This window comes from Burkholderia sp. BCC1972 (assembly GCF_905339605.1).
Lineage (GTDB): Bacteria > Pseudomonadota > Gammaproteobacteria > Burkholderiales > Burkholderiaceae > Burkholderia.
The window spans coordinates 1-101,194 of record NZ_CAJPGH010000029.1 but is presented as its reverse complement, the minus strand read 5'-3'; the positions used below and the strand labels follow the sequence as shown (position 1 = coordinate 101,194).

Genomic DNA, 101,194 nt, shown 5'->3' with positions numbered 1-101,194 from the left:
TTCTTGCCCCACTTGAGCGCGTGCTTCTGCGTGTCGTTGCAGAAGTTCCAGACGTAGTTCACCGCGCGGCTCTGCTTGTTGAGCAGTCCGTTGAGCGATTTCACCCGGTAGCGATAGACAAGAATCATGCCGGTGATCCTAACCCGTGGAAGAAGCTGCCTGTCAACAGCATGCCTTTCCTCCCCGTCCGGAAGGACGGGGTTTCTCGGAGCAACTGATGATCGACCCGCTGACCGAAGTCGTGACGCTGCTGCAACCGGGCGCGCGGTACTCGAAGTACGTGCGCGGCGCGAGCCCGTGGGCGATCAGCCGCACGGTCGCCGGCGAGCCGTTCTACTGCGCGATCCTCGACGGCGGGTGCCGGATCGCGATCGACGGGCATGCGCCGATCGAGCTGCTGTCCGGCGATTTCATGCTGATTCCGGCAGCCTACGGCGTCGCGATGTCGAGCCTCGAACCGCCGGCGCCGGGCGTCGAAACCGCGCCGCCGGTCGCGCTCGACCACGGCGAATTCCGGATCGGCGATCCCGCCAACCCGGTCGACACGCGCATGATGGCCGGCAACTGCAGCTTCGGTTCGCCCGACGCATCGCTGCTGGTGTCGCTGCTGCCCCGCTTCGTGCATGTGCGCGGCGAACCGCGGCTGACCACGCTCGTGCAACTGGTGCGCGACGAATCGCGCGCGCAGCGCCCTGCCCGCGAGATCGTGCTCGCGCGCCTGCTGGAAGTACTGCTGATCGAAGCGCTGCGCTTCACGTCCGGCACGCATGCGTCGCCCGGCCTCGTGCGGGGGCTCGCCGACAGCCGCCTCGCGGCCGCGATCCGCCGGATGCACGAACGCCCCGCCCATCCGTGGACCATCGTCGAACTCGCGAAGGAGGCCGCGCTGTCGCGTTCGACGTTCTTCGAGCGCTTCAGCCGCGCGGTCGGCGTCGCGCCGATGGAATACCTGCTCACATGGCGCATGGCGCTCGCGAAAGACCTGCTCCGCCGCAACGAAAGCCGCATCGCGGAGATCGCGGCGCGCGTCGGCTACAGTTCCGCGAGCACGTTCAGCGTCGCGTTCACGCGGCACGTCGGCCGGCCGCCCGCGCAATATGCGCGCGACGAACAGGCGGCGACGAACGACGCATGAGCCGCGCCCGCCACCGCCATTGCGCGACCTGCGTACACTACCCGTCACCCAACGACGACGCGCGAGGCATCCGATGACGACAGCGGCCAAGGCCTCCGCCACGACCGACCACTGGCTCGTCGCACGGCGCGATGCGGAAACCGGCATCGAAAGCCTGCACGCGCATTTCAACGGCCATGCCTACGACGCGCACGATCACGACGACATGCTCGTCGGTTTCACCGAACAGGGCGTGCAGCGCTTCCAGTGCCACCGGTCGCTGCATACCAGCGTGCCGGGCCGGGCGATCCTGATCGAGCCGGGCGCGATGCACGACGGCCATGCGCCAGAAGCCGGCGGCTTCACCTACGGCATGCTGTACCTGCCGCAAGCGTGGGTCGAGCGCGCGGCGCGCCGGCTGGACCTGCCGGGCCTCGGCGGCGTCGAAGCCACGTTCGGCCATACGCTCGTCGACGACCGCAGCCTCGTCGACGCGATCTGGAACGCATTCTTCGCGATCCACGACAACGAAGGCCGGCTCGCCCGCGACCAGACGCTCGACCGCCTGCTGACGCGGCTCGGCGGCGAACTGCGCGGCCCGCTCGCACTGGAAAGCAGCGTCGTGCCGCCCGCGATCGCGCGCGTGCGCGACCTGCTGCACGAACAGATGGACGGCAACCTCGGGCTCGACGAACTGGCCAGCGTCGCCGGCATCGACCGGTTCCGGCTGACGCGGATGTTCCAGCGCGCATTCGGCACGTCGCCGCATGCGTACCTGGTGCGCTTGCGGCTGCGCGCCGCGCGGCGGTTGCTGGCGGCCGGCCGCACGCCCGCGCAAGCGGCCGCGGACGTCGGCTTCGCCGACCAGAGCCATCTGGGCCGCTGGTTCCGCCGCGCGTACCGGATCACGCCGGCCGCATACCGGCAACTTTGCACAAACGTTCCAGACTGATCGCGCGCGGCATCCGATCATGGGCGCTCCAACCAGGAGCAAGCATGTTCGATACGAAAGTAGCGCTGATCGTGCGTGACGATCTCGCAGCGTGGCAGAAACTCAATGTCGTCGCGTTTCTCGCGACGGGTGTCGCGGCCGGTGCGCCCGAGGCGCTCGGCGAGCCTTACGAGGATGCGGCCGGCCGCCGCTACAGCCGGATGCTCGGCCAGCCGATGCTGGTGTTCGCGGCCGATTTGAACGGGTTGCAGGCCGCGCACCGGCAGGCGCTGTCGCGCGAATTGACGATCGTGCCCTACGTGCGCGCGATGTTCTCGACCGGGCACGACGCGGCCAACCGCGAAGCGTTTCGCGCCGAGGATGCGGCGAATCCCGATCTGGTCGGGCTGGCGTTGCACGGGCCGAAGAAGGCCGTCGACAAGGCGGTGAAGGGGCTGGCGTTGCATGCCTGACGCACCAACGTTTCGAGTCGGCACTTCGACACGGTAACGGCTACGGTGTGCCCAGCAACTCAGGATTGTTCCCCGCCAGCCATGCCTTTACATCGATCATGAGCGCGGCCGCGCTATCGAAACACTCGCGAACGGCTGACGACTGAACCACATCCCCGGAGTAATCGGACAGATTGCGCTGCTTGCGCAGCGCGTCGAGTACGATCATGCGCGCGACCGGCAAACCAATCGTCTGCGGAAGCGTCTGGATCGCCGTCTGGTGGTGCCCCGGCCGACTCGTCAATGTACGAAAGCCGTTCGCGTGCAATGCAAGCATGGCGAGTTGCATGATCGCCTTGTAGGCGGCATCGAAGCGGTTTTCATTGCTCAACCCTGCGAGTTGCGCATCGGCCAGATTCCGTTCCGCCGCGGCCAGCAGGCGCGCCGCTTGTCCGCCGTCCGGTTCGACCGCATCGAGACTAACGCCGAGCAAGTTCTGCAAGGTCATCATCGCTACCAATCAGGAATATCTTGGGTTTTCCAAGCACGTCTCGCAAAAATGCGTCCTGCCCGGCGACGCCATCTCGAAACTCGTCTGGCGCCAGTACCTTGGGATTGATGTCGCGCCCCAATGTTGTCTGTGCGTCGTAAAGCAGCCGGACCACCGTTGCAAAGCCAACTGAGCCGATCACCATCACATCGATGTCGCTGTCCGCCGTCTCCTGGCCACGCGCAACGGAACCGAATACGAACGCCACGCTGATTTGCTCCGTGCAGGGCAACAACGCTTCGGACAACACATCACCCAACCCCGACGTCTTTCGCATGATCGAAGCCAGTTCTTCGTAGATCGGACAACTTCGATTGGCGCGATAGCGCACCTGGTTACCTTGCCGATCCCTGCTCAGGATGCCGGCTTCGGCCAGCTTGCTCAGTTCCTTGTGAAGCGTACCGGGCGTCGTGCCGGTCAAACGAGCGATTTCACGGACGTGCAACGCCTGTTCGGGCCGCAGCAGGAGCAAGCCCAGCACGCGGCGCCGGTAGTCGCTAAACAGGGTCGAGGCAATGGATCGTAGCATAATTGGCTTCAATTGTAGCTGAATTAGCTACAATGCATAGTCCAAGTCGCCGATTTTGTACCGACGCCGACGAAAGATCCACATGTAGCATATTCGACTACAATCGAAGCTGATTCGACTACATTCTGGCTGCGACCAGCGCGCAACCCGGCGTCGAATCCAGGCACGACGCGGCCAACCGCGAAGCGTTTCGCGCCGAGGATGCGGCGAATCCCGATCTGGTCGGGCTGGCGTTGCACGGGCCGAAGAAGGCTGTCGACAAGGCGGTGAAGGGGCTGGCGTTGCATGCTTGAACATCGAAGCGTCGAAGCCGGCTCGGCGCTTCGGGTCAGCGATGCGTGAGGGTTCCTTCGCGAGTCGGGCTGTCTCGCGACGCTACGCCGGAAGCGCCCGTACGGCCAGACCGTCAGCGGCCGGCCGCCTCCATCTCCGCGCGCCGCGGCCGCGCGGGCCGCTCGACGTGCTTGCCGGCCAACCACACGCCGATCGCGACGACGACGATGCCGACGTAGGTCGTCACCTCGATCCGGTCGCCGAACATCCACGCGGCCCACATCAGCGTCACCGGCGGTTCGAGATAGACGAGGGTCGCCACGCGCGTCGCGGGCATGCGCTTGAGCAGCGCCCACAGCGACAGGTATGCGACGAAGGTCGAGAACAGCGTCAACCACACGACGGACACCCACACGTTCGGTTGCGTCGGCACATGCAGGTTGCCCGTGGCGATTCCGCACACGGCGAACAGCACGAGGCTCACGCAACCCTGCACGAACAGCGGCAGGAACAGCCCGTCCTCGTTGCTGCGCGCGGCCGTCAGCGCGCGCCGGCGCTGATAGATCGTCGCGATCGACAGCCCCAGTGCGGACACCAGCGGCAGCAGGTACATGACGATCCCGACCGACCCGGCCGGCAGCGCATACTGCCCGCCGATCACGATGCCCACGCCGACGAACCCGACGACCAGCCCGGCCCACTGGCGTGCCCCGCTGCGCTCGCTGCCTTCGAGCGACGTCATCGCGGCCGTGATGAGCGGCTGCAACGCCGCGACGATCGCCGCGATGCCCGGCGGCAGGCCGTGCTGGATCGCGATATACACGCAGGTCAGATAGAGAAACTGCGACAGGAAGCCGATCACCGCGTGATAGCGGATTTTCTCGAGCGTCAGCCGCCCGAGCTGGCGGTTGAGGACGATCGCCAGGCACAGCGTGACGAGCAGGAACCGCCAGAACAGCAGGTTGAATGCGCCGGCCGTTTCCGCGCCGAGCTTCGCGCCGATGAAACCGGAACTCCACGACAACACGAATACGAGCTGAAGCAGGAATAGCTGCATGGGGCGACGGCTCTCAGAAAGTGGCCGGGGACAGGCGCTGGTCGCCCAGGTCCTCGGGCCGGATCGGCTCGAGCCCGAGGCGGCGATACTGCAGCTCGGCGTCGTCCCGGAGCGCGCGCTGCAGCGCCAGCCAGTTGACGATCGTGCGTGGAATGCCGTCGTCCGACGCGAGATGCCAGAACCCGTTGTCGTCCTCGCGCGTGTACGGGCAATGAAACGACAGCACCAGCGACATGCGGCGCCCGGCCACGACCGGCTCGACACCATGAAACAGCTTGCTGCCGTAGATGAGCAGCGCGTCGCCCGCGTTGTCGAGATTCGCGGCCTTCACATGCCGGCGTTCCCTGTCGTGACGATCGAACGTCTCCGCGGTCGATTCGTAGAACAGAAAGTTGCCGCCCTCGTAGTCGGAACGATCCGACAGCACGACATTCAGCACGAAACTGGTGCCGTCGGTGTGCCACATGCCCAGCTGTTCCTTGCCGTCGGCGCGCGAGCCCGTCGGATAGTAGTAGTTGAACTGCGATCGCGCATTGACCATCGGATACGGAATCAGCGGCGCGCCGGCAAGACGCGACACCCGCATCAGGAATGCGCGGTCGTGCATCATGTCGTCGATGAAGCGCGAGCGGTTCGTCACCGCACGCACGCGCTTCGAGATGATCCAGTTGCTGCTCGACGCGCTGCGCTCGAGCGCGCGACCGATCTCGCGCAACGCACTCACCGCTTCGTCGGAGAACAGCCCGCGCAAATGGCACACCGCATTCAGCGAATCCGAGCGCGTGCCGCGCATCGGCACATCGCGGTAGCCGAGATCGTCGAGGTTGCGGCGATATCGCACCTGATAACCGTCGCGCAGGCATGCGCCGGTCCAGCGCATCGGTTCCTTCGACGCATCCATCGTGCCTTCGACGTTCACGCCGGCGGACAGCGACGTCTGCAACGCGAGCCTCACCCGATCGAACCCTCGCGCAAACACCGGCAATGCATTTCCTTTGTTCATCGCGCGCCTCGCTGTCGACGTTTCGGCATTCAGCTCTTGAACTGCGCAATCTGGTACACGACGCTGCCGTCGCCGCTGCGCAACTCGTCGATCACGCGGCAATTGCCGTGGCTCAGGCGCACGTGGCGGAATTGCTCCGGCGTGTATTTCAGGCAGACGTTGGTGATCAGATGCCCGTCGGCTCCCGCTTTCGACACCGGTTGCAGCGTGACCGCGACATGGAACTGGTCGCCGAGCAGATTGAGCCGCACGATCGACACATGGTGCTCGCCGAGCGGCTCGAAGCCCTGCTGCCGGCTGACGATCTCGGAGAACCGCACCATGTTCTCGTTCCGGTAGAAGTTGTAGATGGGCTCTTCGCGCCCCTCCACGAGCAGCTGCATCTCCGACACGATGTAGGTCGACCTGCCGCCGAGATTGCGGATGAGCCGGCCGATCGTCACGGGCAACTCGTTGCCTTCCTGGAACCCGAGCATCGTGATGAACGTCACGTCCTGGCCCAGGTCGATATGGTTCCATTGCACGTTCCGGTAATCGTCGGCGATGTAGTTGAAACAGCCGGGCGTTTTCAGGAACGGCATGATCGCGTGCCGCATCGCGTCTTCGGACGATTCGTTGATGTCGACGGCCGTGTAGCGCAGATGGTCCGGCCCGCTGCCGCTGACGCCCTTCATCAGCTCGGTCGTCTTGACCGGCTCGGGCCCGAGCTCGATGTAATGGACATCGCGACCGCGCGACAACGTGGCCAGCCGCTCGCTCAACGCGCCGATCGCTTCGCGCAACGAACCGTTGCCATCGCGATCCGCGCACAACGCCGGGCTCCGCACGCCCAGCTCGTTCAGGTTGCGCATCAGCGAGAAGACTTCGCGCCCCGCTTCCCTCCGCCGCGCATCATCGTCAGTGCGATTCAGCGTCGAATACTTCTCGTGATTCTCGACCGTCCATACCAACTCCGCCTTCAGCTTCCTGTCCCGCACCAATGCATCTACGACAAAATCATTGATCGACATGAATCGTTCCCCGGATGCGTGCAACGCCCGACCGGCTGCCTGCCGTTGTCTGCCTGTTGACCCGAGAATATGGGATGCTCAATAATTCCGTCAATCGACATTACCTGAATCACTGATTCGGAAAAACCAAATCATGCCGCGCACCCTTGACGTCGACCTGCTGCGAACCTTCCACGCCGTCGCGAAGCTCGGCCGCTTCAAGGATGCGGCCGTTCATGTGAACCGCAGCCCGTCGTCGGTCACCGCGCAGATCCAGAAGCTCGAGGAGATGGTCGCGCAGCGCCTGTTTACGCGAAACAACCAGGCCGTCGAACTCACGCAGTACGGCCACAAGCTGCTGAGCGACACCACCGAGTTCCTGCTGAGCCACGACCGGCTCGTCGAATCGCTGTCGCCGCAGATGCTGACCGGCAAGCTGCGCCTCGGCATTCCCGATTCCTACGCGGCGCACTTCATGGCGGAATTCCTGCCGCGCTTCGCCGCCGATCGCCCGTTGCTCGAACTGACCGTCGAAGCGCGTTCCAGCGAGGAATTGCAGCTGCTGTTCTCGCGCGGCCAGCTCGACATCACGATCGCCGTCGTGCCGAAGGCGCCGCCGCACGCCGAATTGCTCAGCAAGACCCATCCGGTGTGGGTCGCCGCGCGCACGTTCAAGTTCAATCCCGACGCGCCGTTGCCGATCGCGGTGCAACTGCAGGGCTGCCCGTACCGCGACACCGCGCTGAACGCGCTGAAGAAGGCGAAGATCGCGCACCGGATGCTGCTCGAAAGCGCCAGTTCGCCGGCGGTCGAGGCCTGCATCGCGAACGGTCTCGCGGTCGGCCTGATCGAGCACGACCGCGTGTCGGGCAACCTGACGAGTCACGTCGCCGGCATCGTGCTGCCCGATCTCCCGCCGCACCTGATCACGATCCTGACGGACGACAGCAACCGCGCCGCGCTGCATCTGCGCGACGTTCTGAAAAGCACGTTCAGGATCGGCTAGGGAAGACAAGGCCGCGAACCGGCCTTGCATGCGGAAACATCGAAAGCAGAACGCCGCCGGCCCGTTGCAGGCCGGCGGCTGTCGGCATCAACCGCCGAGGTAGGCCTGCTTGATGCGATCGTTCGCGAGCAGGTTCGCGCCCGTGTCGGCGAGCACCACGCGCCCCGTTTCGAGCACGTAGCCGCGATCGGCCACGCCGAGCGCCTTGTTCGCGTTCTGCTCGACGAGGAACACCGTGACGCCTTCGTCGCGGATCGTGCGGATGATGTCGAAGATCTGCGCGATCACGAGCGGCGCGAGGCCGAGCGTCGGCTCGTCGAGCAGCAGCAGGCGCGGCTTGCTCATCAGCGCGCGGCCGATTGCCAGCATCTGCTGCTCGCCGCCCGACATCGTGCCGGCCCGCTGCGCCGCGCGTTCCTTCAGGCGCGGAAACAGCTTGAACACGTGCTCGATGCCGTCGTCGATCTCGTGACGGCTCGCAAAGAAGCCGCCCATCTTCAGGTTTTCGAGCACCGTCAGGCTCGGGAACACGCGCCGCCCTTCCGGCGAAATCGCCATCCCCTGCCGCATGATCTGGTGCGTCGACATCGCGGTGATGTCGTTGCCCTCGAACAGCACGCGGCCCGACGAGGCGCGCGGCGTGCCGCACACGGTCATCATCAGCGTCGTCTTGCCGGCACCGTTGCTGCCGATCAGCGTGACGATCTCGCCCTTGTTCACCTCGATCGACACGCCCGCGAGCGCCTCGACCGCGCCGTAGTGCGTATGGACCTGTTCCAGCTTCAGCATCACTCTTCCCCCAGATACGCCTTGATCACGCGCGGGTCGTTGCGGACCGCTTCCGGCGTGCCGATCACGATCGGCCGGCCGTGCTCCATCACGAGGATGCGGTCGGACACGCCCATCACGAGGCTCATGTCGTGTTCGATCAGCAGCACCGACACGCCGAATTCACGGCGCAGCTTGTCGATCAGGTGCTGCAGCTCGATCTTTTCCTGCGGGTTGAGGCCGGCCGCCGGCTCGTCGAGCATCAGCAGGCGCGGCTCGGTGATCATGCAGCGCGCGATCTCCAGACGCCGCTGGTGCCCGTACGACAGCGTACCGGCCTGGCGGTTGGCGACCGACGTCAGCCCCATCCGGTCGAGCCACACGGCCGCGCGTTCGAGCGCTTCCTTCTCCGCGTGACGATACGCGGGCGTCGCGAACAGCCCGTGCAGCAGCCCCGCCTTCACCTTGCGGTGCTGCGCGACGAGCAGGTTCTCGACGACGGTCAGCGACTTGAACAGGCGGATGTTCTGGAACGTCCGCACGAGCCCCTTCAACGCGATCTTGTGGCTCGGCAGCCCGCCGATCGCGTGGCCGTCGAGCACGACGTCGCCGCCGGTCGGCTTGTAGAAGCCGCCGACGCAGTTGAACACCGTGGTCTTGCCCGCACCGTTCGGCCCGATGATCGCGAACACCTCGTCGCGGCGCACGTCGAAATCGATGCCGTCCACCGCGAGCAACCCGCCGAAGCGCATCTGCAGCCCGGCGACCTTCAACAGTTCTGCATTCGCGCTCATTGCGGCAGCTCCACGTGGGGACGGCTCGCGGGCAACAGGCCCTGCGGACGCCACATCATCATCAACACCATCACCAGACCGAAGATCAGCATCCGGTACTCGGCGAACCCGCGCGCGACTTCCGGCAGCACGGTCAGCAGGATCGCCGCGAGGATCACGCCGAGCTGCGAGCCCATCCCGCCGAGCACGACGATCGCGAGGATCAGCGCCGATTCGATGAAGGTGAACGATTCGGGATTCACGAGGCCCTGGCGCGCCGCGAAGAACGCGCCGCCGATACCCGCGAACGCCGCGCCGAGCGTGAACGCCGACAGCTTGATGCGCGTCGGGTTCAGGCCGAGCGACCGGCACGCGATTTCGTCGTCGCGCAGCGCTTCCCATGCGCGGCCCATCGGCATGCGGATCAGGCGGCTCGTCACGAACAGCGTGAAGCCGACCAGCACCAGCGCGATCAGGTACAGGAAGATCACCATGTGCTCGCCGCTGTATTCCAGCCCGATCAGTTCATGGAAGGTCTTTGCGCCTTCGACGCTCGCCGAGCGCGCCATCTCGAAGCCGAACACCGTCGGCTTCGGAATGCTCGAGATGCCGTCCGGCCCGCCGGTCAGGCTCGTCAGGTTGTTCGCGAGCAGGCGGATGATTTCGCCGAAGCCGAGCGTGACGATCGCGAGATAGTCGCCGCGCAGGCGCAGCACCGGGAAGCCGAGCAGGAAGCCGAACGTCGCCGCGGCGATCGCCGCGATCGGCAGGCACTCCCAGAACGACAGCCCGAAATACTGGTTCAGCATCGCGTACGTATAGCCGCCGACCGCATAGAACCCGACATAGCCGAGATCCAGCAGGCCCGCGAAACCGACCACGATGTTCAGCCCGAGGCCGAGGATCACGTAGATCAGCGCGAGCGTCGCGACGTCCACCGCCCCGCGCGAACCGAAGAACGGCCACACGAGCCCGACCGCGAGCAGCACCCAGATGATCACGCGCTGCTGCTGCGCGCCCATCGCGGGCACCGCCGGCAGCTTCACGGCCGCTTTCGCGCGCACGAGCCACGGCTTGAACAGCTGGAACAGGAACACGGCCGCGACCGCGATCCACACCGGCCGCCAGTGCGGCGTCAGCACGACCTGATAGCCGTCGAGCTTCAACTGCAGGCCGAGCACCGGAATCGTGAGGATCGCCGTCAGGAACGCGGCGGCCACGGCATTCTTCAGCGCCTGGCCGATCGAAGCGTCGGCGGCCGGGCGGCGAATGGAAATGACTTGACTCATCTGCGTCTCCCTTAGACCTTTTCGATGTCCGACTTGCCGAGCAGGCCGGTCGGGCGGAAGAGCAGGATCAGCACGAGCAGGCCGAACGCGACGACGTCCTTGTACTCGGCCGGCATGTAGCCTGCGGCGAAGGTTTCGGCGAGGCCCAGCAGCACGCCGCCGAGCATCGCGCCCGGGATGCTGCCGATCCCGCCGAGCACCGCGGCGGTAAACGCCTTGATGCCCGCGACGAAGCCGATGTACGGATTCAGCTTGCCGATCGTCAGCCCGATCAGCACGCCGCCGACGGCCGCCAGCATCGCGCCGAGCACGAACGTGAACGAGATCACGCGGTTCGTGTCGATGCCGAGCAGGTTCGCCATCTTCATGTCCTCGGCGCATGCGCGGCACGCACGGCCCATCCGCGAATGCGAGATGAACAGCGTGAGCGCGATCATCAGCACGAGCGTCACGCAGACGATCATCAGGCGCGAATACGGGACGGTCACGTCGAAATCGCCGCCGAGATGGATGTCGAACGCGCCGGAGATCAGCACCGGCACGGACACGTCGCGCGCGCCCTGGCCGATCTGCACGTAGTTCTGCAGGAAGATCGACATGCCGATCGCGGAGATCAGCGGCACGAGGCGCGGGCCGCCGCGCAGCGGGCGATACGCGACGCGCTCGACCGCGAAGCCGTACAGGCCGGTGACGATCACCGACACGATCAGCGCGGCGCCGAGCACGAGCGGCAGCGGATAGCCGGCGGAGATGCCGATTGCCGTGAGGGTCACGAGGCCCACGTAGGCGCCGATCATGTAGATCTCGCCGTGGGCGAAGTTGATCATGCCGATGATGCCGTAGACCATCGAATAGCCGATGGCGATCAACGCATAGATCGCACCCAGCGTCAGGCCGTTGACCAGCTGCTGGGCGAATTGAGGAAAGAAGTCAGTCATGTGCGGGAAGCTCCCGTTGGCGCTGGGTCGCATGCCGTCGCCGGATCACGGCGTTCGGCCGCGCGCAACGCACGGTGTCGTCTCGGGCCGCCCGTTGGCCGCGCACCGGGCCGATGTGCAGCCAATACGCACCCGCCCCGTCCGGGTCTCGGACAGGGCGGGTGCACGGGCGGGTACTCCGTATTACTTGGCGGCGGTCTTCGTCGCGTCCTTGTGCCACGTGTAGACGACGAACTTGAACGCCTTCAGATCGCCCTGTGCGTCATACGCGACCTTGCCGATCGGCGTGTCGAACGTCGTCTTGTGGATGTACGCGGCGACCTTCGTCGGGTCGGTCGTCTTCGCGCCCGCGATCGCGTCGGCGATGATCTTCACCGCTGCGTACGACGGCATCTGGAACGGGCCGTTCGCGTCGCGCTTCTTGTCCGCGAACGCCTTCACGAGCGCTGCGTTGGCCGGATCGGCCGAGAAGTCGGCCGGCAGCGTGACGAGCATGCCTTCCGAAGCCGGGCCGGCGATCGCCGTCACGTCCTTGTTGCCCACACCTTCAGGGCCCATGAACGTCGCCTTCACGCCCTGCTCGCGCGCCTGGCGCATCAGCAGGCCCATTTCCGGGTGGTAGCCGCCGAAGTAGACGAAATCGACGCCTTGCGACTTCAGCTTCGTGATGATCGCCGAGTAGTCCGAATCGCCGGCGTTGATGCCTTCGAACAGGACGACCGGGATCTTCGCGGCTTCGAGGTCCTTCTTCACCGACGACGCGATGCCCTGGCCGTACGACTGCTTGTCGTGCAGGACGGCGACCTTCTTCGGCTTCACGTTGTTGATGATGTAGTGCGCGGCGGCCGGGCCTTGCTGGTCGTCACGGCCGATCGTGCGGAAGATGAAGTGACGCTTCTTGCCTTCCGTCAGCTGCGGCGCGGTGGCCGACGGCGTGACCATCACGATGCCTTCGTTCTCGTAGATGTCCGACGCGGGAATCGTCGAACCCGAGCACACGTGGCCGATCACGTACTTGATCTTCTGGCTGACGATCTTGTTGGCGACGGCGACGGCCTGCTTCGGCTCGCACGCGTCGTCCATCAGCACGACTTCGAACTTGTTGCCGCCCGCACCGCCTGCCGCGTTGATCTGTTCGATCGCGGTCAGCGCGCCGGCCTTCACCATGTCGCCGTATTGGGCGACCGAGCCGCTCATCGGACCAGCGATGGCGATCTTCACGGTTTCCGCTTGCGCGGCGGCGGCGCCGGCGGCGAACAGCACGGCGGCGACGGAAATGGACGTAAGACGGGACAGCGTCATCTGGGAGCTCCTCGATGTTGTTTAGTCATACGGGCAAAGGCGGCATGACTTGCGCAATCGAACAGCACCCGGGGCGAGGACATGGGACACGCCCGAGACACATAGAAGACGGAACTCCAGCGGAATGTTGCGTAGCGGGGCCCGGCTCTTGCAGTCCCCGAAGGGGACGTCTGGTTCGGAAAGACATCGTGATGCGTCTTGCATTGCGCAAGCGTTTCGCCTGCCCCGCTTGCCAAAACGCTCGTTCGGAGGGATGGTCCGACAGCCATTGGCAAGGCAGTCGAAATTATATGAGCGTTTTTCAATCGTCTGTCAAAAATGCCGGTCAACCAAGGGAAAACACGTACGTTTTTGAGATGGGTGGGTGGCGATGGGGGTGCAACCTTTGGGAGGCGGGAGCGTTTGCATCGAGTGCAATCGGGTTGCTATTTGGCGGGGTGATCGGGTTGGGTGCCTTGCTGTGTATGGGATTCGGTGATCGGTCATTCTGCAGGGCGTACTTCTGGGCGACAGAGGGTCGGGTCGTTGAAAATCAATCGACTGATGATTGTGCGGGCAGGCACCAACACGGGGCACTCGTATCACGCGGTAAATCTTTCTTCTTTCCGACTGATCCGGACATGATGAAAGCTGATTGATATTTCCATGAAATAATATGAACTCGCTTCTGCAATCCAGCCAGCCTCCCTGCGAGTCGCGCCCGCCGCGCCTCGCAGTCGCGTCAGGGCCGCTTCGACGCCCCTCCGTCGCCCAGCCGCCAGCCAGTGATCTGCCGTTTTGTTCAATGCACATCACCTGCTTCGGATCGCCAATGAATCACCCCGTCCGCCTCTCTTCCGCCGCCGCGATTGCGTGCGCGCTTTCTGTTTCTACGGTCCATGCTTCAGGTCGCGATACGCTGACCGATCGGTCGGCCAGCGCCAATGTGTTTCGTTCGGAGCGGCATGCTGCTGCCCGCGATGACGGCCATGCGGCACGCATGAGCCGCCGACGCGTGCAGTACGCCGCGCCCGTCGAGCGCAGTCCGTTCGATACGCCGGACAAGCGGCCGTTGCGTGCGACCAGCGATGCGTTGGTGGCATCGCCGCCTTCGTCTGTGCATGAACCCGAGTTTGCATTGCCTCCGAACCGCGTCGCGCTCGGCGCGGGTGGGAGCGATAGTTTGGGTCGTACTGTGCCCGGGTATGAGCAGCGCGAACAGAACTGGAATGAATACCTGCGTGCCAACGGCTCGCGGCCTGCGGGTAGTGGTGGATCGTATGCGCCGCAGCGGCCGTACGATGCGCCGCGTGGTCCGCATGGGGCCCCGAACCCGTTCGATCCTTCGGTGCCACAGCCAGAGACGCGGACGTTCTACGACAACGGATCGGGGACGAAATGCACGGCTACAGGTGGTGCGGGGACGTCGCGGTCGTCTTGCGATATTGACTGGTGATGCAGGGTTTTGGGTGGCTGCCGCTTACAGCTGCTATTCCCTTGTCCGGCGCGCTGCGCGACGTCGCGCAGCGCGGCCGCATCCCGCAGCGTTGCCTATTACATCTGCGTAATGATCAGCCTGCCTGGCTCAATATCAATCCAAACGTGGCAATTTGAAACGGTTTGGCCCTGATTGTGCGTCACGCATAGCCGCCGTTTGCGTAGCGATAAGCCTGCCTCCCCCTCCATCGCGAGACCAACGGAACCGTTGCCGTCATCGTTAAGACGGCATGCGCATTAGACATTCGCGCAGACGTTTAACCAACTCCGGGTTGCTGGCACAATCGATGGGACGAATATTGTCGAGTGCCGGAACATTCGAATTTATCCACTTTCTGGCAGAATTTGGGCCAGCGACCCAGTAAATCGTATAGGCAAGATCGAACTGATCATTTAGATCCTTGGCAAGACCATGAACCTCCGGAAAATCCCTATATTTCGCAAAGAGATCAGAGAAATTTTCCCAAATATCGTCACCAGAATAATACTTCTCGAGCCGAATCAACTTAGACTCCATCAAAAAATTAGTCCAACATCGTCTGGGATACATGCCAGCGGAACAATAAAACCATCATTTCCATTCTATTTCCCTGTTTGTAAGTGGAAAAAGACAATCATATAGCTCACCGAGTTCGATCCGTTTTATCCACTATGCTGACGTCGAGAGTCTCGCCAGCGGTAAGCTTACTTCGACCCCTCCGTTTTGAACTACACCACCAAGCCTACTTCTGAAAATCAAACGTCCCGACGAAGCGCATGCGGGAGGCAGGACGGGCGCTCTCTGCGTCCTCGTACTCGAAGTTATAAAGTAGGATCAAACCATTATCATCAACCCTGCGCATAGCTTCGAGCTCGGGAATCGGCACGTCAGCAAAACTATCGATCCAAGAAAATCCTACAAGATTCTTTCGGAGGCTTAGATCCGGTTGCAGCATGCCCGCTTCACGGAAGTCATCGTCAATCCAATCAATTCCAGTATCGTCTCGCAACTGATTGGAAGAGTCACCGTTCTCGTCGTAGACGTTCTCGATGTAGTCCGTAAGATCATCGTCGTCAGCGAACTTCCCGACCCAGACTGATACTTTGTTAGCTTTTTCCATTCTTCCTTACTCCGTCGGCGGCCGAAGACCCACGGGCAGGTCGTCGACGCCATTAGCAATCCGACAATTTCCTCAGCGCCGCAAATGCCGTAGGTTAGTTTTTAATTTTAAAAACCAACAAAATCTTCGCCCTAGATACCGCCACATTCGAATCAGCCAACAAAACGCACAAGTCTTCGAATATATCTGTCGCGATAACATAAGCATCTGGTTCCGCCGCGGCCATTCGATCCGAATCAGGCCAGAATATTACAATTCGCTCGTTATCAACCGCATCGAAACCAGACCAAAGTGAGTCAGCCAATGCGTCCCAGCTTCGATTACTCTGCAACGGTGGATCTAGTGGACAGTTGTCACGAATCGCATCGAAAAACTGATTTTTAGATGCTATTTTTTCGGGTAAAACAATTACCAACCAACCACTGCGACGGCATTCTTCCACAATGCCCCTCGCTTCGATCGCGTCTATCACGCAAATTCCAAGTTTATCGAGCATCACGAATCACTCAAAAGTTCTCAACAAAATTACACCAACACTAGTCCCCAGGGTTTCCCCAAACCTTAACCTTCTCCACCGCCCTCTCAATGTCGTCCGTATCATCATCACCCAGCGAGGAGCCGAACTTCTCCGATATCATTTTCCTCAATTTCGCAAGCCTTTGGGTTACTTTATTTTCATCAATAAATCTCGTTGTTTCCGCACAATATTCCAAATTCCTATCATCGAATTCCCTACCAGGTTCGTGATAATATGTTCCAATATTTCTTAAAGAAATTAGCAAATACTCAAACTCACAAAGAATCGAGAGGGATTCACTTCCTGACAATTCAATTTTTTCGTTGCTTTCCAATATAGCCACCTCCGCTGAACGATCTCTGGATTTTTGAGGGAGATAACTGCCACTGAACTTCCGGATCCGCCGGCCGAATGCGTCGCACTCGAAATGCGTTGGTACGACCTCGATCGAACTACGATTTGACTATAGAAAATCAACACGTCAGTCGTTCTTATGATTGCTCCTTGAATTCATGATTCAGGGAGAACCAAGATTGAATAACCACTCGTGATATTTCATCTTGTCACGATCTGTCAAGGTACCTACAACGAGTTCACGAGCAAAATCCTTCTGCACTTTCATTTCATGATCGACTGGATTCGCAACATGTCCTCCAATCAACTCAAAACTCTCCAAGTAGTCGATTCGGTTTATCAGAATCTCGGCACATGCAACCAACTGCTCCACGTTGTGCTCAGCACACCATTTCGCCAAAAAAGACAGCCCAGCTAGCAAATCAGTGGCGCCTTGGGCGGCAGCATCGTCATCCATTTCGACTGCATCAGGGTCCCAGTCCACTTGCACTAGATCACCAAGCGGATTGGAGCTTTCGTTTCCGTTCCACACTTGATCCAAGTAGTCATCCACGCGTCGCCGGATCTGCACATTTGTAGCCTCCGCATGCTTTGCGAGGAACTCAAAAACCGACTCATCATGTGCAAGACCGACACAGCACCAAACGCCAAAGCGAGCAAGGCGATCCTGGCGCCCCACAGCAACGAGAGATGCCCTGAGATATTCTTTATGCACCTCAACATTCGGCGTTTCGGACGGAACTCTACTCATTATCAAATATCTCTTTGCAGCACGAAAAATATCTATAACGCATCCTCTGACTGTGGCGGCAGCAACACCTCGCGCGCAGCCGATTAAGTTACGTTCCAGGCCGCAACTCAATCAAAGTCTGGATATATTCCACGCAAATCATCACAAAGACCATTATCCAACTGACTTCGAGTTAAAGCATAGCCGTATCATTTTCTGGCCGCACCCGCCCCAAGCAAATACTCCCTCCATTCTTCCAAGTAAGCTCGAAAGGTTTTTATACCACTTATCCTCAACGACTCTTCGGTATATTCGTTGAATATCTCTACACCATCCTTTTCAATGATCACTGTATGAGCATTCCCCGTACCCTCCCATTTCTCAACCCTTCCATTCTCAACAGACAAACAAGCATTTATGTATTCATCGGCGGCATAAACGCTTCCCTGAATATCGCTAGACAAAAAATCACCCACAATTTTCTGCCCCTCAGCCATCTCTGCATGTACAAATCCACGCTCATCAACATAAATTTTCATTCGCATCTCTATCAATATATCGGATATGCTGTATTAATATCTCCACCACCATTCAACCACCCTTCAATCTTCACACCACTTCTTGAAACACCTTCCCATTTTCCGTTGGGGGAGACCACTCCGTTATCAAACGCACTTCTAATCTCTGACATGACTTGTTGACGATTCCACGATTTCGGGAAGAACGACGACTCTGGCCCCTTCGCTACCCATGTACCCGTGCTCGGATCGAATATCTCAACCTTACCTCTATAAACCCCTTGGGCATTTTCTGGCGAGGTGACCCCAACCACTCGAGCTTTTCCAACATGACCGATGCTGCCTTCGTGGTGGAAGCCAACAGCACGTCCACGGCTGTTTATTTCCCCGTGGAAAACATGTTCAGAATTTATTTTCGGACTGGTCCTGCACAATCCCCACGGATCGATCCATGTGTTCGGATTGGGTGCGTACTGATATAGGTTCGCTCCACCGGCGAGGCCGATAGGATCCTGTGTAATAAATCTCCCCGTATCAGGGTCATAGTACCGAAACAGGTTGTAATGAAGCCCCGTCTCACGATCCAGATACTCCCCTTGGAAACGCAAGTTCTGTGGTCTTGGCACTTGCGCAAGAGCCGGCCCCGCCGTCTGTACCGCGCCCCATTCGGGCATCGACCTCTGCGGCGCCCGCGCGATCCACTCCTCCTGCACCGCATTGCCCCAAACCTTGTAGCGCGCCTGCCAAACCAGCTCGCCACCGGCGTCAGTCAGTTCCCCCGGCAACCCAGAAACATCGTTGTGGAAGTAGTAAACCGCATCGCGTACATCCGCATCATTAGCGGCCACCTTCCCTTGATCGATGCGGGCAAGCGGCACATAACTATTCGACTCGTACAAATACGTCAGCGCTTCCTCGCCCTGACGATCGTGATACGTCTCCTGCACCAACCGCATGCCGTCCCACAGGAAATCCGTACTCGCGTAACTGCCATTGAGCTTCCGGATCCGTCGGCCGAACGCGTCGTACTCGAAATGCGTCGTCGCGATCCCGAGCCGGTCCTTCGTCACGACAGTCTTGAGCTGGTTCCAGTCGTCGTATTCAAGCGTGAGCTCTTTAGCCGGCCCATGTCCACTCAGCTTGCGAACCAGCCGCCCATACGCGTCGTACTCGAAGCGCTTGTCCTCGAACATCTTGAGCCGGTTGTGCTCGACGTAGCCACCTGCGTGATCGCTCGACACCAGGTTGGCCGCCGCATCCCAGCGAAACACTTCCGACGGCAGTCCCGGCCCCGCCGCCTGTTCGATGCGCCCCGTCGGGTCATACCGATAGCTCGTCGTGCCGTAACGCTGATCGCGCTTCTGGATCACATCGCCTGCCGCATCGTATTGCCACTGCTTCGCAAGCAACTCGCCGCCCGCCGTACCTCGCTGCGCAGTTTGCCGCGCACGGCGCCCCACCGCGTCATACCCGAAGTGGCTCTTCAGCTTGCCCTGCGTCCGTAGCACCTCGCGATGCAGATCGTCGCGTTCGATGTCCGCAACCGCAGCATCGTCGAAACGAATCTGGTGCACGTGCCCTGAGCCGTAACGCAGCCAATCGATCGTGCGCTCACCGGAAATCGTCGTGCTGACACGATTGCCAAGCTCGTCGTAGGTGTGTGCGAGCCAGCCGGTCGGCGTGTATTCCTCGACGACTTCTCCACGCGCGTCGTATTTCAGGCTGACGCGATTCTTCAGAGACGGTCCACGCGCAGCGAGCGCGTACAACTCGGCCGACGTGATCCGGCCTGCCTTGTCATACAGGTACTCACAACGCTCATGTGGAGCCTGCTTCGCCGTCAGTCGCCCGATCGCATCGCGCTCGTATCGCGTCTCGATCTGCCCATCGCGTACGATCGTGCCTTGACCGCACACGTCGTACGCGTACGTCCGCTTGTGGCCATCGAGACCGATCTGTACGGAAACGAGATCGCGCCGGTCATACTGAAAGCGATAAGTCTCACGGTTCTCGTTGGTCAAGCTCGCGAGCCTGAACGCATCGTCATAGCCGAACCGCACGACACGATCAGCCGCATCCGTGCGCGCCAGCAGCAATCCACGCGCATTGAGTTCGTAACGCGTACTGCGCTGATTCGCATCGACGACCTCAACGAGACGCCCCGCCGCGTCATACCGAAACGTCTGACGCGCACCATCGGCCGTCCCGATCCCCGTGACCCGCCCCATCGCATCCGTTTCGTACACGGTAGTCTGCCCGGTCGCATCGGTCACCCGCGCGAGCGTACCGCGCGCGTCATACGCAAACCGCGTGACCTTGCCGGAGCAATCGGTATACGAGGTCAACTGCGCCCGGCCATTCCATTCGAGGAACTTGTAGCCGCCACGCGCATCGCGAATCGTATGCACGAGCCCGCGCTCGTCGCGGTAATACTCGGTCGCGAACCCCGCCGGATCGCGCGTCATCGTCAGGTTGCCGCGATCGTCGTAGCGATAGATCCAGCGAGCATTGGCGGGATCGGTTTCGGCAACAGGCAGATCGTAGTGCCCGTTCCATTCGGTGCGCTCGACCTGACCGAGCGCATCGATGCGCTGCGTCTGCCGCCCGCGCTCGTCATATTCGAAGCGCGTCGCGTTCCCGGCCGGATCGGTCGTACTGACCAGCTGCCGCATCGCGTTCCATTCGAGCTGCCACACGTTGCCTTCGGCATCCGTGTGACTCGTCGGCTGCTGATCCTCGTTCCACGTCCATTGCGTCACGCGCCCGATCTGGTCGGTGATCGTCACCGAACGCTGCGCGAGGTTCGCATCGAACGTGTACGCTTCGCCGTCGTCGGTCCAGTGGCGCACGACTCGCGCGTCGCGGCCAACACCGTGCCACGCATAGAAACACTTCAAGCCGCCGCGCAACGTGTGCTGAACCATCAGCCCACGCTCGTAAGCGAACCGTCGCCCGATGTGGCCACTGCGATCGGTCACGGCCACGAGCTCGCCGGCGTCGTTGTACGCATAACGCACCAGCGTGTCCGGTTGTTCACCGTCCACACCACGCGTCAGTTCGATCGTGGCAATGCGCCGAGGATGATGTTTCTCATAACCCAGCGTCAGCACGCGCCCCGCGCTGTCACGCAACCGCACCGGCCGCACAACCTGATCTGCCGCTTCCTGCTCGACCTCGATCCAGTTGCCGTTGCGATCCTCAAGCCGCCACAGCTTGAGCGTCTCGCTGTCCGCATCGCTACGCGCGCGGCCGAAATCGCGATACAACCCATCGACCGTTTCGACCACATAGTGCCCGCCGGCGGTACAAATCAGGTAAATGCCTTCAGGCACGCTGAAATGACTCTCGCCCGGTGGCACAGGTGGAAACTCGATATCGCGCCCCTGCTCGTCCCAGTACGTGATCGACGTGACTTCACCATGCTCGCGCGCAATCCGCAGCTCGACGCTGATCGGCACGCTCCATCCCGTCCCGAACAGGCTGTCGGCCCGATCGTCGTGGCTGCTGTAAAAACGCCGCCATACGATCGGCAGCGGTCCGGGCAATGCGAAGTCGGTGTCGTCCGTGCCGTCGAGAACCTTGCCGCCAGTAATGACGTTGACCGGGTGACCTGCTGACGGCCTGGCGAGGCTACCGAGCCACGTCCCGAATGCACCGGCCGCAAAATTCATCGCGATACACGGCGCCTTGCTCTTCAGGAACTGCCCCCAGCTCATCTTGCCGCGGCCGCAGACCGCCAGCGCAATCCCGAGCGCCGCACCCAGCCATCCGAGCCGCGTAGCCGACTTCACGTCCCGCACCCGCTGCGTGCCGCCGCCGATGAAGACGTTGTCGGAACCTTCGGCAATCGTCCCGTCACACGTCGTCTTGTCGCCAACGCGCGCAGCCGGTTGATCGTTGATATAAACGCTCCCCGACCCGTCGGCAATCATCTGCGGCCCGGGATGGTCCGTACACGCGACGGTATCGAGATCGCCCGGCTTGGCCGCCCGCGCCGCCGGCTTGTCGTTGACGTAGACGTTCCCCGAACCGCTCGCGATCTTGCCCTTGATCTCGGGCGGCGCGATCGCATCGGCCAGCGCCTTTGCGCCGTCGTCGATCGCTTCGTTCATGCCGCTCGCTTCCATCAGCGCACCCGAGCCGACCGCCACGCCGACACCGATCGCGATCACGAGCGGCGTCGCCAACCCTGCCGTGCCGATTTCAAGCGCGGCCAGGCCGGCGAACACCAGCCCCTCCATCGCCTCGGCCACGAGTGCGCCGACGACGGCGCCGCCGACCACCGACCCGACCGTGCCGACAAGCTCGCCCCAGAACGACGTGTGCTGGATCGGGTCTTCGAAGCGAGCGGCCGCGAAGTGTTCCGCACTCACGACGCGTCACCCGGCCCGAGCAGGGTCGGTCGCGCCGCACGCGGCTGGAAACTGGCGAGCATCCGGTCGGCGATCGCCTGCTGCTCGTCGGTCAGCGGCGCCGCGCTGGTCAACGTCATCACGAGCACACGGCCGGCGTCGTCCGACGGGAACATGGTCTGCATTTGATGCCACAGGCGGCCGTCGCGTTCGTGCGTGGAATCGATCTGAATACCCGCCCGCCCGCCGACCGTAACGGGTCGGCGCGCCGTCTCGGTAAGCATCCGGGCGTCGCGCGATGCCACTTCCCATTCGCGCGTAACGAACGCGTCGAGATTCTCGCCGTCGTGAAACCGCCCGCGGGCGATCACGAGGTTAAGGCCGCCGGGGCCGACGTTCATCATCAGGATGTTGACGGTGCGGTCGAGCGCCGCGTCGGGCAGCTCGAAGGTGCCTTCGTGGATTGCGTAGTGCATGGCTGGTGTTCTGCGAGTTATTTGTTGAGATCGATGCGCTTGCCGTTGACCATCACGCCGTCATCGGTCATCAGGATCACGGAGCCGTTGTGCTCCAGGCGAATGCCTTCCGGCGCGAGCGAGATCGAGCTGTCCTGCACCTTCAGCAGGATGCCGCGCTCGGCCATGTAGACCTGCGTGCCGCCGCCACCGTCCTTCGCCGGTGTCGTCACCTCGACGGTGGTGGCCGTAGTGCTGCGTTTCTCGGCGATCGTCTCGGTCAGGTTGCCCTGCGGAATCTGCTTTTCTTCGCTGCCCGTCGCCACGAGCACGGTACGCATCGGCCCCAGCACCTTGTGCGTCTCGTTGTTCTCGACAACGGTGTTCATGTCCTTCTGCGCATGCATGAAGAATTCCTGCATGCCGTTCGTGTCGGTCATGCGGATCTCGTTCGACCCCTGCCCCTTGTGCGTCTGGCTCTTGATCCCCATCGTCTGGCCGGCCGCACCGTGATACGGGTTACCCTGCTCGCCGTTGAACACGCGGCCGACGATCACCGGGTTATCCGGATCGCCCTGATTGAACGCCACCAGCACTTCCTGCTTGATCCGCGGAATCGCAGCCGCGCCCCAGCCGTCGCCTGCCCACGGCTGCGACACGCGCACCCACATCGAATCGGAGCCGTCCTTCTTGCCGCGCCGATCCCACGGGAAATGCACCTTCACCGCACTGCCGTTCGTATAGATTTCCTCGCCCTTCGGACCGACGACGATCGCGGACTGCGTGCCGTGAATCACCGGCTTCGGCGTCGCACGCGTTGCGCGATACGGAATCTTCTTCGGCAGCAGCGCGAAGCTGTTGCGGTACGGGAGCTTCGCGCTGTGCTGCGTATAGTCGTTCACCGCCTCGTGACGCACGTGCAGGATCACGTATTCCTGGTTGTTTTCGAGAACCGGATGATTCGCAACGGTCACGGCGCCGGCCGTGGTCATGCGCCACGCGTAGCCGCCACCGGTATAGCGATGGGCTTGCGCCTCCTCGGCCTCCATCGCGAAACGCGCGTAGCGGTGGCCGTCGTCGCCGTGGTCGTACAGCGACTGATGCTCGAACCGCTCGGTCGCATCGAGCCGTGCGTGCTTGAGGTTCTGCGGCCCGGCCTCCACCAGCATCAGCGGCGACGACGGATTCTGGTGATTGAAGTCGCGAAACGTGACCTTGCCGACGCCGAAGCGCCGGCCTTCGTGCAACTGGTCGATGCCGCTGTCCTCGCTGGCCTGGGTCGCGGCGAACGGCACGGTGGCGAGCCCGTCGATCGGGCGGAACAGCAGGTTCGTGTCGCCGATCACGAGAAAGTGCTTGTCCTTCTCATAGCGGTGCGTCCAGACGAGCCCCTCCTGCTCCATCAGCCGCGCGCAGAAATTGTAGTAGCTCTCCTGGTACATCACGACGTACTCGAGCGGCTTCTGGCTCGTCCGGATGTCGAACACGAAATCGGAAAAACCGTGTTCCTGGAAGATCTCGGTGAGGATGTCCTGCACGGTCTTGTTCTGGAAGATCCGGCAGTCGGTCGAGCGAGTCAGGAACCAGAACCACGGCACGGCCGTCAGGTGGTATTGCGTGACGTTCCCGGGGTTGCCGGCCCGGTCGAACGACGCGACGTAGCCATCGAAGTAGCGGTCGCCCTCGACGGTATCCGCTGCCACGACGCGCTCGAGCGTCGACAGGCGCGCCTGCTGATCGAAGCGGATCTTGACCTGCTGGCCGATCAGGTCGTCAGGGCGCAAATCGTGGCGATGCGACAGCAGGTCGAGGTGGATTTCCGGCAACCGGTTCACGTGCTCGTCGACGACGGCGGCACTGACCAGGAGCACATCCGGGCCGAGCGGCGTATCGAGTGTGACGTACCGGTTGAGCTGGGTCAGGCGCGCGGGGTTGGCGGCGCCGTTGATCGCTTCGGCGATGGCGCCGGGCGTCTTCTCCATCAGCGAAAAACCGGTCTGCGCGAGTTGCATCGCGCGCTGGACGGTGTCGACGTGCCCGGCCAGCCCCGCGAGCGGCCCGAGGCTGCCGGCTACGCTCGACGCAACCGGACCGGCGAGGCCGCCGAGCGCGCTCAACGAGCCGAGCGCACTGCCGCCCAAGCCACTGGGAATACCCCCGTTCGGAGCGAAACTCATTCTTGTTCCTTTCTTTTGATCTCAGGTTCCATGGACCGGCTCGCCGGCCCGAAGCCTCGATAATGTAGGGTAAAACCTGACCGGTTGAAAGATGCCGCAAACGTTTTCGTTCGAGCCCTGAAAATCGGAAAACTAGACCAGCGGCTGGACGCCGGGATGCGGCGCCCCGCGTCGAAGCAGCGCGCCGGTAGCAGCCGAAAACAGCACGACCTGCACGAAACTGGTGACAGGTACGTATGGCGCGAAAAACCGGTCCATTACGTGCGCAAATCCGTTCAGGCTGAACGCGGCGAAACGCTGTTCATCCACGACCAGCCGCACCTCCAGTCCCTGCACGAAAGCCGATGCCGGCTTGCCGGGCAGCCAGCGCCGCACGCGTGCGGTAGACAACGACACGAGCGCATCGAAGCGCCGGCCGGCGTCGACGGCGTCCTCCGCCCAGTATGCGCAAAGCCGCCTGAGCTGGATCAGGCCGCCCTTGTCCAGCCGGATCGCCTGCGGCACGAGGAGCGACAGCAGATCCCACAGCTCCCCGTAGCGGAAAGCGGGCGGCCGGCTCGACGTCGGCCGGTTCAGCAGCACGACCGTTCCCGCCGGATCGCCCGCGGGCAATGCCAGTTCGCGCTCCCGCATTCCAGACAGATCGCCCTGGGTGCAGGACAGCCGGATCTCCAGCTTGCGACGGCCGGGATCGGCAGGCCGTCCGTCCCGGTCAACCAGTTCCAGTTCGACGCCGCGGAGCGACTCCGCGGCGTCGGACGGATCCGGCGGCGCGGTCGTCTCCGTCTCCTTGGACCGGGGATCGACAGGTTCCCTGGGTGCCCGCCTTGCCTCGTCGCGCAACACCGTCCAGAACAACCCGGTATGCGTATCCGTGCCATGCCGTAGCGACCGAAACGGTGCCAGCGTCGACGTTCCCGCGTCGGACACCTGACGAACGGTGTCGATCGACCAGATAGCCGTGCGCGGCGCTCCCGCCTGCGCGAGCGCCCTCACCGCATAGTGGGCGCAACCGGCGCGCGTCTCGATCGGCTGGGCGTCGTCCGGAAACAGGTTGACGACCGGCGTACAAAACAGCCGGACGTGGTCGGCCGTGGCGGCGGCCAGGCGCTGGGCGCGGTGCGAATCCAGATGCACGCCCGCGATCGCGAGGTGGAGCGCGACGCGACGGCCGCCGCCGGCGATTCGCTTGATCGCCCGCATGTCCAGGTCGACAAAGTCGAAACGCTCCGGCACCGCGCAATACGCCCTCAGCAGGTGGAACGGCCAGAGGGCATCGTCCGGCCGCACGTCGAGCAGCGCATCGGCAGGCTCGAAGCCGACAGCCGTGAATGTCGCGTCCGGCAAGCGCTTCCAGCGCGTTGAGTCGCCTGCTTCGGCGAAGCTCCGGTTACCAAGAAGCAACACGGCATCGGCGAGCGCCGCGACGATTTCCCGCGCACCGGTGAAATGCAGGCGCACGGTGTCCGGCACGATGGCGAACGTCGCATTCGGCGTAGCGAGCTCGAACGTGAAGGTCAGCAAACCGGTCGTTTCCGGAGGCAACGTGACATCGCGCGGCGCGATCGACGATGTCGTGTAACGCACCGACGACACCGTCAATGGAACGATCGTGATGTCGTCCGCGATGCGGAATACTTCCTTGCCGACGGGCGCGATCAGCCGATCGCCGCGTGGCACGACGCGCGGTGCAGTCAGTTCGCTGCTGCGGTCGCCACGAAATTGCGCCACCGCGCACGACGGAAACGGACGCAGAAAAGCGCCGTGCAGCGTATCGAGAAAACCGTGCGTAAACGCAGGCACGTCATCGTCGAGACGGATGTCGTGACACGCCGCCATCAACGCGAACGACTGCAACAGGCGTTCGACGTGCGGATCGTCCGAATGCTCGCCGGTGATCGCCAGCCGAGCGGCTATTTTGGGAAAGCGTTGAGCAAACGCCTGCATCGAACGGCGCAGCAGCGTCATCTCGCGTTCGAAGTGCGGCAACAGATCCTTGGGTTCGATGGCCATACGCGTTCCGTCCGTCGCTGCATGTGCGGATGACGATGCAGCGTTAAAAAAGGCGGAACGATTCTATTGGGATGACCGATCGTTTCATTTTCACTGAATCGAATATCGTGATTTTGGGATATCGAATTCAGTGGATGACCGTCCGAAATGCCGCGAACATCAAGGCTCGCCGCTTGCAAACGATCGCTCGGACACTTTTACCTCAATGATGGCAAACCGTTACAACAGACGGCACAGTGTGCTTGTCGGCACGGCTACCCGCGCGCGCCGCGCCGCGTCGCCTCACCGCGGCGAAACCACGATCGCCGCCCTTCGATTCTGCGCGCGCCCCGCCGGCGTCTTGTTATCCCCTACCGGATCCACCTTCCCTTTCCCGACGATCGCGATCTGCTTCGCGTCGAGCCCGACGTCAACCAGTTCGATCGCCACGACTTCCGCCCGTCGCCTCGACAACTCGAGATCGTATTTCTCCGTCCCGTCATCATCCGAGTAGCCATAGACCCGCACGCCATTGATCCCTGCCGACCGCAACGTGCGCCCGATCCGTTCGACGATCCGCCGCACATCCGGCTTCAGGTTGTACCGGTCGAAATTGAACAGGATCGGCCCGGTCGACCCGAACTCGAACCCCTGTCCAGTCTCCTGGAACCCGGCCGACTTCAGCGCCGTGACCTGCGTCTGCGTCAGCCCGCGATGAAGCGGCGGCGGCGTCTTGCAGCCCCCCAGCAGCATGCACAGCAGCAACGCGGTTCCAACGCACAGCCGCTCCATGCTCACAGGAAACGAGTGGTTCATTTCGCATCCCCTTCGAGTGCGCAATTGTTTGGCGCACTTCTTGTAAATCGCTGCCGCGGCCTCGCCCGCAGCGCGAGACGTTAACCCTCAAGCCGACCGGACAACGCCCTCCGCCAACTGCCACGAACCCGGCCGCGCGCGCTTGGCGCGGTACATCGCGGCATCCGCGGCCCGCAGCAAGCCGCTCGCGTCCGATGCGTGATCGGGATACAGCGCAACGCCGGCACTCATCATGGTGGCCACCACGCGGCCGTCGGACAACTCGATCGACGGCGCCATGCCGGACAAGATCTCGTCGGCGATCCGGCACACGCTGTCCGCTTCGGGCACCGTCGCCAGCATCACCGCAAATTCGTCGCCGCCCAGGCGCGCGACGAGATCGGTCTCACGCACCTGCTTGCGCAGCCGTGACGCAATGCCGATCAGCACCGCGTCGCCTGCGTCGTGGCCGAGGCAATCGTTGATCTCCTTGAAACGATCGCAATCGAGATACAGGATCGCGACCCGCTGCCCGGTCAACGTGGCATCGCAAAGCGCGAGCGCGAGGCGCGACTCGAACTGCACGCGGTTGGGCAGCCCCGTGAGCGCATCGTGCGTCGCCTTGTGTTCGAGCGACGCGTTCTCGTCGCGCAACGTGTTCTGCCAGTCTTCGAGTTCGTCGAGCAGCGCGTTGAAGTCGTCGCCGAGCTGATTCAATTCGGCAATCGCCGCCGGCTCGACACGCCGCGCGAACGCCCGCTCGCGCCGCACCGCGTGCGCCACGCCAGCCAGCGCGCGCAGCGGCGACACGATGCTGCGCAAGAGCCGCTTCGAGCTGACATACGCGCCGAGCACGCTGACGACCAGGCAGCCAAGAATGCCGCCGACACCACCCAGCAGGAAGCCGAAGAACTGATGTCCGCGCCCCCGCACGACGACGTGTCCGACGACGATGCCGTCGTGCATCACCGGGACGGTCACCGGCCCGGGCAGCGCGACGTCGGCGACCGCGCGTTCGAGCCGCGCGATCTCGCTTCCGGCAGGCAACTGCCAAGTTGCAAACAGTTGCCCCTTGCTGTCCGTGACGACCACCTGCGCGACGTCCTCGTCGCTCGCGATCAACCCGATCGCCTCGTTCGCCGCGACACGGTCGCCGAACACGAGCGCCGCCTCGACCGTATAGCCGAGCGAGCGCGCGAGCAGGTTCAGGTTGTTGCCCGCATACGCACGCAACGCGATCACCGCGACGACGATCAACGACACGGCCGCCATCGTCACCGCGACGAACGCGAGGCGCAAATGCGCGCGCCGCAACACGCTTTGCAGCGTCGGGCGCGACATGCGCGAAGCGGAAACGGGGAGCGCGGACCGTGTCATGGCGTCACCGGCCGTCGCGCGAGGTTGAGCACGTTCGGGTGCACACGCACGCCGCTGCGCGCGACGGCGTCGAGATTGATGTCGAACGACACGCGATCGCCGTCGACATTCAGGCAGAACATGCCGCCCGCGGTGCAGGACGGATCGTGTTCCGCAATCGTCAGCACCGGATGGCCGGCCACCGCGGTCCTCACCCGCGTGCGTTCGTCGTTGTTCAGCGTGCCGAAGTAGACGATGTCGCACGCCATGCCGAGCGCAGGATCGTCGGGACTCACGCGCTGCACGTCGACCAGCGTCGAGCCGGCTTCCAGCGTGTCCGTCAGGCCGCGCGCGTAGTCGGGCCGGCCCGTGACGCACAGATGCAGGTGAACGGGCGTGGCCGGCCAGCGCGTGAAGCTGATGATGCCGAGCACGACCTGGCGCACGGTCGCGTCGTGTGAAGAAACAGGAGGATTCGCGGGGCTTGCGGCGGCGGCGATCTGCACGATGTCGACCGGATCGTCCGGATTGGCGGGCGCACCGGCAAGCACGGCGGAAGCCGCACCCAGAGCGCAAACGATTGCGAACAACGCGTGACGCAGCGAAGCGGTTCGACCGAGACGGCCGCACACCGTGCGTGCGGCGATGGCCGCCGCGGCCGCTGGCGTCGCTGCAGTCGCGAGACTGACAGCCGGCGCGCACACTTTCGCATCCATGATGGCAACTTCCGCTGGCGTCGCTCCGCCGTTGCCGCCTGCCTCCCTCCATGCGCGTGCAGGCACTGAATTACGCGCACGATTTCTTCATCTTAGGTAAAAATTCGGATGACAAAGCAGTGGGAAACACCCGATAAAACATCGGGATGTATGCGGCTCGATTCAGCGGTACGACGATGCGGGCGAATGCGTTGGCCGACGTCGATCCGGTGTCGACGCCGGTAAATTGATCAGCGGATTGGATGTCCGTACGCGACAAACTTCATACGTTCGCGGCGCGCTACGCGATCGCCGGCAGATCGAACGGCGTACGCCCTGCGTCTCGCGATCGTGTTCAGCGATGCGACCGCGATACGCACGTGCATTTATCGCTCGTCGGCCCCTTCGACGAAGATATCGAACCACGCGTTCATCACGGCCCACAATTCCGCGCGCTCAAGTTCGGTCGGACGCGCGTGCCACCATATCCACCCGCTCGCGTCGCCGTTGCGCAAGTCGACACACTGGTAATCGCCGCCACCGTTATGAAACATGGTTCGAACGAAATCGGGACACACGTCGAGCTTGCGCATCTGGTCGGGTGTCAGGTCGAGCTTGTCGGTCAACGAGGTCTGCTCGCCAAGCGGTTCCGGAATCGTCGCGCAAGGGCCACCTGCGAAGGAATGGCCGCGCGCCGCCTCTTGGTCCCCCGCACCACCGCGAGTATGCTTGCAGTTCGAACGATCTCCAACCAGGGCGCGCGCACCGTACCGCGGGCGAGCGCACCGCCAACCGTCATTCAACACTCATGGATTTCGACGTCATCGTTCTCGGCGCCGGCATCGTCGGCGTCTCCGCCGCGCTGCACCTGCAGGATCGCGGACGCAAGGTCGCCCTCGTCGATCGCGGGGCGCCCGGCGAAGGCACGAGCTTCGGCAACGCGGGGCTGATCGAGCGCTCGTCGGTCGAGCCGTATCCGTTCCCGCGCAGCCCGTTCACGCTGATGCGCTATGCGCTGAACCGCTCGACCGATCTCTACTGGCACAGCGCGTCGCTGCCCGCGTTCGCGCCGTGGCTCGCGCGGTTCTGGTGGGAATCGGCACCGCTGCGTCATGCGGCCGCTTCGCGCGACATGCTGCCGCTGATCGAGCGCTGCATCGTCGAGCACGACGCGCTGATCGCACGGGCCGGCGCCGGCGAGCTGATCCGCGCGAACGGCTGGCTGGAAGCGTTCCGCACACCGGCCGCGTTCGAACGCGGCGTGGCCGAGGCCGGCCTCACCGCGCGCCGCCACGGGCTCGGCATCACGCCGCTCGACGCGGCCGCGCTGCTCGCGCACGAGCCGAGCCTCGCGCCCGGCTTCTGCGGCGCGCTGCACTGGCTCGATCCGAAGAGCGTCGTCGATCCTTCCGCGCTCGTCAAAGCGTATGCGCAGCTGTTCGTGCAAGGCGGCGGGACGCTGCTCACCGGCGACGCCGCGAGCCTCGACGCACTGTCGCCCGGCTGGCAGGTTCACACCCAGGATGGCCCGGCCGCCGCACCGGCCGTCGTCGTCGCGCTCGGCCCGTGGTCGGACACGGTGTTCGGCAAGTTCGGCTACAAGATCCCGCTGCGCGAGAAACGCGGCTATCACATGCACTACGCGCCGTCCGCGCGCGGCGTGCCGTCGGCGCCGATCGTCGATCGGGAATACGGTTACGTGATCGCGCCGATGCGGCGCGGGCTGCGGCTGACAACGGGTGTCGAGATCGCACGGCGCCGCGTGCCGCCGACCGGCGTGCAGCTCGAGCGCGCGGAACGCATCGCACGGCCGGTGTTCGGCTTCGGCGAGCGGCTCGACCCGCATCCGTGGCTCGGCTTCCGGCCATGCACGCCGGACATGCGCCCGGTGATCGGCCCCGCACCCGCCCATCGCGGGCTGTGGTTCGCGTTCGGGCACAACCACCACGGGCTGACGCTCGGCCCCGTCACCGGCCGGCTGCTGGCCGAGATGATGACGGGCGAGGCACCGTTCACCGATCCGGCGCCGTATCGCGCGGACCGATTCTGACCGGTGGTGCGTCGACGCGCGCTCAGTCGAGCGCGCGACCGAAAATCCGGATGACCTCGTCGAGATGCTCGGCCATCGCGCGGCGCGCGGCTTCGGAATCGCGCGCACGGATCGCGTCGAGGATCGCGCGGTGTTCCCGTTCCGACCGGTGCGGCATGTCGTTCGGCATGTACAGCGACTGCAGCCGCTGGAACATCAGGTCGTACTTGTGCGCGAGCAACTGCTTGATCATCAGCGCGTAAGCGGCGTTGTCGCTCGCTTCCGCGATACGGATATGGAACAGCCGGTCGCCCGGGTGCGTGAGCGAGCCGCTGCGGTTGTCATCCTGGTTGCGCAGGAACGCTTCGTGAATCCCTTCGATCTGCGCGTCCGAGCCGTGCTGCGCGGCCAGCGACGCGGCTTCCGGCTCGATCAGACGGCGCGCCTGCAACAACGCGAACGGCGGGATTTCGGTGTCGAGGTCGAGCGCGATGCCGAGTTCGGGATCGATCTCGACGATCGAGAACGGCGCGACTTTCGCATCGGGTTCGGGGGCAGGCTCGGGCACTGCAGCTGCCTCGGGATGGCGCACCTTCACGCCGTCGCCGACGCGCACGCTGACGAGCCCGCTCACTTCGAGCGCGATCAGCGCCTCGCGCACCGACGTGCGCGACACGCCGAACTGCTCGGCCAGTTCGCGCTCGGGCGGCAGATAGTTGCCCGGCGGAAAATCGCCGGACTCGATCATCGCACTGAGCTTGTCGGCGATCTGCTGGTAGAGGCGGCGGTTCTGAATCGGCTGGATGGACATACGTTGATGCTGGTAATCGGTTTCGTTCCGGACGGCCTGACGAATCGGGCAGGCCGTTCGCGCCTATTCTATATGCCGCGCTTCACATCGCCCGGCACCGCGTAGCAACGCGCGGCCGTGCCGCCCCACAGCGCGCCGCGCTCGGCCGCCGACAACCGCGATTCGGCCCAGCGTTCGACGAGCGACGTCACTTCGTCATACGACGCCGCGAGCAGGCACACGGGCCAGTCCGACCCGAACATCAGCCGCTGCGGGCCGAACGCGTCGAGCGCCGCGTCGAGGCACTGCTCGATGTGCCGGATGTCCTGCGCGCGCAGTCCACGCTGCCAGTCCGCTTCGGTCACGAACCCCGACAGCTTGCACACGACATGCGGTAGCGCACCCAGCTCGCGCAGCGACGCGCGCCAGCGCGCGAACGCCGTCTCGTCGCGCTCGAACGCCGAAAGCGCAGGCTTCCCGGCATGGTCGAGCACGAGCCAGTGCGCATCGTGCGTCGCGCAGAACGCGCGCACGTCCGGCAACTGGCGCTCGAACACGAGCACGTCGTACACGTATCCGTTCGCCTGCAGCCACGCAACGCCACGATTGAACCCGGGATTCGCGACGAACGCGCTGACGTCGGCTTCGTCCTGCACCTGATGACGGAAACCGCGCAGCTTCGGGCTGCCCCACTCGGCAACCCGGTCGGCAAGCGCCGGCGCACCGAGATCTTCCCAGCCGACCACCGCCGCGATGCGGGCATCGTCGCGCGCGAGGTCGAGCAGGAACGCCGTCTCGTCGCGCCCGGCACGCGCCTGCACCGCGATCGACGCGCCGAGCGCCTGCGCATGCATCTGCGGCCACAGCGTGTCGGGCAGGTAGTCACGCGCGAGCACACTCATCCCGGGGCCGATCCACGGATAGTCGGCCGCACGATAACGCCAGAAGTGCTGATGGGAATCGATGCGTACTGCGCCCATGGTGCCCTCGTGTTCGGTTGCCGCGGCGGCGGCGCGCGTCGCCGTCGCCGCCGCTCGTGCACAACGCTCAGTCGTACAACACCGCCGCGATCTTCGGATCGTCGATATTGGTCTTGTCGTACCAGTAGAAACCGGTATCGATGACCTTCGGCAGCTTCTCGCCCTTGGTCGCCTTCACGGCCGCCTCGACGGTCTTGTAGCCGATCCCGATCGGGTTCTGCGTGATCGCGCCGGCCATCAGCCCGCTGCGGATCGCATCCTTCTGCTGCTTGCCGGAATCGTAGCCGACGATCACGACCTTGCGCTTCATCTCGCGCACGCCGTTGACCACACCGATCGCCGAGCCCTCGTTGGTGCCGAACAACCCCTTGAGCTTCGGATACGCCTGCAGGATCGATTTCGTCACCTCGGTCGATTTCAGCTGGTCGCCTTCACCGTACTGCACGGTCACGACCTGCACCTTCGGATGCGCCGATTTCATCCGCTCGAGGAAGCCGTCGCGGCGGTCGATGCCGGTGCGGCTCGTCTGGTCGTGCGCGACCACGGCCACCTCGCCTTCGTCGCCGATCAGCGCCGCGAGCTTGTCGGCGGCGAGCGCGGCAGCCGCCTTGTTGTTGGTCGCGGCCGTCGTCACCGGGATGTCGCTGTCGACGCCCGAGTCGAACGCGATCACCGGGATCTTCGCGGCCTGCGCCTTCTTCAGGAGCGGCAGCGCGGCCTTGCTGTCGAGCGCCGCGAAGCCGAGCGCGGCCGGCTTCTTCGCGATCGCGGCCGACAGCATGTCGATCTGCTTGTCGACCATCGCCTCGGTTTCGGGCCCTTCGAACGTCACCTTCACCTTGTAGTCCTTCGCGGCCTGCATCGCGCCCGATTTCACGGCCTGCCAGAACTGATGCTGGAAGCCTTTCGAGATCAGCGGGATATAGGCTTCCTGCGCCCGCGCGCCGGCCGTGAAGCCGACGGCGAACGTCAGCCCGACGATCGCGTTCAACACCTTGCTCCTGATCACTTCGCGTCTCCTTGGTTGGTCTCTTCTGGATACCGGCCGGGCCGGCGGTGAAGCGGATGCCTGCGGGCAGGCGTGCGTCAGCGGCGGCGCCGGCGCAGGATGTCGACGTACACGGCGAGGATGATGATCACGCCCGTCACGACCGTCTGCCATTCCTGCGCGACCGACATGATGCGCAGGCCGTTGGTCAGCACGCTCATGATGAACGCGCCGATGATGGTGCCGACGATGCTGCCCGCGCCGCCCGACAACGACGTGCCGCCGATCACGACGGCCGCGATCGCATCGAGCTCGTAGCCCTGCCCGAGCGCCGGCTGCGCGGAATTCAGCCGCGACGCGATCAGCAGCCCGGCGATCCCGCACACCGCGCCGCTGAACGTGTAGACGGCGATCTTCCATGCGTCGACGTTCACGCCGGACAGCCGCAGCGCTTCCTCGTTGCTGCCGAGCGCGAACGTGTAGCGGCCGAAGATCGTGCGATTCAGCACGATCGACGCGCCGATCGCGACGAGGAACAGGATCAGCACCGCGTTCGGGATCGGCAGCGCGGGGATCAGGCTGCCGATCAGCGAATCCTGCGCGATCGACGTGAAGCCCGGCGTGTCGTTGAAGTAGATCGGCCGCGTGCCCGAGATCACGAGCGACAACCCCTTGAGCAGCATCATCATGCCGAGCGTCGCGATGAACGGCGGCACCTTCATCTTCGCGATCACGAAGCCCGACACGCAGCCCGACAGCGCGCCGAACAGCAGCGCGGCCAGGATCCCGAGCGGCAGCGGCATCCCCCACTTCGTCAGCACGACGCCGGCCATCACCGCGCAGAACGTCATCAGCGTGCCGACCGACAGGTCGATGCCCGACGTGATGATCACGTACGTGCAGGCGACGGCCAGCACGCCGTTCACGGCGGTGGCCTGCAGGATCGACACGAGGTTGTCGACTTCGAGGAAGTTCGGCGAAGCGAAGCTGAAGAACACGATCAGCAGCACGAGGCTCGCGAACGCGAGCAGCTTCTGCCGTGCGGCCGGATTGAAGAAGCGCGACTTCAGGCTCGATGCGGCGGCCGGCGTGTCGCCGGAAGCCAGGGGCGGAACGGGATGCGTATCGTTGGACATGGTCAGCGTCTGAATCAGGACAATACGGTCGACTCGCGCTGCGTCGCGAGCTGCATGATCTTTTCCTGCGTGGCGTCGGCCGCGCGCAATTCGCCGGTCACGCGGCCTTCGCACATCACGAGAATCCGGTGGCTCATGCGCAGCACCTCGGGCAGCTCCGACGAGATCATCACGATTGCCTTGCCGTCGGCGGCGAGCGCGTCGAGCAGCTTGTAGATCTCGCTTTTCGCGCCGACGTCGATGCCGCGCGTCGGCTCGTCGAAGAACAGGATGTCGCAGTCGCGCAGCAGCCACTTCGCGATCACGATCTTCTGCTGGTTGCCGCCCGACAGCAGCCGCGCGGGCTGCGCGACCGACGGCGTGCGGATCGCGAGCTGCCGCACGTACGACTGCGCGGTATCGCGCATCTCGCGCGCATCGAGGAACACGCCGCGGCGCACGAAACGGCGCATGCTCGACAGCGCGATGTTGTTCTGCACGTCCATCCCGACCGCCAGCCCGAAATGCTTGCGATCCTCCGACAGGTAGCCGATCCCGTGCTTCACCGCATCGGCCGGCGTGCGGATCGTCACCGGCTTGCCGTGCACGCGGATTTCACCGGCGTCGACCGGATCCGCACCGAACACCGCGCGTGCAACTTCGGTGCGGCCCGCGCCCATCAACCCCGCGAAGCCGAGGATCTCGCCACGCCGCAGCGTGAAGCCGACATCGCGAATCGCACGGCCGCGCGACAGCCCGCGCACTTCGAGCGCAATCTCGTTCGCGGACGTATCGGGCGGCGTGCGGCTTTCCGTATCGAGCTGGCGGCCGACCATCATCGAAATGATCGACTCCATCGACGTGCCGGCCATCGGCACGGTCGCGACATACTTGCCGTCGCGCATCACGGTCACGCGATCGGCGATCTGGCGCAGCTCGTCCATCTTGTGCGAGATGTAGACGATGCCGACGCCGTGCGCGCGCAGGTCGCGGATGATGCGAAACAGCTCGGCGATCTCCGCGTTGTTGAGCGCGGCGGTCGGCTCGTCCATGATCAGCGCGCGCGAGTCGAACGACAGCGCCTTCGCGATCTCGACCATCTGCTGCTTCGCGACCGTCAGCCGGCCGACCGGCGTGCGCGGGTCGAGGTCGAGCCGCATCCGCTGGAAGATCGCGGCGGCATCGCGATTCAGCTTGTCTTCGTCGACGAACACGCCGAGGCGGCCGCGCGGCTCGCGGCCGATGAAGATGTTCTGCGCGACGCTCAGGTGGTTCATCAGGTTCAGTTCCTGATGGATGATGCCGATGCCGAGCGCCTGTGCGGCGCGTGGATCGGCAATCTCCACCGCGCGGCCGTCCATCCGGATCTCGCCGCCGTCGCGCTGGTACACGCCGGCCAGGATCTTCATCAGCGTCGACTTGCCGGCGCCGTTTTCGCCCATCAGCGCATGCACTTCGCCGGCGCGCAGGTCGAAGCGGCAGTCGTCGAGCGCCTGCACGCCCGGGAAGCGCTTGCCGATGCCGGTCAATGCAATCAGCGGCGGCGTGGGGTTCGGGTCGAGGTCGGGTTGCATGGAGCGCGGCCCTCAGCTGATCGCACGGTCGAGATGCGTGTAGCCGCCATCGACGAACAGCCACTGGCCCGTCGTGTGCGATGCGCGCTCCGACAGCAGGAACACGGCCGTATCGGCAATCTCGTCGGCCGTCGTGAAGCGTTGGCCGAGCGGCACCTTGCCGGCAATTTCCGCGATCTTCGCTTGCGGATCGTCGAAACCGGCGATCCAGTTCTGATAGAGCGGCGTCATCACCTCGGCAGGGATCACCGCGTTCACGCGCACGCCGTCGTCGCGCAATGCGACGGCCCATTCGCGCGTCAGCGCGAGCTGTGCGCCTTTCGACGCGCAATAGCCGCTCGTGTTGCCCTGCCCCGTCACGGCCGTCTTCGACGAGATGTTGACGATGGCGCCGCGCGCCGCCTTCAGGTGCGGCACGCAGTAGTGCGCCATCACGTAGTAATGGATCAGGTTGCGTTCGAGCGACGCGACGAACGCGTCGCGCCCGGCATCGAGCCCGACGCTGTCGTTGATGCCCGCATTGTTGACGAGGCCGTCGAGGCGACCGAAACGCGCGACGGTCTGCGCGACTGCGTCGCGGCACTGCGCATCGTCCTGCAATTCGACGGAAACACAGGTGGCATTCGGCTGCTTCCGCACGAGTTCGCGCCAGAACGCGTCGTCGGGCGCGTGCCGCGCGAACACCACCGGAATCGCGCCTTCGCCGGCGAGCCGCATCGAGATCGCGGCGCCGATGCCCGACGCGCCGCCGGTCACGATCACGACCTTGTCTTGCAGATTCAAATCCACTTCGCGTCTCCGTCGTTCATGTTGTCGGCACGCACGCCCTGCTTCAGCCGCGGAACCGGTACTGCTCCAGCGATTCGGGCTTCATCTCGATCGAGAAGCCGGGCGCCGTCGGCGGCATGTACGCCGCGCCGCGCACGACGCACGGTTCGACGAAATGCTCGTGCAGGTGATCGACGTATTCGGTCACGCGCCCTTCCTTCGTGCCGGAAATGCACACGTAGTCGATCATCGACAGGTGCTGCACGTACTCGCACAGCCCGACGCCGCCCGCATGCGGACACACGGGCAGCCCGTACTTCGCGGCCATCAGCATCACCGCGAGAATCTCGTTCACGCCGCCGAGCCGGCACGCGTCGATCTGCACGACGTCGATCGCGCCGCGCGCGATGAACTGCTTGAACAGCACGCGGTTCTGGCACATCTCGCCGGTCGCGACCTGCACGGGCGCAATCGCCTTGCGGATCTTGCGATGCCCTTCGACGTCGTCGGGGCTCGTCGGCTCCTCGATGAACCACGGCCGCGCGAACGCGAGCTCGCGCACCCAGTCGATCGCCTCGTCGACTTCCCACACCTGGTTCGCGTCGATCATCAGCTTGCGGTCGGGGCCGATCACCTCGCGCGCGATCGTCACGCGGCGGATGTCGTCCTCGAGGTTCGCACCGACCTTCAGCTTCACGTATTCGAAGCCCTCTTCCACCGCCTCGCGGCACAGCCGGCGCAACTTGTCGTCGCTGTAGCCGAGCCAGCCGGCCGACGTCGTGTAGCACGGGTAGCCGTCGCGCTCGAGTGCGGCGATCCGCGTGGCCTTGCCGGGCGCCTGCCGGCGCAGCAGTTCGAGCGCTTCGTCCGGCGTCAGGCAATCGGTCAGGTAGCGGAAGTCGATCGCGCGCACCAGTTCCTCGGGGCTCATGTCGGCGACGAGCCGCCACAGCGGCTTGCCGACGGCCTTCGCCCACAGATCCCACACCGCGTTGACGACAGCGCCGGTCGCCAGGTGGATCGCGCCCTTGTCGGGGCCGATCCAGCGCAACTGGCTGTCCGACGTCACGTGCCGCCAGAAACGGCCCATGTCCTCGCGGATCCAGTCGAGGTCGAGGCCGACGACGAGGTGACGCATCGCGTCGATCGCCGCGCAGCAGATTTCGTTGCCGCGCCCGATGGTGAACGTGAGCCCGTGCCCTTCGAGCCCGTCGCGGTCGGTTTCGAGCACGACGTAGGCCGCCGAATAATCGGGGTCCGGATTCATCGCATCGGAGCCGTCGAGCTGGCGCGAGGTCGGGAAGCGCACGTCAAGGACGCGCATCGATCGAATGATAGGCATGACGAACCGTCCGTAAAAGGAAATCAGGCCTGCACGGTGCGCTGGCGCTGCTCGCCGAGCCCGTCGATGCCGAGCGTGATCACCTGTCCGGCGCGCAGATAGACGGGCGGCTTCTGCCCGAGGCCGACGCCCGGCGGCGTGCCGGTCGAGATCACGTCGCCCGGCTGCAGGCTCATGAAGCGGCTCAGGTAGCTGATCAGGTGCGGCACGCGAAACACCATCGTCGCGGTCGTGCCGTTCTGGTAGCGGTGGCCGTCGACGTCGAGCCACAGCCGCAGCGCGTGCGGATCGGGCACTTCGTCGGCCGTCACGAGCCAGGGCCCAAGCGGGCCGAACGTGTCGTTGCCCTTGCCCTTGTCCCACGTGCCGCCGCGCTCGAGCTGGAATTCGCGTTCCGATACGTCGTTCACGACGCAGTAGCCGGCGACATGCGACAGCGCATCGGCTTCCGCGATATAACGGCCGCCCTGGCCGATCACCACGCCGAGCTCGACCTCCCAGTCGGTCTTCTCCGAGCCGCGCGGGATCTCCACGTCGTCGTTCGGGCCCGAGATCGCGCTCGTCCACTTGCCGAACACGACCGGTTCCTTCGGCACCTCCATCCCCGATTCGGCCGCGTGGTCGGAATAGTTGAGGCCGATGCAGATGAACTTGCCGACGCGGCCCACGCACGCGCCGAGCCGCGGCGTGCCTTCGACGAGCGGCAGCGACGACGGAGGAATGTCGCGCAGCCGCGCGAGCGACGCCGGGGTCAGCACATCGCCGGCGATGTCGTCGATTACGCCGGACAGGTCGCGGAGCTGGCCGTGCGCATCGAGCAGGCCCGGTTTTTCATGGTATTTGTCGCCAAATCTGAGCAGTTTCATTGCGTTGTCCGAATGGAAGCGGGAAGTGAATGGGGGAGGTCAGTCGGTTCGGCACGGTCAGTTTGACCAGCCGCCGTCGATCAGGTGGATCGTGCCGGTCGTGAACGACGCTTCGTCGGATGCCAGGTACAGCGCGAGCGCGGCCACTTCATCCGCGCTGCCGATGCGGCCGATCGGCTGGCGCGCAACGAACGCCTGGCGCACCTCGTCGGCCGACACGTGGCGCGTGCGCGCCTGGTCCGCGATCCGCTGCTCCAGCGACGGCGACTCGATCGTGCCCGGGCAGATCGCGTTGCAGCGGATGCCGCGCTCGACGAAATCGGCGGCCACCGCCTTGGTCAACCCGATCACGGCCGCCTTGGTGGTGCCATAGACGAAGCGGTTCGGCACGCCCTTCACGCTCGACGCGGCCGACGCCATGTTGACGATCGATGCGCCGCCGGCTTCGAGCATCGCGGGCAGCAGCGCGCGGATCAGCCGGTACATCGACGTGACGTTCAGGTTCATCGAAAACGCCCATGCGGCGTCGTCGCAGTCGAGGATCGAGCCGTGATGCACGTAGCCCGCGCAGTTGAACAGCACGTCGAACGCGCGTTCGCCCGCGGCGAGCGCCGCGATGTCGCTCGCATCGGTGACGTCGAGCCGCCGCGTGGCCAGCCGGCCGCCCGCGCGTTCGGCGTCGGCCTCGAGCCGCACGAGCGCGGCTTCGTTGATGTCGGTCGCCAGCACGTCGGCGCCCTCGCTCGCGAACCGCAGCGCGGTCGCACGGCCGATGCCCTGCCCGGCCGCCGTCACCAGCGCGCGTTTGCCCTGCAATCTCATGAGCGACTCTCCCGAAAAAGCGGCCACCCGTCGGCCGATTGGCACAAAGGACTAAAGGTCCAACCAATCATAGGAAGGGATCGCGCGTTTGTCACGAAATCGGGATTCAGTATTTACCCGAGCGGGAAAATCGGGCGGATGAAGAAAAATCCGTGCAGGACAGGGCCGGAAAGTCGCGTCCGGGTTTCGTACAAACCCAATATCGGCGCGTCCCTCAGCCGGTTCGTCGTACTTGTCCGCCGCTGCGGCCCCACCAAACTGACAAAAAAGTCATGTTCGCGTCAGGGTCTCAACGGGATCGGCGCGCCATCATGGTGTTGCCGGACCGCGCTTTTCAACCATCGCCTCCCCGCCCGCTTTCGTTCCTGCGGGCACTCCGTCCCCCGGCGATGGACGCCGTGACTGGGCGAGCAGACACGGTGCGCGGGCCGATTTTCCGCCCCGGACTTCCCCGTCCGGGGCGTTTTTGTCCGTGGTTTCCAAGAAAATAAGCGTGGATTGTTTCTAAATCGGCAAAAGGTAATTTGAGCCAGACAGGATGTTTTTTCCGGTCACAGACGCTTACATTTAGCGCACCACTCATGGAAACCGCTACGGATTCGCCATCGGGTAGTGACATCCACTGCCACGGCCGAAACCGCACGAGCTTTAGGAAACGGCAAAATGAAGGCCTCCAAATCCCTGCCTGCGCTCGATCCCGCCGACGTCCACGTCGAAATTCTCGAACGTTCCGATACGCTGCTCGTCGTCCGCTGGGTCGAGCCCGGTCGCTGTCACTACGGTGAACAGCGCTGGCGCCGCCGCTTCGCGCAGCGTACCGGCACCTGCGCGCTGTCGCGCCAGGTCATCCATCGCGGCGACGAAGTATTCCGACCGGCCGAACGCCCGGCACCTGCGAATGCGGCCGCGATGATCTCCGCCGCCGAGGTACTCGCACTGGCCGGAAGCAGGTAAAACCTGCCGACCGCGCGCGGAAGCTTGCTGCGTCACGCCGCGAGCACGTCCTAGAAGCGCCGGTCTAATTCCCCCGCTTGTCTGTCACGTCCGCCCGCACTATCGTTACACCACTCAATGTAACGATTACGTGCCGCGGCCGATCGGCCGTGCCGATGGAGACAGACATGCATGCATGGAGTGCGCGCCACGTCCCGGCGCAGGGCGGCAAGGTCGCGGTCGTAACCGGCGCCAACAGCGGTCTCGGCTGGCAGCTCGCGGAAACGCTGGCCGCGAAAGGCGCGACGGTCGTGATGGGCTGCCGCGACGCGGCGCGCGCCGCGCAGGCGGCCGACGCGATTCGCCAGCTTCATCCCGATGCACGCGTCGAAGTCGATCCGCTCGACCTCGCCGATCTCGCGTCGATCGCCCGTTTCGCGGGCGATATCTCCGAACGCCACGGCCGCGTCGACATCCTCTGCAACAACGCCGGCGTGATGTTCCTGCCGCTGCGGCACGCGCGCGACGGCTTCGAGATGCAGTTCGGCACCAACCACCTCGGCCATTTCGCGCTGACCGGCCATCTGCTGCCCGCGTTGCGTGCGGCACGGCGCGCACGCGTCGTGACGATGTCGAGCGGCTTCAATCGCGGCGGCCGGATTCGCGTCGACGACCTGCGTGCCGAACACCGCTACAACCGTTATCTCGCCTATTGCGACAGCAAGCTCGCGAACCTCGTGTTCGCGATCGAGCTGCAGCGCCGTTTCGAGCGCGCGGCGTTCGCGGGAATCAGCGTGGCCGCGCACCCCGGCTATGCGGCGACCAACCTGCAGTTCGCGGGCCCGGCGATGGACAGTTCGCCCGCGCGCGCCGCGCTGATGCGTGCGGCGAACCGTTATCTCGCGCAGCCGGCCGACCAGGGTGCGCTGCCCGCGATTCATGCGGCAACGTCACCCGATCTCGCGGGTGGCGCGTACATCGGGCCGTCCGGCTGGTTCGAGTCGCGCGGGCTGCCGGCGCCCGCGAGCGTGCCGCGCCCGGCACGCGACGTAGCCGCGGCGGCGCTGCTGTGGGAGGCGTCGGAAGCCGCGACGGGTGTGCGCTTCCTCAGTTCGGGTGCGCCGGCCGGACGCGCGGCGGGCCGGCCGTTCGACACGACAGCCGAAGCGCGCTGAACCCCATGCCGCCATTCGCAATATTCTTCATACTTATTGCGCGGACTGAAAAGAAAGCCCGTTGAAAGACTGATCCAGCGCGCCACTGTTACCACACAGGAAACAATTTATCGTCAAAATCGGCGTTTACCCTGAATCCTCTGGTGACTAAGATTTGATCAATCGCTCAAGACATGGTGTCGAGAGCGAACTCAATAAAACACCCGGAGGTCACCATGAAATCGCTCGTTTCCGCAGTCGTTGCCGCTGTCGCCCTGTCCGCTTCGTTCGGCGCATTCGCGCAAAGCACCGTGACCCGCGCACAAGTGCGCGGCGAACTGGTTCAGCTCGAACAAGCCGGCTACAAGCCGGGCGTGTCGAGCCCGTACTACCCGAACGACATCCAGAGCGCCGAAGCGCGTATTCATGGTGCCGACACCAGCGGCTACGGCGCACAGCCGGCTCCGCTCGTCCACTCGGGCGCCCCGGCAGCCGCATCGACGAACGCACGCGACTCGATCTTCTTCGGCCAGTAAGCCGATGCGCCCCCGGCGGGCGCCGCGCGTCGCGCGATGAAGTACGGCAGTCCGGACGAGCCCCTTCGCGGGGCTCGTCTTGTTTCATGAAACGCATACCTCCGCCGCCCGGCAGCGGGTGGCTTCGCCCGGACGCCTGGCGTCCGGGTGCTTTTTCGCGGCGGGGCAGGCGTGACGAAGCCGTATGCGCTGCCGATCAGCGCGCCGCGGCTGCGGCAGGCACCGATCGCGACAGCACGCGCCAGCGCGACAGCAACTCGTCGCGATCGACGTAACAGCCCTGCAGGTGGCGTCGGCCCGTCGACGGATCGAACTCGGTACGCGCATGCAGTACGCGCCGGTTGTCGAACGCCCACATGTCGCCCGCCCGCAACCGGCGCTGCACACGGAAACGCGGCTCGCGTGCGAGCGCGAGAAACCGCCGGTACGCGCGATAGACGGCCGCGACCGAGCCGGCCGGCGCATCGAGCGGCCCGCGCAGGAAGTTCGCGACGCGCACCTCCGTCACGTTGCCGCGCGCATCGAGCCCGATCACCGGCGCCGAACAGCGGTAGTCGCTGTGCGCACTCTTGTTCCAGAACTCGAACGGCGTCGACGCCAATTGCTCGAAATCGGCCGGATGCTCGCGCCGCAGCGCGTCGGCCAGCGCAAAGCCGTCGAGAAAGATGCTGTCGCCGCCCGTCGCTTCGTTGGCCAGGCAATGCAGGAACTGCACGCCCGGCTGCAACTCGCGTGTCGGCAGGTCGGTATGCGGCGGCAGGTTCAGCGACGTATACGCATTGCTGTCCGGACGCGGTTTCGATTCGACATCGAACAGCACACCGAAATTGCTTTCGCGGATCAGGCCGATGCGGCGCGCGATCTCGTCGACGCGTCCGCGCTCGGCCGGCACGCCTTCGACGAGCGTCAGCCCCGTGCGCTGCAGCGCGGCGAGCCACGCGAGCAGCGCGCCGTCGTCCTCCATCACGTCGCGCCACGCGAATACGCCGATCGCCGTCGCATCGTCGCCGGTCCATACATGCCGCCCGTGCGCGGCCAGACGCTCGGCGCGCGACGCGTCGTCGTATGCATGCGCACGCAACCAGCCCGGCGACCACGCGCTGCGATGGCCGTCGTTCCACTCGACATGCAGCGCACCGTCGGTTTCGACATGCACGGTGAGCGCCGACAGATCGGCGCGCGCATCGGCAATCTCGAACACCTGCTCGCGCGTGACCGCATGCACGCATGCCGAACACGCGCAGTTGTCGCGCAGCCAGTCGAAATGGAACGGTGATCGTCGCGTGTCGCTCCACTCGACGTCCACCGCCCCATCGCCGATCGTCGCCGCCGCGATGGCCGCGTCGGCCGAAAACGTCCGCCAGTCCTCGATACGGTGTTGCGCTGCTGCCTGCATCGTTGCCTCCCGGAAACGCCCGCTACGCGTGTGGTGCGAGCAAAAACCCGCCGACCATCCGGTGCATGCGTGCGGCCTGCGGGCTCGTCCCGAGCGCGCGCCAGCAGCCGTGCACCAGTCCTTCTCCCATCCAGCCGTGCGCGAGCCCGCCGGCCGCGCGAATCCGTTCGACGTACACGCGCGCGTCGTCGCGCAGCGGATCGTGTTCCGCGCCGATCGCGAGCACCGGCGGCAGGCCGTCGAAACGCGCCGCCTCGAGCGGCACCGACGCGCGCAACAGCGGGTTATCTGCCCGCAGCACGGCGGACAAATCACCATCCCAGTACAGTTCACGATAGCGACGCACGTCGTCGAGCGTCAGCATCGGCGCGTGCGCTTCCGTCTCGCGCGCGGGCGATTGCGGTTCGAAGCCGAGCATCGGATAGACGAGCGCGACGCCGTCGACGTTGCGTTCGTCCGCATCGCGCAGCGCGGTGGCCACGGCCGCCGCGATCATCCCGCCCGCGCTGTCGCCCGCGAGCGTCAATGGATGCACGCACGGCCCGAACGGCCAGCGTGCGTCGCGTGCGGCGCGTGTGACTTCCAGGCAATCTTCGAGTGCGGCCGGCGCGCGGTGTTCGGGCGCAAGGCGATAGTCGACGGCGATCACGTCGAGCCCCGTGTCGGCCGCGAGTTGCGCGGTGATCAGCGCATGGCTGTCGAGCGAGCCGACGACGAAACCGCCGCCATGAAAAAACAGCACCGTGCCGCGCGATGAGCCATGTGCGGACGCATAGCGCCGCAGTGCGATCGCGCGCCCGTCCGGCGCATGCCACACGGCGTCCTGCTGCACGATGCCGGGCGGCAGCGCGGCCGGCGTCCATTCGGCCGCGAAGCGGTCGTAGAGGCGGCGCTGCTCGCCGGGCGAGCGCGCCGCCGCATCGGCCGGGTACCACGCGTCGACGGCGGCGACGAACGCCTCGATTTCCGGCTCGAGCATCGTGCGCGCTCCGCAGTCGAGAGTTGAAAGATGACGAGCGCCGCTAGCGGCGCGGCGGCAGCCCGATCACGCGGCCCGCATAGGCAGGCGCCGCGCAATCGCGCTGCAACGCGTGCAGCTCGGCCACGCGTGCAGCCACGTCCTCGTCGAACGGCGCCGATTTCGCGCCGTCGCGCGTATCGACGTGCAGCAGCATCTGCTCGCTCGCCGATACCGCGTCGTCATGCCCTTGCGCGAACAGTTCGAGATACAGGTGCAGCCGCTTTGCGTCGTGCGCGAGCACACGCGCATCGACGCGCACCTGCGTGCCCTCCTTGATCTCGTGCAGGTAGTTCACGTGCGCTTCGAGCGTGTAGACCGAGCGCCCCCGCTCGCGACGTGCGGTGTCGTCGAGCCCGATGCGATCGAGCAACGCATCGGTCGCGAAGCTGAAGATCAGCAGGTAGAACGCATCGCGCAGGTGGCCGTTGTAATCGACCCATTCGGGCCGCACCACGTCGCGGTAAATCGTCAGCGGGGTATCGCCCGTCATCGTCTAGTCCTCGAATCGCATCCCGTGCCGCGCCTTCACCGCGGCGATCGACTTCAGCACCTCGGTGATGCACTCGTCGCGATAGCGTTCGAGTTCCTTGATGCTGCGCGTGCCCTGCTGTTCGGTCGTGCCTTCGACGACGCTGTCGATCAGCGCGTCGGTCAACGTCGGCGCGACCAGCTTCGTCCACGGCAGTTCGAGCGCCGGGCCGAACTGCTGCATGAAGTGTCGCATGCCCGCGTCGCCGCCGGCCAGCGTGTAGGTCAGGAACGTGCCCATGAACGACCAGCGGATGCCCGCGCCGAAGCGGATCGCATCGTCGATCTCGCCGGTCGTCGCGACGCCTTCGTTGACCAGGTGCAGCGCCTCGCGCCACAGCGCTTCGAGCAGGCGATCGGCGATGAAGCCCGGCACCTCCTTGCGCACGTGCAGCGGCCGCATGCCGAGCTTGCGATAGATCTCCATCGCGCCTTCGACCGCTTCCGGCGACGTGCGCGCCCCGCCGAGCACCTCGACGAGCGGCAGCAGGTAGACGGGGTTGAACGGGTGGCCGACCACGCAGCGCTCGGGATGCGTCGCCCGCGCGTAGAAATCGGTCGGCAGCAGCCCCGACGTCGACGACGCGATGATCGCGTCGGGCTTCGCCGCGCGGCTGATCTGTTCGTGCAGTTCGAGCTTCAGCGCCTCGCGCTCGGGCGCACTTTCCTGGATGAAATCGGCATCGGCGACGCACGCCTCGATCGTCGAGACGAAGCGCAGCCGCGCGGGATCGGCGCCCGGCGCGAGGCCGACGCGCTCGAGCGCGGGCCATGCGTTCGCGACGTTCGCGCGCAGCCGCTCTTCCGCGCCCGGCGCCGGGTCCCACACGACCACGTCGAGACCGTGCGCGAGCGCACGGGAAATCCACCCGCTGCCGATCACGCCGGTGCCGATGGCGGCGAACGTCTTGATGTCGGTCTTCACAGCCATGTCAACGCATCCTTCAAATCAGGGGAAATCGGTGGGCGGCCACGCCTGGATGCGTGCTGCCGCGTCATGTCAGTCGGCGCGGGAACTCACGCGAATTCGGCGATCGCGCGACGTTCGAGCAGACGCTCGCCGCGCGCCGGCAGGCCGAGCTTGCGGCGGCCTTCGGCCGGCGTCAGCACGCGGCCGCCGAGCCGTTCGACGATCTCGCGGGCGCGCTCGACGAGCGTGCCGTTGGTCGCATGCACGCCGCGATCGAGCCAGATGTTGTCTTCGAGACCGACGCGCACGTGGCCGCCGAGCAGCATCGCCTGCGCGACCATCGGCATCTGCATGCGGCCGATCCCGAAGCCGGCCCAGTGCGCACCCGGCGGCAGGTTGTCGACCATCGCCTTCATCGTGCCCGTATCGGCCGGTGCGCCCCACGGAATGCCGAGGCACAGCTGGAACAGCGGCGGATTGTCGAGCAGTCCTTCCTTCAGCAGTTGCTTCGCGAACCACAGATGGCCCGTATCGAAGATCTCCAGTTCCGGCTTCACGCCGAGTTCCTGGATGCGTTTCGCGCCGGCGCGCAGCTGCGCGGGCGTCGACACGTAGATGTAGTCGCCGTCGCCGAAATTCAGCGTGCCGCAGTCGAGCGTGCAGATCTCGGGCAGCAGGTCCTCGACGTGCGCGAGACGTGTGAGGCCGCCGACCAGGTCGGTGCCCTTGCCGAAGCGCATCGGATCCTCGCCCGGGCCGATCTCGAGATCGCCGCCCATGCCGGCCGTCAGGTTGATGATCACGTCGACGTCGGCCGAGCGGATGCGGTCGACCACTTCGCGGTACAGGTTCGGGTCGCGGCTGCCGCGGCCCGTCTGCGGATCGCGCACGTGGCAATGCGCCACCGTCGCACCGGCCTTCGCGGCCTCGATCGCGGCTGCCGCGATTTCCTTCGGCGTGACGGGAATCGCCGGATGCTTGCCGACCGTGTCGCCCGCGCCGGTGACGGCGCAGGTGATGATGACTTCATGGTTCATGCTGGGTGCCTCGCTTGATTCGGGTTGTGTCGCATTGCTGGGGTGGCGCGGGCGCCGGCCGTCACAGGCCGAGATACGCCTTCACGGCAGGCAGGCCGTCCTTGCCGTCGAACGTCTTGACGCCCGCGAGCCACGGATCGAGCACCTGCGGATTCTTCTTCAGGTAGGCCTTCGCGGCCTCGGCCGGCTTCGTCTTGTTCATCACCGACTGCATCAGCTGATTCTCGAGCTGCGTCGAGAAGCGCAGGTTCGTGACGAGCTTGCCCGCGTTCGGGCACCGCGAAATGAAGTCGGGCGCGGTGAGCGTGTACACGCGCGCCTCGCCGTAGTTCGGCCCGAACGACGCGTCGCCGCCGGACAGGTAGTTCATGCTGAGCTGGATGTTCATCGGATGCGGTTCCCACCCGAGGAAAACAACCCACTTCTTCTCGCGGACCGCGCGCTCGACCGTCACCAGCATCCCGGCCTCGCTCGATTCGACGAGCTTGAAGCCGCCGAGCCCGTACTGGTTCGTGTCGATCATCTTCTGGATCGTCGCGTTCGCGCTGCTGCCCGGCTCGATCCCGTAGATCTTGCCGTCGAGTTCAGCGCGGTGCTTCGCGATGTCCTCGAAGGTCTTCAGGCCTGCCTGGTATTCATAGCTCGGCACCGCGAGCGTCGCCTTCGCACCGGACAGGTTCGGCGGCTCGACGACGTTGATCGACTTGCTGTCGAGGAACGGCTGGAGTTGCTTCTGCTGCACCGGCCACCAGTAGCCGAGCGACACGTCGAGCTGCTTGCTCTTGAGACCGGCGAACGAGATCGGCACCGACGCGATCGTCGTGGTCGGCTTGTAGCCGAGCGCCTCGAACACGGTCGACGCGAGCGCCGTGGTCGACGTGATGTCGGTCCAGCCGATATCCGCGAAACGCACGGTACGGCAGGTCGCGGCATCGGTCTCGGCCAGCGCCGCGTTCGTGAACGCGCCGGTCGCCAGCACGGCCGCGGCAAGCGCGGCGATCTTCGTCGACTTCATGGTTCGGTTCCTCCCGGTTGGTCTCGCGGCAGCCGGTGCGCGGAGTGTGCGCCGGCCTGCATCGTGGGAGTAAAAGTAACGAGCCATATTCGCCGCGAGAAGACCGCCGGCGACCTGTTCTTGACTATTTGCGACTATGAGTGGAAACCACTACGTACGGGCTGTGTCAGGCGTGACAGGGGTTTTCCGTGGGCTTTGACGGGGATTGGCTTGTCCGGATGCGGCGTTGCGGGAGGCCGACCAGGCGTGCTTCGAAGACGGTGTTCGAGCGGGCCTGATGATGGCAAGATTCGGATTCAGGCAGCGCGACATATCCGTGGTCGTGATCAGGTCGATTCCGCCCACGATTCCACCCGGGTTCCTCGACACCCTCCGATGAACAGGAAAAGCCGTCCCCGCCAGCACACGGCACCACCGGCCCGCAAGCCCGCCGGTGGTCCGCTGCAGTGGATCAACGGACTCACCGTGGCGCGTGGCTATCAATTGCCGTGGCTGCCTCACGATCTGCTTGCCGGCGTCACGCTCAGTGCCGTTCTCGTGCCTGCCGGCATGGCATACGCGCAGGCGGCGGGCCTGCCCGCCGTCAACGGGCTCTATGCATCGTTTGCCGCGATGCTTGCGTATGCGCTCTTTGGCCCAAGCCGCATCCTCGTCCTCGGACCCGACTCCGCGCTGGTCGCGCTGATCGCCGCAAGCATCATGCCGCTTGCTCGCGGCGACGCCACTCACGCGCTGGCGCTTGCCGGGGCGCTCGCGATACTCACGGGCGCGATCTGTATCGCGGTCGGGGCGCTCAGGCTCGGATTCGTCACCGAGCTTCTGTCGCTGCCCATCCGGTACGGTTTTCTGAACGGCATCATGCTGACGATCGGCATCGGACAGTTGCCAAGGCTGCTTGGTTACGAAGGCAAGGGCGAATCGTTCGTCGAGCAGGTGCGCGACGTGGTGGAAGGCATCTCGGCATCGAAGGTGAACGCAACATCGTTCGCGCTCGGCGTCGCTGCGCTCGTGCTGATACTCGCCTGCAAACGGCTCTGGCCCAAGGCGCCAGGCGTGCTGCTCGCCGTGGCGGGCGCGACGGTCGCGGTGATGTGCTTCGATCTGTCCCGGCGCGCGGGCGTCGCAACCGTCGGCGCGATCGCGCAAGGCCTGCCCGTGCCGCGCATCCCCCGTGTCGCCCTCGGCGACTGGCTGCATCTCGCTGGTAGCGCAGCAGCGATCGCGCTCGTTTCGTTCACGGATATCAGCGTGCTGTCACGGACCTACGAACTGCGCAACGACACCCGCGTGGACCGGAATCACGAATGCGTCGCGCTCGGGCTGTCGAACATTGCCGCCGGTCTGGTGCAGGGGTTCGCAGTGAGCGCGAGCGGATCCCGCACGCCCGTCGCGGAGGCGGCGGGCGCAAAGACCCAGGCGACCGGTGTGGTGGCCGCCGCCGTCGTCGCCGCGCTGCTCCTGTTCGCGCCACGCGCGCTTGCGCATACGCCGCAATCCGCGCTGGCTGCCGTCGTGATTGCAGCATGCCTGAACATGGTCGAGGTGCGGGGCGTCACGCGGCTTTATCGTCTGCGCAAAAGCGAATTCGTCCAGGCGGTGGTGTGCTTCGTCGGCGTTGCAGTCCTTGGTGTCGTGAACGGCATTGCACTGGCGCTGCTGCTCACCGTACTGTCGTTTCTATGGCGTGCGTGGCGACCTTACGACGCCGTGCTCGGGCGAGTCGACGGCATGAAGGGCTATCACGACGTGTCGCGCCACCCGGAAGCACGGCGCGTACCCGGGCTCGTGCTGCTGCGCTGGGATGCGCCGCTCTTTTTCGCCAATGGGGAAATCTTTCGTGAGCGCGTGCTGCGCGCCGTCGACGAGTCGCCCGAGCCGGCGCGCTGGATCGTCATCGCGGCGGAGCCCGTGACCAATATCGATCTGACCGCCGCCGATGTGCTCGAACGGCTGCACGGCGAACTGGCGGCGCGACAGGTCAAGCTGGTCTTCGCGGAGCTGAAGGGCCCCGTCAAGGACAGCCTCAAGCACTACGGCATGTACGGCATGTTCGGCGACAGCTACCTCTTCCCGACGATCGGCGAAGCGGTAAACCGTTATGTGGAAACGCATCAGATCGAGTGGCACGACTGGGAAGACGCCCGCAGATAGGGTGTAGTCTGATAGTCAGCGACACATCGGAGGCGGTATGGAACGAGAGCTGAAGCTGCGGGTTTCCGTCAAGGATCTCGACAAGGTGCGCCACGCACCGCTACTTGCGAAGTCCGGCGGTACCCACGCGCGTCAACAGCTGACGAGCACGTACTTCGACACTTCCGCGCTTGAATTTCACAAATGTGCGGCTTCGCTGCGCGTACGTGCGGTCGGCAACGACAGGATCCAGACATTGAAACTGGAAGGGTCGCCGCAGGCCGGCCTCTTCGATCGGGACGAATTCGAGATGCCGGTCGACGGCGACGTCCCCGATCTGAGACTGCTGCGGGACAAACTCCCCGACGACAGCGACTGCGGCCGCCTGGTTCGCGACGATGCCACGGCACCCGATCTCCACCCCGTGTTCGTCACGCGGATCAAGCGGACGGTTTTACCGCTGCGCCTGCCGTCCGGCGATGAGGTCGAGGTTGCGCTCGACAAGGGGACGGTCGACGCGGATTCGAATTCGGTCCCGATCGCCGGAGTCGAACTGGAGCTGAAGCGAGGCCGCCCTGAAAACCTGTACGGCATCGCACTGGAGTTGCTCGACACCGTGCCATTGCGCATCGATCACGAGAGCAAGGCCGATCTCGGCTACGAACTGCTCGTCGCCGAGCACCAGCCGGCCGTCAAGGCAAAACCGGTGCAACTGAAGAAGCACGATTCAGTCGAAGACGCCTTCTGTCGGATCGTGCGCAACTGCCTGGACCAGGTCCACGCGAATGAGCGCGGCGTCGAATCGGGCCATGATCCGTCGAGCGTTCATCAGATGCGCGTGGGGCTTCGTCGGCTGCGTTCGGCGCTCGACCTGTTCGAGAAGGTGATTCCCGCGTATCCCGGCCTTGACGACGAGTTGCGCTGGATCGCCGGCGAGCTCGGCGCCGCGCGTGACTGGGAAGTGCTTGCCGGAACGACGCTCGAGCGTGCCGGCACGAACGGCAATGCGGACGAGATCCGCGCGGTCCGCGACGCCTGCCAGCGCATTGCCGTCACCCATCGCCAGCTTGCGGCCACCGCCATCCAGGCGGTACGCTACACGCGTCTCGCGTTGCAGCTGGCGTCATGGTTGAACCGAAAGGGCTGGCGCGACGGGATGTCCGACGAACAGCGCGATGCGATCATGCAGCCCGCGAGTCCTTTCGCTCACGACGTTCTGCGTCACCGGCACCGGAAACTGATCAAGCGCGGCAAAAAGCTCGCCGATCTCGACGATCATCGTCGTCACCGTGCCCGCATCGCGGCGAAGAAGGTCCGGTACGCGACGGAATTCTTCGCGTCGCTGTGCCGCAAGCAAGCCGTCCGATCATATGTCGGCGCGCTGACCGCGCTTCAGGATGATCTGGGCTGGCGTAACGATGTCGTGGTCGCGGATCACCTCCTGAAGTCGCTGCCTCGCACAGCGCCCGACGCCGCGCCGGGCGCGGGCTTTGCTCGCGGCTTTCTGGCCGCGCGTGCCGCGGCCGATCATCAGGCGATGAAGAAGCTGTGGGGCCGCTTCAAGCGGCTGTCGCCACCGCACTGAACCGGCGCGGTGCCAGTTGGAACGCTCACGATCCATTACGCCGGCCCATCGACGTGCTGGATCAGTAGCGGTCGGCGACACCATCGATCCCGCGCTCGTGCAGTTCGCGCACCAGCCCCGCACGCATCGTCGCGACATCCGAAAACGCGGGCCGCCGATGCGCGGCGATTTCGGCAGCCGTATACGGCGTGAAATCGCGCGGCAGCGCATCACGGTTCATCGTCGTGAGCACCCAGTTCAGCACGTCGGCCAGTTCGCGATCCGACAACGCCGAATTCGACGCGCCGGGCACGCGCATCACGTACTCGCGCCCGGCCGGCAGATGCGTGAAATAGCCGAGCGAATTCGCGAGCGGCGGCACCTTGCCCGGAATGCCGCCGCCCGTCGCCGTATGGCAGCCCATGCAGTTGAGCACCCAGTGCTGCCGCGCGAGCGCGGCATCGGCCGCGCCGTCGGCATGCGCGGGCGATGCGACCGCGACGGCGGCAGCGCCTGCCAACAGCAGCCACGACGACAGGCGCCGCGAGAGAGCGCCGTGCCGCGACGACAACGCACCCCGCGTGCCCTGCGCGGAGGCGCTCGCACGAGACGCGCAAGCGCCGTTCACAGGCCGAGCCCCTTGACCACCACCGCGCGCTGCGCATGCACGTCCGTGCCGTCCATCTGCTTCGCGCGTGCCGCACGGATATCGGCCGCGGTGAACGGCTTCGCGTCGCCGTGCTGCGCGTTGAGGTCGAACACGACGTAGTTCAGCACATGTGCAATGTCATCGTCGCTCGCACTCGCGAACGAAGGCATCTTGAAGTTGTAGTGCTTGTCGTGCACCTCGATCTCGCCGAACATCCCGTGCAGCAGCGTCGCGATCAGTTGCGCCCGCCCGGCCTCGGCCGCCGCGTACTTGCCCGGATACTCAGTCAGCGGCGGCGCGAGGCCGTCCTGCCCTTTCCCGCCCGCCTGGTGGCACACCGCGCACTGCGCGTCGAACAGGCCTTTCCCGGCCGGGTAATGCACGGTGTCCTGCGCGCCGGCCGCGTGCGGCAACGTGAAGGCCGCGACAGCCGTCATGCATGCAAAGACCCGCTTTCCTGCTTGCTTCACTTTCATTGCTTTGCCGCTCCCAGCAGAACCGAAACCGAACAGTGGTAATTCGAATTACCGTTCGCCATGCACCAGTTGATGTCGTTGTTCAACGACAGCTTGTACAGCGGCTTCTCGCGCTCGTTGCGGTTGCAGAAGCACTTGCCGCACGACGTCTTGCCGCAGCAGTCGTTGTACGACACGATGTAGTCCGAACCGTCGTGCGGATTGCGGCAGGTGCCGATCCACGTGATCGGCGACGGCGTCGTGCCGGGCGGGCAGCTGCTCGACGTGCCGCCGCAGCAGCTGCAGAGCCAGCCGTCGATCGCGCAGTATTTCCAGTAGTCGCAGCTCGTCGGGTCGTCGCTCGCACCGGCGGTGGCGCCGGACGCACCCGACGCCGCATCGGCCGCATATGCGGTGCGGTCGACCGGCAGCAGCGGCAGCAGCGCCGATCCCACCAGCACCTTGCCGAGCTTCGCCATCGCGCTGCGCCGCGAACTGTGCTGCGCGACGCCGCGCGCCGACCGCTCGAACCATGAATCAAACAGGCCCATGTCGTTGTTCTCCCATGACGTTGTAAATGGATCGGCCGGTCATGCGTGCCGCGCGTGTGCGTCGTGGCTGTGATCGCCGTGCACGAACTGCTGCAGCGAAGCGACGCCGCGCTCCTTCGCCTCGAACAGGCTCTCGAGATGCTCGCGCGTGTTGACGAGCCCCTTTGCGCGCACGGTGCCGGTTTCGTCGAGCAGTACCGCGTACGGCAGCTTGCCGATCTGGTACGCGAGGCCGAGTTCCTGCGACAGCACGTACGGGAAGCGCGCGAGGTCGTGTTTTTGCGCGAAGCGCGCGTGTTCGTCGAAATCGCCGTCGCTCGCGAGCACGATGTTCACCGCCATCGATTCGCTTGCCTGCAGCGACGGCAGCAGCGGCAGCAATTTCTTGCAGACCGGGCACGTCGGCGACAGGAAGAACAGCAGCGTCGCGTTGCCCGACGCGTCGATGCCGCCGACCTTCACCTGCGAGCCGCGGATGTCGGTCAGTTCGAACGTCGGCGCGATCGCACCGACCGCCGGCCCCTTGTCGATCATCAGCGCGCCGGCCGGCATGATGCGTTCGTACAGGATGCCGATCTGGCGCACCAGCGCGAGGCCGATCGCGCCGAGCGCGAGGACGGCCACCCACAGCAGGGCGGTGGAAACGGTAAGAGCGGTTTGCATCATGAATTCCTCAGGTGGGAAAGGCGCGGTACGTTGGCGAGCAGCACGTCGACGGTGAGCAGCGCGCAGACGATCAGCAGCACGGAGAAGAACAGCGTCAGGTAGTCGAACCACACGACGGCGCGCGTGCCCGGTTCGACGAACGCGGTGGCGGCCAGTGCGACGAGCAGCAGTACGCGGCCGACATGCAGCCAGCCGATGCCGCGCGGCGCATCCGTGCGTGCAGTGGTAAAGCCGGAGCAGCCGCAGTCGATGTCGGTATGGCCGCGCAGCAGGTTGATCGCGAGCCCGGCCGCGAAGGCCAGCAGCAGCGCGATCAGGCCGATCGCGCCGGCCGTGCGCGTATCGGGAAACAGCAGCGCCGCGGCGCCGAGCGCTTCCGCGAGCGGAAGCGCGAACGCGACGGGCGCGGTCAGCGCATCGGGCAGCAGCCGGTAGCCGGCGAGCGCCTGCCGGAACGCGGCGGGCCGGCGCATCTTCGCGAAGGCGCCGAGCAGCACGACGGCAGCCGCGCCGGCCTGCGCGCTGGTGGCGAGTACGGGATCGAGCGTCATCGCGGCCTCACGGGTTGACGAGCAGCGTCGACGTATTGCCGATCTGCTTCTCGACGTGCTGCAGCTTGCCGGTGCGCGCATCCATCACGACGAGGTCGGACGCCGCCGTCAGCCCGTAGAACAGCGGCTTGTCGTCCTCGCTGACCTGGATCGACACGAGCGGCTCGATCTTCTGCTGCGCGAGATCCCAGCGCGCGACGCGCTGCTTCGTCTTCAGGTCGACCACCCACACCTGCGTGCCGGGATCCTTGTGCGAGCCGTCGGTGCCCTTGTGCATCAGCACGTAGTAGCGGTTCTGCTTCGCCTGCACGGCCGTCTGCTGCATGCCGCCCGGGCGCCAGCCTTCGGCGCGTTCGGCGTCCGTCAGCAGCGACCACGGCTTGCCGAACAACGGCTTGTCGCCGCTGAAGTCGGCGCTACGCACGTTGCCGCCGTAGGTCGTGAACAGGTAGCCGCCCTGGTACCGCGACGCGTTCACGAACGCCGGATCCTTGTCGACGTCGATGAACGCGTCCGACATCGCGCGCTTCGTCTCCTTGCCGTTCGCGTCGAGCGTGACGGTCAGCGCCTTGCCGCTTTCGCACAGCGCGGTGAAGCGGTCGTTGCCCGACGGATACGCGAGCACGCAGGCGGCCGTGTCGATCTCCGACAGCACCTTCTTCGACACCGCGTCGATCACCGTCATCGACGCGGCCGGCGTGATGTTCGCGACATACAGCCGCTTGCCGTCGGCGCTGAACGCGGTGTTGTACGGCGACGGCACATGCTGTGCGTGCTTCGCCGGAATCGCGATCTCGCCCGTGTGATCGAGCGTCGTGTTGTCGGTCATCTCGACGACGTCGGTACGCGTGCCGTGCGAGCCGCGCGAGAAGTAGGTCGTCGCGACGAAGCTCGTCTTGTGATCCGGCGAAATCGCGAGGCCGGGGCCGAAGCCGCCGTCGATCTGGCCGAGCAGCTTCTTCGCGTCGCCGTCGTACACATAGATGCGCCCGTCGGTCATCGACGGCATCGAGATATCGACGACATAGACCTCGTGCGGATGCCACGGCGGCATCTTCTGCACGACCAGTTCCTCGGGCTTTTCCGTCGCGTTCGCGCTGCCGGCCCACGCCGCCGCGAACGCCAGCGTCGCCGCGAGCGCCGCGGTTCGTCGCCTTGTCCTCATGTCGCCTCCAGTTGGGGATTCACGTAATGTGGGGCGACTGTAGTTCGACAATAAATCCGGTCAGCACCAGGACCGGCAACGCGTGCGTGCCGATTCGGGATATTGGAAATGCGCGCGAAAGCCTCGTCGCCGCGTGCCCTCCGACCCTCTGGAGAATGCACGCGGAATAGCGCTCCTCCTTATTGCGCCGACCGCTCGGTCGGTTTAATCTTTCGCGGTCCTGCTCGATCCCCCGGAGGCCCAGTGTTCGTGCTTCACGAGATGTTCGACGACGCGGACCGGCATGCCGAGGCGCTGCGCGGCTGGAACCAGCGCTACGACCAGATCGGTCCGGGCTCGTACCGCAGCGCGGTCAAGCACGCGGTGCTCGACGGCCTGCAGCTGTTCCAGGAAGCCGCGAACGTGCGCATCATCCAGCGCGGCCGGCTGCCGCCCGGCCATACGGTGTTCGGCATGCCGCTCACCGGCGCCGGTGCGTTCGCGTTCGGCGGCGCGCGCATCGAACGCGGCACGATGGTGGTGGCGCGTGGCGGCGCACCGTTCGAACTGCACTCGCCCGACGACATGTCGCTGATCGGCGTCGTCGTCGATGCCGGGCTGCTGCAGCAGGTCGAGGATGCAGCCGATGTGCGGCTCGATGAAACGACGCTGCGGCGCGGCGTCGTCGACATGCCGGCCGCCGTGCTGATGCGCGCGAGCGTGCAGATCGCGACGCAGCTCGAACGCGTGCTGTCTTCGCCCGAAACGTACGGCGACGCCCGCGTGCAGCGCGAGCTGCGCGGCGAAGTCGGCAACGTGCTCGTCGATCTCCTCGCGTGCCGGATGCCCGAGCCGTCGAACCGGCTCACGCACGCATGCCGCGCCGATATCGTGCGCCGCGTGCACGACTACGTGATCGAGCACCCGGAAGCGCCGGTCGACGTGCTGAGCCTGTGCGCGCAGTTGCGCGTGAGCCGGCGCACGATGCAGAACAGCTTCCAGTCGGTCGTGCAGACGAGCCCGTTGCACTACGTGCGCTCGCTGCGCCTGTCGCAGGTGCGCCGCATGCTGCTCGACACGCGGCAGGCCGATCTGCCGATCAGCGATGCGGCCGCGCACTGGGGCTTCATCCATCTCGGCCATTTCGCGAACGCGTACAAGGCGCAATTCGGCGAACTGCCGTCGACCACCGCGCGCCGTTCCGTGCGCAGCGCGAAAACGCGCTGACACGCGCAAAACCCGCGATAATCTCCCGCTGACCGTTCGGCGCGTGCGAACCGGCGCGGCCTGTGCCCGCCCCATCGCCGCCCCGTGCGCCGCGTGACGACCACCGGATTCGATCCCCTGCCCCGATGCCCGAGGATTTCCATTTCCTGCTGCTGCCCGGCTTCTCCGCGCTCGGCTTCATGTCGGCGGTCGAACCGCTGCGCGTCGCGAACCGCTTTCGCACCGAGCTGTACCGCTGGCACGTGATCAGCGCCGACGGCGCGCCCGTCGCCGCGAGCAACGGCATTCCGGTCGCGGCCGAAGCCGCGTGCGCGGACGTCGACCAGGTCGACACCGTGTTCGTCGTCGCGGGCTTCGACCCGCTCGTGTGCTACACGCGCACGCTCGCCGACTGGCTGCGCCGCCAGCACCGGCATGGCGCAACGCTCGGCGGCATCGACACGGGCAGCTTCGTGCTCGCGGAAGCCGGGCTGTTCGACGCATCGCAGCCGCTCACGCTGCACTGGGAAGCGCTGGCCGCGTTCCGCGAACGCTATCCGGGCCTGAACGCGACGCAGGAGCTGTTCGAGATCGACGACCGGCGCATCACGTGCGCAGGCGGCACCGCGTCGATCGACATGATGCTCGACCTGATCGGCCGCCGGCACGGCGCCGACCTCGCGGCGGCCATCTCCGAGCAGTTCGTCGTCAGCCGCATCAGGCAGCGTTCGGACAGCCAGCGGCTCGAGATCGCCGCACGCTACGGCGTGCACAACCGCAAGCTGATCCAGGTGATCGGCACGATGCAGCAGCATATGGAGAACCCGCTCGGCTCCGACGCGCTCGCGCAGGATGTGTCGATCACGCGGCGCCAGCTCGAACGGCTGTTCAGCGCGACGCTGAACGACACGCCGACGCACTTCTACCTGAACCTGCGCCTCGATCGCGCCCGCGAACTGCTGCAGCAGACCGACATGAGCATCACGTCGGTGTGCGTCGCGTGCGGATTCGAATCGCCGTCGCATTTCTCGCGAACGTATCGCGCGCGGTTCGGCGTCAGCCCGCGCAGCGACCGGCGCGCGACGCGCTGATCGTCGCGCGTTTTAATCACAATCCAGCGCGGTATTGCGCGTTCCGGCAGCGTTTCCCGCCGCTCGCTGCACAATGCCGGCGATTGATCGGCGAACCGAAGCGGTCGTCGAAAATAATTTGGAATGTCGTTGAAAATGTTCTGTAACATATCAAACAAAGTTAGATAGGCAGCCTAACGACACGCATGCCGCATCCCGGCACGCGTCGCGCCACGCCGGCTGCCAACCAATATCGATCCGATCCGAGGGGTATGACATGACGATGCTCGCTTCGCCGTCGCCGCACCTGCCTGCCGTTCGCTTCTCCGCCGCCTCTTCCGCCTGTTTCTTTTCGACCTGACATTTAGGGTTCCTTAGTCAGTCGACACCCCCAACACCGCTTCGCCGCACCGGTTCCATCGAACCGGCGCGCGGGCCGTGTCGTGCCTGCGCGCCACGAACGCGCGGGCGTGTCCAACCGTTGAGATGAGGATCACGTATGCAGACATCACGCAAAGCATTGCCGCTCGCCCTGGGTCTCGCGCTCGGTTTCGGCATCGTCGGCGGCAGCCTGGCCGATACCAAAGTCTCGAATCCGCAGGCAGCGAGCCTGCGCGAAAGCCTGACGCGCGGCGTCGCGCCGCCAGCCGCGAAATCAGATACGGCCGGCGGGCAGTTCCGCGCGGACGGCGTCGCCGTCACGCTGTACAACCCCGCCTATCGCGTCAAGAAGGCCGCATCGACGCCCGCCGCGACCGCGCGCGACTTCGTCGCGTCGCAGGCGACGCAGCTCGGGCTCGACGCAGCCGCGCTTGCGAGCCTCGTCGTCACGTCGGAGCGCAACGACGCCGACTTCACCGTCGTGCGCCTGCAGCAGCAGGCCGCCGGGCTGCCCGTGTACGGCAGCGATATCGCGGTGACGGTCGCGAAGGACGGCCGCATCCTGTACGTCGCGAGCAATACGATCAACGGCGTGGTCGCGACGACGCGCAAGTCGCAGGCCGTCGACCAGCAGCAGGCGCTCGACCGCGCCCGCGCCTATCTCGGCGCGAGCGGCTTCACGAACCTCGATGCGCAGCTCGTCGCGTTCGTCGACAAGACCGGCACGCATACCGCGTGGAAAGTGCGCGGCCGCCCGCAGGACGGCCCGAAGGGCGACTGGGAATTGCTGATCGATTCCGGCAGCGGCGAAGTGCTGCGCGCCGAGGACAAGGCGTTCTATGCGACCGACGGCACCGGCTTCGTGTTCCGCCCCGACCCGCTTTCGCCGACGAAAAGCAGCTACGGCAGCACGGGCTACAAGGACAACAACGATGCCGACTCGACGCAGCTCACGGCCGCGCGCGTGCGCGTGACGCTGAAGGAGCTCGCGCAGTCGGGCTCGCGCTACACGCTGACGGGCCCGTACGCGGCGTGCATCGATTTCGATGCGCCGCTCGACAACGCGTGCCCCGCGCAGTCGACGCCCGCGTTCGAGTTCACGCGCGGCAACCTGTATTTCGAGGCCGTGAACGTGTACTACCACATCGACACGTTCCTGCGTTACGTGAACCAGACACTCGGCATCAAGGCGCTGCCTTACCAGTACACGGGCGGCGTGCAATACGACCCGCACGGCGAATCGGGCGACGACAACTCGTCGTACTCGTCGAGCAGCGGCCGGCTGACCTTCGGCCAGGGCGGTGTCGACGACGCGGAGGATGCGGACGTCGTGATCCACGAGCTCGGCCACGGCATCCACGACTGGGTGACGAACGGCGGCCTGTCGCAGCAGGAAGGGCTGTCCGAAGGCACCGGCGACTATCTCGCCGCCGCGTACAGCCGCGACTTCAACCAGTGGAGCCCGTCGGATGCGCAGTACCACTGGGTCTACAACTGGGACGGCCACAACGAGTTCTGGGGCGGCCGCGTGACCAACTGGAACGTCGGGCGCACCTATGCACAGGCGCGCGGCGCGGAGATCCATACGGCCGGCCAGTACTGGGCGTCGTGCAACCTCGTCGCGCGCGACGCGATCGGCGCGCAGGCGATGGACAAGGCGTTCCTGAAAGGGCTGTCGATGACCAACAGCTCGACCAACCAGAAGGCTGCCGCGCAGGCCGTGCTGACGGCCGCGTCCGCGCTCGGCTACAGCAACGCGCAACTCACGGCGATCGGCAACGCATACAACAAGAGCTGCACGTACGGCGTGACCGTTCCGCAGAAGTCGTAATGCCGCAGCAGGCGGGAGCGCAGCGCACGACCTGCGGCGCGCTCCCTTCATCGACATCGCCATCCTCACGAGATCGAACATGCCTACTCTGAAACTGACCCGCCTGAGCGCCGCGCTGGGCGGCATGCTGCTGACCGCCGCCGCGCACGCGACACCCGTCTGGATCACGCTCGGCGACACCGCGTTCCGCCAGCTTCAGCGCATCGATGCAAGCGCCACCGCGCAGTACAGCACGACCGTCGACGCCGGAAAGACGGCCGACGGCGCCGCGCGCCGCGAAACCGTTCACGTCGTCGAGATCGACGATTCACGGCTCGGCGACCTCGCCCATGCCGTCCACCATACGCGCGGCCACGGGCCCGGCTATGTCGTGCACGACTCGTTCGACGAAGCGCGGCAGGCGCTGCAGCCGTTGCCGGCCACGCTGGCCAAGCAGGCCGCTCCCGCGTACAAGCTGTCGAACGCGCCGCAGATCGGCACCTGGATCCAGCAGCTGCAGGCCAGCAACATCGTCGGCACGATCACGTCGCTGTCGGGCTTCACGAATCGTTACTACACGACCTCGCACGGCGTCGCCGCGTCGGACTGGCTCGCGCTGCAGTGGAAACAGCTGGCGGGCTCGCGCGCCGACATCACCGTCGAGCAGTTCGCGCATACCGGCTTCCCGCAGAAATCCGTGATCCTGACGATTCGCGGCAGCAATCCGGCCGCGGGCACCATCGTGCTCGGCGGCCACCTCGATTCGACGGTCGGCCGCACGACGGAGAACACGCGCTCGCCCGGCGCGGACGACGACGCATCGGGTATCGCGAGCCTCACCGAGGCGCTGCGCGTGCTGCTCGCGAACAACTACCGGCCGAAGCGGACGATCAAGTTCGTCGGGTATGCGGCCGAGGAAGCCGGACTGCTCGGCTCGAAGGCGATCGCGAAGCAGTTCCGCACGCAGAACGCGAACGTGGTCGGCGTGCTGCAGCTCGACATGACGAACTACAAGGGCGATCCGAAGGATATCTACCTGATCACCGACTACACGAACGCGGCGCAGAACACCTACCTGACGAACCTGGCGAAGACCTACCTGCCGGAACTCGCGATCGGTACGTCGCAGTGCGGGTACGCGTGCTCGGATCATGCATCGTGGAATGCGCAGGGCTATCCGGCATCGTTCCCGTTCGAAGCCGACCAGAACGACAGCCCGTATATCCATACGGTGAACGACACGCTGGAAAACTCGGACCGGCAGGCGAACCACGCACTGAAATTCGGCAAGCTCGCGCTGGCGTATGCGGTCGATCTTGGCGGAGATGGCGGGACGACTGCGAAACCCTGACTCGCCTGAATGAAGGAGGCGTGTACTCGCGGCCTGCGCACGCTTCCTTTCCGACGACGTCGATCAGACGATCTCGCCCGGCGCCCCGTAGCGACGCATGCCCGACACTCGCGCAACCGGCACGATCGACCACGTGCGCCGGGCACGGACGTTCATCCGGCTAGAATCGTCATTCGACCACTCCGCTACAGGCTTTCCGCCATGACCGAATCCACGCGCTCCATCGACGACCTGTCGCCCGCTCGCGTCACGACCGCATTCGACCTGCCCGGCCATACGACCGTCCGCTCGCTCGGCGTCGCACAGGGCATCATCGTGCGCTCGCGCTCGATCGTCGGTTCGTTCGGCGCGTCGCTGCAGACGATCTTCGGCGGCAACATCACGCTCTACACGTCGCTATGCGAAAAGGCGCGCCAGCAGGCGTTCGACAAGATGCTCGCCGATGCACGCAAGCTCGGCGCGAACGCGATCGTCGCGATGCGCTACGACTCGACCGAGATCGGCTCGGGCGTGACCGAAGTCATCTGCTACGGCACGGCCGTGCGCGTGGCGCAGGACGCGTGACGCACGTCACGCGTCGCGCTCGAGCGACTTCATGTTCGTGAGCTGAGGAAACAATCGCATCCACGCGAGCGCAACCGCGATCGTCGCCGCGCCGCCGACGACGATCGCCGTCGGTGCGCCCCACCACGCGGCCGTCACGCCCGATTCGAATTCGCCGAGCTGGTTCGACGTGCCGATGAACAGCGCATTGACCGCGCTCACCCGCCCGAGCATGTCGTCGGGCGTGCGCAGCTGCACGAGCGACAGGCGCACGACGACGCTGATCACGTCCGACGCGCCGAGCGCGGCCAGTGCGACAAGCGACAGCGCGAAGTGCCGCGACAACCCGAACACGATCGTCGCGACGCCGAACGCGATCACGCCGCCGAACATCGCGCGGCCCGGCCGCCCCTTCAACGGGAAACGCGTGAGCCACAGCGTGCCCGCGAGCGCGCCGACCGCCGGCGCCGCGCGCAGCGCACCGAGCCCCCACGGGCCGACCTGCAGGATGTCGCGCGCGTAGATCGGCAGCAGCGCGGTCGCGCCGCCGAACAGCACCGCGAACAGGTCGAGCGACAGCGCGCCGAGAATCGCCGGCTCGCGCCGGATGAACGCGATCCCCGAAAACACCGAGCGCAGCGTGACCGGCTCGCGGGCCGGCGGCGCACTGCGCAGCGGAATCGTGCTGCTCAGCACGGCCGCGATCGCGAACGCGACGACACTCGTGCCGAACGCGACAGGTGCGCCGACACCGTAGAGCAACCCGCCAAACGCCGGCCCGAGGATCTGCGCGGCCTGGTTCGCGGACGTCGACAGCGCGGTTGCGCGCGGCAGGTCGGTGCGCGGCACGACGGCCGGCAGCAGCGACGATACCGACGGCGACTCGAACGCGCGGGCCGTGCCGACGATCGCCGCGAGCGCGTACACGGCCGGCGCGGCCAGCCATCCTTGCACGGCGCCGAGCAGGAACACGCCGGCGGCCAGCGCTTCGACGCCCTGGCAGATCGTCGCGATGCGCCGGCGGTCGTAGCGGTCGGCCACCTGCCCGACGACGAGCGTCAGCGCGAACATCGGCACGAACTGCGCGAGGCCGACGAGGCCGAGCGCGAATGCGCTGTGCGTGAGCGCGTAGACATACCAGCCGATTGCGACCGACAGGATCTGGAAAGCCAGGGAAGACATCACGCGCGTGCCCCAGAAACGCCGGAACGGCGCGTGGCGGAACAGGTTGGCGGGCAACGGGGATAAAGGACTGGAATCGGGCACGGGGTCGGTCATCGGGATCTGGGCGGGCGGCGCTGCGCACTGCAGCCGTCGGAACATGACGACGCCCGCCGATGCGGGCGTGCGACGACGGTGGAGGCGCGGCCAAGTCGCGATGATATGCCAACCTCGGAAAACGGGCCGGACGCGATGCCGGCGACATCTTGCGGGCGCGGGTGCCGGCGATTCGGGCGACTGCGTCGATCGCGGCCGCCGGGTGGTCGCAGGTGCACCGGCTCGACCGATGCACGCGGCCTGCGCACGTCACTGCGGCGGGCCGCCCGCATCGGTCGAGCCCGTCGCAATGCCGAACAGGCGCTGGCCTTCCTGGGTGTCCTCGACTCGCCAGCCCTCGGCGCCCAACGCTTCCCGTATCCGGTCGGCCTGCGCCCAGTCCTTGTCCGCCCTCGCGCGCTCACGATCACGGAGCAACACGCGGACGTGTTCCGGAACGTCGAACGCAACCGGCTTCCATTCGCGCAAACCGAGGCCAAGCACGGTGTCGAAGCTGTCCACGGTCGCCTTCAGCGTACCGGGCGGCAGGTTGCTCCTGACCAGATCCCACAGCACCGCGAGTGCCCTGGGCAGATTCAGGTCCTCGTTCACTTCGGCGTCGAATCGTGCGGCGAAATCCGCATCGACGCGGCCTCCGTCCGGCCAGCCGGCGTACAAGTGCCGCAGTCGATTCAGCGCGGTGTGCGCGGCGTCGAGCGACGCCCACGTGAAATGCAGCTTGCTACGGTAGTGGGCCGTCAGGCACAGGTAACGGTACGCGAGCGGATCGACGTTCCGGCTCTGCAAGGTCTGCAGACGGACGAAGTCGCCGCTCGACTTTGACATCTTCGCATCGGCGTCGAGCGTCAGAAAGTGCCCGTGCATCCAGTAATTCGCGAGCTGCGTGCCGTGGGCCGCCCGCGTCTGCGCGATCTCGTTGCTGTGATGCACGGCGATATGATCCTCGCCGCCGCAGTGAATATCGAACAACGTCCCGAGATACTTCGCCGACATCGCCGAGCATTCGATATGCCAGCCAGGAAAGCCGCGACCCCACGGGCTGTCCCATTCCATTTGCCGATTGACGCCGGCCTGGCTGAACTTCCACAACGCGAAATCCGTGATGCTCCGCTTCTCGCCCAGTGCAACCCGCTTGCCCGCCTGCAACCCTGCACGGTCCAGCCGCGCGAGATAGCCGTAGTCGTCCTGCCGACTGGTGTCGAAGTAGAGACCATCGTCCGTCCGATAGACGTAGCCGGCCCGGTCGAGCGTATCGATGAACGCGATCTGTTCGGCGATGTGATCGGTGGCGCGGCACCAGACCGTCGGCTCGAGCAGGTGGAGCGCGCGCCAGTCCCGGACGAACGCGTCGGTGTAGCGCTGGGCGATGGCCCACGCCGACGCGCCGGTGCGACGGCTGCCCTTCTCCATCTTGTCTTCGCCTTCGTCCGCATCCGACGTAAGGTGGCCGACGTCGGTGATATTGACCACGTGCCGGACCGCGTATCCGTTGCGCTCCAGTACGCGGCGCAGCAGATCCTCGAACACATAGGTTCTCAGGTTGCCGATATGGGCATCGTCGTACACCGTGGGGCCGCAGCAGTACATGCCCACCCGTCCGGCACGGATGGGCGTGAACGGGCGCACGGTACGCGACCAGGTGTCATACAGCGCAAGCGGCATCGAGTTTCTCCGTCCCGAAGAGGTGGGCCCAAAAACAAAAAGGCCGCCTGTTCTGCAACACAGGCGGCCGGAAGGCGATTGCTTGAAAGTTTAGCGAGTTCGCTAGACGCAAATTCCCCCTGGCATGTTCTGACAACATGCACGGGCAAGCGAGGAGAGGAAATGGGCGCGATCAGGCATGCGGTCGATGCTAGCGTCTATGGACGGCACAGGTCAAGGCCATCCGACCGCCGTTCCCGGCGACGATCGCGGGGCGGTGGCCAACCGGACGGATCTCGTGCCCGCTCACAACCCTCGAAAAAAAAAGCGCGAACCTCGGTTCGCGCCAAAGAGAGACCCTCGCTGAGGACGTCGCCGCCCCACACCACTTCGCTCAGAACGAATGCCGCATCCCGATCCGCACGTCGGCCTGCGTCTGCGTCGTCGACGGCGTGAAGCTGTAGCCGACCACCGCATCGACACCCTGCGATGCACGCACGTAGTCGCCGGAGATGTACACGTCGGTGCGCTTCGACAGCAGGTAATGCAGGCCCGCCGTGCCCTGGTTCCAGTGATGGCCTTCGAAGCGCGTGTGCTGGTAGCCCGCGATCAGGCTCAGCGCCGGCGTGAACTGGTACAGGCCGCCGCCTTCGTACACCTGCATGTGCGACGACTGGCCGAAGCCCTTGATCGTCGTGTACGAGTAGTTGGCGTCGAGCGTCAGCTTGCCGATCGTGTAGCTCGTGCCGACGCCGAACGTGCCCTGGCTGTCGACGTCCATCGGCGTATTCGCGAACAGGTCGGTGCGCGCGCCGGTCGCCGGATCGACGGTCACGGTCTGCTGGCCGAGGAACGTGTGCGTGCCGATCATCGCGTACGGATCGAACGCGTAGATGCCGTTCGGGTTGTTCAGGCGCGTGTACGCGGCGCCGATCGAGAAATCGCCCTTCGTGAAGCTCGCGCCTGCGCTCCATGCGCTGTTGCGATGGAAGTTGCCGGCGACGTTGCCGAACGAGTACATCGCGCCGAACTTGAAGCCGCTGAGATCGTTCGACAGGAACTTCACCGAATTCGGCAGGCGGTCGCCGTTGAAGCGGTCGAAGTCGCCCTGGTGGATCGCATAGCCGCTGCCCCACGCCGAGATGTTGTAGATCGAGACGAGTTCGTTCGTGATGTCGAGCTGGTTGCCGAACGACAGCGTGCCCCAGTCGTTCTGCAGGCCGACATACGCCTGCCGGCCGAATTCGGCGCCGCCGAAGCCGAGTTGCCCGTTGCCGAGGTGGAAGCCGCTCTCGAGCGTGAACACGGCCTTCAGGCCGCCGCCCAGGTCTTCGGTGCCCTTGAGGCCGAAGCGGTTCCCGTACGCGACGCCGTCGTCGAACTTGACGACGTGCGAGCCGCCCGTGTTGTTCACGTACGTGATGCCCGCGTCGAGAATCCCGTACAGCGTCACGCTGCTTTGTGCATGCCCGATGGCGGGAATGCAGGCCGCGCATGCAAGCGCGGCGGCTACGGCAACTTTCTTTTGCTTCATTGTCGACCACCCTCCCTGAACCGTTCGATGGATAGAATCTCGTCCCGGCGCGTGCCGCGATGCGCCGGTGGATTCGAATTCAGACCGCCCCGCTGGCTTCGGCATTTCGTTTTCCGCAATAACGGAGCCATTGGCGAAAAATACAAACCCATATTTCGGGTCACCCGTCTGAAGGCGACACTAAATGGTCACGATGCGACCCGGTCGGGAAAACACGTAGACAGGCGGCACGGCAGAAACCGGCCGCCAGGAAGGAGGGAATCAGTGGCTGTCGAGGGCCGCGCGCACGGCCGGCAGGCCCGGCGCGCCGGCCGCCGTCGTCACGCCGTCCAGCCAGCCGGCCACCAGCGCCGGGTCGGCCTTCAGCGCACGCTGCGCCGCGAGCGCGGGCGACGTCTTGTGGTCGAGCATGTCGGCGATCATCCGGTTTTCGACGTCGACGGAGAACGTCATCTGCCGGAACAGCCGCGCGAGGTTCGCGCACTGGCCCGCGAACCCGGCACGCGTGACCGTGTTGACCGTCGCGCCGCCATAGTTCGGGCCGAAGTACGCGTCACCGCCCGACAGATACGTCAGATGGAACTTCGTGTTCATCAGATGCGGCTCCCATGCCAGAAAAACGATCCAGCGCTTGTCGCGCACCGCGCGCTCGACCTGCGTGAGCATGCCCGTCTCGCTCGATTCGACGAGCGACCAGTTCGCCGCACCGAGCGCGTGGTCGGACAGCATCCGCTTGATGTTCTGGTTCGCGGGCGCGCCGGGCTCGATCCCGTAGATCTTGCCGTCGAAGCGGTCCGCGTAGCGCGCGAGATCGGCGAACGTATGCACGCCGGCAGCCGCCACGTAGTCGGGCACCGCGAGCGTGAACTTCGCGCCGCTCAGGTTCGCGTGCAGCACGTCGATCGACTTGTCGTCGACGAACGGCTTCACGAGCGGTGCCTGCGCGGGCATCCAGTTGCCGAGGAACACGTCGACCTGCCCTTTCTTCAACCCCTGGTACGTGATCGGCACCGACAGGTTCGCCACGTCCTGCCGGTAGCCAAGCGCCTTCAGCACGACGCCCGCCATCGCGTTCGTCGCGTCGATGTCGGTCCAGCCGGGCGCCGCCATCTTCACGTTGCCGCACGTCTGCGGGTCGGCCGCATACGCAGGCTGCGTCGCCAGCACGCACGCGGCCGCGGCGAGCGCCGCCCCGATCCTTCGGATTGCTGCATTGCATTGTCGTTGCATGGTTCGCTTCCTCCGTCGTTCTTCAATGACCGCAACGCGGTACGTTCAGCGCCCGACGCGCGGGAAACGCGCCATCGCTTCGAGCGTATCGAGTTCGATGTGATTGCGCATGTAGCGCTGGCTCGCGTCGGTGAATGGCTGCCAGTCCCACGCCTGGATGCGGCCCTGCGTCGTTGCCGCGTAATGAAAGCGCCGGCGCCGCTGGCTCGCGCGCACCTGCCGGTCGAGCTCGGGCAAATCCCAGCGCCGCGCGGCTTCCGCGCGGAACGCGGCCAGCACGTCGGCGGCTTCGGGCACGCCGGCCAGGTTCGTCAGCTCGCGCGGATCGTCCGACAGGTTGTAGAGCTGGTCGGGGTCGAGCGGGCAATGCACGTATTTCCAGTCGCCGCGACGGATCATCACGACCGGTGCGACCGCGCCTTCCGCAAGGTATTCGCCGAGCGCGACGTCGTGCGCAGGCGTGCCGCGCAGGTGCGGCAACAAGCTCGCGCCGTCGACGGGGTCGGGCCAGCCGCCAGCCGGCGCGGCGCCGGCCAGGTCGACGAGCGTCGGCAGCAGGTCGAGGTGCGACACGGGCCCGCGCACGCGCGCGGCGCCGAAGCGGCCCGGCGCATGGACGATCAGCGGCACGCGGCAGCCGCCTTCGAAGAACGTCATCTTGTACCAGAGACCGCGCTCGCCGAGCATGTCGCCGTGGTCGGACGTGACGATCACGATCGTGTCGTCGGCGAACCCGCACTGTTCGAGCGCGGCCAGCACGCTGCCGAACTGCGTGTCGACGTAGGACGTCGCGCCGTAGTATGCGCGGCGGGCAGCGCGGATCTGCGCGTCGGAGGGCGGTGTGCGGTCGTTTTCGCAGACGAAGCGCAGCCGCTGCGAATGCGGGTCGCTTTCAGCCGCATCGAGCCGCACGGCCGGCATGTCGATCTCGTCGTCGCTGTAGCGATCCCAGTACTCGCGCGTGATCGCATACGGGTCGTGCGGATGGGTCAGCGACACGACCATGCAGAACGGCCGCGCATCGTGCCCGGCCGCACGCTCGCGCGCGACGTCATAGAGCTTCTGCTTCGCGGCGAACGTGACCTCGTCGTCGAAGTCGAGCTGGTTCGTGCGCACGCACGGGCCGGCCTCCAGCACCGAACTCATGTTGTGATACCAGCTCGGCCGCTCGGTCGGCCGGTCCCAGTCGGGCACCCAGCCGAAATCGGCCGGATAGATGTCGGTCGTGAGCCGTTCCTCGAAGCCGTGCAGCTGGTCGGGCCCGCAGAAGTGCATCTTGCCGGACAGCATCGTCCGGTAGCCGCCCGCGCGCAGGTAGTGCGCGAACGTCAGCGTTTGCGCCGGCAATTCGGCGGCGTTATCGTAGGCGCCGATCCCCGACGGCAGCTTGCCGGTCAGCAGCGAGAAACGCGACGGCGCGCACAGCGGGCTCGCGCAGTACGCGGCGTCGAACACCACGCCTTCGGCGGCGAGCCGGTCGAGCGTCGGCGTGCGCGCGACGCGATTGCCGTAGGCCGGCAGCGCGAATGGCGTGAGCTGGTCGGCCATCAGGATCAGGATGTTGGGTGTCGGGTTCGTCATCGGCGGTCGTGAGGAAAGCGGTGTTCGAATGGAGCGGCGCGCCGCTCATGCAGCGAAACGTCCGACATGACGGACGCGGCCCGCAGAAAGTGCCGCGCGTGCGGGCCGCGCTGGCTAGAATCGCGGAATGCGTTGCGTGGCGGCCGTGAAGCGCGCGTGCCGTACTGTCCGCTGCACTATCGCCCGCCCGAATTCGCGCGGGTAGGCGTCCGGCCCTTATGGGGCCATTAGAGAGACTTATGTCGAAATCCGAACCGTTACCGTCGATGCAGGCGCTGCGCGCGTTCGAATCCGCTGCCCGGCTCGCGAGCTTCACGGCCGCCGCGCGCGAGCTCGGCTCGACGCAGCCGGCCGTGAGCCAGCAGGTGTACCAGCTCGAAGCCGAGCTGGGCGTGCCGCTGTTCGAACGCAGCCCACGCGGCGTCACGCTGACGGCCGACGGCCAGTGCCTGTACGAAGCGGTGCGGCTGAGCCTCGACACGCTGCGCGGCGCGACCGCCACGCTGCGCGCGCGCCGCGAGCACGGCGCGCTCACGATCGTCACCGACTTCGGCTTCGCAACCTACTGGCTGATGCCGCGGCTGGCCGGGCTGAAGCGCGTGATGCCGGACGTCGACGTGCGCGTCGTCACGTCACAGGATTACGACGCGCAGCGCGACCACGGCGACATCGCGATCCTGTTCGGCGACGGTCACTGGCCGTCGTGCACGGCCGCGCGGCTCTTTCCGGAATCGGTCACGCCCGTGTGCTCGCCCGCGTTCCGCGACGCGCATCCCGGCGTCGCGCGGGCCGACCACCTGCTCGCGCTGCCGCTGCTGCACGTGCAGCCGACGCGCCCCGAGCGCTGGCTGTCGTGGCCTGGCTGGTTCGACGCGCACGGTCTCGAATCGCCGGCCGCCGCGCGCGGCGTGACCTTCAACAGCTATGCGCTCGTGATCCATGCGGCGCTGCTCGGCGAAGGCGTCGCGCTCGGCTGGGCGCCGCTCGTCGACGAGCTCGTCGCGTCCGGCCAGCTCGTGAAGCTCGTCGACGCGCCCGTCGTCACGCCGCGCGGCTACTTCCTGGTACGCCCGCCGCAGCGGCCCGAGCCGGACGCAACCCACGTGTTCCGCCGCTGGCTGCTCGACGCGTGCGCGTGACGGGGCCGCCCGGCCCGCACGCACTGGCGTGCCGATACCAGCCACACGGCGGGTTGGTTCTATCCGCCCCGAAATCGTCCTGATTTACTTGAGCCTCCCGCTACCCGCGCGGTGCGGCGCCGTCGTGCGCCGCCGCACGGCCGTGCGCCCCATGCCATCCGAGGAGTCTCATGACCGCCGAGCACCGCCCCGATCAATTCGTCCTGACGCTGTCGTGCCCGAGCGCGGCCGGCCAGGTCGCCGCCGTCGTCGGCTTTCTCGATCGCCATCGCTGCTATGTCGATGCGCTGAACGTGTTCGACGACGATCTCAGCAACCGCTTCTTCGTGCGCTGCGTCTTTCATCCGACGGATGAAACACTGCAGATCGACGCGCTGCGCCAGGAGTTCGCGCCGATCGCGGCCAGCCTCGGCGGCCAGCAGGGCGACATGCAGTGGGCGATCCACGACGTGAACGCGCGGCCGAAGGTGCTGATCATGGTGTCGAAGCTCGAGCACTGCCTCGCGGACCTGTTGTTCCGCTGGCGGATGGGCGAGCTGAAGATGGACATCGTCGGCATCGTGTCGAACCATCCCGATTTCGAGCCGCTCGCCGCGCAGCACGGGCTGCCATTCCGGCATTTCCCGATCACGGCCGAGACGAAGGCGCAGCAGGAAGCGCAGTGGCTCGACTTCTTCGAATCGAGCGGCGCCGAACTCGTGATCCTCGCGCGTTACATGCAGGTGCTGTCGCAGGAAACGAGCGCGAAGCTCGCGAACCGCGCGATCAACATCCATCATTCGTTCCTGCCGGGTTTCAAGGGCGCGAAGCCATACCACCAGGCACATACGCGCGGCGTGAAGCTGATCGGGGCGACCGCGCACTTCGTCACCGACGATCTCGACGAAGGCCCGATCATCGAGCAGGTCGTCGAGCGCGTCGACCATGCGCTGCGCCCCGAGCAACTGCTTGCGGTCGGGCGCGACGTCGAATCCATCACGCTCGCGCGCGCGGTGAAGGCGTTCATCGAGCGGCGCGTGTTCTTGAACGGCGACCGCACCGTGGTGTTTTCGTAAGCGGGCGGCCACGATCGTTCGTCATGCGGAAGCCGACGGCACGCGTGCCGGCGCCGTGCCGACTCGTCGCGCCCGGCGCCGCAGATACAGGTTGTTGAGGATCAGTGCCGCGCCCGTCAGCGCGGCGCCCGCGATCTGCGCGCGATTGGGCACCACGCCCGTCGCCGCGGACACGATGAACGCGGTGATCGGCAGGACGTCCATGAACAGCACGCCGTTCATCGGCCCCAGGATCCGGTTGCCCGTCATCCACAGCAGGATCGCGCCGAAGCCGGCCACCGGCCCCATGTACGCGAGGTGCGGCAACACCGCATGCACGGCGGACCACGACGGCGCCGCGATCCCGTGCGTCGCGATCAGCACGAGATTGACGGCGATGATCGTGGTCAGGCCGAGGCATGTCGTGAAGGTCGTGTATTTCAATGCCGACCAGCCTGTGAAGCGCGCCGCGCCGAACGTATAGACGACCCAGCACAACGCGCCGACGACGATCAGTGCGTTGGCCGCGTAGTGCTGCGGCTCGTGCAGCGCGGCAATCACGTCGCCGCGAGAGATGACGAGCGCCACGCCGGCGAAAGACAGCACAACGAACAGCACCGACACCGGAGCAGGCGCGACGCGCCGCACCAGCGCATTGAGCAGCAGCCCCATCATCGGCTGCGTCGCCATCATGATCGATGCGGTCAGTGCGCCCTCGTCACCGGCCAGTTGCTGGCCCAGGAACACGAACGACCCGAATCCGCAAAAGCCGATCGAGCCGAGCAGCCACGCAAGCAGCACGGATTCACCGGCCGGCCGGAATGCGCCGGGCCCTTCGACGATCCGCAGCAACGCGACGAACGCCGTGCCGGCGATCAAATAGCGCAGCGACGTGAACGTGAACGGATCGATGTACCGCAACGCGTCGGTCATCACCGGGAACATCACGCCCATCAAGATCGTCGCGCATACGCATGCCGCGATGCCTTTCCCGTACGCGCTTGCGGCAGGGACCGCGAAATTTGCACTATTCATGACTGATCGTTCTCAAATTAATTGAACAATGATGCCGGTGCGACTGCGCGCAGCGGCGGCGTTTCTTCGACTTCATGGCCGGATCTGCCTGTCCTTCCCGGTCTCGACAGCCGCGCATCGAATGCGCACCATTTGAAACCGATCATTCTCAAAATAATCAAAAAAAATCAGGTCAGCGCCCGCATTGCGATGTCGACGATCGAGGCCAGTTCCGCCTCCGACGCACTCGACTTGCCCAGCACGCGCATGCCCTGGATCAGGCACAGCAGGAACCGGCCGACCTCCTCCGGATCGAGGTTCCGGTCGAAATCGCCCGACTGCTGGCCGCGCGCGACGGCAAGGCTGAATTGCGTGCCGATGCGCAGCAGCGTCGCTTCGATGTGTGGCCGCAACGCGTCGTCGCCGGGCAGCAACTCGACGGCCGAATTCGTGATGAGACAGCCGCGGCGCTCGGACAGCCGCACGCCGATTTCCGTGTAGTACAGCAGCGCTTCCCTGAGCGCCTGCCGCGGCGGCAGATCCGCCGCGAGGCACTCCTTGAGGCGCGCGATCGCGCCTTCCGCGTAACGGTCGAACGCGGCGACCAGCAATCCGTGCTTGTCGCCGAACGTCCGGTACAGGCTGCCGCGAAACACGCCGGTCGCCTCGCACAGCGTGTCGATCGACGTCGCGTGATACCCCTGCTCCCAGAACACGCGTGCCGCGGCGTCGATCACCTCGTCGGTGTCGAATTCGCGCGGACGCCCCCTGTCGCGGGAGCCGGGAGAGGTCGGGCTCATGAGTCCGGATATTAGAACCGATCATTCCCAAAATCAAGCGCCGTCGAGGATTCCCGCGTGCTCGACCCGTCCGGTTGATTTCGTCGCGCAATTCGACCGAATCGTTTTCCCGGTTCGGCGCCTCTTAGTTCGGGAAGGCGCCGTCGCGCCTCCGTCTCGATCGTGGATCAACGATCCCCAACCCTGAAGAACCTGACACCATGAATTCCTACGTTCGTTCGATGGCCGCCGGATTGGTCGCCACTGTGGCGCTGTCGCTGCTGATGCTGATGAAGGCGGCCATGGGCTTGATGCCCGAACTGGATCCGGTCGCCATGCTCGCGGCCATGGCGCACGCCAACATGGGCATGCCGGCCTCCCCCGCGGTGGGATGGCTGGCGCACTTCATGATCGGCACCGCTCTGTGGGGCATCCTGTTCAAACTGCTCTACAGCCGGCTCCCCGGCGAATGTGCGCGCATCAAGGGCATGTCCTTCGCCGTGCTGGCCTGGCTGCTGATGATGGTCCTGGCCATGCCGATGGCCGGCGCGGGCCTGTTCGGCATGAAGCTCGGGATGATGGCTCCGGTCATGACCCTGATGCTGCACCTCGTCTGGGGCGCCGTGCTCGGTTACACCTACGGCCGGCTCGGGGCCCATGCGTGTGCGGCTCGATCCGCCACGTCTTCGTGAGCAGCAACTCGCGCGTCGGAGGTATAAACATGATGGAAGCAGGCAGGTCGAATCGGGACTCACCGATTGGACCGATCATCGAATCAGAACGGGAGAACACCATGGCAGTCCCTGTGGACGACCGCAACCATCTGATCATGGCGGCGCAGACCGGAGATGCGGTCGCCATTACCCGTTTGCTGGCAGTCTGCCAGGCAGACGCTCGCCGCTATGCGTACAAGCACTGTCACGCCAGCGACGTCGACGATGCTGTCCAGGAGTCGCTGTTGATCATTTCCCGCAAGGTCGGCGGGCTCAAGGCGGCTGCGGCATTTTCATCGTGGCTGTTCACGGTCATCAAGCGCGAATGTCGAAAACTTTCGCGGATGATGTTCAAGCACGATCCTCTGCCGGACGAGGTGGCCGAGGAACTGATGCTGCATCGTCCGGACGATGCACTGAGAATCGACCTCGCTCATGCGCTGGAGTCGCTGCCTGCTCACTACCTCGAGGTTGTCCTTCTGCGCGACTTCGAGGAACTGACCATTGCCGAGATCGCGACTCGGCTCGGCGAACAACCTGGCGCAGTCAAGAGCCGGCTGCATCGTGCCCGCGAACTGGTGCGTGAATACATGATCGGCACGGAACCGTCCTCCACGCACCGCGCGCCGGCGAAATAGCCAGGCAGCGCCGCACCGGCTCCCTCGACCGCAGAGGGTGCAATCTCCTCGTCATGGCTGCGACGGCCAATCCGCGTTCACCGCATCCCGGCCGGTGAACGCGGTTTTTTTTCAGTGCCCCGAACCGTTTTGCTCGTCCCCGCCCTCTTAGTTGCCAAGGCCGGCTGCTGTCGGCCGCCTACCCGCGGCTCGTGCGGCCGCGCCCTTTCCATCAGGAGATTTCGATGTCGAACCACCACATGTTGTCCGCCGCCGTTGCCACGGCATTCGTCGCAGCCTTCGCCGCGCCTGCGTTCTCGCAGGACATGAGCCAGGCCGACATGCAGAAGAAGATGATGGAAACCCGGGCCATGAACATGGCAAAGATGAAGACCGGCAAGTTCGAGAAGTGCTACGGCGTCGCGCTCAAGGGGCAGAACGACTGCTTCGCCGGCGCCGGCACGAGCTGCGCGGGCACCAGCTCCGCCGACTACCAGGGCAATGCCTGGAAGATGGTCGCCAAGGGCACCTGCACGACGATCTCGACGCCGAACGGCATGGGCAGCCTCGAGCCCAAGAAGGTCTGACACCCGCAACCGTGCAGGCGGGCGGCGGCCTGACGGCCGCGCCCGCCCGCCGGAGAGAGGAGCATCATGGGTCTTCACCAGACTGCGCACGCTGCCGGCCGGGGACTCCCTGCCTGCGCCGGCGTCGGCCTCAAGGCCGACCACTACCGCGTCATCATCGAGACGCTGCCGGATATCGGCTTCCTCGAAGTGCACGCGGAGAACTACATGGGCGCCGGCGGGCCGCCTCATCGCTACCTGACCGCCATCCGCGAACACTACCCGCTGTCGCTGCACGGCGTGGGCCTGTCCATCGGCGCCGACGGACCGCTCGACCACGCGCATTTGCAGCGCCTCAAGGCGCTGAACGCGCGGTACGAACCTGCGCTGTTTTCCGAACACCTTGCCTGGTCCTCGCATGGCACCCGCTACCTCGGCGACCTCCTGCCAGTGCCCTATACCGACGACGTGCTGCATCGCGTCTGCCGACACATCGACCAGGTACAAATGGCCCTGAATCGGCAAATGCTGCTGGAGAACCCTTCCACCTACCTGCGGTTCGAGGCAAGCACCTGGTGCGAGACGGATTTCATCCGCGAGATCGCGCAAAGAACCGGGTGCGGCCTGCTGCTGGACGTAAACAACGCGTACGTTTCAAGCACCAACCAGGCGTGGGACGCGCACGCCTATATCGATGACTTCCCGCTTGATCACGTGCAGCAGATTCACCTGGCCGGCCACGCCCGCCGGACTGACGAACAAGGACGTCCGTTGCTGATCGACTCGCACGACCAGTGTGTCGACGAGCCGGTATGGAACCTCTTTCGGCGGGTCATCGAACGCATCGGGCCGGTCCCGACCTTGATCGAGCGGGACGCCAACGTTCCCGCGTGGCCCGAGTTGCAGGCGGAGGCCGTGATGGCCGAGACGCTGATGGGTACGTCCAGCACGGAGGAACGGCGCCATGGCACGCGCGGCTGAACACCTGGAGGAATTTGCCCTGGCGCTGCTCGATCCCGACCGTCCGATACCCGAAGGCCTGGTTGGCCCGGATGGCGAGCCGAGCCCCCGACGGTTTGCCGTTTACCGGAACAACGTCTTCGTCGGGCTGACCGATGCGCTGCGCGCAGGCTTCCCCCGTGTCGGCAGGCTGGTGGGAGACGAATTCTTCGCGGCCATGGCCCGCTTCTTCGCGGCCGCGCATCCGCCCGGCTCGCCGGTACTACTGCACTACGGCGCCGGGTTCCCGGCGTTCCTTGCCGCCTTCCCGCCCGCCGAATCCTTGCCCTATCTCGCCGACGTGGCCCGCATCGAGCGCGCCGCGACCGAGGCTTATCACGAGCGCGAGGCGGCACCCTTGTCATTCGACGCGCTCCTGGCCGTACCGATCGACCAGACGCCACGGTTGCGATTCAGGCTTCACCCTTCGGTTCGCCTGCTGCGCTCCCGATTTCCGGCCTTCACGATCTGGCGAATGAACGCTGTCGACGGCATCCCCGCGCCGGTCGACCTCTCCGAAGCGCAGGACACGATGGTGCTGCGTCCCGACGCCGAGGTGGATGTGCGCCACGTGCTTCCGGCGAGCCATGACTTCGTGGCCGCGCTCGGCCAGGGCATGACGCTATCGCAGGCGATGGAAATCGCCCTTGCCGTCGACGGCGATTTCGACCTCGCGGCGAACCTGCGCGAGCTTGCCGGAATGGGAGCCTTCGTCGGCTTCGAACTGCAGTCCGAGGAAAACGATCATGAGTAACGCCAGATTGGCGAAAGGCTGGTCCCGCGTATCGCGCACGGCAAACCGCGCACTGCACGGGCTGGAACAGATCGCCTGCATGGCCGCCCCGCTGTTTCTTCGGGTCGCGCTGGCATTGCCCTTCTTCAAGTCCGGTCTCACGAAATGGGACGGCTTTCTGTCGCTGTCCCCGACCGCGGGCTTCCTGTTCGAGGAAGAATTCAAGCTGCACATCCTCGGGCAGCTCTATGACCTGCCCGCTCCCGACGTGCTCGCGTTCGCCAGCGGCCTGGGCGAAATCGTCTTTCCGATCCTGCTGGTCATCGGCGTTGCCACTCGACTGAGCGCGCTGGGCCTGCTCGGCATGACGGCGGTGATCCAGCTCATCGTGCCCGACGGTTGGGCGAACTTCCATCTGCCCTGGGCCACCATGGCGATCGCCTTGATCGCCATCGGGCCGGGCCGGCTTTCCCTCGACCACTGGATGCGCAAGCTTTCCGGACGTCGCGGGCAAGGCTGCTGAACGATCAAGGACGCATTTTGCCCAGCCAGCGCCAAATCAGGAACACCGTGGTCAGCGACAGCGTGCCGATGCCCACGGAGGCCGCGAACCTGTAATCGACGGCTGGAATGACGAACGGCAGCAGGCCCACGGCGAGCGCCGGTGGCACGTGCAGATCGAATACCCGCACGATGAGGATGCCGCAGGCCATGCTGGCGACGACCGCCAGCGGCGCGTCGCCGAAGGCCGTGACCAGTGCGATGCCGATCGACGCGCTCAACGTGCATGCGATCGGCAACCGCAGCGGCTTTCTGGCCCACGGGCAGACGTCCGCATGGGCAAACATCTCGAAGCCGATCACGATCAGCGGCGGGAACAGGATCAGCCGCCAGCCGGTAACCTCCGCCAGGATCGCCGTGCCGACCAGAAACACCAGAAAGAACGGGAGCCACGCGTACGTGCGCGGCGCTTCCTCCGTCAGGTCGTCGGCCGCATCGGCGGGCGTTCGCGCTTGCGGCGGCGGGACGATGCGAGGCCAGACGATGGAGATCGCGGCGAGCAACGCCAGCCCGACCAGCAACGATGCGGGATAGTACGCGCTCGTGACGTCGAGCGAGATCGGCAGCACGCCGGCCGAGATGGCCGGGGCGATCGGTGATTTCAGGACCCGGATGACGACGAGCGCAGCCGCAGTCGACAGCAGGATCGGCACGATCCCGCTGCCCATGCTTCGAACGAGCAGCGTGCCGACGAGGCCGGTGAGCAGCGGCGTCATCACCAGCATTCCCGGCGCCCTGGCCCAGGTGCCTTGCGGTCGCTTGATGACGTCATGGGCCAGGGCGCCTAGTTCGGGAAAAAGAATGGTGTGAATCTGCGTGACCGCTGCGATCCACGCGATCGCCCCCATGTAAAGCGCGGCCAGCAGTTCGCCAGCCCATCCCCGCGAAGGGGACGGCCAGCGGACACGAGACAGTTTCACGCGTGCCGCCCGCCACAACCGTCGGCGGCACGCGCCTGCCTGGGCGGGCACCTGCGGCTACCGAAGGAACGGAAAACGCAGCAGACTCATTTCGTCCCTGCCGGCAGAGCGTAGGACGCAAAGGGCGCATCCACCGCGGTCTCGAACAGATGATTGGTGTAGTTCGAGATCGTCTTGACGGCGATGGCAAGCACGATCTGCAGCGCCTGCTGCTCGCTGTAGCCTGCGCCAGTGAAGGTTTGCAAAGCGGCTTCGGACGGGTTGCCTCGCGTTTGCACCATCTCCTTGACGAAAGCGGCCAAGGCACCCAGCTTCGGATCGTCGATCGTTGCGCCATCACGGATTGCGTGGATCGCCTGCGGCGGCACCTTCGATACCTTGTCGGCGATCATGCTGTGCGCGGCGATACAGTAGTGACACGCGTTTTCCCGGCTGATGGTCAGGAACACGACCTCCTGCTCCGCGGGTGTGAAGCCGGATTCCTTGCGGAACCAGTCGTACCCATGCAGATAGGTCGAGAGTGCGCCGGGCGCGTGGGCCATCTCTCCGTACATGTTGGGAATGAATCCCTGCTTCTTGCGCGCGTTGCCCAGCAACTCGCGGCTCTTTTCGGGGGCGGTGTCTTCGGAAAGAAGGGGCAGTGTCAGCCTGGCATTCATGGAAAGCTCCTGAGTGGGAAACATCCCGGCTTCCGGGGTTGTTTCGACAAGGGCGAAGCTCGGCGCGACGCCGAAGTCGTGCGGGTCGAGCGAGCTTGGGCAGGGCCCTCGAAAATCGGGGGAAACCGCTCAAGGCGACAACTCGCACGAGCAAACGGCAGCCGCGAAGAGCGACGGTTGCTATCCAAGAGGCGGCGAATCGTCAAAACGGTTCGCGTCGAAGAAAAAAATCTGTACGGCTGCACCGCGAGATCCCGCTTCGCTTTCGCGTATCCCGACTTTCAGGAGGGATGTCGCGAACCGTTTTGACGGCAGCGCCCCTCTTATTGGCGAGACGGAGCAGAGCGTCCGCCCGCGGAGGGCAGGCACGACATCCGGCACCTTTCCAGACGTACCGCTATCGGGTGACAAGAGCACATCATGTACTGCAGCACTTCAGTGACAAAGCAATTGCTTCGCGGGGCTTTGGCCGTTGCATCCATTGCGGGCGCCATCGCGCTCACGCCCCGCTTCTGGCCCGCGATCGGACTGTTCGGCCTGGCCGTCTACTTCATGCGGGGATGTCCGGCCTGCTGGCTTGCGGGGCTGATGGAGGCCGTTCGGGCTCGTCGCGCGCGCAGACCAACACCGTGAGCGTCGCGTGATCGGACGCGGTATCGTGCTGTCGGCGAGTCATGTGCCGCCCGCACGTGTGCGAGGGCCATGGGCAAGGAATTGAGCGAACATGCGTGGCGCCGGGTGCATCACGTGCTGCATTCGACGCGCCGGACCCGTGTGCGGTTTCCGTGTCCGGCGCGCGCATCGCCATACGCGCGGCGCGCCTACTTCACCCACGCGAAGTAATACGACAGCCAGATCGTCAGCCCCGCGCCGATCAGCGCCGCATACGGCGTCAGGCTCAGCCACAGCGCGCGCTTCGGCACTTCGAGTTCCATGTCGCGCTGCATCTGCGCAGGGAAACGGCCGCGATCCTGCCAGTAGTGGCGGAACAGGAACACCGGCACGATCAGCAGCATCGCGATCAGCCCGTTGCGCAGCGTGCCTTCACCTTGCAGGTTCGCGCCCGCGCCGACATAGACGAGGTTCGCGTAGCCGCACAGCGAGCCCGCGACGAGCAGCCAGGTCGGACAGCGGAACGGCCGATCCCAGTTGCCGCGATCCATCCGGTGGATCCAGCCCGACTGAAGATTCAGGAATACGAACAGCATGTAGCAGACGTTCGAGATCGACAGCACCGTCATGTAGTCCGACATCATCAGCAACACGAGGTTGAAGCCGAGGTCGGTCCACATCGCGCGCGTGGGCGAGCCGTGCTCGTTCACGTGCGACAGGTACTTCGGCAGCCAGCCGTCGACCGACGCCTGGTACAGCGTGCGCGACGAGCCCATCATCGACGTCATCACGATCAGCAGGATCGACAGCATCAGCATCACGACGACCGCATTCGCGACCCACGCGCCGCCGCCGACGATCTTCGCCATCGCCGCCGCGACACCGGTGCCGTCGCCGATCGACGGATCGAGCATCGCCTGCGTACCGAGTGCGCCCTGGAACGCCATCGGCACGAGCGTCATCACGACGAGGCACAGCGCGCCCGACCAGAAGATCGCCTTCGCCGTATCGCGGCGCGGATCGCGGAATTCGCGCGTGTAGCAGACGGCCGTCTCGAAGCCGTACGACGCCCAGCCGGCCATGAACATCGCGCCGAGCGCCATCGTGACGCCCTGCCCGTTCCACGAGCCGAAGGTCGAGGCCGTGAGATTGCCGTGCGCGTCGTGACCGAGCGGCAGCAGCGGGAGCAGGTTCGACATCGGCACGTCGCCGGTGACGAACGGCACGATGCCGACGATCAACAGCGGCGTGAGCGATGCAATGCCGAGGATGCGCTGCGTACGTGCCGCCTTCGACGCACCGCTATGCTGAAGCTTGAACGTGATGAGAAGCAGGATCGTCGCGATGATGAACGTCGCATTGATCCGCAGGGACAGGCCCGGCTTGATGAACCCCAGATCCGCGATCTTGAGCTGCCATTGCAGCACCGCCGCGTTGGCGGGAAAGAGACTCGTGAGCGCATAGCTCGCCGCGAGACCGCAGCCGAGCGCGAGCATCGGCGACCACGCGAGCCAGTTGCACCACACGGACACCGGGGCAATCAGCTTGCTGTAACGCACCCAGCCGATCGCGCCGTACACGGATGCGCCGCCCGATTTATGGGGAAATAGTCCCGATATTTCCGCATAAGTCGCGCTTTGAATCAGCCCCATCGTGATCGCGGCGATCCAGATCGCCCACGCGGGCTGGCCGATCGTCGCACATACGCCGCCGATCGTGAACAGCACGCCTGCCGGCACGCCGCTCGTTACCCAAAAAGCGTCTTTCCAGGTCAGGCCACGATGCAGCGTGTGGCCCGTCGAATCATGTGAGATGGTTGCCTCAACATCACTGGTGCCGTTCGCACGCAGTCCTGCCTGACTCATCCAATTCCTCCTGTGATGACTCTGCACAAGGGCCGTAGTGTAACAATTTACGGGCTTTTTTGCAGAATCCGAAAAAGAATTCCGGGATATGGCCGCAAGTCATCGCGATTATTTCGGATTCCTGCATGCCATTCCCGGCGTATTTTTATGGTGATTCGTACGACGTATGTTCAAGTACTTACTGGACGCCTTCCGTCCAGGAATTCACGCGGTCGGCATGCGCCGCAATCCACGCATCGGCAGCCGCTTCCGGCTTCGAGCCGTTCTGGATCGCCAGCATCACGCTGTCGATTTCACCCGGCTTCCACTGGAATTTCTTCAGGAACGCGACGACCGGCTTGGCCTTGGTCTCGAGCCCCGGATTCACGACGCTGTCGACGTGCTCGGCGCCGCCGAACACCTTCTTCGGATCCTCGAGGAAGCGCAGCTTCCACTTCGCGAACATCCAGTGCGGCGCCCAGCCGGTCACGATCACCGGCTTGTTCGCGCCGACCGAACGCGACAACTCGGCCGTCATCGCGCTGCCCGAGCTCGGCATCAGCGTGTAGCTGAGCCCGTAGTTCTTGATCGCTTCGTCGGTCTTGCGCATCACGCCCGCACCGGCATCGATGCCGACGATGCGGCCGCCGAAGCTGCTCTTCTCGGCGTTCAGATCCTCGATGCTCTTCGCCTTCACGTAATCCGGGACGATCAAGCCGATCTTCGCGTCAGGAAAGTTCGCGCCGACGTCGACGACCTTGCTCTTGTATTCGCTCCAGTACGAGCCGTGCGTGACCGGCAGCCATGCGGACAGCGTCGCGTCGAGATCGCCACGCGCGACGCCCTGCCACATGATCCCGGCAGCGACCGGCACGAGCTTCACCTCGTAGCCGAGCTTCTTCTCGATCACGCGGGCCGCGACGTTCGACGTCGCCACGCTGTCGTCCCAGCCTTCGACGTAGCCGATCTTCAACGTCGGCTTCGTATCGGCGAGCGCCGACGCGCTCAGTGCCACCATCGCCGACAGTGTGCCGGTCCACAACAGTTTTCCGAAGAGTTTCATGGTCGATCTCCTTGATATGCGCACCGTGCGCGTTGCCTCTCTAGGTTCTTCAACCACAAATCCGCGGTATCGTTGTTTTCCGACGGATGCTTGTCCGGACGCGACGCGCCCGGACAGCCGATGGCGCGTTTCGACTACTTGTCGATCACGAGATCCGACAGCGGCTTGCTGCAGCACAGCAGCACCATGCCCTGGTCGATCTCGCGCTGGCGGATGCCGCCGTTGTGCTTCATCTCGACTTGCCCCGACACGAGCTTCACCTTGCAGGTGCCGCACATGCCCTGCGTGCACGATGCCGGCAGCCGCACGCCCGACTGGCGCGCCGCGTCGAGCACGTGCTGCTCCGAGCCGCACGCGATCTCGCGGTTGCTCTTCGCGAAGCTGACCGTGTACTGCTTCGTCGCGGCGTCGACACCGTCGGCGGCCGGCACGAGTTCGGCGAGCACTTCGTCGCTCGCGGTCTGCGCGAGCGTTTCGAACGAGAAGCTTTCCTCGTGATACTGCTTGCGATCGAAGCCGGCTTCGTCGAGCAGGTCGCGCACCGCCTTCATGTACGGCGCGGGGCCGCACGTGAAGATCTCGCGCTCCATGAAATCCGGCGCGATCAGCTTGAGCAGCGGCAGCGTCAGGAAGCCCGTGACGCCCGGCCAGTTGGTACGTGCGCCGACGCGCTCGACGACGAACGACGTGCGGAAATTCGTATGGTTCGACGCGATCAGGTCGAGCTCGCGCGCGAAGATGATGTCGTCCGGCGTACGTGCGCTGTGCACGAACAGGATGTCGCGATCCTCGGCGAGATCATGATGCGCGCGGCTCATCGACATCAGCGGCGTGACGCCCGAGCCGGCCGACAGGAACAGGTACTTGCGCGCCGGATGCCGTGCGCAGGTGAATTCGCCGGCCGGGCCGAGCACGCGCACCGCCGCGCCCGGCTGCAGGTTGTCGTGCAGCCAGTTCGACACCTTGCCGCCCGGCACGCGCTTGACCGTGATCGAAATCGTGTGCGGCCGCGCCGGCGACGACGAGATCGTGTAGCAGCGGTTGATCGTCTCGCCGTCGATGTCGAGCTCGAGCGTGATGAACTGCCCGGGCTCGAACGAGAACGTGCGGCCCTGCGGCGAACGGAAGAAGAAACTCTTCACGTCGTGGGTTTCCTGCCGCACGTGGCAGCACACCAGCGTTTCCTCGACGTCGCTCGTCCAGCGCTCGGGCAGCGCGTTCCAGAACGCCGGGTGCGTCACCCGGCTGTCCGCCGGCTCGAAATTGGCCGCATCTCGCATCATGTCTTGCTCCGCTTATACGCTGCTGGATACTACGCGCCGGTTTTTTCGGCGAGACGGCCGATGTACCAGGCCGAGAATTTTTCGACGAGACCTTCCGTGAACGGCGAGTACGGGCCCGGCTCGTACGCGCTGCTGTTCGCACCGCGCTGCGAGAACTCGACGAGCGCGCGATCCTGGTCGTTGGTCGCGTTCCACACGGCCGTGAGGTTCTTCACGTCGTAGTCGATGCCTTCCTTCGCGTCCTTGTGCACGAGCCACTTCGTGCGCACGAGCGTCTTGCCGGCCGACAGCGGGATCACCGAGAACGTCACGATGTGATCGCTCATGAAGTGGTGCCACGAGTTCGGCTGCGTCCAGAACGACAGGCCGCCGAGGTCGGCCTTGTCGAAGCCGCCGAGCAGCTTCTTCGATGCGACCTTCGCGTCGAGCGTCTGCGATTCGCCGCTGCGGTCGAGCGGCAGGCGCTGCGTGCGGAAACCCGTCACGTCGAGCAGCTTCTCGATTTCGGCGGACGGCAGGCCCATCTCGGCCCACTCCTTCCCGCGACGCACGCACGTCTCCGCAAATGCGTCCATGCCTTCCGCGTTCGCATCGGAGCGCTGGTAGCCGAAGCCGTATTCGTACAGCGAGATCGTCAGCTCGGGATGGTTCGCGACGCAGTGATAGCACTCGCGGTTGTTCTCCATCGTGAGCTTCCAGTTGCCTTCCTCGATGATGTCGATCTGCGCGGCGATCTTCGTGTTCGGCAGGTCGTGCGGCAGCAGGTACGGCTCCATCTCGGCGCGCATCTGCGCGAAGTCGACCGGCGGCTCGTCGGCGAGGCAGATGAAGATCAGGCCCGCGAGGTTCTCGACGTGCACCGATTTCAGGCTGTGCTTGCAGCGGTCGAACTTCTCGCCCATGTGCTCGGCGAACATCAGCTGGCCCGTCAGGTTGTAGGTCCAGCTGTGGTACGGGCACACGATGTTGCCGACCGAACCTTTATCCTCGTTGCACAGGCGCGCGCCGCGGTGACGGCACACGTTGTGGAACGCGCGGATCGCCATGTCGTCGTCGCGCACGATCAGGATCGAATCGCTCCCCAGTTCCACGGTCACGTAGTCGCCCGGCTCGGGAATGTCCGGTTCGACCGCCACCTGGATCCAGTGCTGGCGGAAAATCGCCTCCATGTCGAGCGCGAAGATGTCCTCGCTCGTGTAGAACGGTGCATCGAGGCTGTGCCCTTCCTTGCGCCGCTCGATCAGTGCACGAATGTCTGCCGATACTTTCATCGTTTGCTCCGGATTCCTTGCATCCCTGGGTTCTTGCCGACAGGCATCAAAATCAGTAGTCGATGAGCTGATGCTCGCGCAAATACGCGAGGATCACTTGTGCTTTTTCGACCGAACTCCCTTCATTTACGACGTTGCCGCCACGGCTCTCGGTCGTCGTCGCGGACAGCATCCGGGCATGCCCGGAGCGCTTCTCGGCGGCGACCAGCTTTACGGGTTTACGCTCGACCGGGCCGACCGTCCAAGCGGCCGCGTCGGCGTCCGTGCCGGGCGCCGCGAGCGCCGGCCGGATCGCGCCGGCGCGCAGCCGCGCGTACGCGTAGCGCGGCTCGGCATTGGCGAGCGGATGGACGGCAATCACGGCAGGCAGCGCGGCATCGACGCGCCGCCGCAACCCTTTCGGCAAAAATTGCCGGACGGCCGCACGACCGCCTTCGACCGTCACGTCGACGGCCGAGCCGACCAGCGGATAGCCGAGCTTCGCGGCGATGCGGTAAGGCAGCATGCCGGTGTCGTATGCGCCCTCGGCGCGCGTGCCGGTCAGCACGAGGTCGTAGTCTTCGATGCGCGCGGCGAGCGCGTGCACGGCGTCGTCGCCGTCACGGCAGGCCAGCACCTCGACCTCCCGCGCGCCGAGCGCGAGATATTCGGCAAGCGCCGCGTTCGCGGGGTCGCCGGCATGGATCACGTCGAGCGTCGCGCGATGCTGCTCGGCGAGCTGGCGGGCGGTTTCAAGTGCGGCCGCATCGTTGCGGCTGTAGCGCGCGACGCCGCTGACCGGGTGCCGGCCCACGGACACAAGCACCGCGATGCGTTGCAGGGGGCGGGGGGCGTTCATGCGGCGACTCCTTCGGGTTCACGGGTGCCGACCGCGGCCGGCGATTCGCCGCGCGCGGCACGCGCGGCCTGCACCTGTTCGATCAGCGCGGCGATCGTCGCCTGTGCGTCGCCGACCACCGTCAGGTTCGCGCGCTTCGCGATCGGCGCGCTGCCGTCGAGGTTCACCGCGATCACGTGGCGGCAATCCTTGATCCCCTGCAGGTGCTGCACCGCGCCCGAAATGCCGAACGCGATGTACACGCTCGCCTCGACCGTCTTGCCGGTCGCGCCGACCTGCTTGTCGCGCGTGAAGTGGCCGTTGTCGACCGCGACGCGGCTCGCGCCGATCGCCGCGCCGAACGCACCGGCCAGCTGCTCGAACGCGCCGATGTCGGACACGCCGTTGCCGGCCGACACGATGAAATCGGCTTCCTCGAGCGCGACCTGGGCCGCATCGATTTCGTCGAGGCCGAGATCGCGGTACGGCTGGGCGGCATCGCCCGCCGGGCGGATGAAGTCGGCGGCCAGGCGTTCGCCCGCGCCGACGAACGGCAGCTTCGCGTCGACCGCGTTCTGCGCGAGCAGGATCACGTCCGGCAGCGCGCGCGTGGCAAACGCGCGCCCGGCCTGCGCATACGCCCCGACATGCTTCGCATCGATCTCGACGACGTGGGTCGCGACGCTCGCGCCGGCTACTGCCGCGTAACGCCGGCCAAGATCGCCGTCGCCCGTCGCGTTGTCAGGGATGAATACGTGTTTCGGTGCAAGCGCGGCCACGCAGGCCTGCAATGCTTGCAGTTCGCTTTCGGGATCGAACGCACGGCGATCGAAGCCCGTCAGCTCGAGCAGCTTGTCGACGCCGAGCTCGGCCACGTCGTCCTTCAGCTCGCCGAACGCGAGCAGCGCGACTTCGGTCTGCGCGTCGGCGAGCACGGCGGCGGCGGCGATCGCCTGCCGCGAATGGTCGTCGAGCGCGCCGCGTTCCCCGTGCGCGACCACCAGCATCACGTGCTTCGGATCCTGCAGCGCGCGGCGCGGCTTCGCGGCCGCGCCGTGACCGTGAGCGGACCACTGCGCGGCGTTCGCATCGGCGCTGCCTTCCTCGCCGAGCGTGATGCGCTTCAGGCCGGCGGCCGTGATGATGAACGGCCGGCGCGGATCGATTCGTTTGATCGTGTTCATCGACTCACTCCAGCGAAGCGGCAACGAGTTCGGCGACGTCGAGCACGTCGGGGCGCGGGCCCACGACGCCTTCGAGCATGGCCGTGCAGTTCGGGCACCCGACCGCGACCACGTCCGCGCCGATCGTGCGCGCGTCGGCGATGCGGATGTCAGGAATGCGCTGCTTGCCGGGGATGTCGGTCAGCGGCGCACCGCCGCCACCGCCGCAGCAGCGGCCGCGCATGCCGTTGCGCTCCATCTCGACGACCTGGATGCCGATCGCCTTCAGCAGCTTGCGCGGCGCTTCCGTCTCGCCGTTGTAGCGGCCGAGGTAGCACGGATCGTGATACGTCGTGCGCTTCTCCTGCAGCGCCTCGACGGCCTTCGGCGCGATCTTGCCGCTGTCGGCCAGTTCCGCGAGATAGGTCGTGTGATGCTTGACCGTCACGCGCAGCCCGAGCGCCCGGTACTCGTTGCGCAGGCTGTGCATCACGTGCGGGTCGGCCGTCACGATCTGCTTGTACGACAGCGTGCCGAGCGTGCCGATCAGGCGCTTCGCCATCTGCTGGAACGTCGCTTCGTCGCCGAGCCGGCGTGCGACGTCGCCCGTGTCGGTCTCGTTCGAGCCGAGCACCGCGTAGTCGACGCCAGCCTTGTTCAGCACCTTCACGAACGCGCGCAGCGTGCGTTGATAGCGCATGTCGAACGCACCTTCGCCCGCGACGAACAGCACGTCGACCGGCTTGCCCGGCTGCGCGACCGGTGCGCTCAGGTCGACCGACCAGTCGTAGCGCGCGGCCGTGTCGTAGCCGCCCATCGTGCCCGTTTCACGCAGGTTCGCGAGCACTTCCTGGCCCTTGCCGGGCACCGTGCCATGCACGAGCGTGCGGTTGCGACGCATGTCGACGATCGCGTCGACGTGTTCGATCAGCATCGGGCATTCCTGCACGCAGGCGCGGCAGGTCGTGCACGACCACAGCGTCTGCTCCTCGATCAGGCCCGACACGATCGGGCCGTTCGGTTCGCCGCGATGCTGGCCGACCGCGATGCCCGGCGACGGGCTGCCCGCGTACGCCGCATCGGTGCCGCCCGCCATCCCGACGACGAGATCCTGGATCAGCTTCTTCGGGTTCAGCGGCTGGCCCGACGCGAACGCGGGGCACGCGGCTTCGCACTTGCCGCACTGCACGCAGGCGTCGAAGCTCAGCAACTGGTTCCAGCGGAATTCGACCGGCTTCGCGACGCCGTATTCCTGATGCTCGATGTCCGGCAGCTTCAGCGCTGTGGGCGGCGTGGCCGTGCCGTTGCCGGTGAACGATTCGCGCGTCGCGGCGAAACGCTCCTGGCGCGGGTGGAACGCGAGGTGCAGCAGGCCGGCGATCGCGTGCTTCATCGGGCCGCCCTTCGCGGCGCCGACCGTCATCGTGAACGCGCCGATGCCGATCAGCAGCGCGCAGAGCACCGCGAACGTACCCGACATCGCGCTGGTCGGCACCAGCATGAACAGCACGAGGCCGAGCGCGAACGAGCCGAGCAGCCAGGGCAGCGTATTCCACGGGCCGCGCGACAGGCGCGCCGGTACGTCCTTCGCCGCGCGCCGGCGCCACACGAACACGGCGCCGACCAGCATCGCGAGCGCCGCGAGGAAGATCAGCTTGTCGAGCCACGGCGAGTAGATCGCGAGGCCGTAGTTGATGAACACCAGCGCGAGCGCGCCGATCGCGCCGCCGGCCGTCGCGACGTGGGTCTTCGCGATGTACGGATCGCGGGCGACCACGTGGTGCAGGTCGACGAAATAACGCTTCGGGATCGCGAACAGGTTAGCGACGCCGAAGGAGCCGGGCGCCGTGGCGCGGCCGAGCCGCCAGTAGGACGAGCGCTTCGCGACCGCGAACGCGAGCCCCGCCACCGACAGCCACAACAGGGCGGTAATGAGGAAGGACGGATTCATCTTTTAGAAATCCTTCACGAGACGCAGCGAGTCGTAGATCGCACCGTGGACGTTGTGCATCGAGATGCAGTCGCCGACACGGAACAGCAGGAAACGGCCGTTGCCGAGTTCTTCCGACAGGCACGGTTGCGGCTCGGCCGCGAACAGCGTGTGCGGATCGATCTGGCCGCGGTTCACCGATTCCGGCTTGAGCTTCCAGTACAGCTCGTCGTTCGGCGACGAACCGTTCTCGATCACCACCTGGTCGACCGCGCGCTCTTCCAGTTCTTCCGTGTACTCGTTGCGCAGCACGGCGATCAGCTTGCCGTCCTCTTCATAGACGCGGTCGAGCATCGTGTTCGGCGTCGGGATCACGCCGAATGCGTACAGGCGGCGATAGAAGATCGGGAACGTCGTGCCGCCGCAATCGTCGGCGACCTTCACGTCCGGCGTGACGACCTCGACCTTCGAGCCGCGGCTCGCCATGAAGTCGGCCACGCCCGCGCCGGCATGCGTGCTCACGCCGTCGAACAGCAGCACGTTCTGCTTCGGCTCGACCTTGCCGGTCAGGATGTCCCACGAGCTGACGGCAAGACCCTCGGCCACGCCCCAGCCCGGCACCTGCCACGTGAAGCTCGACCCGCCCGTCGCGAGCACGACGATGTCCGGCTTCTCGGCCATGATCATCTTCTCGTCGGCGGCGACACCGAGACGCCGGTCGACGCCCAGGCGCTTCGTTTCCATGTCGAACCAGCGGATGATCCCCGACATCTGTTCGCGCTGCGGCGCTTTCGCGGCGATCATCACCTGGCCGCCCACTTCCGCGTTCTTCTCGAACAGCACGACATCGTGGCCGCGCAGCTTCGCGACGCGCGCCGCCTCGAGGCCCGCCGGGCCCGCGCCGACCACCACGACCTTGCGCTTCGGGCCGCGCGACTTCTCGATGATGTGCGGCATCGTCGCTTCGCGCGACGTCGCCGCGTTCTGGATGCACAGCACGTCGAGGCCGTTGTACTGGCGGTCGATGCAGTAGTTCGCGCCGACGCACTGCTTGATTTCGTCTTCGCGGCCGTCGCGGATCTTGATCACCATGTGCGGATCGGCGATCTGCGCGCGCGTCATGCCGACCAGGTCGATCATGCCGGTCGCGAGCAGGCGCTCGGCCTGGCCCGCATCGCGGATGCTCTGCGCGTGCATCACCGGAATCTTCACGACCGACTTGATGCCGGCCGCGAGGTGCACGAACGGCTCCGGCGGCAATGCCATCGGCGGCATGCAGTTCGCGATCGTGTTGTGCGTGTCGCCGCCCGAGCCGACCACGCTCAGGTAGTCGATCAGGCCCGTCTCCGACATCGCCTGCGCGATTTCCTTGAGCGCTTCGTGATCGAGGCCGTCCTCGTGGAATTCGTCGCCGCACATGCGCAGGCCGACGCAGAAGTCCTTGCCGACCGCCTCGCGCACGGCCGTCAGCACTTCGATGCCGAAGCGCAGGCGGTTCTCGAGGCTGCCGCCCCATTCGTCGGTGCGGTGGTTCGAACGCTTGCTCCAGAACTGGTCGATCAGGTGCTGGTGAGCGGCCGAGATCTCGATGCCGTCCATGCCCGCTGCCTTCACGCGCTTCGCGGCCGCCGCGAAATCGCCGATGATGCGGCGGATTTCCTCGATCTCGATGATCTTCGCGTTGCCGCGGTGCACGGGTTCGCGCACGCCCGACGGCGACATCAGGTGCGGCCAGTGCTCGCCGTGGAACGACGAGCGGCGGCCCATGTGCGTCGCCTGGATCATGATCTTCGCGCCGTGCTTGTGCATCGTGTCGGCCAGGCGCGTGAGCGGATCGATGATCTTGTCGGTCGACAGGTTCACCGATTTCCACCAGCCTTGCGGGCTGTCGATCGACACGGGGCTCGACCCGCCGCAGATGGCCAGGCCGACGCCACCCTTCGCCTTTTCTTCGTAGTAGCGGATATAGCGGTCGCCCGGCAGGCCGCCCGGCTCGGCATACACCTCCGCATGCGCGGTGCTGACGATCCGGTTGCGCAGCGTCAGCTGGTTCAGCTGCATGGGTTTGAACAGGTGGGGATAACGCATCGCTGGCGACCTCTGGCGTTCGAATGTCTCGTGTTGCGGGTGTTGTTCTGCTTCAGTGAATCAATGCGTCAGTGCGCGATCGGCGACACTTCGAAGACGCAGTGGTCGTGATGCTCGGCCGCGCACTGCACTTCCTTCGAGAACGCGCGCGGCGCGCCCTTGCCTTCCGGCGTCGTGTCGTTGACCCAGTCCATCGCGCCCGCGAACCAGCCCGCGAACATGTAGCAGAGCTTGCCTTCCTTGCCCGGCTGCTGGAGCACGAACGACGAGTGGCGCAGCTCGATCTTTGCGCGTGCGCTCGCCGGGTCGGCCTCGATGATCGAGAACAGCCCCCAGCCGCGTTGCGACAGGCGCTTCAGGTAATGCTCGAATACGGCCATGCCGGTGATGCCGTGCTGCTTGGCTTCCTTGTCGCACCAGTGGTAGGCGGACTTGTAGCCGGCCTTGTAGAGGATCTCGGCATACGCTTCGACGCCGAGCGCTTCCTCGACGGCCACGTGGTTGTTCGTGAAGAAGTGGCGCGGCACGTACAGCATCGGCAGCGCGTCGGTGGTCCAGACGCCGGTATCGGGATCGACGTTGATCGGCAGTTGCGGTTGCATCGTGGTGACTCCGTGAGGAAATTGGCCGCGCGGCTCAGTGCGCAGGCGCGACATCGTCCGCGTGCCCGCGCGATTTGCGCGGGCACGTCCCGATTTTTCTAATGTTGAATCGCGAGCGGCGGTTCGGCTCGATGCGGCGCTTACGCGCCCCACACGTCCTTGAACACGCGCACCCAGTTCTCGCCCATGATCTTGCGGATGCGCGACTCGCTCCAGCCGTGGCGCTCCATCGCGGCGGTCAGGTTCGGGAATTCGCCGATCGTGCGGATGCCGTCCGGGTTGATCACCTTGCCGAAGTTCGTCAGCTGGCGATAGCGGCCCTTGTCATGCGTCAGCATGTCGAAGAATTCCTTCGCGAAATCCTGCGTGAAGTCCGTGCCGATGCCCACCGCGTCTTCGCCGATCAGGTTCACGACGTAATCGATCGCCTCGATGTAGTCGTCGATGTTCGCTTCGATCCCGCGCTTCAGGAACGGCGCGAACATCGTCACGCCGACGAAGCCGCCCGCATCGGCGATCTCCTTCAGCTGTGCGTCGCTCTTGTTGCGCGGATGCTCCTTCAGGCCCGACGGCAGGCAGTGCGAGTAGCACACCGGCTTCTTCGAGAACGCGATCGCTTCCGACGACGTGTTGCCGCCCACATGCGACAGGTCGACCATGATGCCGACGCGGTTCATCTCGGTGATCACTTCGCGGCCGAAGTCCGACAGGCCGCCGTCACGCTCGTAGCAGCCGGTGCCGACCAGGTTCTGCGTGTTGTAGCAAAGCTGCACCACGCGCACGCCCATGTCGGCGAACGCTTCGATGTAGCCGAGGTTGTCCTCGAACGCATGCGCGTTCTGGAAGCCGAGGATGATCCCCGTCTTGCCTTCCTTCTTCGCGCGGAAGATGTCGTCCGTCGTGCGCACGAGCGTCAGCAGCTCGCCGTTGTCGCGGATCTTCTTCTTCATCACGCCGATGTTGTCGACGGTCTTGGTGAAGTTCTCCCACACCGACACCGTGCAGTTCGCGGCCGTGATGCCGCCCTTGCGCATGTCCTCGAACACCGGCTTCTCGAACTTCGAAATGTTCAGTCCGTCGATGATGATGCTGTCCTGATGCAGCGTGCTCATATCCGCTCTCGCTCGTGTGACTGTTCTTGTGGGGGTCGATCAGTAGATCGGGAAGCGTTCGCAAAGCGCGAAGATCTCGCGGCGCACGCGTTGTTCGGTCGCGTGGTCACCTTCCGGGTTCGCGCGCAGCGCGTCGAACACTTCGAGGATCAGGCGGCCGACTTCACGGAATTCCGCGACGCCGAAACCGCGCGTCGTGCCGGCCGGCGTGCCGAGACGGATGCCCGACGTGACGGTCGGCTTCTCGGTGTCGAACGGGATGCCGTTCTTGTTGCAGGTGATGCCCGCGCGTTCCAGCGCCTGCTCGACCGGCGCGCCCTTCAGGCCCTTCGGGCGCAGGTCGACCAGCAGCAGGTGGTTGTCGGTGCCGCCCGTGACGAGATCGACGCCGCCGGCCTTCAGCACTTCGCCGAGCGCCTGCGCGTTCGCGAGCACGTTGTCGATGTAGGTCTTGAAGTCCGCATGCAGCACTTCGCCGAACGCGACGGCCTTGCCGGCGATCACGTGCATCAGCGGGCCACCCTGCAGGCCGGGGAACACGGCCGAATTGATCTTCTTCGCGATGTCCTCGTCGTTGGTCAGCACGAAGCCGCCGCGCGGGCCGCGCAGCGTCTTGTGCGTGGTCGACGTGACGACGTGTGCGTGTTCGACCGGGTTCGCGTGGCGGCCCGCGGCGATCACGCCGGCGATGTGCGCCATGTCGACCATCAGCTTCGCGCCGACGCTGTCGGCGATCGCGCGGAAGCGCGCGAAATCGAGTGCGCGCGGGTACGCCGAGAAGCCGGCGATGATCAGGTTCGGCTTGTGTTCGTGGGCCAGCGCCTCGACCTGGTCGTAATCGATCCGCATCGTGTCGCGGTTCACGCCGTACTGGACTGCGTTGAACCACTTGCCCGACAGTGCCGGCTTCGCGCCGTGCGTCAGGTGGCCGCCGGCATCCAGCGACATGCCGAGCACCGTGTCGCCCGGCTTGGCCAGCGCGAGCATCACCGAGCCGTTCGCCTGTGCGCCCGAGTGCGGCTGCACGTTCGCATAGCCCGCGTTGAAGATCTGCTTCACGCGCTCGATCGCCAGCGCCTCGACTTCATCGGCGAACTCGCAGCCGCCGTAGTAGCGCTTGCCGGGATAGCCTTCCGCGTACTTGTTCGTCAGTACCGAGCCCTGCGCCTCGAGCACGGCGCGTGACACGATGTTTTCCGACGCGATCAGCTCGACCTGCGACTGCTGACGCTCGAGTTCCTTCAGGATGGCGCTGCGAACCGGCGCGTCGCGCTCGGCAAGGGGCTGCGAGAAGAAAGGCTGGGTATTCGACATAGTGCGTCCGTGACGAAGAATAAAGGGCTGCAACCAAAGCTCAAGGCCCGCCCTGCCTGGGTTTCCCGCTGCGCCAGTGCAAGGTTGCCGACGGCTCTATTCTTGTCGTTCGGATTTTCGGCGGATTGATGAATTTAGACGCGTTCTTTGCCTTTTCCGCCATGCGCGTCCGTTTTATACAAGTGACCGGTCGTGCTTTTTCGGCTGACCGACCCAAACGATGTCGGCTGTTCACCTATGGACACGCACACCGGCAGTGCGTTTGCCGCGCGTTCGGAGTGCGGCGTCTCCCGGATACGGTGCAGTGCAACATCGGCCTTACGCCCAGACAACGTATGGAGCTAGGGTTTAGCCGTATGGCACGCTTGTTGCGCTCGCTCACACAATACCGCAGCCCGATCCGTGCCCCCGGGCGTATAGCTATTAGAGATTCTAGGAACGCTCCCCATGTCGCCCGACCGCACAGCGTCGCTGTCCCACTTCGCGTTCATGCCGTTGCCGAATTTCACGATGATCGCGTTCACCAATGCGATCGAGGTGCTTCGGATGGCGAACTACCTGAGCGGCCAGCCGCTCTACCGCTGGTCGGTGATCAGCCCGGACGGCGGCCCGGTCACGGCGAGCAACGGCCTCACGGTCGATACGGGCCCGGCCGAATGCGCGGGGCAGCCGGACATCGTGTTCGTGTGCGGCGGCGTCGACGTGCAGCGTGCGACCACGCCGGCCCATCTGTCGACCCTGCGCCGCTTCGCGCGCTCGGGCATCCCGCTCGGCAGCCTGTGCACGGGCACCTATGCACTTGCGAAATCGGGGTTGCTCGCCGGCTACGCGTGCGCGATCCACTGGGAAAACATGTCGGCGCTGAAGGAAGAGTTTCCGGACACGCGCTTCCTGAAGGAACTGTTCGTGATCGACCGCGACCGCATCACGTGCACGGGCGGCGTCGCGCCGCTCGACATGATGCTGAACCTGATCGCCGCGCGCGTGGGCACCGCGCGCGTCACGCAGATCGCCGAGCAGTTCATCGTCGAACACGTGCGCGACACGAGCGCGCAGCAGCGCATGCCGCTCGTCGCGCGCCTCGGCTCGGCGAACAAGTCGCTGTTCGAAGTGATCTCGCTGATGGAGAACAACATCGAGGAGCCGCTGTCGCGCGAGGAGCTCGCGCGGCTCGCGAACATGTCGCAGCGGCAACTGCAGCGCCTGTTCCGCGAACATCTCGGGATGACGCCGACGCACTATTACCTGACGCTGCGGCTGCGCCGCGCACGCGAACTGCTGCTGCAGACCGACATGTCGATCATGCACATCACGATGGCGTGCGGCTTCCAGTCGGCGTGCCACTTCAGCAAGAGCTATCGCGACGCGTTCGGCGTCGCGCCGACGCGCGAACGTCGCAAGCAGGTCGCGCCGCTCGCGCAGGGTGCGGCGAGCGCGGCCAGCCCCGTATTTCCTGCTCATGTGCTGCATGCGTGAACCACGCTGTGCGTGACGCATGAAAAAAAAGCGGCCTCGGCCGCTTTTTCTTTGCACTTACGATCCCCACACCTGCATTTCGTCAAGCGAATACCCCCACGGCGTCGCCCGCTTCGTGCCGAGCATCCGCACGTAGCGGCCGTGCCCGTTCAGGTTCGGCAGCGTCACGTGGCCGTACGACACGCCGTTGCTCGTCGAGTAGATCGTCGTCCAGTTCGCGTTGTCGGTCGACGTCTGGATCTGGTAGACGAGCGCGCCCGCATCCCAGTACAGGTCGATGCTGCTGATGGTCTTCGTCGCACCGAGATCCACGGAAATCCATTGCGGATCGACGCCCGCGCCTTCCGGCGAATCCCAGCGCGTGCTCGTCGTGTTGCCGTCGAACGCCTTGTCCGGCGTGAGCGATGCGTTGTAGCTCGCCGACGCGGCGGCCGGGCGCCCTTGCGACAGCAGCGTCGGCTGCGCGACGGCCGGGCCGCCGTAGTAGCTCGACCCGAGCTTCGCCTTCGTCGTGTCGGCATTCACGCCGAACTGCGACAGGCTCCAGCGCTGGCCGGTCGTCACGTCGCCCACGTACAGCTGATAGCCGCCCGCCGTCGTCGACGAGAAGAACAGGTAGTTCGTGCCGTTCACCGGCGCCGGATCCGAGTTGTTGCTCACGCAGTCGTTGAGCGCCAGCGCGCTCGGCGTCGATGCCGGGTCGGCCGTCTTCGCATAGATCTGGTCGGCCCCGCCGCTGTCCTTCCAGCGCGCGTAGTACACCATGCCGTCCGCACGCACGATCGGGTAGTAGGTCTGCAGCCCGGCCGGATGATCGAACACGGCGGTCGCGCCGGTCGCGATCGTGCGCTTCATCAGCCCCATGTTCGAGCCGGTGCCGGTCGCGTAGTACACGGCGCTCGCGTCCGGCGCGAGGAACGGCATCGAATATTCGGCACCGGACGGCGCATTCGTCAGGCTCACGACCGACGTGAACGTCGGGCCCGCGCTCGTGTACGACAGCGTTGCCTGCTTGACGTCGCCGTTCTGCTTGAACACGAGCGACTTGCCGTCCGCGCTGAACTTCGGATCCTCGTTGCGCGTCGCGCCCGTGCTGTTCGTCATGTTGACGGGCGGCGTGCCGGCGCCGAGCTGCAGCATGAACACGTTCCATGCGCCGTTGCTGATGCCCATGAACGCGAGCCACTTGCCGTCGGGGCTGAACACGCCGTTCATCGGATCGGAAATGCCCCACGTGCTCTTGCTCAGCTGCGTCAGCGTGTGGGCCGAGAAGTCGTAGAGGAACAGCTGGCTCGTGCCGTCGCCGTATTTGACGTAGCTGTGATAGACGAGCTTGCCGGTCAGTGCGGCGGGAAACGTCGCGTTCGGCTGGGCCGCCGGATTGTTGATGCAGGCCGCGGCTGCGACGCCGCTGAACAGGTTGAATGCGATGCCGGCCACGAGGCCGGCGGTGAGAGTCTTCAATTTCACGCTGGTTGCTTCCTGATAGGGTCAGGACGCCGCAAACCGCAGCCCATGCGACACGCGCGTGGGACAAGGAGCCGCCGCCATTCAGCGAGGATTCCGTCTCGGTCGGGCGTCGGGAATGAAACGTGCTAGAGGATGCCCGCTCGTCAGACGAAATAACAGCATCAGAGCGGTCAAAAAACATACGGATCAGCGATTGGGGGCGCGCTTGCACGCGACGGGTGCCGTGCCCTACTCTTTTTGTCAGCAAGGCTTCGAGCGGCCGGGGAGGCAGGCATGAAGCGATATGCGGCGCTGGCACAGACGATCGCCGACGCGATCCGGCGCGGCGACCTGGCGGCCGGCGCGCGCATCCCCACCGTGCGCGCCGCGTGCCGCGCGTACGGCGTGAGTCCGTCCACCGTGTTTCGCGCGTATTACGCGCTCGAAAGCGAGGGTCTGATCGTCGCGCGCGCACGGTCCGGATATTTCGTTGCGAACCTCGAAGACAAGCGCGTGCGGTTCGGTCATGATCCCCCGCGCAAGCCGGCCGCCGCGCCGGCCGGCGACGACGATACGCTGCTGCGCCTGCTCGATTCCCTCAAATGCGAGGACATCGTGCCGCTCGGCTCGGCATTCGCCAGCTATTCGCTGTTCCCGATGAGCAGCCTGTGGCGCTACGCGGCGTCGGCGGCCCGCAACATGGACCGCACGAAACTGCTGTCGGGATTGCCGCCGGGCAATGACGCGTTGCGCCGCCAGATCGCGCTGCGCTACCTCAATGCGGGCGCTGCGTTGCCGATGGACGAGATCGTCATCACGACCGGCGCGCTCGAAGCGCTGACACTCTGCCTGCAGGCGCTGACACGCCCAGGCGACATCGTCGCGATCGAACGTCCCGCATTCCACGCAGTGCTGCACGCGGTGCAGCGCCTGCACCTGAAAGCCGTCGAGATCCCGGTCGACCCGCGCACGGGCCTCGATCTCGACGCGCTCGCGCAAGCGCTCGACACGCATCCGGTGCGCGCGTGCTGGTTCATGACGTCGTTCCACAACCCGACCGGCGCGACGTTGACCGACGAACGCAAGCGCGCGCTGATCGACCTGCTTGCGTCGCGCGGCGTTCCGCTGATCGAGGACGACGTGTACAACGAATTGCATTTCGGCACGGCGCCCACGCGCCCCGCGAAACTGTATGACGACAGCGGGCTCGTCCTGCATTGCGGATCGTTCTCGAAATGTCTCGCGCCGGGGTTCCGGATCGGCTGGGTCGCGGCCGGGCGCTACGTACGGCAGATCCGGCAGGCGACGGGCGCGAGCGCGCCGGCTGCCGACGTACCCGCGCAGCTGGCGATTTCGAGCTACCTGCGCGACGGCGCATACGACCGCTTCCTGCGCAAGCTGCGGCGCAATCTCGCCGCGCACCAGGCGCAGATGCTCGCGGCCGTGCGCGCGTATTTTCCGACGGACACCGAAGTATTCGCACCGCGCGGCGGGTATTTCCTGTGGATCGAACTGCCGCCGCGCATCGATGCGATGCACCTGTTCGACGCCGCGATGCACAGCGGCGTCAGCATCGCGCCGGGGCCGATCTTTTCCGCGACCGGCGGATTCCGCCGCTTTCTGCGGCTCAACTACGGCCGGCCGTGGACGCCGGCCGTCGAGCACGCGATGGAGACCATCGGGACGCTCGCGGCCCGGCAGCGGCACGACAGGTAGTACGAAACACGCAGATCGCGACGTTCGACATACGCCTTGCGTTTCACGCGCAAGCGACAAAGAATGAAGCGGTAGGCAGCGGCGGACGAAGGGATTCCACGCGTCCGATGTTATGGAGAATCACATGAACACTGAACGCGAACGACAGTCGAAGTGTGCTCCGTCGATGGCGCCGGCCCGCCGCTGACGATGCGCGTCCTGCCCAACCGGAACATTCGCACGCGCGATGCATGGCGCGCCGTGTTGAACGCGCGCGCCGAATCGCGGCACCCCACGCGTTGCCGTTGCAGGGAATGCGGATTCGTCGCGCCCCGCGCACTCGAGCGCTGCCCCGCCTGCGGCCAGTGGGACTGGCCGTTCGATCCGATTCGTCATACGCGCGCCCCGGCGCACGCCGCATACGCGCCGCGTGCCGGCCGTTCGCGGTCGTCGCGCGTCGCGCACTCGCTGCGCGACGCGGCGTTCCGGCGGCCGAGCGCATCGAGCGCGCCGATCCTGAGCCTCCTGACGCTCGTGCTGATGGTCGGCGGCTATGTGTTGGTCGACCGTACATGCAGGGCCGATCCTGCCTGCCGCGGTGCCGGTACGCCGGCAGCTGCCGCGACCGAATCCGGCCCGCCTGCCGCGAACGAGCCGGTGCTGCCGGTATTGCCGACGCCCGTTTTTCCGTTTCATTCGCCCGACGGAACGCCGCAACTGGCGGCCATCCCGCCGCACGGCGACGCGAACGCCAGCCCACCGGCAGGCAAGACGCAGGTTGCGCAAGCCGCACCGTCGATGCGCGCACCCGACCGGACACGCGCCGGCGTGGTTCGCGTGTCGGACTGGAAAGGCAGGCACGATGCCGTACATCGCACGCACCCGACTCGGCGCGTGAGCCTGCATACGCGCCACTGGCGGCACAACCCGTCGGGCAACGCCGAGGCCGCGAGACTCTATCGCGGCCACTGAGCGCGCGGTCCGCGCCGTCGCATCCGACGATGCGTGTTTCCGAACCGCCCGTTACGAAACGCCGCTTGTATCGCGACGAATGCTGGCGTCGCTATCGCCACCCCATCCACAACGAAAACGGGCGGCCCGTTTCCGGAGA

The 101,194-nt window shown here is 65.5% G+C and carries 93 protein-coding genes and 2 pseudogenes; 28 read left to right on the top strand and 67 right to left on the bottom strand.

Going from position 1 to position 101,194, the window contains the following annotated elements:
* A pseudogene (locus U5798_RS31075) lies at window positions 1-128 on the bottom strand (RNA-guided endonuclease TnpB family protein); the annotation flags it as partial.
* Between the two features lie 89 nt (window positions 129-217).
* On the opposite strand from U5798_RS31075, the gene U5798_RS31070 reads away from it, so the two are divergent.
* The 3 genes from U5798_RS31070 to U5798_RS31060 all read left to right on the top strand — a co-directional run bounded on the left by U5798_RS31070 (window position 218) and on the right by U5798_RS31060 (window position 2,518).
* Entirely contained in the window at window positions 218-1,135 is a 918-nt protein-coding gene (locus tag U5798_RS31070) for an AraC family transcriptional regulator (protein ID WP_322084216.1), read from the top strand.
* A 73-nt stretch (window positions 1,136-1,208) separates the two neighbouring features.
* Window positions 1,209-2,066 carry an AraC family transcriptional regulator gene (locus tag U5798_RS31065; RefSeq protein WP_322084215.1) on the top strand — a complete coding sequence of 286 codons (858 nt, stop codon included), beginning with the start codon at window positions 1,209-1,211 and terminating at the stop codon, window positions 2,064-2,066.
* Window positions 2,067-2,110: 44 nt separating this feature from the next.
* On the top strand, window positions 2,111-2,518 hold the full coding sequence (locus tag U5798_RS31060) for a DUF2000 domain-containing protein (RefSeq protein ID WP_124455173.1): 408 nt from the start codon (window positions 2,111-2,113) through the stop codon (window positions 2,516-2,518).
* Window positions 2,519-2,558: 40 nt separating this feature from the next.
* Here U5798_RS31060 and U5798_RS31055 read toward each other — a convergent pair whose 3' ends face one another.
* On the bottom strand, window positions 2,559-3,008 hold the full coding sequence (locus tag U5798_RS31055) for a DNA-binding protein (protein WP_322084214.1): 450 nt from the start codon (window positions 3,006-3,008) through the stop codon (window positions 2,559-2,561).
* The gene (locus U5798_RS31050; protein ID WP_322084213.1) at window positions 2,977-3,576 is read right to left on the bottom strand and encodes a nucleotidyltransferase domain-containing protein; all 600 of its coding nucleotides are present in this window, start codon (window positions 3,574-3,576) and stop codon (window positions 2,977-2,979) included. The genes U5798_RS31055 and U5798_RS31050 overlap by 32 nt, the downstream gene beginning before the upstream one ends.
* Window positions 3,577-3,740: 164 nt before the next feature.
* Between U5798_RS31050 and U5798_RS31045 the strand changes: the two are divergent.
* Window positions 3,741-3,869, top strand: a pseudogene (locus U5798_RS31045) (DUF2000 family protein); the annotation flags it as partial.
* A gap of 113 nt (window positions 3,870-3,982) precedes the next feature.
* Here U5798_RS31045 and U5798_RS31040 read toward each other — a convergent pair.
* Genes U5798_RS31040 through U5798_RS31030 form a run of 3 tightly spaced genes read right to left on the bottom strand, consistent with a single transcriptional unit; the run spans window position 3,983 to window position 6,919 of the window.
* The gene (locus U5798_RS31040; protein WP_322084212.1) at window positions 3,983-4,906 is read right to left on the bottom strand and encodes a DMT family transporter; all 924 of its coding nucleotides are present in this window, start codon (window positions 4,904-4,906) and stop codon (window positions 3,983-3,985) included.
* Between the two features lie 13 nt (window positions 4,907-4,919).
* On the bottom strand, window positions 4,920-5,909 hold the full coding sequence (locus tag U5798_RS31035; RefSeq protein ID WP_322084211.1) for a 2OG-Fe(II) oxygenase: 990 nt from the start codon (window positions 5,907-5,909) through the stop codon (window positions 4,920-4,922).
* A gap of 29 nt (window positions 5,910-5,938) precedes the next feature.
* On the bottom strand, window positions 5,939-6,919 hold the full coding sequence (locus U5798_RS31030) for a hypothetical protein (protein ID WP_322084210.1): 981 nt from the start codon (window positions 6,917-6,919) through the stop codon (window positions 5,939-5,941).
* Window positions 6,920-7,052: 133 nt separating this feature from the next.
* On the opposite strand from U5798_RS31030, the gene U5798_RS31025 reads away from it, so the two are divergent.
* On the top strand, window positions 7,053-7,904 hold the full coding sequence (locus tag U5798_RS31025) for a LysR substrate-binding domain-containing protein (RefSeq protein ID WP_124455178.1): 852 nt from the start codon (window positions 7,053-7,055) through the stop codon (window positions 7,902-7,904).
* 87 nt (window positions 7,905-7,991) lie between these two features.
* Here U5798_RS31025 and U5798_RS31020 read toward each other — a convergent pair whose 3' ends face one another.
* From U5798_RS31020 to U5798_RS31000, 5 genes are all read right to left on the bottom strand, one after another.
* The gene (locus U5798_RS31020; RefSeq protein ID WP_006484776.1) at window positions 7,992-8,693 is read right to left on the bottom strand and encodes an ABC transporter ATP-binding protein; all 702 of its coding nucleotides are present in this window, start codon (window positions 8,691-8,693) and stop codon (window positions 7,992-7,994) included.
* Window positions 8,693-9,466, bottom strand: a complete 774-nt coding sequence (livG, locus tag U5798_RS31015) for a high-affinity branched-chain amino acid ABC transporter ATP-binding protein LivG (protein WP_059239370.1) — start codon at window positions 9,464-9,466, stop codon at window positions 8,693-8,695. The genes U5798_RS31020 and livG overlap by 1 nt, the downstream gene beginning before the upstream one ends.
* A complete protein-coding gene (locus tag U5798_RS31010) occupies window positions 9,463-10,734 on the bottom strand; it encodes a high-affinity branched-chain amino acid ABC transporter permease LivM (RefSeq protein ID WP_322084209.1) in 1,272 nt (423 codons plus the stop codon). The genes livG and U5798_RS31010 overlap by 4 nt, the downstream gene beginning before the upstream one ends.
* An 11-nt stretch (window positions 10,735-10,745) precedes the next feature.
* The gene (gene livH, locus U5798_RS31005) at window positions 10,746-11,672 is read right to left on the bottom strand and encodes a high-affinity branched-chain amino acid ABC transporter permease LivH (RefSeq protein WP_034186151.1); all 927 of its coding nucleotides are present in this window, start codon (window positions 11,670-11,672) and stop codon (window positions 10,746-10,748) included.
* Window positions 11,673-11,855: 183 nt separating this feature from the next.
* Complete coding sequence (locus tag U5798_RS31000) at window positions 11,856-12,974, bottom strand: branched-chain amino acid ABC transporter substrate-binding protein (RefSeq protein ID WP_322084208.1); 1,119 nt, start codon at window positions 12,972-12,974, stop codon at window positions 11,856-11,858.
* Window positions 12,975-13,758: 784 nt separating this feature from the next.
* Between U5798_RS31000 and U5798_RS30995 the strand changes: the two genes are divergently transcribed.
* A complete protein-coding gene (locus tag U5798_RS30995) occupies window positions 13,759-14,409 on the top strand; it encodes a hypothetical protein (protein ID WP_322084207.1) in 651 nt (216 codons plus the stop codon).
* Between the two features lie 261 nt (window positions 14,410-14,670).
* On the opposite strand, the gene U5798_RS30990 is transcribed toward U5798_RS30995, so the two are convergent.
* The 14 genes from U5798_RS30990 to U5798_RS30925 all read right to left on the bottom strand — a co-directional run bounded on the left by U5798_RS30990 (window position 14,671) and on the right by U5798_RS30925 (window position 30,117).
* Window positions 14,671-14,967: a hypothetical protein gene (locus U5798_RS30990; protein ID WP_322084206.1), complete on the bottom strand. Its 297-nt coding sequence runs from the start codon at window positions 14,965-14,967 to the stop codon at window positions 14,671-14,673.
* 205 nt (window positions 14,968-15,172) lie between these two features.
* The gene (locus U5798_RS30985) at window positions 15,173-15,550 is read right to left on the bottom strand and encodes an immunity 22 family protein (protein WP_322084205.1); all 378 of its coding nucleotides are present in this window, start codon (window positions 15,548-15,550) and stop codon (window positions 15,173-15,175) included.
* A gap of 94 nt (window positions 15,551-15,644) precedes the next feature.
* Entirely contained in the window at window positions 15,645-16,046 is a 402-nt protein-coding gene (locus U5798_RS30980) for a barstar family protein (RefSeq protein WP_322084218.1), read from the bottom strand.
* A gap of 40 nt (window positions 16,047-16,086) precedes the next feature.
* Entirely contained in the window at window positions 16,087-16,401 is a 315-nt protein-coding gene (locus U5798_RS30975; RefSeq protein WP_322084204.1) for a hypothetical protein, read from the bottom strand.
* Window positions 16,402-16,584: 183 nt separating this feature from the next.
* Entirely contained in the window at window positions 16,585-17,172 is a 588-nt protein-coding gene (locus tag U5798_RS30970) for a hypothetical protein (protein ID WP_322084203.1), read from the bottom strand.
* Window positions 17,173-17,360: 188 nt separating this feature from the next.
* Complete coding sequence (locus U5798_RS30965) at window positions 17,361-17,690, bottom strand: YacL family protein (RefSeq protein ID WP_322084202.1); 330 nt, start codon at window positions 17,688-17,690, stop codon at window positions 17,361-17,363.
* Between the two features lie 11 nt (window positions 17,691-17,701).
* Window positions 17,702-22,042 (bottom strand): EndoU domain-containing protein, encoded by a 4,341-nt coding sequence (locus tag U5798_RS30960; protein WP_322084201.1) that lies wholly within the window; start codon window positions 22,040-22,042, stop codon window positions 17,702-17,704.
* Window positions 22,039-22,497 (bottom strand): DUF1795 domain-containing protein, encoded by a 459-nt coding sequence (locus U5798_RS30955; RefSeq protein WP_322084200.1) that lies wholly within the window; start codon window positions 22,495-22,497, stop codon window positions 22,039-22,041. The genes U5798_RS30960 and U5798_RS30955 overlap by 4 nt, the downstream gene beginning before the upstream one ends.
* 17 nt (window positions 22,498-22,514) lie before the next feature.
* Window positions 22,515-24,653 (bottom strand): type VI secretion system Vgr family protein, encoded by a 2,139-nt coding sequence (locus U5798_RS30950; protein ID WP_322084199.1) that lies wholly within the window; start codon window positions 24,651-24,653, stop codon window positions 22,515-22,517.
* Between the two features lie 132 nt (window positions 24,654-24,785).
* Window positions 24,786-26,666 (bottom strand): type VI secretion system baseplate subunit TssF, encoded by a 1,881-nt coding sequence (gene tssF / locus U5798_RS30945; RefSeq protein ID WP_322084198.1) that lies wholly within the window; start codon window positions 26,664-26,666, stop codon window positions 24,786-24,788.
* A 282-nt stretch (window positions 26,667-26,948) separates the two neighbouring features.
* A complete protein-coding gene (locus tag U5798_RS30940; RefSeq protein ID WP_322084197.1) occupies window positions 26,949-27,461 on the bottom strand; it encodes an OmpA family protein in 513 nt (170 codons plus the stop codon).
* Between the two features lie 87 nt (window positions 27,462-27,548).
* The gene (locus U5798_RS30935) at window positions 27,549-28,817 is read right to left on the bottom strand and encodes a diguanylate cyclase domain-containing protein (protein ID WP_124455190.1); all 1,269 of its coding nucleotides are present in this window, start codon (window positions 28,815-28,817) and stop codon (window positions 27,549-27,551) included.
* Window positions 28,814-29,512, bottom strand: a complete 699-nt coding sequence (locus U5798_RS30930; RefSeq protein ID WP_124455191.1) for a YfiR family protein — start codon at window positions 29,510-29,512, stop codon at window positions 28,814-28,816. Before U5798_RS30930 ends, U5798_RS30935 begins: the two co-directional genes overlap by 4 nt.
* Before the next feature lie 365 nt (window positions 29,513-29,877).
* Entirely contained in the window at window positions 29,878-30,117 is a 240-nt protein-coding gene (locus U5798_RS30925; RefSeq protein ID WP_322084196.1) for a hypothetical protein, read from the bottom strand.
* A 182-nt stretch (window positions 30,118-30,299) separates the two neighbouring features.
* On the opposite strand from U5798_RS30925, the gene U5798_RS30920 reads away from it, so the two are divergent.
* Entirely contained in the window at window positions 30,300-31,541 is a 1,242-nt protein-coding gene (locus tag U5798_RS30920; RefSeq protein WP_322084195.1) for an FAD-binding oxidoreductase, read from the top strand.
* A 22-nt stretch (window positions 31,542-31,563) separates the two neighbouring features.
* On the opposite strand, the gene U5798_RS30915 is transcribed toward U5798_RS30920, so the two are convergent.
* The 9 genes from U5798_RS30915 to U5798_RS30875 form a co-directional block, all read right to left on the bottom strand.
* Window positions 31,564-32,331 (bottom strand): FadR/GntR family transcriptional regulator, encoded by a 768-nt coding sequence (locus tag U5798_RS30915; protein WP_322084194.1) that lies wholly within the window; start codon window positions 32,329-32,331, stop codon window positions 31,564-31,566.
* Window positions 32,332-32,399: 68 nt separating this feature from the next.
* Window positions 32,400-33,290, bottom strand: a complete 891-nt coding sequence (locus U5798_RS30910; protein WP_322084193.1) for an amidohydrolase family protein — start codon at window positions 33,288-33,290, stop codon at window positions 32,400-32,402.
* A gap of 67 nt (window positions 33,291-33,357) precedes the next feature.
* Window positions 33,358-34,299, bottom strand: coding sequence for an ABC transporter substrate-binding protein (locus U5798_RS30905; protein ID WP_322084192.1), 942 nt, complete (start codon window positions 34,297-34,299; stop codon window positions 33,358-33,360).
* Between the two features lie 77 nt (window positions 34,300-34,376).
* Complete coding sequence (locus U5798_RS30900) at window positions 34,377-35,414, bottom strand: ABC transporter permease (RefSeq protein WP_124455197.1); 1,038 nt, start codon at window positions 35,412-35,414, stop codon at window positions 34,377-34,379.
* Window positions 35,415-35,428: 14 nt separating this feature from the next.
* On the bottom strand, window positions 35,429-36,967 hold the full coding sequence (locus tag U5798_RS30895) for a sugar ABC transporter ATP-binding protein (RefSeq protein ID WP_322084191.1): 1,539 nt from the start codon (window positions 36,965-36,967) through the stop codon (window positions 35,429-35,431).
* A 12-nt stretch (window positions 36,968-36,979) separates the two neighbouring features.
* Complete coding sequence (locus U5798_RS30890) at window positions 36,980-37,756, bottom strand: SDR family oxidoreductase (RefSeq protein ID WP_322084190.1); 777 nt, start codon at window positions 37,754-37,756, stop codon at window positions 36,980-36,982.
* A gap of 43 nt (window positions 37,757-37,799) precedes the next feature.
* Window positions 37,800-39,077 carry an L-fuconate dehydratase gene (locus tag U5798_RS30885; protein WP_124455200.1) on the bottom strand — a complete coding sequence of 426 codons (1,278 nt, stop codon included), beginning with the start codon at window positions 39,075-39,077 and terminating at the stop codon, window positions 37,800-37,802.
* Window positions 39,078-39,100: 23 nt separating this feature from the next.
* Window positions 39,101-39,943, bottom strand: coding sequence for an ureidoglycolate lyase (locus U5798_RS30880; RefSeq protein WP_124455201.1), 843 nt, complete (start codon window positions 39,941-39,943; stop codon window positions 39,101-39,103).
* A 57-nt stretch (window positions 39,944-40,000) separates the two neighbouring features.
* Window positions 40,001-40,765 (bottom strand): SDR family oxidoreductase, encoded by a 765-nt coding sequence (locus tag U5798_RS30875; protein WP_124455202.1) that lies wholly within the window; start codon window positions 40,763-40,765, stop codon window positions 40,001-40,003.
* A gap of 663 nt (window positions 40,766-41,428) precedes the next feature.
* Between U5798_RS30875 and U5798_RS30870 the strand changes: the two genes are divergently transcribed.
* From U5798_RS30870 to U5798_RS30860, 3 genes are all read left to right on the top strand, one after another.
* Window positions 41,429-41,719 (top strand): DUF3331 domain-containing protein, encoded by a 291-nt coding sequence (locus U5798_RS30870; RefSeq protein ID WP_006484717.1) that lies wholly within the window; start codon window positions 41,429-41,431, stop codon window positions 41,717-41,719.
* Between the two features lie 167 nt (window positions 41,720-41,886).
* Window positions 41,887-42,873 (top strand): oxidoreductase, encoded by a 987-nt coding sequence (locus tag U5798_RS30865; protein ID WP_322084189.1) that lies wholly within the window; start codon window positions 41,887-41,889, stop codon window positions 42,871-42,873.
* A gap of 215 nt (window positions 42,874-43,088) precedes the next feature.
* Window positions 43,089-43,388, top strand: coding sequence for a DUF4148 domain-containing protein (locus U5798_RS30860; protein WP_124455204.1), 300 nt, complete (start codon window positions 43,089-43,091; stop codon window positions 43,386-43,388).
* A 196-nt stretch (window positions 43,389-43,584) separates the two neighbouring features.
* Here the strand turns inward: U5798_RS30860 and U5798_RS30855 are convergent, their stop codons facing one another.
* The 6 genes from U5798_RS30855 to U5798_RS30830 form a co-directional block, all read right to left on the bottom strand.
* A complete protein-coding gene (locus tag U5798_RS30855) occupies window positions 43,585-44,784 on the bottom strand; it encodes a TauD/TfdA family dioxygenase (protein ID WP_124455205.1) in 1,200 nt (399 codons plus the stop codon).
* A gap of 22 nt (window positions 44,785-44,806) precedes the next feature.
* On the bottom strand, window positions 44,807-45,763 hold the full coding sequence (locus U5798_RS30850) for an alpha/beta hydrolase (RefSeq protein ID WP_322084188.1): 957 nt from the start codon (window positions 45,761-45,763) through the stop codon (window positions 44,807-44,809).
* A 43-nt stretch (window positions 45,764-45,806) separates the two neighbouring features.
* Entirely contained in the window at window positions 45,807-46,295 is a 489-nt protein-coding gene (locus U5798_RS30845; RefSeq protein WP_322084187.1) for a thioesterase family protein, read from the bottom strand.
* Window positions 46,296-46,298: 3 nt separating this feature from the next.
* Window positions 46,299-47,264, bottom strand: coding sequence for an L-carnitine dehydrogenase (locus tag U5798_RS30840; RefSeq protein ID WP_011354221.1), 966 nt, complete (start codon window positions 47,262-47,264; stop codon window positions 46,299-46,301).
* Window positions 47,265-47,350: 86 nt separating this feature from the next.
* Complete coding sequence (locus U5798_RS30835) at window positions 47,351-48,280, bottom strand: 3-keto-5-aminohexanoate cleavage protein (RefSeq protein ID WP_124455208.1); 930 nt, start codon at window positions 48,278-48,280, stop codon at window positions 47,351-47,353.
* A gap of 61 nt (window positions 48,281-48,341) precedes the next feature.
* Complete coding sequence (locus U5798_RS30830; protein WP_124455209.1) at window positions 48,342-49,295, bottom strand: choline ABC transporter substrate-binding protein; 954 nt, start codon at window positions 49,293-49,295, stop codon at window positions 48,342-48,344.
* Window positions 49,296-49,670: 375 nt separating this feature from the next.
* Between U5798_RS30830 and U5798_RS30825 the strand changes: the two genes are divergently transcribed.
* Together U5798_RS30825 and U5798_RS30820 are read left to right on the top strand one after the other, a co-directional pair.
* A complete protein-coding gene (locus tag U5798_RS30825; RefSeq protein WP_322084186.1) occupies window positions 49,671-51,446 on the top strand; it encodes a SulP family inorganic anion transporter in 1,776 nt (591 codons plus the stop codon).
* 37 nt (window positions 51,447-51,483) lie between these two features.
* On the top strand, window positions 51,484-53,010 hold the full coding sequence (locus tag U5798_RS30820) for a CHAD domain-containing protein (RefSeq protein ID WP_322084185.1): 1,527 nt from the start codon (window positions 51,484-51,486) through the stop codon (window positions 53,008-53,010).
* 61 nt (window positions 53,011-53,071) lie between these two features.
* Here the strand turns inward: U5798_RS30820 and U5798_RS30815 are convergent, their stop codons facing one another.
* Genes U5798_RS30815 through U5798_RS30790 form a run of 6 tightly spaced genes read right to left on the bottom strand, consistent with a single transcriptional unit; the run spans window position 53,072 to window position 57,026 of the window.
* Window positions 53,072-53,560, bottom strand: coding sequence for a c-type cytochrome (locus U5798_RS30815; RefSeq protein WP_124455212.1), 489 nt, complete (start codon window positions 53,558-53,560; stop codon window positions 53,072-53,074).
* A 53-nt stretch (window positions 53,561-53,613) separates the two neighbouring features.
* Entirely contained in the window at window positions 53,614-54,114 is a 501-nt protein-coding gene (locus tag U5798_RS30810; protein ID WP_322084184.1) for a cytochrome c, read from the bottom strand.
* Complete coding sequence (locus U5798_RS30805; RefSeq protein ID WP_124455214.1) at window positions 54,111-54,644, bottom strand: methylamine dehydrogenase light chain; 534 nt, start codon at window positions 54,642-54,644, stop codon at window positions 54,111-54,113. Before U5798_RS30805 ends, U5798_RS30810 begins: the two co-directional genes overlap by 4 nt.
* A gap of 39 nt (window positions 54,645-54,683) precedes the next feature.
* A complete protein-coding gene (mauD, locus tag U5798_RS30800; protein WP_322084183.1) occupies window positions 54,684-55,310 on the bottom strand; it encodes a methylamine dehydrogenase accessory protein MauD in 627 nt (208 codons plus the stop codon).
* A complete protein-coding gene (locus U5798_RS30795; RefSeq protein WP_322084182.1) occupies window positions 55,307-55,861 on the bottom strand; it encodes a MauE/DoxX family redox-associated membrane protein in 555 nt (184 codons plus the stop codon). The genes mauD and U5798_RS30795 overlap by 4 nt, the downstream gene beginning before the upstream one ends.
* Window positions 55,862-55,868: 7 nt before the next feature.
* Window positions 55,869-57,026 carry an amine dehydrogenase large subunit gene (locus U5798_RS30790; RefSeq protein ID WP_322084181.1) on the bottom strand — a complete coding sequence of 386 codons (1,158 nt, stop codon included), beginning with the start codon at window positions 57,024-57,026 and terminating at the stop codon, window positions 55,869-55,871.
* Between the two features lie 243 nt (window positions 57,027-57,269).
* Between U5798_RS30790 and U5798_RS30785 the strand changes: the two genes are divergently transcribed.
* From U5798_RS30785 to U5798_RS30765, 5 genes are all read left to right on the top strand, one after another.
* A complete protein-coding gene (locus U5798_RS30785; protein WP_322084180.1) occupies window positions 57,270-58,232 on the top strand; it encodes a helix-turn-helix domain-containing protein in 963 nt (320 codons plus the stop codon).
* A gap of 125 nt (window positions 58,233-58,357) precedes the next feature.
* Entirely contained in the window at window positions 58,358-59,302 is a 945-nt protein-coding gene (locus U5798_RS30780; RefSeq protein ID WP_322084179.1) for a GlxA family transcriptional regulator, read from the top strand.
* A gap of 478 nt (window positions 59,303-59,780) precedes the next feature.
* Complete coding sequence (locus U5798_RS30775) at window positions 59,781-61,493, top strand: M36 family metallopeptidase (RefSeq protein WP_322084178.1); 1,713 nt, start codon at window positions 59,781-59,783, stop codon at window positions 61,491-61,493.
* 79 nt (window positions 61,494-61,572) lie between these two features.
* Entirely contained in the window at window positions 61,573-62,823 is a 1,251-nt protein-coding gene (locus tag U5798_RS30770) for a M20/M25/M40 family metallo-hydrolase (protein ID WP_322084177.1), read from the top strand.
* 201 nt (window positions 62,824-63,024) lie between these two features.
* Window positions 63,025-63,387 carry a YbjQ family protein gene (locus tag U5798_RS30765; RefSeq protein WP_124455222.1) on the top strand — a complete coding sequence of 121 codons (363 nt, stop codon included), beginning with the start codon at window positions 63,025-63,027 and terminating at the stop codon, window positions 63,385-63,387.
* A gap of 6 nt (window positions 63,388-63,393) precedes the next feature.
* On the opposite strand, the gene U5798_RS30760 is transcribed toward U5798_RS30765, so the two are convergent.
* The 5 genes from U5798_RS30760 to betC form a co-directional block, all read right to left on the bottom strand.
* On the bottom strand, window positions 63,394-64,644 hold the full coding sequence (locus tag U5798_RS30760; RefSeq protein WP_322084176.1) for an MFS transporter: 1,251 nt from the start codon (window positions 64,642-64,644) through the stop codon (window positions 63,394-63,396).
* A gap of 249 nt (window positions 64,645-64,893) precedes the next feature.
* Entirely contained in the window at window positions 64,894-66,306 is a 1,413-nt protein-coding gene (cysS, locus tag U5798_RS30755; RefSeq protein WP_322084175.1) for a cysteine--tRNA ligase, read from the bottom strand.
* Between the two features lie 373 nt (window positions 66,307-66,679).
* A complete protein-coding gene (locus U5798_RS30750; protein WP_124455225.1) occupies window positions 66,680-67,819 on the bottom strand; it encodes a porin in 1,140 nt (379 codons plus the stop codon).
* A gap of 261 nt (window positions 67,820-68,080) precedes the next feature.
* Window positions 68,081-69,049 (bottom strand): choline ABC transporter substrate-binding protein, encoded by a 969-nt coding sequence (gene choX / locus U5798_RS30745; RefSeq protein ID WP_322084174.1) that lies wholly within the window; start codon window positions 69,047-69,049, stop codon window positions 68,081-68,083.
* A 45-nt stretch (window positions 69,050-69,094) separates the two neighbouring features.
* On the bottom strand, window positions 69,095-70,630 hold the full coding sequence (gene betC, locus U5798_RS30740; protein WP_322084173.1) for a choline-sulfatase: 1,536 nt from the start codon (window positions 70,628-70,630) through the stop codon (window positions 69,095-69,097).
* A gap of 239 nt (window positions 70,631-70,869) precedes the next feature.
* Between betC and U5798_RS30735 the strand changes: the two genes are divergently transcribed.
* Together U5798_RS30735 and purU are read left to right on the top strand one after the other, a co-directional pair.
* Window positions 70,870-71,769, top strand: coding sequence for a choline sulfate utilization transcriptional regulator (locus tag U5798_RS30735; RefSeq protein ID WP_124455228.1), 900 nt, complete (start codon window positions 70,870-70,872; stop codon window positions 71,767-71,769).
* 170 nt (window positions 71,770-71,939) lie between these two features.
* A complete protein-coding gene (gene purU / locus U5798_RS30730; RefSeq protein WP_322084172.1) occupies window positions 71,940-72,824 on the top strand; it encodes a formyltetrahydrofolate deformylase in 885 nt (294 codons plus the stop codon).
* Between the two features lie 21 nt (window positions 72,825-72,845).
* On the opposite strand, the gene U5798_RS30725 is transcribed toward purU, so the two are convergent.
* Together U5798_RS30725 and U5798_RS30720 are read right to left on the bottom strand one after the other, a co-directional pair.
* A complete protein-coding gene (locus tag U5798_RS30725) occupies window positions 72,846-73,838 on the bottom strand; it encodes a DMT family transporter (protein ID WP_322084171.1) in 993 nt (330 codons plus the stop codon).
* 167 nt (window positions 73,839-74,005) lie between these two features.
* Window positions 74,006-74,617 (bottom strand): TetR/AcrR family transcriptional regulator, encoded by a 612-nt coding sequence (locus U5798_RS30720; RefSeq protein ID WP_322084170.1) that lies wholly within the window; start codon window positions 74,615-74,617, stop codon window positions 74,006-74,008.
* A gap of 200 nt (window positions 74,618-74,817) precedes the next feature.
* On the opposite strand from U5798_RS30720, the gene U5798_RS30715 reads away from it, so the two are divergent.
* From U5798_RS30715 to U5798_RS30690, 6 genes are all read left to right on the top strand, one after another.
* A complete protein-coding gene (locus tag U5798_RS30715) occupies window positions 74,818-75,288 on the top strand; it encodes a DUF6789 family protein (RefSeq protein ID WP_322084169.1) in 471 nt (156 codons plus the stop codon).
* A 101-nt stretch (window positions 75,289-75,389) separates the two neighbouring features.
* A complete protein-coding gene (locus U5798_RS30710) occupies window positions 75,390-75,947 on the top strand; it encodes an RNA polymerase sigma factor (RefSeq protein ID WP_124455233.1) in 558 nt (185 codons plus the stop codon).
* Between the two features lie 224 nt (window positions 75,948-76,171).
* Window positions 76,172-76,513, top strand: a complete 342-nt coding sequence (locus tag U5798_RS30705) for a DUF2282 domain-containing protein (RefSeq protein ID WP_124455234.1) — start codon at window positions 76,172-76,174, stop codon at window positions 76,511-76,513.
* A gap of 66 nt (window positions 76,514-76,579) precedes the next feature.
* Window positions 76,580-77,473 carry a DUF692 domain-containing protein gene (locus U5798_RS30700; protein ID WP_322084168.1) on the top strand — a complete coding sequence of 298 codons (894 nt, stop codon included), beginning with the start codon at window positions 76,580-76,582 and terminating at the stop codon, window positions 77,471-77,473.
* Window positions 77,457-78,245 carry a DNA-binding domain-containing protein gene (locus tag U5798_RS30695; RefSeq protein WP_322084167.1) on the top strand — a complete coding sequence of 263 codons (789 nt, stop codon included), beginning with the start codon at window positions 77,457-77,459 and terminating at the stop codon, window positions 78,243-78,245. The genes U5798_RS30700 and U5798_RS30695 overlap by 17 nt, the downstream gene beginning before the upstream one ends.
* Window positions 78,238-78,747: a DoxX family protein gene (locus U5798_RS30690; protein WP_322084166.1), complete on the top strand. Its 510-nt coding sequence runs from the start codon at window positions 78,238-78,240 to the stop codon at window positions 78,745-78,747. Before U5798_RS30695 ends, U5798_RS30690 begins: the two co-directional genes overlap by 8 nt.
* Window positions 78,748-78,751: 4 nt before the next feature.
* Here U5798_RS30690 and U5798_RS30685 read toward each other — a convergent pair whose 3' ends face one another.
* The 13 genes from U5798_RS30685 to U5798_RS30625 form a co-directional block, all read right to left on the bottom strand.
* A complete protein-coding gene (locus U5798_RS30685; RefSeq protein ID WP_260434959.1) occupies window positions 78,752-79,705 on the bottom strand; it encodes an HPP family protein in 954 nt (317 codons plus the stop codon).
* Window positions 79,706-79,791: 86 nt separating this feature from the next.
* A complete protein-coding gene (locus tag U5798_RS30680; RefSeq protein ID WP_322084165.1) occupies window positions 79,792-80,364 on the bottom strand; it encodes a carboxymuconolactone decarboxylase family protein in 573 nt (190 codons plus the stop codon).
* A gap of 821 nt (window positions 80,365-81,185) precedes the next feature.
* Window positions 81,186-82,841, bottom strand: coding sequence for an APC family permease (locus U5798_RS30675; RefSeq protein ID WP_322084164.1), 1,656 nt, complete (start codon window positions 82,839-82,841; stop codon window positions 81,186-81,188).
* Window positions 82,842-83,019: 178 nt separating this feature from the next.
* The gene (locus U5798_RS30670; protein WP_322084163.1) at window positions 83,020-83,883 is read right to left on the bottom strand and encodes a glycine betaine ABC transporter substrate-binding protein; all 864 of its coding nucleotides are present in this window, start codon (window positions 83,881-83,883) and stop codon (window positions 83,020-83,022) included.
* A 134-nt stretch (window positions 83,884-84,017) separates the two neighbouring features.
* Window positions 84,018-85,166 carry a hybrid-cluster NAD(P)-dependent oxidoreductase gene (locus U5798_RS30665; RefSeq protein ID WP_006498749.1) on the bottom strand — a complete coding sequence of 383 codons (1,149 nt, stop codon included), beginning with the start codon at window positions 85,164-85,166 and terminating at the stop codon, window positions 84,018-84,020.
* A 29-nt stretch (window positions 85,167-85,195) separates the two neighbouring features.
* The gene (locus U5798_RS30660) at window positions 85,196-86,437 is read right to left on the bottom strand and encodes an aromatic ring-hydroxylating oxygenase subunit alpha (protein ID WP_124455242.1); all 1,242 of its coding nucleotides are present in this window, start codon (window positions 86,435-86,437) and stop codon (window positions 85,196-85,198) included.
* A gap of 52 nt (window positions 86,438-86,489) precedes the next feature.
* Window positions 86,490-87,275 carry an electron transfer flavoprotein subunit beta/FixA family protein gene (locus U5798_RS30655; protein WP_322084162.1) on the bottom strand — a complete coding sequence of 262 codons (786 nt, stop codon included), beginning with the start codon at window positions 87,273-87,275 and terminating at the stop codon, window positions 86,490-86,492.
* The gene (locus tag U5798_RS30650; protein ID WP_124455244.1) at window positions 87,272-88,438 is read right to left on the bottom strand and encodes an electron transfer flavoprotein subunit alpha/FixB family protein; all 1,167 of its coding nucleotides are present in this window, start codon (window positions 88,436-88,438) and stop codon (window positions 87,272-87,274) included. The genes U5798_RS30655 and U5798_RS30650 overlap by 4 nt, the downstream gene beginning before the upstream one ends.
* A gap of 4 nt (window positions 88,439-88,442) precedes the next feature.
* Window positions 88,443-90,368 carry a (Fe-S)-binding protein gene (locus U5798_RS30645; RefSeq protein WP_322084161.1) on the bottom strand — a complete coding sequence of 642 codons (1,926 nt, stop codon included), beginning with the start codon at window positions 90,366-90,368 and terminating at the stop codon, window positions 88,443-88,445.
* Between the two features lie 3 nt (window positions 90,369-90,371).
* Window positions 90,372-92,435, bottom strand: a complete 2,064-nt coding sequence (locus U5798_RS30640; RefSeq protein WP_021160633.1) for an NADH:flavin oxidoreductase — start codon at window positions 92,433-92,435, stop codon at window positions 90,372-90,374.
* Window positions 92,436-92,503: 68 nt separating this feature from the next.
* A complete protein-coding gene (locus U5798_RS30635; RefSeq protein WP_027807228.1) occupies window positions 92,504-93,037 on the bottom strand; it encodes a DUF5943 domain-containing protein in 534 nt (177 codons plus the stop codon).
* Window positions 93,038-93,177: 140 nt separating this feature from the next.
* Entirely contained in the window at window positions 93,178-94,149 is a 972-nt protein-coding gene (locus U5798_RS30630) for a dipeptidase (protein ID WP_006480656.1), read from the bottom strand.
* A gap of 39 nt (window positions 94,150-94,188) precedes the next feature.
* A complete protein-coding gene (locus tag U5798_RS30625) occupies window positions 94,189-95,463 on the bottom strand; it encodes a serine hydroxymethyltransferase (protein WP_059239231.1) in 1,275 nt (424 codons plus the stop codon).
* Between the two features lie 447 nt (window positions 95,464-95,910).
* Here U5798_RS30625 and U5798_RS30620 point away from each other — a divergent pair, with 447 nt between their 5' ends.
* Window positions 95,911-96,939, top strand: a complete 1,029-nt coding sequence (locus tag U5798_RS30620) for a GlxA family transcriptional regulator (protein ID WP_124455246.1) — start codon at window positions 95,911-95,913, stop codon at window positions 96,937-96,939.
* A gap of 57 nt (window positions 96,940-96,996) precedes the next feature.
* Here the strand turns inward: U5798_RS30620 and U5798_RS30615 are convergent, their stop codons facing one another.
* Window positions 96,997-98,409 (bottom strand): discoidin domain-containing protein, encoded by a 1,413-nt coding sequence (locus U5798_RS30615; protein WP_322084160.1) that lies wholly within the window; start codon window positions 98,407-98,409, stop codon window positions 96,997-96,999.
* A 273-nt stretch (window positions 98,410-98,682) separates the two neighbouring features.
* Here U5798_RS30615 and U5798_RS30610 point away from each other — a divergent pair, with 273 nt between their 5' ends.
* Window positions 98,683-100,104, top strand: a complete 1,422-nt coding sequence (locus tag U5798_RS30610; RefSeq protein WP_124455251.1) for a PLP-dependent aminotransferase family protein — start codon at window positions 98,683-98,685, stop codon at window positions 100,102-100,104.
* A gap of 189 nt (window positions 100,105-100,293) precedes the next feature.
* Window positions 100,294-101,055, top strand: a complete 762-nt coding sequence (locus tag U5798_RS30605) for a hypothetical protein (RefSeq protein ID WP_322084217.1) — start codon at window positions 100,294-100,296, stop codon at window positions 101,053-101,055.
* The last annotated feature ends 139 nt before the right edge of the window (window positions 101,056-101,194 follow it).

Coding starts and splice junctions, on each gene's coding strand:
- U5798_RS31040 (WP_322084212.1), bottom strand. CDS start 4,906: ATGCAGCTATTCCTGCTTCAGCTCGTATTCGTGTTGTCGTGGAGTTCC.
- U5798_RS30980 (WP_322084218.1), bottom strand. CDS start 16,046: ATGCTCGATAAACTTGGAATTTGCGTGATAGACGCGATCGAAGCGAGG.
- U5798_RS30640 (WP_021160633.1), bottom strand. CDS start 92,435: ATGCGTTATCCCCACCTGTTCAAACCCATGCAGCTGAACCAGCTGACG.
- U5798_RS30690 (WP_322084166.1), top strand. CDS start 78,238: ATGAGTAACGCCAGATTGGCGAAAGGCTGGTCCCGCGTATCGCGCACG.
- U5798_RS30710 (WP_124455233.1), top strand. CDS start 75,390: ATGGCAGTCCCTGTGGACGACCGCAACCATCTGATCATGGCGGCGCAG.
- mauD (WP_322084183.1), bottom strand. CDS start 55,310: ATGATGCAAACCGCTCTTACCGTTTCCACCGCCCTGCTGTGGGTGGCC.
- U5798_RS30670 (WP_322084163.1), bottom strand. CDS start 83,883: ATGAAACTCTTCGGAAAACTGTTGTGGACCGGCACACTGTCGGCGATG.
- U5798_RS30880 (WP_124455201.1), bottom strand. CDS start 39,943: ATGAAACTGCTCAGATTTGGCGACAAATACCATGAAAAACCGGGCCTG.
- U5798_RS30635 (WP_027807228.1), bottom strand. CDS start 93,037: ATGCAACCGCAACTGCCGATCAACGTCGATCCCGATACCGGCGTCTGG.
- U5798_RS30915 (WP_322084194.1), bottom strand. CDS start 32,331: ATGTCCATCCAGCCGATTCAGAACCGCCGCCTCTACCAGCAGATCGCC.
- U5798_RS30620 (WP_124455246.1), top strand. CDS start 95,911: ATGTCGCCCGACCGCACAGCGTCGCTGTCCCACTTCGCGTTCATGCCG.
- U5798_RS30865 (WP_322084189.1), top strand. CDS start 41,887: ATGCATGCATGGAGTGCGCGCCACGTCCCGGCGCAGGGCGGCAAGGTC.
- U5798_RS30870 (WP_006484717.1), top strand. CDS start 41,429: ATGAAGGCCTCCAAATCCCTGCCTGCGCTCGATCCCGCCGACGTCCAC.
- U5798_RS30875 (WP_124455202.1), bottom strand. CDS start 40,765: ATGAGATTGCAGGGCAAACGCGCGCTGGTGACGGCGGCCGGGCAGGGC.
- U5798_RS30645 (WP_322084161.1), bottom strand. CDS start 90,368: ATGAATCCGTCCTTCCTCATTACCGCCCTGTTGTGGCTGTCGGTGGCG.
- U5798_RS30895 (WP_322084191.1), bottom strand. CDS start 36,967: ATGCAACCCGACCTCGACCCGAACCCCACGCCGCCGCTGATTGCATTG.
- U5798_RS30835 (WP_124455208.1), bottom strand. CDS start 48,280: ATGAACCATGAAGTCATCATCACCTGCGCCGTCACCGGCGCGGGCGAC.
- U5798_RS30675 (WP_322084164.1), bottom strand. CDS start 82,841: ATGAGTCAGGCAGGACTGCGTGCGAACGGCACCAGTGATGTTGAGGCA.
- U5798_RS31020 (WP_006484776.1), bottom strand. CDS start 8,693: ATGCTGAAGCTGGAACAGGTCCATACGCACTACGGCGCGGTCGAGGCG.
- U5798_RS30770 (WP_322084177.1), top strand. CDS start 61,573: ATGCCTACTCTGAAACTGACCCGCCTGAGCGCCGCGCTGGGCGGCATG.
- U5798_RS30750 (WP_124455225.1), bottom strand. CDS start 67,819: ATGAAGCAAAAGAAAGTTGCCGTAGCCGCCGCGCTTGCATGCGCGGCC.
- livH (WP_034186151.1), bottom strand. CDS start 11,672: ATGACTGACTTCTTTCCTCAATTCGCCCAGCAGCTGGTCAACGGCCTG.
- U5798_RS30850 (WP_322084188.1), bottom strand. CDS start 45,763: ATGCTCGAGCCGGAAATCGAGGCGTTCGTCGCCGCCGTCGACGCGTGG.
- U5798_RS30610 (WP_124455251.1), top strand. CDS start 98,683: ATGAAGCGATATGCGGCGCTGGCACAGACGATCGCCGACGCGATCCGG.
- U5798_RS30720 (WP_322084170.1), bottom strand. CDS start 74,617: ATGAGCCCGACCTCTCCCGGCTCCCGCGACAGGGGGCGTCCGCGCGAA.
- U5798_RS30780 (WP_322084179.1), top strand. CDS start 58,358: ATGCCCGAGGATTTCCATTTCCTGCTGCTGCCCGGCTTCTCCGCGCTC.
- U5798_RS30700 (WP_322084168.1), top strand. CDS start 76,580: ATGGGTCTTCACCAGACTGCGCACGCTGCCGGCCGGGGACTCCCTGCC.
- U5798_RS30735 (WP_124455228.1), top strand. CDS start 70,870: ATGTCGAAATCCGAACCGTTACCGTCGATGCAGGCGCTGCGCGCGTTC.
- U5798_RS30860 (WP_124455204.1), top strand. CDS start 43,089: ATGAAATCGCTCGTTTCCGCAGTCGTTGCCGCTGTCGCCCTGTCCGCT.
- U5798_RS30630 (WP_006480656.1), bottom strand. CDS start 94,149: ATGAGCACGCTGCATCAGGACAGCATCATCATCGACGGACTGAACATT.
- U5798_RS30930 (WP_124455191.1), bottom strand. CDS start 29,512: ATGGATGCGAAAGTGTGCGCGCCGGCTGTCAGTCTCGCGACTGCAGCG.
- U5798_RS30935 (WP_124455190.1), bottom strand. CDS start 28,817: ATGACACGGTCCGCGCTCCCCGTTTCCGCTTCGCGCATGTCGCGCCCG.
- choX (WP_322084174.1), bottom strand. CDS start 69,049: ATGCAACGACAATGCAATGCAGCAATCCGAAGGATCGGGGCGGCGCTC.
- U5798_RS30715 (WP_322084169.1), top strand. CDS start 74,818: ATGAATTCCTACGTTCGTTCGATGGCCGCCGGATTGGTCGCCACTGTG.
- U5798_RS31000 (WP_322084208.1), bottom strand. CDS start 12,974: ATGACGCTGTCCCGTCTTACGTCCATTTCCGTCGCCGCCGTGCTGTTC.
- U5798_RS30795 (WP_322084182.1), bottom strand. CDS start 55,861: ATGACGCTCGATCCCGTACTCGCCACCAGCGCGCAGGCCGGCGCGGCT.
- U5798_RS30810 (WP_322084184.1), bottom strand. CDS start 54,114: ATGAAAGTGAAGCAAGCAGGAAAGCGGGTCTTTGCATGCATGACGGCT.
- U5798_RS30955 (WP_322084200.1), bottom strand. CDS start 22,497: ATGCACTACGCAATCCACGAAGGCACCTTCGAGCTGCCCGACGCGGCG.
- U5798_RS30775 (WP_322084178.1), top strand. CDS start 59,781: ATGCAGACATCACGCAAAGCATTGCCGCTCGCCCTGGGTCTCGCGCTC.
- U5798_RS30990 (WP_322084206.1), bottom strand. CDS start 14,967: ATGGAGTCTAAGTTGATTCGGCTCGAGAAGTATTATTCTGGTGACGAT.
- U5798_RS30695 (WP_322084167.1), top strand. CDS start 77,457: ATGGCACGCGCGGCTGAACACCTGGAGGAATTTGCCCTGGCGCTGCTC.
- U5798_RS30950 (WP_322084199.1), bottom strand. CDS start 24,653: ATGAGTTTCGCTCCGAACGGGGGTATTCCCAGTGGCTTGGGCGGCAGT.
- U5798_RS31065 (WP_322084215.1), top strand. CDS start 1,209: ATGACGACAGCGGCCAAGGCCTCCGCCACGACCGACCACTGGCTCGTC.
- U5798_RS31070 (WP_322084216.1), top strand. CDS start 218: ATGATCGACCCGCTGACCGAAGTCGTGACGCTGCTGCAACCGGGCGCG.
- U5798_RS30830 (WP_124455209.1), bottom strand. CDS start 49,295: ATGAAGTCGACGAAGATCGCCGCGCTTGCCGCGGCCGTGCTGGCGACC.
- U5798_RS31010 (WP_322084209.1), bottom strand. CDS start 10,734: ATGAGTCAAGTCATTTCCATTCGCCGCCCGGCCGCCGACGCTTCGATC.
- U5798_RS30655 (WP_322084162.1), bottom strand. CDS start 87,275: ATGAACGCCCCCCGCCCCCTGCAACGCATCGCGGTGCTTGTGTCCGTG.
- U5798_RS30910 (WP_322084193.1), bottom strand. CDS start 33,290: ATGGGCGCAGTACGCATCGATTCCCATCAGCACTTCTGGCGTTATCGT.
- U5798_RS30680 (WP_322084165.1), bottom strand. CDS start 80,364: ATGAATGCCAGGCTGACACTGCCCCTTCTTTCCGAAGACACCGCCCCC.
- U5798_RS30765 (WP_124455222.1), top strand. CDS start 63,025: ATGACCGAATCCACGCGCTCCATCGACGACCTGTCGCCCGCTCGCGTC.
- U5798_RS30885 (WP_124455200.1), bottom strand. CDS start 39,077: ATGCCTATCATTCGATCGATGCGCGTCCTTGACGTGCGCTTCCCGACC.
- livG (WP_059239370.1), bottom strand. CDS start 9,466: ATGAGCGCGAATGCAGAACTGTTGAAGGTCGCCGGGCTGCAGATGCGC.
- cysS (WP_322084175.1), bottom strand. CDS start 66,306: ATGCCGCTTGCGCTGTATGACACCTGGTCGCGTACCGTGCGCCCGTTC.
- U5798_RS30940 (WP_322084197.1), bottom strand. CDS start 27,461: ATGAACCACTCGTTTCCTGTGAGCATGGAGCGGCTGTGCGTTGGAACC.
- U5798_RS30840 (WP_011354221.1), bottom strand. CDS start 47,264: ATGGCTGTGAAGACCGACATCAAGACGTTCGCCGCCATCGGCACCGGC.
- U5798_RS30985 (WP_322084205.1), bottom strand. CDS start 15,550: ATGGAAAAAGCTAACAAAGTATCAGTCTGGGTCGGGAAGTTCGCTGAC.
- U5798_RS31030 (WP_322084210.1), bottom strand. CDS start 6,919: ATGTCGATCAATGATTTTGTCGTAGATGCATTGGTGCGGGACAGGAAG.
- U5798_RS31060 (WP_124455173.1), top strand. CDS start 2,111: ATGTTCGATACGAAAGTAGCGCTGATCGTGCGTGACGATCTCGCAGCG.
- U5798_RS30665 (WP_006498749.1), bottom strand. CDS start 85,166: ATGATGCGAGATGCGGCCAATTTCGAGCCGGCGGACAGCCGGGTGACG.
- betC (WP_322084173.1), bottom strand. CDS start 70,630: ATGACGAACCCGACACCCAACATCCTGATCCTGATGGCCGACCAGCTC.
- U5798_RS31055 (WP_322084214.1), bottom strand. CDS start 3,008: ATGATGACCTTGCAGAACTTGCTCGGCGTTAGTCTCGATGCGGTCGAA.
- purU (WP_322084172.1), top strand. CDS start 71,940: ATGACCGCCGAGCACCGCCCCGATCAATTCGTCCTGACGCTGTCGTGC.
- U5798_RS30970 (WP_322084203.1), bottom strand. CDS start 17,172: ATGAGTAGAGTTCCGTCCGAAACGCCGAATGTTGAGGTGCATAAAGAA.
- U5798_RS30920 (WP_322084195.1), top strand. CDS start 30,300: ATGGATTTCGACGTCATCGTTCTCGGCGCCGGCATCGTCGGCGTCTCC.
- U5798_RS30625 (WP_059239231.1), bottom strand. CDS start 95,463: ATGTCGAATACCCAGCCTTTCTTCTCGCAGCCCCTTGCCGAGCGCGAC.
- U5798_RS30825 (WP_322084186.1), top strand. CDS start 49,671: ATGAACAGGAAAAGCCGTCCCCGCCAGCACACGGCACCACCGGCCCGC.
- U5798_RS30705 (WP_124455234.1), top strand. CDS start 76,172: ATGTCGAACCACCACATGTTGTCCGCCGCCGTTGCCACGGCATTCGTC.
- U5798_RS30605 (WP_322084217.1), top strand. CDS start 100,294: ATGCGCGTCCTGCCCAACCGGAACATTCGCACGCGCGATGCATGGCGC.
- U5798_RS30760 (WP_322084176.1), bottom strand. CDS start 64,644: ATGACCGACCCCGTGCCCGATTCCAGTCCTTTATCCCCGTTGCCCGCC.
- U5798_RS31025 (WP_124455178.1), top strand. CDS start 7,053: ATGCCGCGCACCCTTGACGTCGACCTGCTGCGAACCTTCCACGCCGTC.
- U5798_RS30855 (WP_124455205.1), bottom strand. CDS start 44,784: ATGCAGGCAGCAGCGCAACACCGTATCGAGGACTGGCGGACGTTTTCG.
- U5798_RS30900 (WP_124455197.1), bottom strand. CDS start 35,414: ATGTCCAACGATACGCATCCCGTTCCGCCCCTGGCTTCCGGCGACACG.
- U5798_RS30725 (WP_322084171.1), bottom strand. CDS start 73,838: ATGAATAGTGCAAATTTCGCGGTCCCTGCCGCAAGCGCGTACGGGAAA.
- U5798_RS30995 (WP_322084207.1), top strand. CDS start 13,759: ATGCACATCACCTGCTTCGGATCGCCAATGAATCACCCCGTCCGCCTC.
- U5798_RS30650 (WP_124455244.1), bottom strand. CDS start 88,438: ATGAACACGATCAAACGAATCGATCCGCGCCGGCCGTTCATCATCACG.
- U5798_RS30660 (WP_124455242.1), bottom strand. CDS start 86,437: ATGAAAGTATCGGCAGACATTCGTGCACTGATCGAGCGGCGCAAGGAA.
- U5798_RS30805 (WP_124455214.1), bottom strand. CDS start 54,644: ATGGGCCTGTTTGATTCATGGTTCGAGCGGTCGGCGCGCGGCGTCGCG.
- tssF (WP_322084198.1), bottom strand. CDS start 26,666: ATGGCCATCGAACCCAAGGATCTGTTGCCGCACTTCGAACGCGAGATG.
- U5798_RS30965 (WP_322084202.1), bottom strand. CDS start 17,690: ATGAAAATTTATGTTGATGAGCGTGGATTTGTACATGCAGAGATGGCT.
- U5798_RS30820 (WP_322084185.1), top strand. CDS start 51,484: ATGGAACGAGAGCTGAAGCTGCGGGTTTCCGTCAAGGATCTCGACAAG.
- U5798_RS31035 (WP_322084211.1), bottom strand. CDS start 5,909: ATGAACAAAGGAAATGCATTGCCGGTGTTTGCGCGAGGGTTCGATCGG.
- U5798_RS31050 (WP_322084213.1), bottom strand. CDS start 3,576: ATGCTACGATCCATTGCCTCGACCCTGTTTAGCGACTACCGGCGCCGC.
- U5798_RS30790 (WP_322084181.1), bottom strand. CDS start 57,026: ATGAGGACAAGGCGACGAACCGCGGCGCTCGCGGCGACGCTGGCGTTC.
- U5798_RS30845 (WP_322084187.1), bottom strand. CDS start 46,295: ATGACGGGCGATACCCCGCTGACGATTTACCGCGACGTGGTGCGGCCC.